Genomic DNA, 115,343 nt, shown 5'->3' with positions numbered 1-115,343 from the left:
CCCATCACCATCGATGCCTCGATGAACTCGCGCTCACGCAGCGAGAGGACAGCGCCACGCACCACACGGGCCATGGACGGCGTATAGGCGATGCCAAGCGCAAAGATGATGCCGTACTGGTTGGCACCGAAGACCGCGAGAAGACCGAGCGCCAAGAGAATGCCCGGAAAGGCGAGAAGCGCATTGTTGATCGCCATGATGACGCCATCCACCCAGCCACGCGCATAACCGCTGACAAGGCCGATCAGGGTGCCGCAGATCGTCGCGAAGCTGACCGTCAGGAAGCCGATCCAGACGCTGGCGCGCGCGCCGACCATCAGGCGGCTGAGAACATCGCGCCCGAACTCGTCGGTGCCGAGAAGATGGCTTGGACCGGGTGCGGCCAGACGCGAGGCGAAACCGAGCTTCATCGGATCATAGGGCGTCCAGAACAGGCCGGTAATGGCGGTGATGAGCAGGAGGCCGATGAGAACGCCGCCGATAAGCCCGTTGAGTGTGAACTTTTTCATTCGGCAACCACACGCGGATCGAAGAGGGGATAAAGAAGGTCGACGAAGAGGTTGACCAGCACGTAGGACAGGGAAACGAACAACAGGCAGCCCTGTATGACGGGGTAGTCGCGCGCAAAGATACTGTCGACCATCAGCCGCCCAAGCCCCGGAATGGTGAACACCGTCTCGATGACGGCAATGCCGCCGAGAAGATTGCCGAGGATGAGACCGATCATCGTCCATGTCGGGCCAAACGCGTTCTTGAAGGCGTGCCGCCAGAGCACGGCGCTTTCCGAAAGCCCCTTGGCGCGAGCATGGGTGACGTAATCCAACCGCAGCACTTCCAGCGTGGAGGCGCGCGCCATGCGGATCAGAACACCCATTTCGTGGATCACCAGCGTCATGACAGGCAGGACGAGATAAAGCATACCGCCGACGAGATTATCGCCGATCGAGACATATCCCAGCACCGGCAACCAGCCGAGCTTGAGGCCAAAGAACAACAGAAGCAGAAGCCCCAACCAGAATGTCGGGATAGACAGCAAGAGAGTCGCCGTTCCCACCAGTGCGAGGTCGGTCAGGCTGTTCTGCTTCCAGGCGGCGATCACACCCGCAGGAACCGCAATGAGGCTGGCGAGCAGCACGGCGACAACAACGATCTCGGCGCTGACGAGGAACCGCGACACAACCAGCGGCAACACCGCCTCGTTGTTGACGATGGACCGGCCGAAATCACCCTGCACCACGTTGCCGGCCCAGATGAGGAATTGTTGCGGCATGGATTTGTCCAGGCCGAGTTCGGTTCTCATCGCCTCGATCTGCTCGGGTTGCGCCATGTCGCCCAGCATCAGGGCGGCCGGATCACCCGGAATGAAGCGGATGAGCGCAAAGACCGTGATCGACACAAAGGCGATCGTCGGCAGCGCCATCAAAAGACGGCTCAGTATGAATCTTATCATCGGTTCCCCACGATTGATGGCCGGGAACGTGCTCCCGCCTCTATCGGTTTCGTTGCGAATGACTATGACGGATTGATAAATAACGTGCAATATTATGCATAAACGTCATATATCTATGCAGAATGGTGGCACGTTTCATCCTGACAGGGACATTGAGATTTCCCGCGAAAAACCCTGTTTTCAGTCGATTTTTTGCGAAAGCTGGATCTGCTGCTTCAAGGCGTCGCTGAGCGCCTGTGCAGCGATGGACAGCGGTGCACCAGAGGCCCGGGCGAGACCGAATTCCTGCGTTGACTGCGGGACAAACGGCCGGGCGACAACGGGAAGGTGCCTGTAAAGATTCTGCGTAGAAACTGCTGATAATCGTAACCCCCAGCCCGTGCGCCACATAGGCGCATGCGGAACTGTTGGTATGCGTTTCGATCTTCACCATCGGCTTGACGCCTGCCTTCTTGAAAACCTGATCGAGCGCCATGCGGTTGGGCCGCTGCCGGCCGATCAGAATAAGCGGAATGTTGCGCAGGTCCTTGACCGTAATCTCGGCAAGTGCGGCCAGCGGGTGATCCTCCCGGACGACGCAGACGCTTTTGCCGGTGGCAACACGCTCAACATCGATGCCCGGTCCGATCTCGCCTTCCATTCGCAGGAAACCGAGGTCGATCACCCGCTCGCCAACCAGCTTGTTGATGGCGGTGGTCGTTTCGAAAAAAGTCTCGATACGCACGCCAGGGAAATCCCTGACGTAGTCGATCAGCATGGCGGGCGCGAAATTCTCCCACATGCTGCTCGGCAGGCCGATGCGGACAATTTCGGGACCGGCAGCACCATTGCGCAGATCTTCGGCGTGGCCGGACATGCGGTCGACGGCGAGCAGCACATTTTCCGCGTCCCGGGCGAGAAGTGCTGCCTCCGGCGTCGGGATCAAACGTCCCTTGTCACGAGCAAACAGCGTCAGCGACAGGTCCGCCTCAAGCTGCGCCAGAAGCCGGCTGATACCGGACTGGCTGAGTCCCATCGCTTTGGCCGTGGCGATGGTCGAGCCGGTGGACAGAAGCGTGCGCAGGACTTCAAGCTGCTTGATGTTCATGAGGCCAGCACCATGGGTGAAAAACGAACCGGTTTCGGTTCAGACGTTTTGCCGCCGATGAGCCTTGATGTCACCGGTTTTTTTAGCACCGTCATGCGGCCCGCGTGGTCGCCGGTTACAATTCCACCTCATAGACCCTGTCGTGGGTGGCAACGCAAGCCTCTCCTGATGGGGTCACCCAGCCCCGGAACATGCCGGGCGTATTATAGGGCGCGGCAATGCCACCTTCGGCATCGATGGCGACCAGACCCGCACCGATATCGTAGGGCGCCAGATCCTTGTGGACGAGGTTGCCCGCAGCGGTTTCCAGATCCTGCCCGAGATAGGCGACACGGGACGCGATCTCATGGCCGACGACATAACGGATGAAAAATTCACCCTTGCCGGTGCCGGAAACGGCGCAGGCACCGTTACGGGCATAGGTGCCGGCCCCGATCACCGGGCTGTCACCCACCCGGCCGTCAGGCTTGTTGGTGTAGCCGCCGGTCGACGTCGCGGCTGCAAGATGCCCCGCCGCATCGAGTGCCACGGCGCCGACGGTTCCGTGCTTTTCGTTTTCAGTTGCTTCCGTGCCAGTGGCAGCATGGACCTTCATGGCCGCCAGCGCCTCGACACGCCTTTGCGTGGTGAAATAGGACTGAAGCTCCGTTGCAAGCCCCTTCTCCTGCGCGAACCGGTCTGCCGCTTCGCCGGTGAGATAGACCGCCCGTTCATCCACCATCAGCGCGCGAGCCGCCTTTACCGGGTTTCGGATGGCGCGGGAGGCACTGATCGCGCCCGCCGCCAGCGTCTTGCCGTCCATGATCGACGCGTCGAGTTCGTGAATGCCGTTCTCGTTGAGCGCTGCCCCATGCCCGGCATTGAAATGCGGGCTGTCCTCCATGACGACGACCGCCGCCTCAACCGCTTCCAGCGCAGTGCCGCCAGCCTTCAGCACGCCATAACCGGCGCGCAGTGCCGCCGCCAGATCGTGGCGCGCCGCCTCCCATTCCTCCGGAGTCATGCTGTCTTCCGGCATCACGCCGCAACCACCGTGAATGGCCAATGCGATCTTCGTCATGTCCTCACTCCACTGTTGCCCCGCCGCCGGCAGGGCCTCTTACCATCAATGAAAGCCGATATCGCCGATAACACGCACGCGGACCCTGCGAGCGCCGCCAGGCAGATAGGCGATCGGAATATCCTCCACCTCAAGCGTCTTGAGGCTCGCGCGCTCCGCTCCCGAAGCAACCGCCGCGTTCTGCGCTTCGGTCTCGGCTTTCGCAAGGGCCTCGTCGCGGCTCAAGCCGGAAAAGACCTGATCCACCTCGCCGGAAACCTGCGCCATCGCAGCACCGAGCGCATTGGCAACACCTGCATTTTCCACCCGCAGCACCTCGGATGCACCCGGAACCCGCTCCGGTATCAGGAATGCCCCGCCGCCGACCGCGATAAGCGGCACGTCTTCCGCAGAAGTCTTCATCTGGTCGAAACTGTCGGCCACCATGTCGCGGATACGGCCAAGCGTCGCCTGCACGAATGCCGGATCGAGGTCCTTCACACGATCCCTGTCGCCCATCTCGATCAGGCCTGCGGCAACGGCGATATCCGATGTCGTCAGTGTCTCGCCGCCGAAAACGCGGGCTTCCGTGAGGATACGATATCCCACCGAACGCGGGCCGATCTTACCGGTCTGCGGGTCGACAATCGTGCCGCCGCCAAGTGCGATCGGCAGAAGGTCGGGCATGCGGAACAGGGTGCGCACTCCACCAATATGGACGATATTGTTCGCCTCACGCGGGAACCCGCCGACGAGGCAACCAATATCGGAGGTGGTGCCGCCGACATCCACCACCATGGCATCGGAAAGCCCGGTGAGGAAGGCAGCACCACGCATCGAATTGGTCGGGCCGGAAGCGAAGCTGTGCACGGGGTTTGTGGCAGCCACATCCGCAAGCGCCACGGTTCCGTCGTTCTGAGTCAGATAGAACGGCGCTTTCACGCCAGCCTCCCGTAGCGCATCGGAAAATGCCTGTACCGTGGTCTTGCCCAATGTCTGAAGGGCGGCATTCAGAAGTGCGACGTTCTCGCGCTCCAGAAGCCCGATGCGGCCGAGCGTGTGGGAGAGCGTGATGCGCGCGTCGGGAATGACCGAACGGACGATCTCCGCCGCCCTTACCTCGCATTCCGTGGTCAGCGGCGAGAAGGTTGCGGAAATGGCGATGGAGGTGATGCCCGCATCGCGGATTTTCATCGCCGCTTCACGGATTTCATCCGGGATCATCGGCACCAGCGGACTGCCATCATATTCATGGCCGCCATGAACCATGAAGATCAGCGGATCAACGGCATCGTGCAAATCCTTCGGCCAGTCGCACATGGGCGGCAGCGAAGAACCGGTTGGTAGCGCGATGCGGATGGCCGCAACCCGCTCCAGCCGGGCGCGCTCCACGACCGCATTGGTGAAATGCGTCGTGCCGATCATAACCGCGTCGATCGAGCGATCCGCCGCACCGACATGGCCCACCACATAGCTCAATGCCGCCTTCACGCCGGACAGGACATCCTGCGTAGTTGGAACCTTGATGGAGGCGACGATGGTGTCTCCATCGATCAAAACGGCATCCGTATTGGTGCCGCCAACGTCAATACCGATGCGTTTCATGGGAATACCGATTTAAAGTCAATGTCATAACCGAAGGCGCGCGGGCCGACGGCGGCGATGCCTGCAGGCGTCGTCAAAAGTTCCGGCGCCGGCAGGGCGACAACCGTGACACGCTGGCCATACCGCACCGATTCTGTGCCGATGGCGCTGCCCGAAACGGTATCGAGAAGGCAAAGCAGGTCCGGCGTCATGGCAACCGGCTGGCCATCGCGGAAAGCGACCGCCCATTCATTCTGGAAGGCAAGCTCCAGGCGCGAGCCCCTGTCGGCATCGATACCTTCAATAGTGGTGCTGCCGCGCAGGAAGCCGCCGGTGGTCTCGCGGGCGACATCCACCACCTTGCCGCGGAACAGCTGCTTGCCGCCCTCATGGTTGAGAACCGCTTGAACCGGGTCATCATGGCGCGCACGCGCCTCCATCACCGCGCGCCCGAGTTCGGTCGCCTTGGTGACGGTGTAATGAATGCCCCATTCCTTCACTTCCTTGCCGGTGCGCGGCGCCTTGCAGGTGGCGGCGGTGGAGCCGACTTCGGTGCAGACCTTGCGCGAGATGCGCTCCATCCACTTCCAGGAGGCAGCGCGCGTTACGATCACCTCATTGTCGCGCACATCGACCAGCGACAGCGGAAACATCGGCAGATTGCCGATGGCGAAGGACGTCATCTGCGCTTCGGGATAGGCGCGTCCCATCGCATCCGCATTGACGACCGGCCGGTCGAGCATGGCGGCGGCGAGGAAAGACGACAGCGCGTTAGAACCGCCGATCTCAACGCTCATGATCGCCCGGAACGGCTTACCGAGATAATCCTCCATCACCTCGACAGCACGGGCGAGATGAACGGGGTCTCCCAACCGCTCCTGACCAACGAGCGGCGCTCCCATCTTGGAGACGACGGCGACCATGTCGTCATCAGCAAGCGCCATCGGGTCCATGACCTTCACTCGTTTGCCCTCGGCATAAAGACGGCGCAGATTGAGCGTCGAGATATAGGGATTGCCTCCGCCGCCGGTTCCCAGAATCCAGGCACCTGTGGCAAGAGGTTCGATATCGTCTTCGGAAAATTCCTGGATCATGCGTCATCCTCGGGCATGCCGCAGCCGTTCCGGCGCAAGCGATGCTCCTTCCCTTTGTCGTTCCAAGTCTCATCGGCCCCGCCCTCAGGCGGGACCGGTTTTCATGAGGCGGAAATCACTCCGCCTTGCAGTCCCAATGGAAGTTGGAGAAGTTCAGGTCCCAGCTCTGCATGGGAATGAACTCGTAACCCTGAAGGCACTTGTTCGCCGCATAACGGCGGTTGGGCGCAACCGCCCAGACATCCGGCTGAAGATCGGCGATCTTCGTTTGCAGTTCCTTGTAGGTGGCGTTCTGTTCGTTGACATCGGTCGTGGCGCGAACCTTGTCGATCAGCCCGTCGATTTCCGCGTTCTGCAGCCATTCCATCGACATCCAGGTGCCGGAGGCCTTGGAGTGGTACTGGTTGTAGAACATCGCATCCGGCGACGGATAGGTGGGCGAGATATTCACCTGCGTCGATGCGGGCGTTGTATCGGGCTTGGAGGAAAGCTCCACGATGCGGTTCCACGGCTCCGGCTTGATATCGAGCGTGATGCCGATCTGCTCGAGGCTGGACTGTAGAAGCAGCGCCACTTCCGCCTCGAAGGCCAGCGAAGCGACATAGCTGTTGACGAGCGTGATCTTCTGGCCGGCATATTTAGACTTCGCCAGTTCTTCCTTCGCCTTTTCCAGATCGTAGACGCCGGGCTGGATGTCGCCGTTATGCGCGTCCTTGAAAGCGTCGGAGAGCGGTCCCTGCATGTCGAAACCGGGATAAATCACTTCCTGGATCGTCTTGTAATCCGTTGCATAGGCAATGGCGCGGCGAACGTGAACGTCGTCGGTCGGGTAAACCTTGGTGTTCAGCTTGATGACGAAACCGCCGGCGGTGCGGGTCTGGATCAGCTTGTAACCCTTCATCCGGCCGATGGATTCATAGGTGTCGTTGCCAAGACCGTGCGAGGAAAGGCCAAGTTCACCCTTTTCCGCAAGCGCCTTGACGGTGGCGTCGTCGCTCGTCTGAACGAAGCGCACTTCGTCAATCGGCTTGCCCTTGGTCCAGCCAAGGAAATAGTCCGCATTGCGGGCGATGACCATATCGGCAGAACGGTTGTAGCTGACGAGCTTGTAGGCGCCGGAACCGGCGGAATGTTCGCCGACATAGGCCTCGCCCCATTTGTCTTCGGGCTTGGCATTGGTTTCGATCAGCGTCTTGTTGAGCGCCATCATCAGCGGCGTGGCGGCCATGAAGGGCGAAAATTGGCGCTCGATCTTCATGACGAGCGTCGCATCGTCAGGCGCGGTGACGTTTTCGGGCTTCAGCACGCCGACGATGAGGTTCGACGGGCCCTTGTTGATGCCGAGCAGGCGCTGCACGGACCAGGCAAGATCGGCAGCCTTCACGGCCGTGCCATCCTGGAACTTTGCGTCGTCGCGGAGATGGAAGGTATAGGTCAGGCCGTCTTCAGAAATATCCCAGGACTTTGCCAGATGCGGCACGATTTCGCCCTTGGCGTTCACCGTCGTCAGGCCGTCATACATGTTCACGATGGCCATGTAGCCGGTATAGTCGGTCACCTTCGCCGGGTCGAGCGAGCTGAATATCTGCATGGTATTGACCGCGACCGACACCTTGTCTTCCGCAAAAGCAGCGGAAGGAACAAGCGGCAACGCGATTGCCGTGCCGAGCGCAAGCACGGCAAGGCGGGAAGAAAGTCCTGGCATTTTCATTTTTCGTTCTCCTCTTTATTGCGGGTCATTTGCCCCGCTTATGGTTAGGCAGCCTTGCTGACCGGGACGGGCAGCGGTGAGAAAGGAATGTCCGGATAACCGAACGCGGCCGGCCCGACGACCTCAAGCGCACGGGCGCTGCGCAGCAGATCGTGGCAGGGGATGGCGATGACGGCCACGCGCTGGCCGTAGCGCAGGACTTCGGTGGTGATCGGATAACCGGTGTCGACATCGAGCAGGACGATCAGGTCGGGAACCGTCACTTCCACCTTGCCGTCACGGGTAAACAGCAGGAACTCGTTCTGGATGGCGACGCCCGCCGTCTGGCCCGCGCAATCATCAAAGCCGGACAGCGTGAGATCGCCGACCGCGAAACCGCCGCGCAGATGGCGCTTCAGATCGGTGATCTTGCCGTTGAAGATGCGCTTTCCGCCTTCCAGTGCACAGACCGCGGCAATCGGGTCGTCCTGCTGCTTGCGGGCGCGGATCACCGCCTCACCGATGGCAATCGCCTTGGTGTAGGTTTTCGGAATGCCATACTGGTGCACGTAATGCGCCTGCATCGGCGCGGTCGCCAGCATCGCGCCGCCGCCCTGCGAGACGACGCAGGCGCGCGCCATGCGCTCGTGCCAGACTTCGGAAACGGCGTGGCTGAAGATCACGGCATTGCCGTGCAGGTCGCACATCACCGATGGCGTCGAACTGTGGCCGTAGATGGAGAAGGTCGTCATCTGCATCTCTGGGAAAGCTCGGCCCATGCCGTCGCAATCGAGGATCGGCAGGCCACCAAGCGCCGCTGTCACCAGCGGGTTCATGGAGTTCGAGCCGCCGATTTCCTCGCAGACGATCGCGTCTACTGGCGTGCGGATCAGCTCTTCCATGGCGCGCAGGCAGCGCAGGCCTTCACGGCCTTCGCGGATGCGCTCCACGCCGACCACGGGCGCGCCGATGCCGCCGATGGACATGCAAAGCGCGTCCGGCTCGATGGCGTCGGTTGCAAGGATCTTCATCTCGTAACCGGCCTTCATGGCTTCCAGTGCAAGCAGCTTGCCCAGATAGGGATTGCCGCCGCCGCCCGTGCCGAGAATGCCCGCACCGATTTCCAGCGCGTCGAGATCTTCCCGCGTCAGCGTGCGCAATGCCGCTTCGTCATATTTCAGCTTGCGCGTCTCAGCCATGATTGGCCCCCATTTCTCCAACAACTTTCACATGAATGCGGGTGGCATTGCCCGGCAGGTATGCAAGCGGCATATCCTCGCGCTCGATGACTTCCAGCGTCTCGGCCAGTGCGCCGGCGTCGATCGCCTTCTCGCGTGCCTCAGCCTCGGCCTCGGCCAGCGCGCTCTCGCGCGTTCGCCCCTCGACCAGCGAGAAGACGCGATCGGTCTCGCCGCTGATCTGCGCGATCGCCGCGCCGACGGCATTCGCCACCGCGAAATTCTCGGGCCGGATGACCTCCAGGTCACCGATACGATCCGGCATGAGGATCGAACCGCCGCCAACGGCGATGACAGGCACCGGCGATGACGAAATGCGGCTGCGCTCCACACAGGACTCGAGCATGTCGTTGATCTTTTTGACTGCGGCATCCACCAGCCGCCTGTCGAGAGTGGAAACCAGCGCCTTCTCGCCCACATCCGCCTTGCCGGATGCGACCGCGATATCGGTTGCGGTCAGGGTCGTGCCGCCGAAGCAGAGTGCCTCACGGCGGACACGGTAACCGACGGATTTCGGGCCGACGGTCAGGCCGTGGTCGCCATTGACCACCAGTGAGCCGCCACCAAGACCGATCGAGAACACATCCGGCATGCGGAAATTGGTGCGCACGCCGCCAATATCCACCGTCGTGGAAGCCTGGCGGGGGAAGCCGTGCGACAGCGAGCCGACATCGGAGGTAGTGCCGCCGACATCCACCACCACGGCATCCTTGAGGCCGGTGAGGAAGGCCGCACCGCGCATGGAATTGGTCGGACCGGAGGCGAAGGTGAGCACGGGGAAGCCGCGCACCACATCCGCCGCCATCAGCGTGCCGTCGTTCTGGGTGATGTAGAACGGGCAGGTTATGCCCGCTGCCTTCAGCGCCTCACCGAAAGCGGCGACGGTGCGGTCCGCAAGCGACAGAAGGCTGGCATTCATGATCGCAGCACTCTCGCGGGCGAGCAGACCATGCCGGCCAATATCCTTGGACATCACCACCGGCAGGCCGGGGCAGCGTTCCTGCAGGATTTCCTTCGCCCGCAGCTCCATCGCATCGTTGATGCCGCTGAAAACGCAGGTGACGGCAGCGGCCTTCAGGCCCTTGGCGCGGATATCGGCGGCGATACGGACGATCTCGTCCTCATCGAGCGGCGAAATTTCGCGGCCGTCGAATTCGTAACCGCCGCGCACCTGATAACCGTGGTTGCCGACGATTTCCCGGAGATCATCCGGCCAGTCGACCATAGGCGGCAGGCCGGCGCCGGAAGGCAGGCCGAGACGGATGGCGGCGACCTCGTCCATATGCCGCCGCTCGATCACCGCATTGGTGAAATGCGTGGTGCCGATCATCACGGCGCCGATGCGTGCCCTGTCGATGCCCGACGCCTCGATCACCTTTTCAAGGGCTTCGATGACACCGGACGTCACATCCTCGGTGGTGGAGGCCTTAACCCCCGCCAGAACGGTTTTATCCTGTAACACAACGGCATCGGTATTTGTGCCGCCGACGTCAATTCCAACGCGATACACGTCAGGCTCCTCTTTTATCAATCGGTCGTTTTTACGAGGAAGCGCATGCGCTCTTCCTCAGTCACGGTGGGTTTCAGACGTTCTTCCTCGTCGGTGACGACGGGGATCGCCGCGATCAGCGCGCGGGTATAGGGATGCTCCGGCTGGGCAAAAACCGCAGACGTCACCCCTTCCTCGACGATCTCACCGCGCAGCATGATGGCGATGCGCGAGCAGAAATTGCGCATCAGCGACAGGTCGTGCGAGATCATCAGATAGGTCAGGCCAAGCTCCTCGCGCAGCTGCAGGAGAAGGTCGATCACCGTCTTCTGCACCGAAACATCGAGTGCCGCAGTCGGCTCGTCGAGAATGAGGATTTTCGGCTCTGCAGCGAGTGCACGGGCAATCGCCACGCGCTGCTTCTGTCCGCCGGAAAGCTCATGCGGATATTTGCCGAGATAGGATTGCGGCAGCCGCACCAACCCCAACAGTTCCTGCATCCGGTTTTCCCGCGCCTGGCCGTCCATGCCGATGGATTTCAGCGGCAGGGTCAGCGTCTGCCTGACGGTGCGCTTCGGATTGAGGGAAGTGCCCGGATTTTGATAAACGATCTGCGTCAGCCGTTTGCCGCGCTCTGGCGCCGGGGCGTCGATGACAAGATTGCCAGACGTGGGATGCGAAAGGCCCATGATCATGCGGGCGACCGAGGTCTTGCCGGAACCGGATTCTCCGGCAAGACCGAAAACCTCGCCTTGCTTCAGCGTCAGGTTCACGTCGCGCACGGCATGGTAGCCGTTGCGTCTGCCGTAAATCTTGTTCAGGCCTTCGATGGTGATGATGGGCTGCCGCGTGCTTTGCGCGAGATCCGTGACACGTGAGCCATAGAGCGGCGGCACCGCATCCAGCAGCGAACGCGTGTAATCCGCAGCGGGAGAATGCAGGATTTGCGTGCAAGGGCCGGTCTCAACGATATCACCGTGATGCATGACCACGACCCGATCCGCCACCTTGCGCACGACGCCTAGATTGTGGGTTATCATCAGCAGCGCCATGTTTTCTTCGGCAACCAGCTGGTTGATAAGGTTGAGGATTTCATCCTGCGTCGTCACGTCGAGCGCCGTGCCCGGCTCATCGGCGATCAAGAGCTTTGGCTGGTGCAGCAGCGCAAGCCCAATCAGCACACGCTGGCGCATGCCGCCCGAAAGCTCGGACGGATAGGCATTCATCACCCGCTCGGTATCAGCAAGCTGCACCCGGCGCAGAACCGCCGCAATGCGGGTGCGGCGCTCGGCCTTGGACGAGCTGATGCCATCGCGTTTGTCGGCAAAGCGCATAACATCATCGAGATGCGTGCCGATCTTGAAGACCGGATTGAAGGAAGACAGCGGGTCCTGCATGATCAGCGAAAACGCCGTTCCCTTCAGCGCCTCGCGCTCCCTTCGCGGCATGGCAAGCACATCCCGGCCATCGATGACGATGGCGCCGGAGGCAATAGTGGCATTCTTCGGCAAAGTGCCGATGATCGCCTTGGCGGTGACGGATTTACCCGATCCGGTTTCGCCGATCAGCGCCACGCGCTCGCCGGCGGCGACCGTGAAGGCGACATCGCGCAACACCTGGCGTGTGCGGCCATAATTGGTGAAGGTGACATTGAGGTTTTCGACTTTGAGAAGCGGTTCAGTCATGGCTTAGCTTTCCACGTCGAACATGTCACGCAGGCCGTCGCCCAGCAGATTGAAACCCAGCGTCACATAAAGCACGGCCGCACCGGGGCAGAGCACTTCCCACCAGAAATCCGGCATGAACTGGCGCCCGTCGGCAACCATCGATCCAAGGTCGGGGGTCGGCGGTTTGACGCCGAAACCGAGGAAGCTCAGCGTCGCGCCGAAGAGGATGACGAATGCCGCATCCAGCGTCGTCTTGACCGATATGACCGAGACGCAATTAGGCAGGATTTCGCGAAAGAGAATGTGCAGCGGGCCGGCACCGGCAAGGCGCGCCGCCTCGATATAGTCCTCTGATGCGATGGACTTCGACACCGAATAGATCAGCCGCGCATGCCAGGTCCACCACAGAAGGGTGATCGCGATCATGGCATTCGTCAGCGTCGGTTCCAGGAGGTTGGAGACCGCCAGCGCCATGACGAGCGGCGGCATGGCCAGCATCACATTCGTCAGGCCGCTGATGAGTTTTTCAGTCCAGCCGCCGAAATAACCGGCGATCAGGCCGAGCACCGTGCCGACGGGAACCGAGATACCGAGCACGCCGATGACGAGAAGCAGCGAGACGCGGAGCCCAAAGATGGTGCGGGAAAAGATATCGCGGCCGGCCTTGTCGGTGCCGAACCAGTGCTCCAGATCCGGCGGCATGTGGCGCGCACGGAAATCGACGACCGCGCCGATATGTTTCGGATAAGGCGTGAGCCATGGCGCGAAGACCGCCAGCACCAGCACCGACAGGAGGATCAGCGAGCCGATGACCGCCGCCGGGTTGCGGCTGAAACGGTACCACATCATGTAACCGGCGCTTAAACCGCGATCGGTGGGTTCGAGCATTTTCATATCAGCCATCAGCGAGCCTCCTTGCGGCGCAGGCGCGGGTCGATGATCGAGATCAGGACATCCACGATCAGGTTCGCAACGATGAAGAACAGGCCGGCCACCAGCACCACGGCGGTCACGGCATTGAGGTCTTTTTGCAGGATGGAATTCAGCCCGTAGGAGGCGAAGCCGCCCCAAGCAAAGACCATTTCGATCACGAAGGCATTGCCGATCAGCGAGGCGAATTCGAGCCCCATGATCGTCAGCGGCGCGATGGAAGAGAGCTTCAGGAGATAACGGAAGATGATGACCCGCTCCGGCACGCCGAAGCTTTGCAGGGTGAGCACATGGTCCTTGCGCTGGTTCTCGATCATCGAGGAACGCGTGATGCGGGTGATCTGGCCGATGCCGGCCATGGAGAGCGCAAAGGCCGGCAGCGCAAGGTGTTTCAGCGCATCCAGCACCACATCGAACCGTCCGGCAAGCGTGCCGTCGATCAGGAGGAAGCCCGTCGGGCCACCCTGCCAGCCAAGCCCGTGGTCAAGCCTGCCGATGATCGGCCAGCCGGAAAGAAACCGGGCGGCCAGCAATTGCAGCGTGATGGCGAAGAGAAAACTCGGGATCGTCACCCCGGTGAGCGACAGGATACGGCCGATATGGTCCAGCGGCCGGTCGCGATAATGCGCGGTGATGACGCCGAGCGGGATGGCGACGGCGAACATGAAGATGACCGAGACCAACACCAGCTCGACGGTGGCGGGAACAGTCTGCGCCAGATCGGTGGTGACGGGACGCTGGGACACCAGCGAGAAGCCGAGATCGCCGTGAAGCGCATTGCCGATATAGTCGAGATATTGAACGGCTAGCGGCTTATCGAGACCCATCTCGCCGCGCAGCGCATCCACCTGTTCCTGCGTTGCCGCCGGCCCCAGCGCCATGCGGGCGGGATCTCCCGGCACCACACGGGCCAACGCGAAAATCATGATGGACAGGGCGATCATGACCAGCACGAAAGCGCCGAGCCTGTTCAAAATCGCGACCAGCGGATGTTGCTGCATCGGTGGAACGTTCCTTGTGCATCAGTTACCTGAGCACAAGTTTTCACCACATGTCCTTTTGAACAATCGTCGAAAGGTATAGTTTTTTGATGAATGAGTATAGGTTTTTGGATTCAAATCCCCTATCCCATTCGCCATGACGCTTCTGCCACGCACCCGTCTCTGCCGCCGCATCGCCAGCGAAACCGCAGGCGTGATCTTTCTGCGCGCGCCGGCAGGAGCCGGCAAAAGTGTTCTGCTGGATATGCTTGCAAAGGAGTTGGGGGCCGAGGTGTGCCGCGCGCAGCAGCCACGAGGCGATGATGCGGCAAACGGCTGGCTGCTATGGGATGTGCCGGTCTTCGCACGCGCGGTCCGCATGCCCGCCCCTATTCTGGAAACAGTGCGGTTCGTGGTCATCGCCTGCCGTCCGGATCAACGTATCAGCGGGCTGGCGCGGCAGATCCTGCATCGCGGCTCGCTGACGATCGGAGCGGATGAACTGGTCTTCGGCCAAGATGAGGCATCGTGCCTCCCAACGGAACAGAAGCGCCTGGCGCTTGATGACTATGCGGGGTGGCCAGCCTTTCTGTCTCTCGCCCGCCTGGCCGACGAAAAACTATGCATCGACTATCTGCGGGAAAATTATCTGCCGCATCTGTCGCCCGCCCAGACGGTTGCGCTTTCGCTCTGGCTCGAAAATCCATCGGCAGAACCCGGCGCGGACTGGGCCGAACTCCTGCCGCCCTTCCTCACCGCAAACCCTGAAAAACACGGCACGCTGATACGGCTTCTGACCGTGGCGGCGAAAGAACGTCTCGCCACATTGCAGGCTGGCAGCGCCGTGGTGGAGGTCGCCTCGGCTTTCGAAAGAGAAGGGCGGGCGCTTGTGGCAATGGCCATGTTGCTCGACCGCGGTTATGAGACCCACGCCGCTCAAATCCTTGAACGCGCCCATGGGCGCGAACTGATCTACCGAAGCAGCGTCGACAGATTTCGCGATATCATCATGCGGTTTTCGCAGGACATGATCACGGCCAATGAAACCGTGCTCTTCGCCGTCACCCGTGCGCTTCTGAAACAGGGCGAATTGCAGCGCGTGCGCCATCTGCTCGGCAAAAGCCTCGGATCGGATTATCTCGATCCACTCAAGGTGCTTTCCCGCGGTTCACGCTTTTCCTTTGCCGCCCGCACTTTCCGGCTGAACCTGATGATCGCCGAGGACCTGACCCCCAATGACGCGGTGATAACGCGTCTCGCGGAATTCATGGCCGATTATCCCATGGACGATCACGGCAAATGGGCGGCCTATTACAATGCGTTGCTCGAATTCGAAATCCGCCGCCGCAATTTTCGCGAGGCCGAGGCCGCCGCCGCCCGCGCCCTCATCTATTTGCGCAAGATGGGCGGACAACCGTTGCTTGAATTCTTCATTCATCTGCACCAGATCGTGCTGCGGCTGATGAGCGGCGACGTGCTGTTGGCCCGCCGGGCGGCGCAGGATGCCCGCACAAGGCTCGAACAGGTGTCGCATGACGCCGCGCAGGAATTCCGGATGCTGCGTCTGGCCGAAGCCTGCCTCACCTATGAGGCCGGAAAACCGCGCGATCTCCTGCATTTCGTCGAGCACGACTTCGACCATTTCGCCGCCGCCGAGATATGGCCGAGCCTGATGCAGTTTGCCCTGCATTATGCCTCGCAGGTGCTGATCGATCATTTCCCAATGACCGTTCGTCCGGGCTTCCTCGACGGCCTGTGGATCCATCTTTCGGAAGGGCTGCAATTCCATGCGATGATGGAGATCAGGACGGCCCTCGCCTATCAGAACGCCAACCGCTGGGTGGACGCCGCTGCAACGCTTTCGGCAATCCGCATGCCGATGGGCCGCAACTGGGTGGAAAGTGCGCATGAGGACCTGTCTCGGCTGATGCGCCGGGACGAAATCGCCTATGTGATGGCCTGGCTGCGCGACGCGGTGCATCTTTTCACGCCGCGCGCCTATCTCTCCCGGCAGATGGACGCGATGATCGCCAATCCCAAGGTCACCAACCGCGAAAAGGTCGCGCTCAGAATATGGCAGAGCTATGCCGCGCACCAGCGCCGCGACAATGCCGCCGCCCGCGCCCATATCCTCACCGCTCTGGAATCGGCAACGCGCCTTGGCTGCAGCGGCGTCCTGTCGGAAGAACGCATTTTCCTGTCACCGCTTCTGAACAATCGCCGTATCCGCAGTTTCATCGAAACCTCTTCCGATGTCCGAACGGCGCTGTCTATTTTCGCTACCTCGGTGAATTCACCGCAGGCGCGCGCCCTGCATGGCGGGCTTTCACAGCGGGAGGCGCAGATGCTGCAACTGCTGGCCAGCGGCATGTCGAACAAGAAGATCGCGCAGACGCTCAACATCTCGGAAGTGACGGTGAAATTCCATCTCGGAAACCTGTTCCGCAAGCTGGATTGCAAACGCCGCGCGGAAGCGATCCGCGCGGCAAAGGCGCTTGGCTGGCTCTGATCTCACGCGGAACCACCGATCGGAAGAGCAAGTCCCTTCCGAAACCCTATTCCTCCCGGAAGGCGCGGTTGATCTGGTCCGTCAGCGGTTTAACGATATAGGACAGCGCAGTGCGCTCGCTGGTCTGGATGAATGCCTCGGCAGGCATGCCCGGCACCAACGGCGCATTGTTCAGCTTTTCCCGCTGGGCAACCGACATGGAAATCCGCGCCAGATAATAGGAAAGACCCGTTCTCTGGTCAGTGGTGATATCCGCCGCGATGCGACTGACATGGCCTTCCAGTTCCGGCGTGACACGCTGGTTGAAGGCGGTCATGCGCAGCATGGCTTTTTGCCCCACCTGCAACTGGTCGATATCCTTCGGAACGATCTGCACCTCCAGCGCCAGTTCTTCCCCTTCCGGCACGATGAGCATGATCGGATCCGCCGGCGTCACCACGCCGCCCACGGTATGCACCGCCATTTCATGCACCATGCCGGATTGCGGCGCGATGATATCGATACGCTTCAACTCGTCTTCGGCAGCAACCTTCCGCTCGACATATTCACCCGTCTGCGCCTGTATCTCGCGCAGTTCCCGCCCGACCTCGGTGCGCAATTCCTGATCGATCTGCAGGATCTGCAATTTCGTTTCGGTGATCCGGCCCGCGGTCTGCGCCTGATAGGCGATTTTTTCACCGCGCTCGCCGCCAAATGTTGCGGCTTGCGTCTGCAGGCCGTTCAGTCGCTGCACGGATACGATACCCTGTTCCCGCAGCGATTTCTGCGAGGTGATTTCGGCCTGCAAAACCGCAAGGCCATTGTCATAGGCGATTTCCTGCGCCTTCAACCCTTCGATTTCATGCTCGAACTGGGTGATGCGTTCGGCCAGCTGCGCTTTGCGCCCCTCGCGGTAAGATTTGCGGAATTCGAACAGCTTGGTCTCGCTGCGCATGGCGGAGGCAACATCGGGATGGTCCTTACGTGCCACCAGAGCCGGCGGAAAAACCAGCTCCGGCATATCGTCCCGCTCAGCCTCCAGCCTTGCCATGCGTGCGCTCAGCTCATCCAGCCGCTTGGTTACGATGGCGAGATTGGCGCGGGTCTGGGTGGCATCGAGACGCATAACGACGTCGCCGGCCTTTACCCTGCCACCCTCGCTCACCAGAATTTCACCGACGACGCCACCTTTGGGGTGCTGCACCTTCTTGGTATAGGAATCCACCACCAGATGACCCGACGCGACGACCGCGCCGGCAAGATTGGTCGTCGCAGCCCATCCGCCGACACCGGCCAGCAACGCTACGCTTGCGGCAAGACCGGCAAGAAGATGTTTGCGGATGGAACGGGACACCTGGGTGCGCTGGTCAATTTTTGACATCCGTCTCTCCTTCCTCTTCGCCATCCTGTTCCAGTACCACCGCCTGGGGTTGGGTATTGGCGATGACGCGCAGCGGCGAAACCGTGTGGGCGGATGCGGTGAATCCCTTGGCTGCCTGTGCATGCGGGGTACGCAGCACTTTCGACAACACATCGTCGCGCGGGCCGAAGGCCTTCATCCGCCCCTCCTCCATCATCAAGATGAAATCAACCGCACCGATCGCACTTGGCCGATGGGCGACGACGACGGCAATGCCCCCGCGCCCTTGACCGAGGCGATCGCCCTGACCACGGCGGCTTCGCCTTCCGCGTCGAGATTGGCGTTCGGCTCGTCCAGCACCACGATGAAGGGATCGCCATAAAGCGCACGGGCAAGGCCGATACGCTGGCGTTGTCCCGCCGAAAGCGCGGAACCCGCCTCACCGATATCGCTATCATAACCCTTTTCGAAACGCAGGATCAGCTCGTGCGCACCGGCGGCCTTTGCCGCGGCGATGATCACCTCGGGATCAGGATTATCCTCGAAACGGGAAATATTTTCGCCGATCGTACCGTCGAACAACTCCACGCCCTGCGGCAAATAACCGATGTGGCGGCCGAGCGCCTCACGATCCCATTGATCGAAGCTGGCACCATCGAGCCGCACCTTGCCGGCAGCGGGCATCCAGGCTCCGGTGAGAATGCGTGAAAGGGTGGATTTGCCCGAGCCGGACGGGCCGATGACACCGAGTGCGTTCCCGGCGGTCATGACGAAACCCAGCCCCGCGACCGTCGGTTTTCTCTCGCCCGGCGGAACGATGGTGACGTTTTCGACCCGCAGTTCCTTTTCAGGCTTCGGCAGGGCCATTGCAGTTGCCGTGGCCGGCATCTGCGAGAAAAGCTCCCTTAGCCGGGCCCAGCTCTGGCGGGCGGCTACGAAGGACTTCCAGTTGGAGATGGCGAGATCGACGGGCGCCAAGGCCCGGCCCATCATGATCGAGCTGGCGATCATAACGCCGCCCGAGGCCTCCTGCTGAATGACCAGCCACGCGCCGACTGCGAGAATGGCCGATTGCAGCACGATCCGCAGAGATTTCGCAATATTGCCAAGGCCGCCGGCCACATCGCCCGCCTTGCGGTTGGCAGTAAGATACGCCTCATTGGAGACTTGCCAGCGTTTGCCGAGCCTGCCGCCAAGCCCCATCGCCTGCACGACTTCGGCGTTGCGGCGCGAGGCCTCCAGCTGCCGGTTGCGGGCCATGTTTTCAACCATCGTGTCGCGGATCGGCTTCTGCGAGAACATATTGGTCAGGACGGTGAGGGATATCAGCAGAACGGCACCGGCAAGAGCCGTCACGCCGATCCAGAAATGAAACAGAAAACATATGCCGAGATAGAGCGGCATCCACGGCAGATCGAAAAAGGCAGTCGGCCCCGTGCCAGACAGAAAACCGCGCACATTGTCGAGATCACGCAGCGGCTGCAGGCCATCGCCCGGCATGCGGTTGACCAGCGGAAGACGTACCACCGCATCATGCACCCGGCCGGAATAGCGCATGTCGAAGTCTTCACCGATACGGATCAGAACCCGGGCGCGGATGATATCAAGCAGGCACTGGAAACCGTAAAGACCAAGCGCAAGAAGGGCGAGCCCAACCAGCGTCGGCAGGCTGCCGCTGGCCAGCACCCGGTCATAGACCTGCAGCATGAAGAGCGGCGAGGTCAGCGCCAGTATGTTGACGACACCACTGACGAGTGCCACGCCGAGAAACGTGCTTTTAAGGGGCGAAACAACCGCCGCAGTGAGGGACTGCGGCGGTGTCTGCTGGTGGTTTTGAAAGCCCACAGCCTGATTTTCCTTTAAGCGGCAAGCGCCGATGCGCTGGCGAAAATGAAGTCCGATGCGTCGAGTACGCTGGAATCTACACCAACGAGGGTGATGGTGTCGCCACCAAAGAGGTTTTCAATGACCGCATCTCCGTTTGCATTGTTGCTGATAAGGACATCATCAATGCTTCCGGCACCCCAGGCGGAGACGTCCAGTTTGTCTGCTCCGTCCTGATAACCGTAGGTTCCGGTCGGGCCAGCCTGCACCACGTCATTGCCGCCGGAGAATACGAACGTATCCGCGCCGGCAAATCCGGTCAGGGTGTTGGAGGCACTCGTGTCCTCGATGACCGTGCCGGTGGCAGCAAAGTAGTCATAGAAGCCAGAGAGCGAGCCGAAGCGGGCAAGCTGGTAAACGGCGAGGTCAAGCAGATCGCGCGCGCCTGCGAGCGAGTAGGAGCCGTCGGGATCGATCAGCAGTTCCTGCTGGCTTACGGCGATGCCGCTGGTGGACTGGCTGTAGCCGGTACCCAGAACGATGCTGTCGACCGAACCCGTCAGATTGCCCTGGGAGTACTGCAGAGCGCCGCTCATGACGATGCCCTTGCCGCCGTTGCTGCCATCGCCCCATGCCTCATATGTCGTGTTCGGGTCGATGGTCGTCGTGGCGAGAGAGCTCGTCTGAGCGTCGTAGAACGCACCATAGGTCGAACCGAAACCGCTTGACCAACCGTTGAGGTAGCCGATCAGGTCGGAGGAAGACTGCGTCAGTTGAATTGTGGTAGCCATAGGTGTACTCCTTTGCTGGCCAATGGGGATGCCTTTGTCATGTGACGAAGGCGTTTCATCTCCGGGAGGGGCTGCAACCCCAGCCCGGAGAATTTCTTCCGCGTGTCAGAACTTGACGTTCATCGTCGCGATAAAGGTACGGCCCGGCGCGGTGTAGGCGCTAGTGGCCGGAATATATTTGCGATCCGTCAGATTGTTGACAGCGAAACGAAGCGTCGCCTTATCGTTGAAGGCATAGGAACCATAGAGATCCACCGTCGTGTAGGGATCGGTCACCTCGCGCAGATTGCCCTCCGTATCGAGCGTGCGCGATTGCGTCGGCGTGACGTGGTTGAGCCGCGCACCCAGAGAGAGTTTTTCATCGAAGAAACGCATGCCGCCATCGAGTGTGAGCTTCACCTTCGGTGCGACGTCGCCTGGCCATGCGACGATTTCGCCGCTTGTCGTAGTTGTGTCGTTGGAAAAGACCTGCGTTTTATCCGGCCAGTCGGTCTTCAGCAGCGTCGCCGAGCCACCGAGCCAGAAGCTCCGGGCATCGTAATTGCCCTCGAATTCAAGCCCGCGCATAGAAGTCGTGCCATCGAGATTGACGAAGCTGGTATAAGTGCGGTTCGCGACCTGATCCGTGACGAGATAACCAAGAGCGATATAATCCTTCACTTCACGACGAAAGGCGGCCATTTTGATGCGGATGGAATCGTGGTCCAGCAGCACGCCATCGAAACTCATATTCGCGCCGATTTCATACGTCGTCGCTTTTTCCGCCCGCAGGGACTGGTTCGGCGCATATTCGTAGCCGACGGAATCTCCAGGGCGTGCGCCGGCAAAAAAGGCCTCAAGAATTGTCGGCGGTCGCAGGCTCTGGGAATAGCTCACATAGGGCCGGAACCAGTCAACGGGTTTTAGTTCTATCGTAGCGGATGGTAACCAGGCACTGTAGGTGCGGTCTATTTCCACGTCGTAAGAGGGATACTCCGTTGAAGAAGTCGTTCCAAAATAGGTTGTTCCGGCATCCCGCCATTGGCCGTTGATGATTTCACCCTTAGTAGCGGGCCAGACGTTGTTCAGTGTATTGCAGGAACTTGTCCTCTGTACCGCAGTGAAAGTGCGACCACCAAATACGCCCGTAGTGCAAATCGCGTAGACGCGATCATAGGTTGCTTGCGAGTATTGTGAAACATAAGTGAGATAATTGTCCGTCGCGCCTACAATACGGTTTGAACCCGTCTCAACCGTGAGCTGATTGTAGTAAGTCGCCGACCCCTTAAGACGCGACCAGTCGTACCGCACGCCGCCACTTATCACCATCCAGTCCGCAGGCTCAAGTTCACCGTTTAAAAACAGGCTCGCCACATCACGCCGCCCGGGCGGGCTGAAAGCGGTGTAGCTGCTGGCAAAGGCGGGATTGTTCGCAATGGCAGAACTCGTGGCAACCGATGAGGAAATGTCCCTGAAAGCTTCCGCGCCGTAGTTCAGGCTGAGCGCACCGGCCTTCGTATCGAAGCGACTGGTGTTTTCCACACTGCCGCCGAAACTGCGCAGGCCCATATCAAGGTTCGTTTCAACAGCATATCCTTTGCGCGCCGACCGCAACTCGTGCGTCATATTGTCGTTCAGCCACAGCGAAGACTTGAAATCTACGAGTTCGCTTTCAGGATCCCAGTCCAGCTTGGCGACAACGCTGTCGTTGCGCACGCTCTCCCGGTCTATCTGTTCGGCGGCACCCTGAACGAAATCATTCTGCTGATGCATCCATGACAACGAAGTCTGCACATCCCCGAAGTCACCTTCCCCCTTGAAAAAACTCGACCAGCCGTCCCGGCCGAGCAGATCCTTCATCGTCAATGCGGTGCTTCGGGCCTCGCCTCTGGTGCCGATCTTGTATTCATCCATGATCGTACGGCTGTAACCGGCAACGAACGAAAGAGGGCCATCCGGCTCTCGGACAGCAGTGAGAGCCGAGCCCTGAAAATCGTAACCATTGGTGCCGCGGGAGACATTCACCTCAGCCCCCTTGTTCGCACCCTCGGGGATCAGATCGGCAGCGCTGACAGTGCGGAACTCGACCTTGCCGCCCAGCGAACCGGCATTGCCGGAGGTGGCGTTGGTCATTTTTTCGACCTCGACGGCACGAATGAAGGCGACATCCACATAGGCCTGGCCGTTATTGGCAGAATAAATCGAGGCACCGCCGGTGCTGAAACCACGCTGCGCATTCTGACGCGCGCCGTCGATGGAGACGACGACGCGGCCGCTTTCCTGCAAGCCACGCACATTGGGCGAAACGGTCGGGAAGCTGCCGTTGCCTTCACCGGCATAAACGCCGGAGACGCGGTTAAAGACATCGCGCGTGTTGCGCACGCCAGCGGACTGGATCGCCTCACGGCTGACGACGCTGACGCTGGCGGGCGTTTCGTAAACCCAGTCGGGCGTTCCCTGATAACCGGAGCCGGTGGCGGCATTACGCCCGGTTTTGCCGGTCACGGTAATGGTTTCGAGAACCGTGGTGCCTTCCGCCCCGGAAAGATCGACGGTAGCCTGCCCGGTGCCGATGATGACGGTTCTGCCATTTCCGGCGATACGGAAATTGACGCCCGTTCCGGCCAGAAGCCGGGATAGCGCCTCCCGCACCGTGAAACTGCCGGTAACGGCATTGGTGCGCACATTTCCGGCGGACGGCGTAGCAAGCGTGACCTGCAAACCGGATTGCCGTCCGAAGGCACCAACGACAGAGGACAGTGATTGGGCGGGAATATTAAAAGGCCGCGTCGCGCCCTGCTCGCCACCCGGGCGCTGACTATTTGCGGCATTCGGTCCGCTCTGCGCAAAACCCGGTGTCGAGATTAAAACAACGACCGCCGTCGTCGCCAGCAGCACGCCCATACGTGTCTGCTTTGCCGCTTTTTTCCCGGAACCGGTCATACGTATCTGGAGGCGCATACTGCTTTTGTCTTCCTGTCTTCGCTCCGGCTATATCTTGACCGGATTACTCAACAAAAAGACGATTGCCTCGGCGTTTTTTTTCAGGGTTTCGGAAGAATTTTTATAAACCTCTGAAAACAAACATTATTTATTGCTTCATAACACTTCAGAAGCGGGTGATGATGCGGGCGGTATCGGCAATTGCATGCACCTTGCCCTTATAGGGTTCCACCAATGCTTCCAGTGCGCGGTCCGGGTCGCGTAGATTGTAGAAGCCCGTCACCCGCTGCTCGGCAAGCGTCTTGTCTGCCATTGTCAGCCATGCGGGATGATAGCGCTGGATTTGCTCCACGACCGAGCCGATCGTCGCGTCCACCACGTAAAGCTCGCCATTGCGCCAGCCGCCGATATCTTCGACGGGAACATTCTCTTTCCGGATCGCGCCGGAGGCGTCGACAACCAGCATCTCGCCCGGAACAAGCCGCGTTGGCGCCGCATTGCGGAAGGAGGCTTCCACGGAACCATGTGCAAGCGCGACCTGCGTTGCACCATCCGTCAGGTCTACGTCGAAAGCCGTGCCCAGCACCTGAACGGTCACGTTTTTCGCCTCCACAATGAAGGGGCGGGCGTTGTCCGGCACGACATCAAAAAAGGCTTCGCCCTTCAGCACCTTCACATTGCGGCGGCCATTCGCAAAATCGGTGGAAAGCGCGCTCGCCGCGGCAAGCTGCACCCTGCTGCCATCTTCAAGGGTTATGCTGCGGCTTTCGGCGGTGCTGGTCTGATAATCGGCCTCGATGCGGACGAAAAGCGCGGGAACGAACAGCACCGCAAGACAGAGAGACGCTGCCGCCACCGCCATGCCGGCATAATGCCGTGCGGACCAGCGCCGTCGCGACACCTGCTTTCCGGCCTTGCCAGGCAGGTGCGGCGCGTCTTCCCAGAGGTTCTTGAAAGCGGGTTCGACAAGACCGAGATTGCGCCATGTCCTGCATGTCCGTTCCCAGGCCAGACGATTTGCCGGGGAAGCGGCCAGCCATCGATCGAATTCCGCCTTCAACTGCGGTTCCGCCGAGCCCTTTTGCAGGCGGATCAGCCAGTCGGCCGCCTCTTCCGCCTTCCCGGTCGGCAATGCTATTTTTTTATCGGGATCAATGGTCATTGAGCCGGCCAGTTCCTTTGACTAGGCGGAAGAGCCGCCTCGTCTTCCGTGTTGCTATAAAGACGTTTGAGAGAGAGTTTTTTTTCACAAGATGGGACAATGAAGGCTATTTTACTGCATTTCTTTGGTAATCGCAGCAATGCTGCCCTTGATTAGGCGGTGAGCGGTGGCCACGGATACGCCGAGGTGACGAGCGATCTCCTCCATATTGTAACCGCCAAATCTGTGCATTTCCAATGCCACGCGTGACTGAACCGGCAAAGTGGCCAAAATAGTCTGCATCTGCCGGACTTCATCGCAGAACAGCGCATGCTCCTCCGGCGTGCCGTGATCCTGCGGCAAGCCCCAGAACGGGGTGTCATCCGGCCGCTCCCGCAGGTCCTGCCGGTTGCGCCGGCGATTGTCGAGGGCGAGATTGCGAACGATGCGGAAAAGATAGGATTTGAGGTTGGAGGGGTTGCTAGGCCCTTCGGGAACGAATTTCAGGAACGCTTCCTGAACCACGTCCTCCGCATCCGCCCGCGATCCCAGGATAAGCGTGGCGTATTTGATCAGGTCGACCCTATGCGTGACGTAAGCGTTATAACGCTTGTCATCTTCCCGTATGCCCATGTCTCAACCGAGAGAAATTTGAGGGATCAACGAAACTGCGCGCCTAAACGGCAGCACAGTTCTGCTGCTCAAACCTCTAGCACCCAAACCGCAGATCGAACAGATATTTCATGACTATTATTATCAAGATTTTGTGCGAGCGAGGATCGCGCAACAAGACCCGGCGGCGGTTGCGGCCGGGTCTTGATCGCGTCAGATAGCTCCGTCAACGATGACCATCGGCCTGCCCTGTGAACAGGGTTCGATTCGCGCATCGATGCGATAGATGTCACGCAGCATGGCCGAGGTTATCACCGTCTCGGTGCTACCGCTCACCACCATTTCGCCGCGGGCGATCACCATCGTATTCTCGCAATAACGAAGCGCATGATTGAGATCGTGCAGAGCGATCAGCACGATCATGCCGGTCTTCTGGGCAAGATCGGTGACGAAGCCCAGAACCTCGACCTGCCGGTGAAGATCAAGCGCCGATGTCGGCTCGTCCATCAACAGCACTTCCGGCTTGCGCGCCAGCGCCTGCGCCAGCGAAACCAGCTGCCGCTGTCCGCCCGACAATTCGCCAAGCCCGCGGAACGCAAGATCGTGGATTTTCAGCGCCTTGAGAATGGCATCGATCTCGAACAGCTCATCATCGTGAACACGCCAGCCGCCACCCTGCTTGGCGGAAAGCAGCACGGATTCATAAACCGTCAGCACGGCGTTAGCGCCGGTATCCTGCGGCATGTAGCAGATGGCGCGGTTGCCGCGCGCCGTATCCGACAGCTCCACAAGCCCCGGACCGGAGATCAGGCTGGCAATACGCTTGAAAAGCGTGGACTTGCCGGCGGCGTTGGGGCCGATGACCGCCGTGACACTGCCGCTTTCCAGCGTATCGATGCCAACCTTGGAAAGAACGGTGGTGCGCCCGTAGGCAGCACCGACATCCTTGAGTGCGAGCGCTACCATGCGCGCCTCCTGTTGCCGAAAATAAGCGCGAAAAAGAACGGTACGCCGACAAGCGCCGTGATGACCCCGATGGGCAAAATGGCGCCGGGGATGAGGATCTTGCTGATGACCGAGGTTGCCGACAAAAGCAGCGCGCCGCAGATCACCGAGCCGGGCAGGAAGAAGCGCTGGTCCTCACCCACCACCATGCGGGCGATATGCGGGCCGACAAGCCCGACGAAACCGATGGTGCCAACGAAGGAAACCGGAATAGCGGCCAGAAGGCTGACCGTCAGCATGGTCTGCAACCGCAGGCGCCGCACATTGATACCCATGCTGGCCGCCTTGTCGTCGCCGAGCCGAAGCGCCGTCAGCGCCCAAGCGTTGCGCATGAACATCGGCACGGTGACGAGAAGAATGCCGCCGGTAACATAGACCTTTTCCCACGTCGCCTTCGTCAGGCTGCCCATGGTCCAGAAGACGACGGCGGCGAGCGCCTGTTCGGAGGCCAGATATTCGAGCAGCGACAAAGCCGCATTGAAGGTGAACACCAGCGCGATACCGAGCAGGACGATGGTCTCAACGGTGACGCCGCGCATCGTCGAGGCGAAATGTATGAACAGGGCGGCAATCATCGCCATGATGAAGGCATTGATCGGCACCATATATTGCACGGCACCCGGAAAGATCGCCACGCCACCGACAAGGGCCAGCGCCGCACCGAAACTGGCGGCGGCCGAAATTCCGAGCGTAAACGGACTGGCGAGAGGGTTGGACAGGATGGTCTGCATCTGCGCGCCGGCAACCGAAAGCGACGCACCGACAGTCACCGCCATCAGTGCGATTGGCATGCGGATATCCCAGATCACCACCCGAAGCTGGTTTGCGGCCGCAGCCGGATCGGCGATCGTCGCCAGAACTTCTGAGATTGTATAACGCGCAGGACCAAGTGCCATGTCGGCGGCCATGCTGAAACACAGGGCAATAAAAAGCCCGAACAGAATGACGATCCTGCGGGCGGCAAGGGCGCGATACTGATCGCGCCCACTCACGCCAACGGCGCTTTCATTCAACGAACTCATTCATTCGAACCTTTTTCGAGGGATGCGAAGTAGCCCGGTTTGTAGGTGACGGGCAGGAATTTCCGGTGAAATTCCTCAAAATTCTTTTCCGGATCGAGATCGGCGAAGAGTTCGGGATGGAACCACTTGGCGAATTGCTGGATCGGGAAAAACTCATAGGGCGCGCCATAGAATTGATGCCAGACGGCATGGACATTGCCCTGCCTGACGGCTCTCAGTTCAGGAAAGGGCGTGCGCTTCATCAGATTGGCCAGCCGCTTGCGGGAGAGAGCCATGTCGGCTCCGCGTCCTACGGGAACGAACTGGTTGATGTCGGATTCCGCCGCCCAGTTGGAGCCGGTAACGATGACATGGTCAGGGTCGGCAACCACCAGCTGCTCCGGATTGAGATCGCCGAAGGTGGTCTTGATGATGCCGTCGGCGATATTGTGACCGCCGGCGAGGTCCACCATAGCGCCGAAATTGACCGGGCCGAAGGTGCGGCAGCAATTGTCCTCGCCGGAAATGCCGGGCGCGCGCTCGATGAAAACGCCCGGACGCTTCAAATTCTTGACGCCTGCGAGCCGCTCGGTCACGCGGGCAATTTCAGCGCGGCGATAGGCGATAAATTCCCTGGCGCGCTCTTCGGCGCCGAACATTCTCCCGAGGATTTCAATCGAGGCTTCGCTGTTCTTCTCGGGATCGAGACGGAAATCGAGATAGACGATCTTGATACCGGCGGCAGCGGCCTTCTCTTCGAAACCGCTTTCCTTGGCGGATTTTTCCGCTTCCAGATTGAGGGTGATTACGTCAGGCGAAAGGGTGATCGCCGTTTCCAGGCTGAAATCGCCCTGCGGCACATAACCGAAGCGCGGCAGTTTTTCGATCTGCGGAAAACGCTCGACATAGGCGGCGTAGCTGTCAGGGTCCTTCTTGAGAAGATCGTCACGCCAGCCGACGATGTTGTCGAAGGTTTGCTCGCCTTTGAGGGCCGCGATGACGTGGATCTGGCGCGCCTCGCCGACGATGACACGCTTGGCCGGCAGGTCCAGCTCGACCTTGCGTCCGGCAACGTCGGTGATCTCTGCGGCATGGGCCGGCATGGCCAGAACAGACAAAGCCAGCACCGCAAGATGCCTGAGGGCGTTGAGCCGCATGAGAAATCCTCTTGGTTCCAAAAGCAAACGATGAAGCCGCATCGCTGCGGCTTCATCCATCGATCGGACGGCGCCCCCTCTTCACCGTCCCTGTCTTATTTCGCGTCCTTCAGCGAAACGAAGTAACCGGACTTGTAGTCAAGCGGCAGGAAGCGGGCATGCAATTCCTTGAAGGTCGCCTCGGGATCGAGATCCTTGAAGAGATCCGGATGCAGCCACTTGGCAATTTCCTGAATGGCCACGAACTGATAGGGATTGTTGTAGAACTGGTGCCAGATGGCGTGAACATTGCCATTCTTCACCGCCTGCACGCCCGTAAAGGCCGGACGCTTGGTCAGGTTTTCAAGCTTGCGATGGGCTTCCTTCACATCCGCGCCATAACCGACGCCCACCCAGTTGCCGCCCGGAACATAACCGTTCCAGTTGCCGCCGGTGATGATGATCTGCTCCGGATTGGAAGCGATGATCTGCTCGGGATTAACATTGCCGAACGTGCCGGGAATGATGTCTTTCGCCATGTTGATGCCGCCGGCAAGTTCCACCATCTTGCCGAAATTCTCGTTGCCGAAGGACATGCAGCAATCGTCGGAATAACCGCCGGCGCGTTCCATGAAGACCACCGGCCTCTTCGGCTTGGCCTTGGCGAGCGTATCGGTAACGCGGGCGATGGAATCCGCGCGGAACTTGATGAAGTCCTCGGCGATCTTCTCCCTGCCCGTCAGCTGGCCCATCAGGCGCATGCTCGGCTCGGTGTTTTCCATCGGCTTTTCGCGGAAGTCGACATAAACCAAGGGAATGCCGACCTTTTCGAGCTTCTCGACATAGCCGGCTTCCTGCGTCGCGGTCTTGGCGTCGATGTTCATCAGAATGACGTCGGGCTTCAGCGAAATGGCCTGTTCGATGTCGAAGGTGCCGTCCTTCATGCCGCCGAATGTCGGCAGCTTGGCGATGTCAGGGTATTTTGCGAGATAGGCGTCATAGGTTTCCGGATCGGCCTTGGCCAGATCGTCGCGCCAGCCCACAACGTGCTGGAAAGGGTTTTCCTTGTCGAGCGCAGCCAGGAAATAAATCTGGCGTCCCTCGCCCAGAATGATATGCGAAACGGGAACGTTGACCTCGACATCGCGGCCCGTCACATCCTTGACGGTTACCTTTTCGGCCAGTGCCGGCCAGGCGGCGGATACGAGAAGGCCAAGGGCAAGTGCCGCAGATTTGGCTGAGATGCGCATCGGATATTGCTCTCCAGTGTTGACTGGCGCGGCTGTATTATTTTCTGACTGTACTAGTCAAGATTTATGTTTTAGAGCCATTCTTAACTAACCGGTACATGAGCTGAAACCCGATGATCGACACAATCCAGTATGGCAAAAACGACAGCCTGAGAGACGAAATCAAAGCCTATTGGTCCGGCCGCGCCGCGCACTTTCGACCTTTCCCCCGGACACGAGATTTTTTCGGAAGAAGAGCGCAAGGCCTGGCACGCGCTGGTTTTAAAGCATCTGGGCCAGGGTGAAGGCCGCAAGGCGCTCGATCTCGCCAGCGGCACCGGTGTCATCTCCCATCTGATGGACGATCTCGGTTTTCAGGTCACCGGCATGGACTGGTCGGAAACCATGTTGGAGCTTGCAAGGGCGAAGGCGAAAAGCCGCGGGCGCAACATCCGCTTTTTCGTCGGCGACGCCGAAAACACGATGGAGCCGGACGAAAGTGCCGATGTCATCATCACCCGCCATCTGGTCTGGACGCTGGTGGACCCGAAGGCGAGCTTTGCCGAATGGTTCCGCGTGCTGAAACCGGGCGGACGCCTGCTGATCGTCGACGGAGATTTCGTCAACACCGGCTGGCGCGAAAAGCTCGTCAAGAAACTGGCGACGGCTCTGGAAAACATCGGCCTCGTGAAACCGGACCAGCCGCACAAGCCGGCAGACCCGGCCAACACGTTCAACAGCATTCTTTCGAGGGTCTATTTTTCGAAAGGTGCAAGAGCGGGTGATGTCGCGACGCTACTGCGCGAAACGGGCTTCGAACCCGTGGCGATCGATCAGGAGCTTCAGGCCATTCATCGCGCCCAGTCGAAAAACTTCACGCTGCTGAAGGGCATCCTGCGCGGTCTGCAGCACCGATATGCGGTTTGTGCGGTGAAGCCGGATATTTCTGGCAGGGGTTGAGGGCGGCCAAAAACCTCATGTTGCCGGACCATCCCTAACACTCGGCGTCATCCTCGGGCTTGACCCGAGGATCCAATCAACTATCGAAAAATCGAACGGCTGCAGATGCTCGGGACAAGCCCGAGCATGACGGAGGTAAGGTTTTCGGACGCTGTCAGCACCCGGTGCAGGCTGCCTCTCGTGTCTTTCGACGAGACCTCATTTTTCGGCTTGATTGAAGAGTTCCTCAAGCCGGGGCTTCGCGCGACCGGGCACATCCACCGTCTTGTAGCTCTGCGACAAAGCCACCTCGCCCACCTTGATCAGCATCACCATGCCCATGCCGTAATGCGGTGAGCATTTGATGCCATAAAAGCCCGGCTTTTCGAAACCGGTCTCGAATTCATCGTTGATCCGGCTTTTGAACCCTTCAACACCTTCGGGAATCATGCCGTCAATAGTCGCGGCATTGTGGCTCTTGTGGGTCGGCACGAAGCGCACGCGGTCACCGGGGGCGATCTCCAGAAAATCGGGTTCGAACACCATCGGGCCTTTTTCACCCCGGTTCAGCATCCTCACCTCAAAGGTTTCGGCCGCGGCGTGCATGGGAAAACCCGTGACCAAAGCCAGGGCAATTCCCGCAAGAGCGTAAAGCGGTCGTGCGCCAAAGCGGAGATTTCCAAGCATTTTCAATTCCATCATCGTGCCATTACTTTCTTTGCCTGATCGGCCCTCCCGTGGGCCGGCAGAAAACGAATATGGGAAAAGCCGCCCTCGTCCGTGGTGACGACGGATTGCACCCCGAACACCGCGGCAATCGTCGCCGAGGTCAGAACTTCGTGAGGTGGGCCGACTGCGATCATTTCACCCCGATGCATGATGGCAACGCGGTCGCAGAACATGGCGGCGTGATTGAGATCGTGCAGCGCCGCCACAACGGTCAGCCCCTGCCTGCGCACCAGATCGAGCAGGCCGATCTGGTGGCCGATATCGAGATGGTTGGTCGGTTCGTCCAGAAGCAGGATGTGCGGCTCCTGCGCCAATGCGCGGGCAATATGCAGGCGCTGGCGTTCGCCGCCGGAAAGGTGATGCCAGTTTCGCTCCGCCTTGTCCGCCATGTCGACATTCTGGAGCGCGGCATCAACGATGGCATCGTCTTTTGGCGACCAGGCGGACAGCGGGCCGAGATAGGGCGTGCGTCCCAGTTCCACTGCCTGTCGTGCCGTAATGCGCTCGGTGGTTTCCGCCTGCTGCTCCACGAAGGCGAGCCTGCGGGCGAGTTCGCGCCGCCCCAATGCGGCAAGTGGTTCCTCACCAAGCGTGACATGGCCCCGGCGGGGTTTGCGAATACCGGCCAGCATGGAAAGCAGCGTGCTTTTGCCCGAACCGTTCGGCCCGATAATGCCGAGAAACTCACCGGAACCGACCTCCAGCGAAACGCCGCGCACGATGTCGATATTGCCGGCATGAAAATGCAGATCGTGGGCGGATAATCTCATGACCGGCCCCTCTTCTGCCCGAGGATGAAGGCGAAGGCGGGCGCACCAACCAGCGCGGTGATCACGCCGATCGGCAGCACCTGCCCCGGAATGACGATGCGCGATAAGATATCCGCGACGATCATGAAAACCGCACCCGTCAGTGCCGTCACCGGCAGCAACATGCCGTGGCGAACACCAACGAAGATGCGCGCCGCATGCGGGATGACAAGACCGACGAAGCCGATGGAACCGACCAGCGACACCATCACCGCCGTCATGATCGCCGAAACCGAGATCAGCACCGCATAGACCCAGCGCACGGGTATACCGAGCGATGCCGCGGCCTGCCCGCCGAAGGCAAAAGCATCCAGCGCGCGGGCATACCAGAGGCACACCGCAAGCCCCGCAATGCTGACCGGCAAAGCCAGCCAGACATCCGGCCAGCGCACGCCCGAAAGATTGCCCAGAAGCCAGAACATGATGCCGCGCGCCTGTTCGGCATTGGCGGATTTGGTGACGATGAAGGAGGTCATGGCGTTGAACAGCTGCGAACCGGCGACCCCCGCCAGAATGATGGCGCTGTTGCCGTGCCCTGCCCGCACAGCCAGAAGGCTGACCAGCGAAAACGCGACGAAAGCCCCGATCAGAGCACCCGCCGGCATCGTCAGGAAACCCGCACCGAAACCGAGAAGCGCCACGGCCACAGCTCCAGTTGAGGCGCCTGCGGAAATGCCGAGAATATAGGGATCGGCGAGCGGATTGCGCAAAAGCGATTGCAGCACCGCACCGGCCAGCGCCAGCGAAGCGCCGCAACAGGCGGCAACGACGGCGCGGCTGAGGCGGTAACTCCAGACGATGCCCTCATCGAGCGGATCCAGCGGATAACCCGCGTGAAACACACGATTGGCAATGGTTTTCGCCACCACATCGAACGGAATGGCGGTTTCGCCGATGGCCGCACCGGCCATCAGCGCGACAAGCAGCAGGGCGAGCGCGGCCAAAGCCAGCCCCGCCCTGCCAAGATTGACGGAAAAACCGTTCACTTGGCGAGGCCGGCGGCGGAAACTGCCTCGGCCAGCGTTTCAATTCCTTCGATCGTGCGGATGGTCGGGTTCATCGCCTGCGCGTCCATTTCAAAGACATGGCCGTCCTTGACGGCGGGCATGATGCTGGCAACCGGATCGGTGGCGAGGAACTTGCGCTTGACGGCAATGTCATCGGCGGGGAAACGACGGCGGTCCATCTTGCCGGCGACAATCACCGATGGATTGGCCTTGGCTATGGTTTCCCAACCAACGGTCGGCCATTCCTCATCGCTTTCAATGACGTTCTTCAGCCCGAGCGCGGACATGATGTAACCCGGTGCGCCATTGCGGCCCGCCACGTAAGGGTCGATATCGAGTTCAGCGCTGGAGAACCAGAAGACGGCGGAGAGCTTGCCATTTGCCGAGGCGATCTTGGCGCGGGCGGCTTCCTCGCGTTTCTTCAGGTCGGCCACAACTTCCTCGCCGCGATCCTGCACGTTGAAGATCTGCGCGAGTTCGCGGATTTCCTGGTAGATCAGCTCCATGGTGAAAACGGATTTGCGCACGCCATCGCCACCGCCGGAATTGTCCTTGCCCATGCAATCGGCCGGCGAGGTGTAGACGGGAATACCCAGTTCAGCGAATTGCTCAGCGGTTCCGACAACACCCTCTGGGCCGATCTGCCACTGGAACTGCGTCGTCACGAGGTCCGGCCTCTTGCCAACCACCGCCTCGAAGCTCGGATCGTTATCGGCCAGCCGCTCCACTTTGGCGTTGGCCTCCTCATAACCCTTCAGAACCGGGCCGATCCACAACGCCGTGCCCACGACCTTGTCGGCAACACCGAGCAGATAGAGAACCTCGGTCGTGCTCTGTCCGACCGATACTAGTGCGGGCGGGCGCCTGCTTGAAGGTGATTTCGTGGCCGCAGCTGTTGATCGTCAGCGGATAGACGGTTTCTGCCGCCTGAGCAGCACCGACGGGCAAGGCCGCGAATGCGACGGCCAGAAGACCGGCGGAAACCGGCAGGTGTTTGAAATGAAACATATGTTCTCCAGTCTAAATAAAGTGGCGTGATCCGCAGGCGCGCGCGTCAAAACGCGTAGCGACAGAGCGGCAGCATGTGTGGAGATGGAGAACGGGACACGGAATACGTTTCCGCAGACGGAAAGGTCATAATCAGCTCCTCTTCCGGGCATCCCCGCCCGTAACGATGGTCCATATTATGACGGCAGGTCTCCTGGCTCACGAATATGCGCCGTTCATCTGCCTTCCCGCATCCTTGAGGATACAGTGGCACGACGCTTTCACACGTCACGAGGATGAACGGCAATCCGCTTACAGTTGCGGGGGCAGCCACGGCATTGGGCGATAACAATCACCCGCACCATGTTCCCTATTAATCCCTTCGCCCTTCGGCTTCAGGAACCGTCGGTTTCTGACATACGGGGCAAGCGGCGGGGCGTCAATTGCGATAGTGCCGCACCTCAGCACAAAGACGGGCCTGCCAGCGCGAAAATCTTTGCGGCACCGGAGCCTGCCGGCTGTGGCAGGTTTTTCGACATGGTGGTCAGAGTTTCAATCACCACCAACCCGGATTGCGCAAGAAAATCAATGAAGTAACCATTGTCGCGCATCGCATCGAGGCGGACAAGCTCATCGTCGAGATCGGCAAAATGCCGTTTCACCAGCGCAATCGCATCCGTCTCGTCAGCCGCAACGACCGGGCCGACAATATGGCCTTTTCCTGCCGCCCGGCGCAGTGCAAAGCCGGTAAGATGGCCCGCCTCGAACAAACCGTAACCCGTATTCTGCGCGAGAAGACGCTGCAAAACGCCCCGGCGCGAAGCACCGAACGCTGCGCGGTCGATCTCCGCCACCTCTGGCAGATGATCTTCCGACAGTGGCTCTATTTTTTGTTTTCTGCCAAGCGCCGGCATCTCGAAAAGACAATTTGTCCGTCCCCTGAAGAGATGGACTTTTTCCGAATCCCCGGCAAAGCCGAGCCCGGAAAACAGCCGTCGCGACACATCCGTGGCGTTCAGCCGCAGGCAAACGGCGGGAAACTTCGCAACAAGTTTCCGCACCAGCCAGGGAGCAACGCCCTGCCCCTGCAGACGCGGCGAAACGATGACCATGCCAAGCGTCGCAAACCCATTCTCATAGGGAAACAGCATCGCGGTTGCGACAACGCGGTCGATCTCGTCAAGCGCGGCAAGACCGACACCGCATTGCCGCAGAAAACACCATTCATTCGCATGATATCGCCATCCGACAGCCATGGAGAGCGCATGCAGATGATCGGCATCCACCTCCGCGATATCCACGGTCCGCAACTCAAAACTATCGACTTTGAGCAGGTCCATAACAAACGGCCCCCATCCCTTCCGGCGCGGAACCTTCCGGTCCCGGCAGCCCAGCCCACGACATCCGACGGTAGCCGGTTACGCCAGCACGAATTTTCTGAAAGCACTGGAAGGTCACAACAATCTACCGAAATCATCCGCATTTCAGCAGATAAACGCCGCAGTCCATTCTAAGCTTTTGCAATGACAATCCGGTCAGCGGAGACGACCATTGAACGCAATCGAAATCCTTGAGCGTCTCGTCGGTTTCCCGTCGGTCGTCGGAACCGCCAATGGCGATATTGCCGGTTGGATCGCCGATTATCTGGAAAGCCACGGCGCGAAAGTATCCCTGCTTCCGGGACCGGAAGGCGATCGCGCCAATCTTTTCGCCACCTTCGGCCCTGCCGATGCCGCCGGATATATCCTGTCCGGCCATATGGATGTGGTGCCCGCCGGAGAGCCGGAATGGTCCTCCGATCCCTTCACATTGAGGACCGAAAACGACCGCCTCTACGGGCGCGGAACCACCGACATGAAGGGCTTTCTGGCCACGGTTCTCGCCGCAGCCCCGGCTTTTTCACGCATGGCGCTGAAGCGGCCGATACACATCGCCTTTTCCTATGACGAGGAGGCGGGCTGTCGAGGCGTTCCACATCTTCTCGCCAGATTGCCGGAGCTATGCGCCCCACCGGCTGGCGCAATCATCGGCGAACCGAGCAATATGCGGGCGGTCCGCGCCCACAAGGGCAAGGCCGCCGCGCGCATCACCATCCGCGGACGTTCCGGCCATTCGTCGCGCCCGGATCAGGGCGTGAACGCCATCCACCTGATGACCGGCATCATGGCGAAGGCTGTCGAGACGGCACGTGCGCTGACGCAAGGCCCCTTCGAGGCGACCTTCGAACCGCCCTATTCCTCGCTGCAGATCGGCACCGTCAAAGGCGGTCAGGCGATCAACATCATCCCCGATTTCTCGGCCATCGAGCTGGAGGCACGGGCGATTTCCGGGATGTTGCCGCTTGCCCTGCTCCAGCCGGTGCGTGACAGCGTGGAGGCGCTGGCGGCAGGCGGCATCGATATCGAATGGACGTCGATGAGCGACTACCCGGCGCTGTCGCTTCCAGCCGACGCTCCGCTCGCTCTGCTGCTGGAGGAATTGACCGGCACCCCCTGTCTCGCCGCCGTCAGTTACGGCACGGAGGCGGGGCTTTTTCAGGCGGCTGGCATCGACGCCATCATCTGCGGGCCGGGCGATATCGGCCGCGCCCACAAACCGGACGAGTTCATAACGACAGGTGAACTTTCGGCCTGCCAGTTGATGCTGGAAACACTCGCCAGCCGCTGCACGGTTTAAACCTTCGGGAAGTATCGATTCATATGACGTTTTTCTTCAATTCCGACGCCAAGCGCGGCGAGATTTTCCGGCAGGCTCTGGCCGCAGAGCTACCGGACCTGCCGTTTTCGATGGATGCATCGAGCGTCGATCCCGATGCAGTGCGTTATCTCATCACCTGGACGGTGCCGCAGGACATCGCCCGGTATCGCAATCTCGAGGTCCTCTTTTCGATCGGCGCGGGTGTTGACCAATTTCACATCGAGGCCATCCCTGAGACGGTGAAGATCGTGCGCATGGTGGATGAGGGCATTATCCGCATGATGCAGGAATATGTCTGCCTCGGCGTGCTTTCCCTTCACCGCAACCTGCCGGTCTATTTGAAACAGCAGCGCCAGCAATTGTGGAAGGCCCTGCCCCAGCGCCAGGCAGAAGAATGCCGGGTCGGCATTCTCGGCCTTGGCATGCTGGGCGTTGCGGCGCTGGAGCGGCTGAAACCTTTCGGTTTTCCGCTTTCCGGCTGGAGCCGCTCACAGCGCCAGATCGATGGTGTGACCTGCCACCATGGCGATGACGGTCTCACTGCCATCCTCTCCGCCAGCGATATTCTCGTCTGCCTGCTGCCGCTCACCGACGAAACTACCGGGCTTCTGAATGCCGAGCGTCTGGGGATACTTCCCGAGGGTGCTGCTCTGGTTCACGCCGGGCGCGGCAAACAACTCGACCATGACGCCCTCATTAATGCGCTCAACAGCGGCAGGCTTTCAGGCGCGGTCATCGATGTGACCGATCCCGAACCGCTGCCGGAAGATCATTGTTTCTGGACGCACCCCAAAATTCTCCTGACGCCGCATATCGCCAGCGTCACCCAGCCCCATTCCGCCGCCCGCACCGTTGTCGAAAACATCAAACGATACGAATCCGGTCTCGAACCGCTCGGCCTCGTTGACCGTAGCCGCGGATATTGATCATACCCTCCAAGAAAGGACACCCATGTCTCTCCTCAAGACCATCGACACCAAGCCTACCTTCGAACCGAAAGCCTCCAAGGCATTGCCCGAACGCCTTATCGCCGGTGATCCGTCGTTCAAGACCTGGCCGCTGGACGAAGCCCGCGATGGCACCGTCCACACCGGCATCTGGGAAGCGACCCCCGGCGAGAGCCGTTCGATCAAGGGCGAGACCTTCGAGTTCTGCCACATTCTCGAAGGCGTCATCGAGATCACCCCGGAAGGCGGCGCACCGCTGCGTTACACGGCAGGCGACAGCTTCGTCATGAAACCCGGCTTCGTCGGCGTCTGGAAGACCATCGAAACCGTCCGCAAGATCTACGTTACGGTCACCGGTTGATTAGTTAAGCAGGACTGTTGGAATTCCGGCTGGCGTACAGGCATTCTTGCCAAAAACGCCAGCCGATAATCAACCAGATGCAGTCGTTTATGTCCGCCGAAGATTGCGCTGTGGGCCGCCAGCAAAACAGGATTTTCGTTCACCGTCCCCACCGCAGTCGGCCGATACTGCTTGCCATCAGGGGGTAGCGTTAGCGCATATCCACAGAGGATTCCCCCATGACGCTCAGCTTCGATCCAGACAGCCTGCCTTTGCCGATCGGCCATTTCATCGGCGACCGGTTGATCCCGGCTAAAAACGGCATCGACATGCACCGCCCTTCGGACGGCATCGAATATGCCGGCTGCCCGAAAGCGGATGCGTCGTTGGTCGATGAGGCTGTGCAAACCGCAAAGGCCGCGCTGAAAAGCAGCAACTGGGGCGGCGTGCGCCCGCGCGAACGCACCAAGGTGCTGCAACGCTGGGCCGATCTCATTGAGCAGGAAGCAGAGACGCTGGCGAAAATCGAGGCGCTCTCCTCCACGCGCCCGGTGGGCCAGCTGATTGCCGGTGATATCGCCGTCACCGCCGAGCAAATCCGCTTCTTCGCCGAATTCGCCGACAAAGAGGGCGGCGATCTCGTGCCGACCGACGATGCAAGCCTCGGCATGATCATGACTGAGCCCTATGGTGTCGTCGGCGCCATCACGCCGTGGAATTTCCCCGTGTCCATGGCGGGCTGGAAGCTCGGCCCGGCGCTGGCGGCCGGCAATGCCGTGGTGCTGAAACCATCGGAAATGACGCCCTTCTCCTGCGTTTTCATGGCGCAACTGGCCATAAAAGCCGGATTGCCCGCCGGTCTCATCAACATCGTGCTGGGCGACGGACCTGTCACGGGCAACGCCATCACCGGGCATCCCGAAATCTCCAAGGTCAGCTTCACCGGCTCCACGGCAGCGGGTGCCGCCATCATGGCCAATATCGCCCGCACCGGCATCAAGCCGATGACACTGGAACTCGGCGGCAAAAGCCCGCAACTGGTCTTTGCCGATGCCGATATCGAAAAGGCGGCGGCAGCAATCGCCGGCAACATTCTCTCCAATGCCGGACAGGCCTGTGTGGCCGGTTCGCGCATTATCGTAGAAGAGAGCGTCGCGGAAGCACTTTCCGTCGCGATCATCGCCCGCATGAAGGCGGTAAAGCCCGGCCCGACATGGGACGAGACAACCCAATATTCGCCGATCATCTCCGAGGTGCAGCGCAAGCGCATCGACGGCATCGTGCAGGCGGCGGTTGCCCATGGCGGCGAATGCCTGACCGGCGGCGCAAACATGGACGGTCCCGGCTATTTCTACCAGCCGACGCTGATCGCCAATGTCGACCAGACTTCACCTGCCGTCACCGAAGAAATCTTCGGACCGGTGCTGACGTTGCAGACCTTCCGCACGGAAGAGGAAGCTCTGGCGCTTGCCGATCATCCGACCTACGGTCTGGCGGCTGGCCTCTTCAGCCGCGATATCTCGCGCGTCATGCGCCTGTCTCGCGCCATTCAGGCGGGAACGATCTGGGTTAACCGTTATGGTCGCTCCCGCGACCACATATTGCCGACCGGCGGTTACAAACGCTCCGGCATCGGCAAGGATCTCGGGCGGGACGCCTATCTGGCCAACCGCAAGAGCAAAAGTGTCCTCATCGGACTGTAACAGGGGAAATGTCTTGAAAACGCATCGCATCGCACTCATTCCCGGAGACGGCATCGGCAAAAGCGTGACTGATGCCGCATGGCAGGTTCTCAACGCCGTCGCAGAAGGTTCCGGTTTTGCGCTTGAAGGCACAGAATTCCCCTGGTCCTGCACCTTCTACAAGGAAACTGGCGCGATGATGCCGAAGGACGGCATCGAAACGCTGCGCGGCTTCGACGCCATTCTGCTGGGCGCAGTCGGTTGGCCGGCGCAAGTGCCCGATTCAGTGTCGTTGCATGGCCTGCTACTGCCCATTCGCAAGGCTTTCGTGCAATATGCCAATATCCGCCCGCACCGGCTTCTGCCCGGTGTTCAGGGACCTTTGAAGGCTGATGGTTTCGATATCCTCTGCATCCGCGAAAACACAGAGGGTGAATATTCCGGCGCTGGCGGGCGCGTGCATCAGGGCACGGAAGACGAAGTTGCCGTCGAAACCTCGATTTTCACCCGCAAGGGCGTGGAGCGTATCCTGCGCTTCGGTTTCGAACAGGCGCAGAAACGTCGCGGCAAGCTCGCCTCCATCACCAAGTCCAACGCCCAGAAATATTCTATGGTGTTCTGGGACGAGGTGACCCACAGGCTCGCCGCCGAATATCCCGATGTCGAGGTTTCGAGCTATCACATCGACGCCATGGCGGCGCGTATGGTGATGGCGCCGGAAAGCCTTGATGTCGTGGTCGCCTCCAACCTCTTCGGCGATATTCTGACCGATCTTGGCGCGGCCATTCAGGGCGGCCTCGGTTTTGCCGCCTCCGCTAATATCAACCCTGACCGCACCGCCCCATCCATGTTCGAGCCAGTGCATGGTTCCGCCCCGGATATCGCCCATCTCGGCATCGCCAACCCGATCGCGGCCATCTGGTCCGGTGCGATGATGCTCGAGCATCTCGGCGAAAAGGACGCGGCTGCAAAGATCATGGCGGCGCTGGAAACGGCGACAAGCCGGGGCATCGGCACGGTGCCGGGCAAGGACAAGACAGACGCCATCACCGCCGCAGTTCTTGCGGCACTCGCCTGATCTCGGAGAATTATGATGCAGGGCTTGAAGGACAAGGAACTCTTTCGCCAGACGGGCTTGATCGGCGGCGCATGGAAAGCGGCGGCCTCAGGCAAGGTGGTCGACGTGATCGACCCAGCGACGCAGGCCGTCATCGGCACCGTTCCCGACATGGACGGCGCAGAAACTCGCGCGGCCATCGAAGCCGCCAATGCTGCCTTCGGGCCATGGAAGAAGAAAACCCACGCGGAACGCGCAGCTCTTCTCGAAAAATGGTTCGCGCTGATGATCGAGCATATCGACGATCTCGGCCTGATCCTGACTACGGAACAGGGCAAGCCGCTTGATGAAGCCAAGGGCGAAATCCGCTATGGCGCGTCCTTCGTCAAATGGTTTGCGGAAGAGGCCCGGCGCATCAGCGGCGGCACCATTCCCTCACCCACACCGGATCGGCGCATCGTAGTTCTGAAGGAACCGGTCGGCGTCTGCGGCATCATCACGCCGTGGAACTTCCCGAACGCAATGATCACCCGCAAAGTCGCGCCCGCACTTGCGACCGGCTGCACCGTCGTCATCAAGCCTTCGGAATTCACGCCCTATTCGGCCTTAGCGCTTGGCGTTCTTGCCGAACGGGCTGGCATTCCCGCAGGCGTCATCAACATCGTCACTGGCATGCCGACGGATATCGGCAACGAGATCATGGCGAACGAGACGGTGCGGAAAATTTCCTTCACCGGCTCTACCCGTGTCGGCTCGCTTTTGATGCGTGGTGCTGCTGACAGCGTGAAGCGGTTGTCGCTGGAGCTTGGCGGTAATGCGCCCTTCATCGTTTTCGACGATGCGGATTTGGATATGGCTGTCGAAGGCGCGCTAGTTTCGAAATTCCGCAACGGCGGCCAGACCTGCGTCTGCGCCAACCGCATTCTCGTTCAGGCGAGCGTTTATGATGCCTTCGCCAAAAAACTTGCTGATCGCGTCGATGCTATGCGGGTCGGTCCCGGAACGGAGGCAGGTGTTTCCATTGGCCCGATGATCAACGAGCCAGCCATCGCCAAAATCCGCGCCCATATCGACGACGCCGTTTCCAAGGGTGCCAAGATCATCACCAAGGCGCATGATCTGCCTGAAGGCCCGCAATATACCGCACCGGTGGTGCTAACGGGCGCCACCACCGGAATGCGGCTGGCGAGCGAAGAGACCTTCGGGCCGGTGGCACCGCTCTTCCGCTTCGAGACAGAAGAAGAAGCGATTGCCATCGCCAACGGTACACCTTTCGGCCTTGCCGCCTATTTCTATACCGAAAACCTCAAACGCGCCTGGCGCGTGGGCGAAGCACTGGAATTCGGCATGGTCGGCCTCAACACCGGCGCGATCTCCACCGAAGTGGCGCCCTTCGGCGGCGTCAAGCAATCCGGCCTCGGCCGCGAGGGTGCACAGGTCGGCATCGAGGAATATCTGGAAACAAAGGCGTTTCACATCGGCGGGCTCGCCTGACGCCTGTTTCGTTCTCCCCGCCTAAAGGGCCGCTTTGCGGCCCTTCTTTTTGTGCGTATGCAACAAAAAAGCGGCCCGAAGGCCGCTGAAACATGGAGAAAGCTCTCTCCTCCGTCATCCTCGGGATGGACCCGAGGATGACGTCGAGTGTTGGGAGGCGCCTCTCAACGCACGCCGACGCTGCCTACTGAAACTTATCCAGCATCTTGTAATACAGACCGACGAGCGGCAGGAACCAGGGCTTGCCGAAATGGCCCGGCACAGCCGGCCAGTCCAGCCCCTTCAGCGGGTTGGTGTCCGGGCGACCCAGAATGGCGTCGGCCATCGTCATGCCGAGATGGGTGGAAAGCTGCGCGCCGTGGCCGGAATAACCCATGGCGTACCAGACGCCGTCCTGGAAACCAGCGCGGGGATAACGGTCCTTGGTCATATCGACCAATCCGCCCCAGCAATAATCGATCGGCACATGCGCAAGCTGCGGGAAGATGCGGTGCAGACTTTCCGTCAGGATCGCGCCGCTCTTGGCGTCCGAACGCTGGTCCGATGTCGTGGAAAAGCGCGCGCGGCCACCGAAGATCAGCCGGTTATCCGGGGCGAGTCGGAAATAATTGCCGATATTCATGGTGTTGACATAGGTGCGGTTGCCTGGAACCGACGCCTTGACCTCGGCATCCGTCAGCGGCCGCGTGGCGATGATGAAACTGCCTACCGCGATGATGCGTCGGCGGAAATAGCTGAAACCGGACGGCGTGTAAGCCCCGGTCGCGACAAGCACATTGTCGGCCGTGACCTTGCCGCGTGTGGTTTCCAGCTCGTGGAGCTTGCCGTTCTGGATGTGTTTCGTCACCGCCGCATTTTCGAAGATCACCGCGCCGTGGCGGCTGGCCGCTTCGGCAAGACCGGCCACATAACGGCCCATATGCATCATGGCGCTCTTCTTCGAGAGCATCGCGCCATAAAAGGGCGAACCGATTTCGTCCTTCAGATCGGCGACGGACAGAAGCGCCGTATCGGGATCCACCTCGGCATGCAGCGCCTCGAAATTCTTTGCCAGACCTTCGAAATGCTGCGGCTTGGAGGCGAGCTTCAGCTTGCCAGAGCGTCGGAAATTGCAATCGATCCCCTCTTCAGCGATCAGCGTCTCCAGCGTATCGACCGAATCGTCCAGCGCCTTGTAGATTGCGATTGCCCGTTCCTTGCCAAGCTCCGCCTTGGCGGAGAGATAGGAATGAGCAAGGCCGTTATTGAGATGCCCGCCATTGCGGCCTGAGGCACCCCAGCCAACCCGTTCACCCTCGAGAACAACGACCCGCGCTCCGGCTTTCGCAAGCTGGCGCGCGGCACCGAGACCGGTGAAGCCGCCGCCGATGACGGCGACGTCATAATGACCTTCGACGGGACCTTGCGCCGCCCCCGCAAACAGGGGCGCGGTATCGTGCCAATAGGAAACGAACTTCATGGTCCCGACCTTTCCTTACAATCCAACCACGCCGGCGAGGCCAGAAATATCTGATATCTCGACATAACCGTAATAGGGGTTGGCAGGCTCGTGGCCGCGGTTGACCCAAACCTTGTTCTTGATGCCGAGATCATGCGCCGACATCAGGTCGTAACGGAACGACGAGGAGACGTGCAACATGTCTTCCGGGCCGCAGCCGAGCATATCGAACATATATTCGAAAGCCTTGAAGCGCGGCTTGTAGGCCTGCGCCTGTTCGGCAGTGTAAACCGCATGGAACGGCGCACCGAGCTTTTCGACATTCGACATGATCTGCGAGTTCATGGCGTTGGACAGGATGACGAGCGGAATTTCCTTCGACACCTTGGCAAGACCCGCCGGAACATCCGCATGCGGACCCCAGGTCGGAACGCGCTCGTAAACGAATGTCGCATCCTCGTCCTTGAAGGCAACGCCGTTGCGCTTGCAGGTGCGCGACAGGGAATTGTAGACCACCTGGGCATAGGGCTGCCAGGCGCCCATGATCTCATCCAGACGGTAGGCGGCAAAATTCTTGATGAATTGCTGCATCTGCGCCTCGTCCAGACGATCGCCATAGAGATCGCGGGCAGCCTCGGCCATCTGGAAATTGATCAGCGTACCGTAGCAATCGAAGGAGATGTATTTCGGGCGGAAGATGGTCATTTCGTCGTCATCCTTGCTTGGGGATCGAGTTTGGCCGGAATAATCTGATCATAGAAAGCCTTTGTCCGGTCGGCGCACCGCAATTGCTATCAGCGAAAGCAGATTGTTGCGTATGCAGCCACCAGTTTGGCAGAGAGTTGCGTGCGGGCAAACCAAAAGCCGCCGCCCACCCCCGGTTCATGGACGAATGCAGATGAGGTGCGGCATAAGATGCGGCGGCGGGTAAAAGCAACAGCGAAACATATCGAACCTTGCCATTCGTCGGGACAATCTTCTTTCGGCGTCAGTCTATCAATGAATAAGCAGAGCAAATGGAGTTTCGGCATGCAGGCCAGCCTCATCGATATCCAGTCTTTCCGACCTGAACACCTCGACGCCGCCGTTGAGCTTTCCCGGCAGGCCGGCTGGCCGCACCGCAAAGAAGACTGGGCGCTCGTCCTTTCCTTGAGCAAGGGTTTCGTCGCGCTGGAAAACGGACGTGTCGTCGGAACCGCGATGGCAACACTTCTGGGCGACAGCTGCGCCACGGTCAATATGGTGATCGTGGATGAGAGCATGCGTGGCCGCGGTCTCGGACGCCAGCTGATGCAGGCGGCAATCGGCGCTGCCGAAGACCGCGAATGCCGTCTGGTCGCCACCACTGACGGCCTTCCGCTTTACGAAAAGATGGGCTTTGCCGCCTGCGGCGAGGTGCTTCAGCATCAGGGCATTCCAGCAGCCACCGAAAAACCGGCCGATGTGGCCTGGGCGGAAACCGTTGATCCGGCCGAACTCGCAGCGCTCGATGCGCAGGCTTTCGGCGCGGACCGCGTTTCGCTCTTTACCGAACTTGCGGACAGGGCGCGTTTCGCCGTTGTGCGGGAAGAGGGTGTCATCAAGGGTTTTGCGGGCCTGCGCGCCTTCGGACGCGGCGAGGTCATCGGTCCCGTTGTGGCGGAAAATGCTGAAATCGCAAAGGAATTGATCGCCTTTATGTTTTCCGAGCGCCCCGGCACATTCCTGCGCGTAGACACCACTGCCGATACGGGCCTTGGCCCCTGGCTTGCCGAGCACGGCCTTGCCCATGTCGGCGGTGGCATCGCCATGCGCCGGTCGAAAGCCGAAATCCCTGCCAACAAAAAACTGAAAACATTCGCATTGACCAGCCAGGCACTGGGCTGAATCTGGAGAGACCTATGTTAAGCAATTCACTGATCGAACTGGACCGCGCCCATCTGGTGCACCCCGTCTCTTCCTTTCGCGGCCATGAAAAACTGGGTGTGCGGGTACTGAAATCTGCAAAAGGTGCCACGGTCACCGACATGACCGGCCACCAGCTCATCGATGGCTTTGCCGGCCTCTGGTGCGTCAATGCGGGCTATGGGCATGACAGCATCGTCGAAGCAGCGGCAAAGCAGATGCGCGAGCTACCCTATGCGACCGCGTATTTCGACATCGGCAGCGAACCCGCCATCCGGCTGGCCTCCGAACTGGCCGACCGTGCGCCCGGCGATCTCAACCACGTCTATTTCACGCTCGGTGGTTCCGATGCGGTGGACAGCACCATCCGGTTCATCCGTTATTACTGGCACGCGAAAGGCCAACCGCAGCGCGACCAGTTCATTTCCATCGAACAGGGTTATCACGGCTCCACCACCGCCGGTTCGGGCCTGACGGCGCTGCCCGCCTTCCATGCCGGTTTTGGCGTGCCTTACGACTGGCAGCACAAAATTCCGTCGCATTATGCCTATCGCAATCCGGTCGGCAATGATCCGGCCGCGATCATCGCTTCCTCCCTGCAAATCCTGAAAGACAAGATCGAGGCCATCGGCCCGGATCGGGTCGCCGCCTTTTATGCCGAACCCATTCAGGGCTCGGGCGGCGTTCTGGTGCCGCCGCCGGGCTGGATCAAGGCCATGCGCGACCTTTGCCAGTCCTACGGCATTCTCTTCGTTGCCGATGAAGTCATCACCGGCTTCGGCCGCACTGGACCGCTGTTTGCCTGTGCCGACGAAGACATCGTGCCGGACTTCATCACCGCCGCGAAGGGCCTGACCTCAGGCTACGTGCCGATGGGTGCTGTCTTCATGGCCGACCATGTTTATGATACAATAGCCGACTTTGCCGGCGATGCCGCCGTGGGGCACGGTTACACCTATTCCGCCCACCCCGTCAGCGCCGCCGTCGGTCTTGAGGTGCTGAAGCTTTACGAAGGCGGGCTGCTGGAAAACGGCCGCCGTGCTGGTCAACGGCTGATGGCCGGGTTGGAAGGACTGAGAAGCCACCCACTGGTTGGCGATGTGCGCGGCCGCGGCATGCTTGCCGCAATCGAACTCGTGACCGACAAAGAGAAGAAAACCCCGCTGCCGGCTGCGGCGGCCCCTGCACGCAAGGTTTTCGACCGCGCCTGGGAAAACGGCCTCATCGTGCGCGCCTTCGCCAACGGCATCCTCGGCTACGCGCCGCCGCTCTGCTGCACCGATAGCGAGATCGACGCCATTGTCGAGCGGACGCTGAAAACCCTCGACCAGACGCTCGAAGACCCGGCCGTGCGGGCAGCGATCGCCTGAAGCGGAAAAGCGACGGTGTCGCGGCAATCTCTCGAAATGTCGCAACACCCCGCATATTCGCAATATTCTGCCGAAGTGCCGAGCCATTTCGGCGAATCCGGCGGGCTGGAAGTGCCAAACTATCCTTAGAAAAAGTACTAAACGCCATAAAAAAGGGCGTTAGCAACAAAGGGAACGGGGCAAGGATCCCGTCCGGGAACAGAATAAAATGCCGCAGCCTTCCCATAGGGCGAGGCGGCATAGCGGAGACCGACATTGCCAAAAAAACTGAGCGACTTTAAATATATGAGCTTCGACGTGGTGGGAACACTCATCGATTTCGAAGGTGGCCTGAAAGCGACGCTAACCGAGATCGGTGCTGAAAACGGCGTCGAGATCGACGGTGAAAAGGCCCTTGGTCTTTATCGTGCGGCCCGCTACTCCGACGCAACCGACCTCTTCCCGGATGATCTCGTCCGCGTGTACCTGATCATCGCTCCGGAGCTTGGCTTGCCTGCGGAGCGTGCCTTTGGCGAACGCCTGCGCGACGCGGCAAAAAGCTGGAAAGGCTTTGAAGACAGCCGTGCCGCAATGGCCGAGCTTGCCAAGACGCATCGTCTCATTGCCATGACCAACGCCCAGCGTTGGGCCTTCGACTATTTCTCGAAGGAACTCGGCAATCCCTTTCATGCCGCTTTCACGGCTGATGATACCGGCACGGAAAAGCCGGACCCGGCTTTCTTCGAGAAGGTTTTCGCCTTCGTCGAGAGCGAGGGCGCATCGAAGGACGACATCCTGCATGTCGCGCAAAGCCAGTATCACGACATCGGCATTTCACGGAAACTCGGAATGACCAATTGCTGGATAGAGCGCCGCCACGCCCAGAAGGGATATGGCGGCACCATCGAGCCGGAAAACTTTACCGAACCGGACTACCACTTCACCTCGATGGCCGGCCTTGCCGCGGCCACGAGACAGACGGGCGGCTGAACCGCCCATGGCATGACGCGCACTGGGATGCGCATGCCGGAAATTTCTACAGATGCTATTTCAACAAATCATACAAAAGGGGAAGACCATGAGTGACAGGATTACAAATTGGACCCGCTCCGACGATGCCGCCGTTGAACAGGCTATCCGTCGTGGCGCGACGCGGCGAGAGCTGCTGCACATGATGCTGGCCGGCGGCGTGGCTCTCACCGCCGGTTCGGCCATTCTCGGCCGCGCCTCGCAGGCCGTGGCGGCCACTCCCGTTTCCGGTGGCACTTTGAAGGCGGCCGGCTGGTCCTCTTCCACCGCCGATACGCTCGACCCTGCAAAAGCTTCGCTTTCGACGGATTACGTCCGTTGCTGCGCGCTCTACAACCGACTGAGCTTCCTCGATGTTTCCGGCACGCCGCAATTGGAACTTGCCGAATCCATCGAAACGAAGGACGCGAAGACCTGGACCGTAAAGCTGCGTTCCGGCGTCACTTTCCACGATGGCAAGACGCTCACCGCCGACGACGTCGTTTATTCGCTGAAGCGGCATCTCGATCCGGCGGTCGGCTCCAAGGTCGCCAAGATCGCCGCCCAGATGACCGGCTTCAAGGCGCTCGACAAGAGCACTGTCGAGATCACGCTGGCAAACGCGAATGCCGACCTGCCGGCTATTCTCGCCCTGCATCACTTCATGATCGTTGCCGACGGCGCGACCGATTTCTCCAAGGGCAACGGCACCGGCGCCTTCAAGCTGGAGAAATTCGAGCCCGGCGTCCGCTCTATCATGTCGAAAAACACCAATTACTGGAAGCAGGGCGGCCCGCACGTCGACAGCTTCGAATTCTTCGCGATCGCCGAAGACAATGCCCGCGTCAACGCGTTGATTTCGGGTGATATCCATCTTGCAGCGGCGATCAACCCGCGTTCGCTGCGCCTGCTCGACAAGCAGGAGGGCATCGTTCTGTCCAAGGGAACATCCGGCAACTATACCAACCTCAATATGCGGCTGGACCAGGCACCGGGCAACAATGCCGATTTCATCGCCGGCATGAAGTCGATCGTCAACCGCGAGCAGATCGTCAAGGCAGCTCTGCGCGGCCTCGGTGAAGTCGGCAACGACCAGCCCGTGCCGCCAATGAGCCCCTACCACAATCCGGACCTGAAGCCGAAAGCCTTCGATCCTGATAAGGCGAAGTTCCACTTCGAAAAGGCAGGCCTCATCGGTCAGTCCATCCCGGTCATCACCTCGGACGCCGCAAACTCCGCCGTGGACATGGCGATGATCATCCAGGCGTCGGCTGCAGAAATCGGCGTCAAGCTGGATGTGCAGCGCGTTCCCTCCGACGGATACTGGAGCAATTACTGGCTGAAGGCGCCTATTCACTTCGGCAACATCAACCCGCGCCCGACCCCGGACATTCTGTTCTCGCTGCTTTACGCCTCCGACGCACCGTGGAACGAAAGCCAGTACAAGTCGCCGAAGTTCGACAAGATGATGCTGGAAGCACGCGGCATGCTGGACATGGAAAAGCGCAAGCAGATCTACTTCGAGATGGAAACGATGATTGCCGAAGAAGCCGGCACCATCATTCCCGCTTATATTACCAATGTCGACGCCATCACCTCCAAGCTGAAGGGCCTGGAAGCCAATCCGCTCGGTGGCATGATGGGTTACGCCTTTGCGGAATACGTCTGGCTCGAAGCCTGATAGACCAAGGAGCCGGGCGCTGATGCGCCCGGCAACCTTTCCGCCGGTGCGGAAAGCCTCCATAGCTGGAGCGGAATGGTGACAGCCAAGCGGTTTTCGCCTGGAATCCCGCCCCAACTATATAATTTGGATCATGATGATTTCTGGTCGATCTGGCCCGAAATCACCATGACCCAGGCAGGTCGCAGGAGCATGTGAATGAACAGCCGGATACTCTCCCTCATCGCCAGGCGGCTGGTCGTCATGCTGACGACGCTGCTTATCGTATCGTTTATCGTCTTTTCCGCCACCAGCCTGCTGCCCGGCGACACGGCGACGATCCTTCTCGGCCAGTCGGCAACACCGGAGGCCGTGGCCGGCCTGCGCACCGCCATGCATCTCGACGACCCCGCCCTTTTGCGTTTCGTCCGCTGGCTGTTCGGCCTGCTGCACGGCGAACTCGGCACCTCCTACGCCAACAACATGGCGATCGCCGACCTTATCGGCCCACGTTTCGTCAACTCCATGAAGCTTGCCGGCATCACCACTGTCATCGCCGTACCACTGGCACTGACGCTTGGCATCAGCTCCGCCATGCTGCGCGGAACGCTTTATGACCGCGCCGTCACGATCCTGACCATCGGCGTCATTTCCGTGCCGGAATTCATGATCGCGACACTCGCCGTTCTGCTTTTCGCCGTTTACCTGAAATGGCTGCCGGCCCTGTCGCTGGTCAGCGAGGTTCATACCCTGTTCGATGTGCTGCGGGTTTACGCCATGCCGGTCATCACCCTCACCTTCGTGGTGTCGGCACAGATGATCCGCATGAGCCGCGCCGCCGTCATCGAGACGCTCGATACGCCCTATGTGGAGATGGCGCTCCTGAAGGGCGCACCGCGCATGCGCATCGTCCTGCGCCACGCGCTTCCCAACGCGCTCGGTCCCATCGTCAACGCGGTGGCCTTGTCGCTCTCCTATCTCGTCGGTGGCGTCATCATCGTCGAGACGATCTTCAATTACCCTGGTATCGCCAAGCTGATGGTCGATGGCGTCGCGACCCGCGACCTGCCGCTGATCCAGAGCTGCGCGATGATCTTCTGCGTCGGTTATCTCCTCCTCATCACGACAGCTGATATCATCGCCATCATGTCCAATCCGAGGCTGCGCTGATGGCCGACCATATCAAAACAACTTCGGGGAAATCGCGTTTGGGTTACAAGATCAACGTAGTCGGCGTTTTCGGCTTTCTCGTCATTTTCCTCTGGGCGATGGTGGCGATCTTCGCGCCCTATCTCATCCCGCATCCGGTCGGTGAAATCGTCGATCTCGATTATTTCGGGCCGATGACCTCCGATCTCTGGCTCGGCTCCGACTATCTCGGCCGCGATGTCTTTTCCCGCATTCTCATGGGCGCGCGTTTCACGGTCGGCATATCGCTTGCGGCCGTCACCATCGCCTGCGTATCCGGGGTCGTACTCGGCATGAGTGCTGCCGTGGTTGGCGGCTGGTTCGATGCGGCACTCAGCCGTTTTCTGGATGCGGTAAACTCCATTCCGAGCAAGCTGTTCGGTCTCGTCGTGGTCGCCGCCGTCGGCTCGTCCATTCCGGTGCTGATCGTGACGCTCTCGGTGATCTATACGCCGGGCGCCTATCGTTTTGCCCGAGCGCTCGCCGTGAATGTCAACACCATGGATTTCGTTACCGTCGCCCGTGTGCGCGGCGAGAGCCTGCTGTACCTCATCAGCTCCGAAATCCTGCCGAACATCGTCCGTCCCGTGCTTGCCGATCTTGGCGTGCGCTTCGTATTCATCGTGCTGCTCCTGTCGGGTCTCTCCTTCCTCGGTCTCGGCCTGCAACCGCCGAATGCCGACTGGGGTGCGTTGGTGCGTGAAAACATCGGCGGCCTGCCCTTTGCCGCGCCGGCAGTCCTCTTCCCGTCGCTGGCCATTGCCAGCCTGACGATCAGCGTCAACCTGCTGATCGACAATCTGCCGCAAAAAATCCGCGACAGGAGCGAATGATGACCAATCTCGTTGAAATCCGCGGACTGAAAGTCGAGGCGACCACCGATTCCGGCCGCCGCATCCAGATCATCAAGGGCGTCGACATCGATATCGCCGAGGGCGAGATCGTCGCACTGATCGGCGAAAGCGGCTCCGGCAAGACCACGATCGCACTGACATTGATGGGATATGCCCGCCCGGGTTGCCGCATTTCCGGGGGCAGCGTCACGGTGGCAGGCCGGGACATGGTGCAGCTTTCGGAGGCCGAACGCGCCACGATCCGCGGCACGAAAATCTCCTATGTGCCGCAAAGTGCTGCCGCCGCCTTCAACCCGGCGCAAAAGATCATCGATCAGGTGATCGAAGTCACCCGCATCCATCATCTGATGCCGCCGCAGGAGGCACGCGTCAAAGCGGTAGAACTCTTCAAGGCCTTGTCGCTTCCCAATCCGGAAACCATCGGCGAGCGTTATCCGCACCAGGTTTCCGGCGGTCAGCTGCAGCGTCTCTCCGCCGCCATGGCGCTGATCGGCAACCCCGAACTGGTGATCTTCGACGAGCCGACCACGGCGCTTGACGTGACGACACAGATCGAGGTTCTGCGCGCTTTCAAATCGGCAATGCGCAAGGGCGGCATCGGCGGCGTTTACGTGTCACACGATCTCGCCGTCGTCGCGCAGATTGCCGACCGGATCGTGGTGCTGAAAGGCGGCGAGGTCCAGGAAACCGGCACCACCACGGATATTCTGGAGAATGCGCAGCACCCTTATACGCGGGAATTGCTGACCGCTTTTAACGACAAGGTGCGCACTGTAGCGCCGCTCAAGCAGAGTGACGCCAAGCCGCTGCTGGATATCGAGAAGCTGATCGCCGGTTATGGAACGAAAGGCGACGACCGGATGCCGCTGGTGCGTGCGGTCGACACCGTCAGTCTTGCGGTTTATCCCGGCCGAAATCTTGGCATTATCGGTGAATCCGGCTGCGGAAAATCGACGCTGGCGCGCGCCATTGCCGGTATTTTGCCGGCGGCAAGCGGTCAGGTCATTTTCGAAGGCCGGCAACTGAATGCCGACGCCCGCCGTCGCACCAGCGACGAGCTGCGCCGCATGCAGATCGTTTTCCAATATGCCGATACCGCGCTCAACCCGGCAAAATCCATCGAGGACATTCTCGGCCGTCCACTGACCTTTTATCACGGCATGCGAGGCGAGGCCCGCGATGCCCGCATCGACGAACTGCTGGATATGGTGAAGCTGCCTCGCTCGGTTCGCCACCGCCACCCTTCCGGCCTGTCTGGCGGGCAGAAACAGCGCGTCAACTTCGCCCGCGCGCTGGCAGCCGAACCGTCGCTCATCATCTGCGATGAAATCACCTCGGCGCTGGACACGGTCGTCGCAGCCGCCATCATCGACCTGCTCGGTGAACTGCAGCGGGAGCTGAACCTCTCCTATATTTTCATCAGCCATGATCTTTCGGTGGTGGAAACCATCTGCGACGAAATCGTCGTGATGTATGGCGGGCAGAAGGTGGAGCATCTGGAAACGGACGCGATCAAATCTCCGACCCATCCCTATTCGAAACTGCTGTTCTCTTCGGTACCGAAGCTCGACCCGAAATGGCTCGACAATCTCCAGCAGGATGCGGAGTTGGTGCGGGCGTTTTCCAAGAGGTGAGAGACTGGGAGATGGCAAGGTGGATTGGCGACGGGGAAGCACCAAACCTCCCTCGATGTCATCCTCGCCCTTGAGGCGAGGATCCATTCATCTCGACGGGCTATGGATCGTCGGGGCAAGCCCGAGGATGACGCCGAGATTGAGAATACCCCCCTGAAGGAAACCCCTCCACCTCAGAGCGGAAACAGGCTGGTCAGCGGCATATGCGATTTGATGATCGGTGATTTCAGCACCACGAAGCTGAAATATTTGTCGATGCCGACATCCATATCCGTCAGCCGTTCCATGATCGACTGATACTCGACGATACCCGAGGTGACGAATTTCAACAGGTAATCGTAACCGCCGGAAACAAGGTGACATTCCACCACCTGATCGATCTTTTCGACGACGCCGAGAAAGCGGGCAAAATCGATCTGGCGGTGGTTCTTGAGCGTGATTTCAGTGAAGACCGTCAGGGTCTGACCGAGCTTGTTGATGTTGATCTGCGCCGAATAACCTTCGATATAACCCTCGGCCTGAAGCTTCTTGACCCGCATCAGACAGGGGCTTGGCGAAAGATTGACAAGCTCCGCCAGCTCGACATTGGTGATGCGACCGTTTTTCTGAAGTTCGTAGAGGATCTTGATATCGATCCGGTCAAGTTTCATCACGTGCGGAACCCCTTTTTTATTTTTTCGTGTGCGCGGCATAAAATTCTGGCGCGGTATTGGAAATCTTATCACATAGGCACGCGCTGTCGACGCGGGGATATTTTTTTCATCCAGCATAAAGAGTTGCAGACACGGCCCCGAACAGCAGGAGATTCTGGCAATCGGCGCAGTCTGGCAGCGTTTACCCGGCGACCAAGGTAAATTAAGACGAATACAAGGAGCCCGACCATGCCTGCGCCGCTGCAACAGATCACGACATCGCCGGAACTGCCGAAATCCGCGGACGCCGTCATTATCGGCGGCGGCATCGTCGGCGTTTTCGCTGCCTATTATCTCGCGCGGCGCGGCCTGAAAGTGGCTCTTGTCGAAAAAGGCCTTGTTGGCGCGGAGCAATCCAGCCGCAACTGGGGCTGGTGCCGACAGCAGAACCGCGACGCCCGTGAATTGCCGATTTCAACGCAGAGCCTGACACTCTGGGACCAGTTTGCCGCAGAAAGTGGCGAGGATACAGGCTTCCGTCGCTGCGGGCTATTTTACCTGAGCGACAACGAGGCCGAACTTGCCGGCTGGGCGCGCTGGCGCGATTTCGCCATTACCGCCGGCGTGACGACACATATGCTGAGTGCGGATGAGGCAAGCGAACGCGGCCGCGCCACAGGCAAACGCTGGCAGGGCGGCGTCTTTTCGCCAACGGACGGCACGGCTGATCCTTCCATGGCGGCACCCGCCGTTGCGCGCGCCATCATCAAACTGGGCGGCACGGTGCATCAGAATTGTGCGGCGCGCGGTCTGGAGACGGAAGGTGGGCGCGTCAGCGCCGTCGTCACCGAAAAAGGCACCATCCGCACCAAAACCGCCATCATGTCGGGTGGTGCCTGGGCATCCTCTTTCTGCCGCCAGTTGGGCGTTCGTTTTCCGCAAGCGTCCGTGCGCTCCTCCATCCTGTCCGTCACACCGGGCGCGGAAGGGCTACCGGACGCGCTGCATACAAAAGCTGTTTCCATAACGCGCCGGAACAACGGCGGTTACACGCTCGCCATCAGCGGCCTTGGTCGCATCGATCCGACTCCGCAGCAAATGCGGTTTGCACGCGAATTCGTTCCAATGTTTCTCAAGCGCTGGCGCAGCCTGCGACCGGGTGGATTGGAAGGGATTCGCGGTGGGCACGAGACCCTGAAACGCTGGCGGCTCGATGCGCCGACACCGATGGAGCGGGTTCGTATTCTCGACCCGAAGCCGAACGCCGCCGCCATCCAAGAGACCCACAAACGGGCGCTGGAACTTCTGCCTGCCCTTCGCAACACGCAGATTTCCGCCGCCTGGGCCGGTTTCATCGACAGCACGCCGGATGGTGTGCCCGCCATCGGCGAAACCAGCGAATTGCCCGGCTTCATCCTCGCTGCCGGCTTCAGCGGCCACGGCTTCGGCATTGGACCGGGAGCCGGCCATCTGATCGCCGATATCGTCACGGGTTCAAACCCGATTGTCGATCCTGCTCCCTATCACCCCAGCCGTTTCCTTGATTCGTCGTGGGGCAAGGTCGCGGATTTCTGAGTTTTATCCGCTGCGCAACTGACGCGTAACACAATACCCGCAGGCATGACCTGCGGGTATTACCGTCCGCCGCATTTATTCGACCGGTCAGCTCTTTGGCAGGCCGGGTGGATTGGTTCGCGATTCCGGCAAGGCCTCTTCCGCAAGCTGCCAGCGTTCCAATATTTTCGCGTAAGCGCCGCTCTTGATCAGATCGTTGGTGGCCAGCGTCAGCGCATCGGCCAGCCCCGAACCCTTGCGGGTGGTGATGGCGACATCGGAACGTTCCGGCCAGCCGGCGGACAGGGTTCCGACACGCTTGATGGTCTTGTCGCGCGCGGCGATGAAGACCAGCTGCGCATGCGGCTGGACGATCACGTCCGCCCGCCCGGCAGAAAGCGCGACAAGCCGGGTGGCCTCGTCATCATAATATTGCAGCTCAAGCGGCTTCAGTCCGGCGGCAACATTCTCGTCGTTCCATTTCAGCAGAATACGCTCCTGATTGGTGCCAGCGCCGACGATGATCCTCAGGCCCGCCGCATCCTTCGGCTCCTTGATGGCGGTGATGCCGCTGTCGGACTTCACGAAAAAGCCGTGCAGGCCCTGACGATAGGTTGAGAAATCAAACTTCTCCTTGCGCTGCTCGGTCACCCCGACATTGGAGATGACAGCATCGTATTTGCCGGAGGCAAGCCCCAGCGGCCAGTCCGCCCAGGCCACCGCCACCAGTTCCAGTTCAAGGCCGAGACTGTCAGCCACCGCAAGCGCATATTCCGGATCGGCCCCGACCACGGTCTTGGCGTCCGTCGCATAGGTCGCAAGCGGCGGCCCGCCGGGTGCAACGGCGACGGTAAGTTTGCCGGGGGTAATGAATTTGAAATCTTTCGGAATGGCAGCAATCGCGGCGGGGTCTTTTTCAACCCTGATCCGGCCGGGCTGGTCCGGTGACAGGTCGAAGACATCGGTTGCGAAAGCCGGAGCTAAACCGGCGATGGAGAGAAAAGCACCGAGCGTGGCCGTGGCGAGACGAGAGGTGAACATCATTCTGGTTCCCCGATAAATGATTGCGGGACGGAGGGTAGCGCGGACGGGAGGCTGCCCGCGTACCGGCTGAGTGATGTCCCACCTTCATCTCAGCTTTTGGAAAATCAGTTCTTTGGCAAACCGGCACTCAGCTCTTGGGCAGGCCGGGCGGATTGGTGCGGGATCTCGGTGATGGCTTCCGAACCGAGGTTCCAGCGGGCAAGAACCTTGCCGTAATTGCCGTTCTTGATCTGGGCGTTCAGCGCAGCTGTGATGGCTGCGGCAATGCCTGCGTCCTTTTTGGAGGCGACGGCGATTTCCGCCGCTTCCGGCCAGCCGCCGGAAAAGGTGCCGACGCGCTTGGTCTTCTTCTGGCTTGCTGCCTGGAAGGCCGATGTTGCGTTGGGGCCGAGATAGGCGTCCGCGCGGCCGGATTGCAGGGCGACATCAAGCACGGCCTGATCGTCGTAATATTGCACCTCGGTGTCGGCCAACCCCTTCGCCTTGTTATCCTTGATCCATTTCACCAGGATCTGCTCCTGATTGGTGGCAGCGCCAACGATCACCTTCAGCCCGGCGACATCCTCGGGCTTGCCGATGGCCGTGACCTTGCTGTTGATGCCCACGTAAAAGCCGAGCAGGTCGTTGCGGTAGCTGGAAAAATCGAACTTTTCCTTGCGGGCTTCCGTCACCGTGATGTTCGAGGTGACGGCATCATACTTGCCGGATGTGAGACCGAGCGGCCAGTCGGCCCAGGCAATCGGAACAAGTTGCAGCTCAAGGCCGAGACTGTCGGCAACCAGCTGGGCGATATCCGGCTCCACGCCAATCGGCGTTTTTGTATCGCTGGCATAATCGACGAGCGGCAGGCGGAACGGCACGGTCGCGACCGTCAGCTTTCCGTCGGCGATGAACTTGTGACTGGCGGGCAGAAGCTTGATCGCCTCCTCCACCTTTTCGGCGCGCACCCGCCCCTTCTGCTCGGGCGACAGGTCGACCTCCTGCGCATGCGCGGCCGGTATCAGCGCGGTGGTGGCAGTGAAAAGACCAGCTGCAAGCAATGACAATAGTTTCGATGAAAAAGCCATGCGAGTGTTTCCTTTGTTGTTTTGATTAAAGAACTTTTGCGAGGAATTCGGCGGTGCGCGGGTGATCCGGGGTGCTGAACACCTTGTCCGGAGTACCCGTTTCGATGATGCGGCCCTGTTCCATGAAAACGACCCTGTCGGAAACTTCGCGGGCAAAACCGATTTCATGGGTAACGATGATGAGGGTGACGCCGGAGCGGGAAAGCTCCTTGATGACGTCAAGCACTTCGTTGACGAGTTCAGGATCGAGCGCGGATGTCGGCTCATCGAACAGCAGTACCTTCGGTCGCAATGCCAGCGCCCGGGCAATAGCCACGCGCTGTTGCTGTCCGCCGGAAAGCTGGCGGGGATAGGCACCCGCTTTTTCGGCAAGGCCGACGCGGGCCAGAAGATCACGCGCCTCGGCCTTCGCCTGCCCTTTCGATATGCCACGAACGGCGATGGGAGCTTCGATGATGTTTTCAAGCGCCGTCAGATGCGGGAACAGGTTGAAGCTCTGGAACACCATGCCCACTTCGGCGCGACGCTTGAGGATTTCCCGTTCCTTCAACTCGTAAAGCGTGTCGCCCTTTTGACGATAACCGACCAGTTCACCGTCTATGGCGATGAAACCGTCATCGACGCGCTCCAGATGGTTGATGGAGCGCAGCAATGTGGACTTGCCGGAGCCGGATTGGCCAAGAATGGTTGTGACGCTGCCGGCGGGAATGGAAAGGCTGATATCATCAAGCACCTTCAGCGACCCGAAGGATTTCGAAACGCCGTGGATATTGACCGACCCGCCACGATTTCCGAGCTGGAAGCTGGTAGCACGGGCTGGCGCCGCACGCTCGGGCCTTGCGGCTGTCGTGGCCACCGTTTCCACGGCTTCGGGCAAGGGTTTGCGCGGCAGGAAGGTGCGGTAGATCGTGGCGAACAGCGAGGGCGGCGGGTTGCGCAGCGCGCCGCGTGAAAAATGCCGCTCGATATGGTGCTGCACGATCGAAAGCGCCGTCAGGATCACCAGATACCAGACGGTCGCGACCATCAGCAGCGGGATTACTTCCAGATTGCGGCGATAGATGATCTGGATCGTGTAGAACAGCTCCGGCAGGGCAAGGATATAGACCTGCGAGGTGCCCTTGGCGAGGCCGATGATATCGTTGAAGGCGGTGGGCAGGATGGAGCGCATCGCCTGCGGCAGAACGATGCGGGATGCCTGCCGCCGGCGTGGAAGGCCGAGCGCTGCGGCAGCCTCAAGCTGTCCCTGATCGACCGAAAGAATGCCGCCGCGAACGATTTCGGATGCGAAGGCGGCCTGATTGAGCGTCAGCCCCAGAACGGCGGCCGCAAACGGCGTCATCAGCTGCGTGGTATTCCAGCTGAAGAAGTTGATGCCGGTATAGGGCACGCCGATCGTCACGGTCTCATAGAGATAACCGAGATTGTTGAGGATCAGCAGAAGCACGATCAGCGGGATCGACCGGAAAATCCAGATATAGGTCCAGGATACTGCAACCAGCAGCGGCGAGCGGGAAACGCGGGCAAGTGCTAGCAGCGTTCCCAGCACAAAACCGAACAGCGCACCCAGCGCCGTCAGCAGCAGCGTCCGGCCGAGGCCGACCAGCACCGGTTCAGCAAAGAACCATTCCGCAAAGACATCCCAGCCCCAGCGCGGATTGCCGAAAACGGAATGCAGCACGGCGGCGATGATGAGAACGGAGAAAACCGTTCCCACCGTCCGCAAGGGATAACGGGCCGGAACGATGCGGAAATGAGCGTAACCACCCTTGATCGGTTCACCCTTCTGCTCGCTCACCGCAACATGCGGAAAATCAGAGGCTATCGTCATCGGAAAAAGCCTTTCACGGGTGGGCCGGGGAAGATTGCGGCCGGGCGGCCGGTATCGGCGCGCCTTCCGCAACAGCGGCGGAGACGTTATCGGCAAGCCATTTTTCGAAAGGCAGCGACCTGATCGTTTCAGGGTCGGCCGATGTGTCGAACAAAGCGCGATAACCGTTGGTGAGATAAAGGCCGACGGCTTCCGGCTGGCGGAAGCCCGTGGTCAGATAGACACGGGCATAACCCTGCCGGATCGCCTGCTGCTCCAGCTCCTGAAGCACTATTTTCGCAAGCCCCTGCCGGCGGTGGGCCGAATGGGTCCAGACGCGTTTGAACTCGGCGGTTTCCTCGTCGTAGCGCATGAAGGCGCCACCGGCGATCGCCTTGCCGCCACGCAAGAGCAGCAGGAAGTTGCCCGACGGCGGGCTGAAAGCCTCGGGCGGATATTTGTTCATTTCCGCCTTGGCGCCTTCCGCGTTGAAATATGTGCCGTAACGGCTGTCATATTCGAACAGCAACTCCTCCAGAAGCGGGGTTGCGAGCGGATCCTTGACCGATGTGTAGAGAAAACTGTCGCTCATCTCATTGTCCTAAACTCGTTGCATCAGGAGAGGTATGCTTCCGCCAGGCGCACCCAGAAGCGTGCCGCAGGCGCAATGATCGCATCATTGAAATCGTAGTGAGGGCTATGCAGCGGCGCGCTGTCGCCATTACCGACGAAGAGATAGGAGCCCGGCCGCTCCAGAAGCATGAAGGCGAAATCCTCGCTCGCCGTTCGTGGCTGAAAGCCTTCTACAACCTGTTCGGCTGGAAAATGCCGTTTCGCGACATCTCGGGCAAAAGCCGTCTGCCTGACGTGATTGATGACGGGCGGGAAGCCACGGGAATAGGTGACATCCGCCCTTGCGCCAAAACTTTCCGCCTGTGCTTTGGCAAGGGCGGGAAGCCGCTCCTCCAGCCTGTCGCGCACGGCGGGCGAAAAGGCCCGCGCAGTGATCTGCAGTTCGACACTCTCGGGAATGACGTTGGAGGCAGTTCCGCCATGGATGGAACCCACCGTCAGCACCGCCATGTCTCGTGGGTCGACATTGCGCGAGACGATGCTCTGCAACGCGGTGACGAAGCTTGCCGAGGCGAGAACCGGATCGACCGTTTCATGCGGTGCTGCCCCGTGCCCGCCCTTGCCAATGATCCGCACCTTTGCCTTGTCGACGGAGGCCATGGCAGGCCCCTCGACAAAGCCGAATTGTCCGGTTTCGACACCCGGCCAGTTGTGCAGCCCGAACACGGCGTCGACGGGAAAACGCTCGAAAAGCCGGTCCTTTATCATCGCCCTCGCGCCTGCGCCTATTTCCTCGGCAGGCTGGAAAATCAGCGTCAGCGTGCCGGAAAAGCTTGATGTTTCGGCAAGATAACGGGCAGCGGCGAGCAGGATCGTCGTGTGACCATCATGACCGCAAGCATGCATCACACCCTGCGTCTGGCTGGCATAGGCAAGGCCGGTTTCCTCGACGATCGGCAGGGCGTCGATATCGGCGCGGATGCCCAGACGCTTGTCACTATCACCACGTTTCAGGGTGGCGACGACGCCATGGCCGCCGACACCCTCCGTCACCTCATATCCAAAGGAGAGGAGATAACGGGCAATGAGCGCCGCCGTGCGTTTTTCCCCAAGCGAAAGCTCCGGATGCCGGTGGAGATCGTGCCGGATGGCGATGCTTTCCTCGATGAAGGCAAGGATTCCCCGTTCGGCGTCGTCCTGCGGACGCGCGCCGTCAATGCGGATATTCATGGTTCTGGTCTCCTGCGCCGCGCTTCACCCGCACAGCGCCTTGAAATTCTCTCCGGGCGGCAATGTCTGCCGCCCGACCCCGCTTTTATGCGATCGCCTTGCTGGGACCGCTTTCGGCGCCGGAATAGATGCTCTCCTTGAAAGGCAGACCGAGATGCTCACGCAACGTCGCGCCTTCCAGATGCGGTTCGAAATATCCGCGCCGCTGCAACACCGGGATGACGAGGCGGATGAAATCATCCAGCCCTTCGGCAATCACCGGGAAGCCCAGAATGAAGCCATCGGCCGCATCGTGCTCCACCCAGCGGATGATCTCGTCCGCCACCTTGTCCGGGGTTCCGATGAAACCTTCGCGTGGAGTTGCGGCCTCCAGCGCCGCTTCGCGCAGCGTCTGGTTCTTTTCCTTCGCACGGCGCTTGATGCGGTCGGTCGTCGAACGGAAGCTGTTCTTGCCGATCTCGCCGAGTTCCGGGAAAGGCTCATCCAGCGGATAGACACTGAAATCATGGTGGTCGAAGAAGCGGCCGAGATAGGCGAGCGCATCCTCAATGGTGATGAGGTTGCGGATAACGTCGTATTTCGCTTCCGCCTCCTCCTGCGTTTCACCGACAATCGGTCCGATGCCGGGGAAAATCTTCACGTCGGCGGCGGATCTGCCCTGCGCGACAGCGCTCTGCTTCACGCGCTTGAGGAACGTCTGGTTTTCCTCGAGTGAGGCGGAATTGGCGAAAACGGCGTCGGCATGTTTGCCCGCAAGGCCGATACCGGCATCGGAAGAACCGGCCTGAAACACGACCGGCTGCCCCTGCGGCGAACGCTGGATATTCAGCGGGCCTTCCACCTGGAAGAAGCGGCCCTTGTGACCGAGCGTGTGGAGTTTTTGCCTGTCGAAGAATTGCCCCGTCTCGCGGTTGCGCACGAAGGCACCGTCGTCCCAACTGTCCCACAGGCCCTTGATGACTTCGAGATATTCATCGGCGATCTCGTAACGCAGCGCATGTTCGGGATGGTTGCGGCTGTAGTTTTTCGCCGTGCCTTCAAGTGGTGTCGTCACGGCATTCCAGCCGGCCCTGCCGCCGCTCAGAAGATCGAGCGAAGCGAACTGGCGCGCGATGGTGAAGGGGTCGCTGTAGGAGGTCGAAACCGTGCCGGCGAGACCGATCTTCGAGGTGACGGAAGCCAGCGCCGAAAGGATGGTCAAAGGCTCGAACCGGTTGAGGAAATGCGGGATGGACTTGTCGTTGATGTAAAGCCCGTCAGCCACGAAGGCGAAGGCGATGCCAGCCGCTTCCGCCTTCAGCGCATTTTTCCTGAAAAAATCAAAGTTGACGCTGGCATCAACAGGGCTTTTCGGGTGCCGCCAGGCGTTCATGTGGCCACCGGGGCCTTGAAGCATGATGCCGAAACGAATTGTCTTTCTCGTCATGTCATTCCCTCCTGAGGACAGGTTCACGCCGCGCGGGAAAGGCGGTGTGTGGCCAGCAATTCGATCGATGCAAGCCGCTGATCGGCCCCGACATGCGGCGGCTCGATGATGAATTCTTCGATGCCGTGCTCTTCGGAAAGCGCGCGTAGCGCCTTGTGAATATCTTCCGGCCCGCCATGCAGGACGTTGGGCTTGCGCTCCTCGATGCGATAATCGGTATCGCCGGACTGGCGGGCGAATTCCTCGGCCTGCTCCCGGCTGCCAAGGTTGAACCCCTTGCCATCACTCAGGAACACCCGATAGATGCGCTGACCCTCTACCTGCCGCGCCGCATGGGCCGGATCGCTGGCGGCAAAGACCGAGAGAGCAAGGATCGGGGCGCTTCCGCCGCTTTCCTCGCGGAAAGCCGACAGGCTTCGGCGAAGAACCTCCGGGTCACCGTTGAGGTGACCGGCAAAGACGAAATTCCACCCCTTGGAAGCCGCAAGCCTTGCGCTTTCCGGGCTGGCGCCGAGCAGAAATCGTTCAACCGCAACCGGCGGCACCGGTGTTGCCTGCAACCCGGCCTGCGCATGGTCCTGTGGCGCGGCACCGGACAGAAACGTGGTAAGTTCACCAAAAGCCGTTTCGAAATCCGGCTTGCGGGCGGGATCATAGGCCTGCTGCAAGGCAGAGGTCGCAAGCGGCAGCCCACCCGGTGTCTTGCCGACGCCGAGATCGACCCGGCCGGGGGCAAGCGACGACAGCACGTTGAAAACCTCGGCAACCTTATAGGGGCTGTAATGCTGCAGCATCACGCCGCCAGAGCCAACCCGGATGCGCGAGGTCTTCGCCAGAATCCAGGCGACCAGCGCTTCCGGCGCCGAACCGGCAAGCTCCGGCGAATTGTGATGTTCGGCCACCCAGAAACGGCGATAACCCAGTTCTTCGGCGCGTTTGGCGAGATTGATCGTGTCGCGGAACGCGCTTGCCGCGTTCTCGCCCGTCGGAACCGGGCTCTTGTCCAGCAAACTGAGAGTATACATCATCACCTCGCACGTCTTTTGATGCATACTTTGTCTACTGATTTTATATGCTAATAAAGGATGTTCGTTCCACGTTGCGTTGGGATCAGAGAAAATATTGTTTTCCACGACGTTTTCAGCAGTCATCCTTGGCAAAGCAATCCGAAACCGAGAGGAACAGACTGAAAAAGCCTGACGCGAGGCCGCTTTCGGCGCTGAACGCGGGCGAAACGGGCTTGCGCCGGAATTCGGTAAAAACTACTTAGTAAGTTGAAAACAACATAATCCGGTATTCCAGAATGGACCGGCTCTCTTTTCGGATCATGCGATGTTGACCAAAAAAGGCAAATACGGATTAAAGGCTCTTGTCGATCTGGCGCGGTTGCCCCAGGGCGAGACTGCCTTCGTGACCGAGATTGCAACCCGCAACAATATTCCGAAAAAATTTCTGGATACTATCCTGCTGGAGCTACGCAATAGCGGCATTCTACGTTCCAAGAAGGGGCCGAATGGCGGTTATTCGCTGTCGAAAATGCCATCGGAAATCATGATCGGCCAGGTCATACGCACGCTGGACGGGCCTTTGGCCCCCATCCGCTGTGCCAGCCGCACCGCCTTTGAAACCTGCGACGACTGTGACGATCCCGAGACCTGTCAGGTCAGGGCTTCGATGACGGACGTGCGGGACGCCATCGCAACAATCCTGGACAATATGACGCTCGCACAATTCGTCGCAAAAGACGGACAGGACGCGCGTTCCATTCCTGCGGGCAAATAAGCGTCGCTTACTGCCGGCGCAGTTCGTCACCGAGAGAGGCGATCAGCCCGGGCTCGCTTACGCCATCAATAAGGCCGAGGCGCGCCATCAGGATTTCCAGCGTGATGGCATTGTTCCTGACGGAGCGATAAGTGACGTTTTCCGCACCCACCTGCGCCGCATCGATATTCGCGGCAAGCCGGGAAATTTGCGCCTTCAGCAGTTCGATGGCGAGAAAGACTTCACCGATGACGGGCCGTGTACCACCTTCGTCGGCCAGCCTGTCGATCAGGAGCCCTGATAGCTCACGCTGTTTTTCACCCAAGGCCACGGCGGCCTTCAAGAGCGTGGAAACGGAGGCGGCCAGATTTCCGGCCCCTTGGGCAAGGAACGCCACCTGATCGGCACGCAGCAGGCCATCCCATGACGTATCGGGACGATTGCGCAGGACGACGAGCAGTGCCTGCCCGGCCGCGTTGACGGCGGGAACGACGATCCAGTCCGCATCGGCGGTTACCGATCGGGCGGCATCATCGGGAAGTCGCAAGGCGTAATCATCGCCAGTCACCAGCACCGAATGATCCACACCGGCTTCGGATGAAGCGAGGGCGAAGGTCTCACCAAGATCGAGGCGGGCGAATAGAGCCTTGCGCTGCTCCTCGCTTCCGGCATTTCTGATGAATTCAAGTGCGGTGAAATGTTCGACGAGATCATGCGCCGCTGCCGCATCGGCCGCAGAAATAATCGAAAGCGCCTGCGAGAGTACGTCGTTGGTTATATCCGCCCCGCCCAGTTCATTCGGAACGGAGAGAGCGAGAAGGCCGGAGCGGGCGATCCGCGCATGGATTTGGCCCGGAGTTTCCACGGCGCATTTTTCAGCGATCGTTTGGGCAACGGTCAGCACGTCGCCATCCGCGCCAAGACGCGGGGGCACGAAACGAATTCTTTCGCCGAGTGGCGTGACAGATCCCATGCTCAACTCCCTCAAAGAATGACCGAGTGAAAGCGCCGGAAAGGCCGGCGCTCAGTCCAGCGAATGATAACGCCCGTTTTGATAGACCAGCGAATGGCCTGAGCCGAGGCGGATCGCCTCGACCTTGCCGATGACGATGACGTGGCTGTGCCGCTCGATCGCTTCTTCGATGGTGCAGTCGATCGCGGCAACGGCATCTTCGAGAACAGGCGCGCCGCTCGCCAGCCGGGTCCATTCCGCGCCACGATAACGATCAGCTCCTTTCAGGCCGCCGATGCCGGCAAACTGGTTGGCGACGAACTGATGGTTCGGGCCGATAATGTTCACCGCGAAATGACCGAAACGCTCGACGACAGGCCATGTGGACGAGGAGCGGTTGAGCGCAACCAGAATTCTCGGCGGATCGACCGACAAAGCGGTGGCGGATGTTACAGTCGCACCCGTGCGCGCCTCACCCTCACCTGCCGTGATCACGCTGACGCCGCCGCCCAGCGTTCTGAGCGCCGCCTTAAGGCTATCGGCGTCCGGCGCCTTGCCAGAGACGGGATCGCGGAGATTGATGAATTGTTGATCCTTGGCCGCATATTGCAATGTCATCGATCGCTCCTGAAAACAGCTTGTTGCTCAATAGTTAGCAGCGGCGGCGGGGCGTGAAATAGACATCGTTTTCCATAATACTTATATTCTATGGAAATAATGTTTTATATGCTGCTCTCCCGTGGACGCTCCGCCGAATGACGTCCATCGGAAATGCGAACCGGAAGACAGGGCCGCCTGCCTTCCGGCGATTGATCACGAGCCAGACACCAGCTTGACGTTCCCGCCATGCCCGCCGCCGCCGAAAACCTGTTTTGTGCCGAAAGACGAGCGGATCTGGTTGCGCGGTCCGCCAAGTCCGATTTCCGGAAACAGCAGTTCGGATATCCGATAGGCTTCCTCCAGATGCGGATAACCGGAGGCGATGACGGTATCGATGCCCAGCGCCTGATATTCCCGGAGCCGCGCCGCAACCGTTTTCGGCGAGCCGACCAGCGCGGTGCCTGCGCCCGAACGGACAAGCCCGATGCCCGCCCACAAATTCGGAGAGACTTCCAGCTGGTCACGCCGGCCATTGTGCAGCGCCCGCATCCTCGCCTGCCCGACGGAATCCGACGCCTTGGAGAAGGCCTCCTGAGCAGAGGCGATGGTCTCATCGGAAAGTTTTGAAATCAGCCTGTCGGCGTCGGCCCAGGCTTCCTCGTCGGTTTCGCGCACGATGAAATGCAGGCGGATGCCGAAGGTGACTTCCCGCCCCTTTTTGGCGGCGGCGGCGCGGACCTTGGCGATTTTTTCCGCCACCTGCGCCGGTGGCTCGCCCCAGGTCAGATATTTGTCGGTGATACCGGCCGAAAACTCGATACCGGCATCGGAAGAGCCACCGAAATAAAGCGGCGGACGCGGTTCCTGCACCGGCGGTAGGCCGAGCCTGGCACCCTGCGCCTTGATGTATTTGCCGTCGAGATCTCCCTTGCCGGTTTCGATCAGCGAATTGAACACCTGGAAGAACTCATCCGCGTGGTCGTAACGCTCGTCATGCGGCAGGAAAATGCCGTCACCGGCCAGTTCCTGCGCGCTGCCGCCCACCACGATGTTAAGAAGCAGCCGGCCGTTGGAAACGCGGTCGAGCGTGGAGGCCAATCGCGCGTAATAGGCCGGCGAGGCGACGCCCGGACGGATGGCGACGAGGAATTTCAGCTTCTCGGTATAGGCGGCGAGATTGGCCGCAAGAATGAAGGATTCTTCGCAGGCGACACCGGTGGGAATGAGCACGCCGGAATAACCGAGCCGATCCGCAGCCTGTGCTATTTCCCGGAAATATCCGGGATCGGCAGGACGCGAAAGATCGTCGGAGCCAAGATAGCTGCCATCGCCTGAGGTGGGTATGAACCACAGAAAATCGAGTGGTTTGTCAGCAGCGCTCATCGACAGGTCCTTTGCAGTTCGCCCACCGGGCAATTCGGCTTGATGATAAAAGGGTAACCGGTTCCCCGGCGCGGTTAAGAAATTTTGTTCCAATTTCCCTGCGGCAAGGAGAGTTTATCTCCACGTGGAAAGCGGCACTTCGAAGGAAAACCGGGCCGTCTTCGCCGGGGTGCTAGAGGACCGGATAAAGGCCGAGCATCGCGAAATTCATCTCGCAGATCTCTTCCCGCTCGAGTTCGAGATCGCTTTTTTCCTGCCGGATGCGCCCGGAATGGTCCAGCGGATGAAGTTTGCCCTGCTCATCCCCGCGCGGACGGCGCCGGGCCAAACCGAACAGATCGGAAGTAAACGCATGAAGTCCCTGCGGCATGTGCGCCTCCTTTGGTCAACTCGCTCTATCCTCCGGCGGCCGCCCAAAATGGTCAATATTTTCCATAAAATTACTATTCTATAATTGCTGGATCACCGGCAAATGTGGACTAAGGTTACGGCAGCGGGAAAAATTCCGTTTCAAACCACCCGGAACGACATGCCCGTGGACTTCAAAGGTTGCGGTTCATCGTCAGCGAGAAATATCCACTCAACGCGCACCGGCATCGCCCTGAAGATGCGCGCCATGTATCGCGGGCAATCCGCGCATTCTCGATCTGGTAGCGGTCGTTTCAGATGCTTCTTTCAGGCGTTCGAAAAGTGCATACCCCTCGGGCCAGCGACCGAAACCTGCGGCAATGTTGATATGCCCGACCGAGCCGAGATTGACGAGATCGCTTCCCCAGTTGCCGGCGGTGCACGCCAGCTCTTCCGGGTTCATATAGGGGTCGTTCATGCTGCCCACGACGAGACTGGTGAAGGCGAGCGGCGCTTGCGGATATGCGCCGAACCGGACGATGCAGGGATGCATCGCCTCCACCCGGTCGAGATGGGCGGGCGCCACCAGAAGCGCACCCCTGATTTTGCTGGCCACGGGGCGTGACGCCATATTCGCGACCAGCAGGCAACCGAGGCTGTGGGCGACAATATAGGCGCTCTCGGTCGCGGCGAGTGCCACTTCCAGACGATTGAGCCAATCTTCAAGAACCGGGCACTCCCAGTTCTCCTGATCAACCAGCTGCGCCTGCGGATCATCCAGCAGCCAATGCCTTTGCCAATGTCCCTCGTCCGAACCGTTGAGGCCGGGAACAATCAAGGTGGTACACATGCCTACTCCGTGGTTTGCGGGCGCTGTATGCCAAGAATGGTGTCTTTCACGATTTTAGTCGACTATTGCCGTGCTCAGTTTTTCCGGACTCGGGAAAAATCGATCCTGACAATATCGCCAACGCAGAAAATACTTTCTCCATAGCGACTTCAGTACCGCTCAAGGGGAATTGCATACTCAAATATTTTCTATGGAATATATATTCATTATAGAGCGCAGGCGCGGAAAGCTTTTCCTCTGCCGCACCCCAAAAGAAACACCGCTGCTTAGCCGCGCCGCTGCCGGTTTGTCATTCTCGCACTATGGGAGGCTTGCGCCTCTCGAACCCAAAATGGCCAGTGCCAAACCTCGGCAAGGCCGTTCCACCGCGACATAACATGAAAACTCAGGCGGATAATGTGAGCAGCACGAGCGAATTTCTCTGGTACATCCCCAATGACGTCAAGGCCGGTCACCGCGGCGATGCCGTCAGCGAAAACCATAACAGCCTCGATACCTTGACCAGCCATGCCAGGGCGCTGGAAAACCACGGCTGGAAGGGCGCGTTGATCGGCACCGGCTGGGGGCGTCCGGATACTTTCACGGTGGCGGCGGCGCTTGCCGCGCGCACCACCACCTTCGAGCCACTGATCGCCATCCGCCCCGGTTACTGGAAGCCCGCCAATCTCGCATCGGCCGCCGCCACACTCGATCAGCTTTCCGGCGGTCGGGTGCGGATCAATGTCGTTTCCGGCCGGGACGAGCTTTCGGCCTATGGCGACGAAGAAGGCGATCAGGCACAGCGTTATACGCGCACGAAAGAGTTCATGCGGCTGGTGCGGCGGCTTTGGACCGAGGAAAACGTCACTTTCGAGGGCGAGCATTTCCGGGTCAAGAATTCCACCGTCTCGCCGCACATCACTGAACGCGCCGACAGGCCACATCCCAAGCTTTATTTCGGCGGCGCTTCCGAAGCGGCCGAACAGGTTGCCGCAACTGAGGCCGATGTGCAGCTCTTCTGGGGCGAACCGCTTGCCGGCGTGCGCGAACGGATCGAACGGCTGAAGCACTTCAGTGAAACGCTCGGCCGCGACCTGCCGCCGCTGCAATTCGGTCTGCGGATCACCACGCTGGTGCGCGAAACCACGGCCGAGGCGTGGCACGATGCGGAAGCAAAAGTTGCGGAGATGGCCGCAAACAATGGCGTGCGCTGGAACGATCATCTGCAAGGAGTCGCGGTCGGCCAGCGTCGCCTGCTGGACCTGCACAGGCAGAGCGATGTGCTGGACGACAATCTCTACACCGCACCCGGCAAATTCGGTGGCGGCGGTGCCGCAACGACATGGCTGGTGGGTTCGGCGGAAGATGTAGCCGCGTCGCTGCGCAAATACCGCGCGCTTGGCATCACCCATTTCGTGCTTTCCGACACGCCATATCTTCAGGAGATTGAACGGCAGGGCGACAGGCTTTTACCGCTACTGCGGGACTGATGCGGACGGCGTCAACATGGGCGGCCTGCCGAACAAAGCCGCCCATATCTTCTGCGGTCAGCCGCCGGCAGCCTTGATGCTCTGGCGGCCGAGGATAGTCCGGATCATGTGGCTTTGCGGCGCATGCGCCCTTGCCGTTATGGCGTCGCGGTGATGCCGCTCGAGATTGTAGTCCCGGCGAAGGCCGCGATTGCCGCCAAGCTCCAGCGCCAGATCCGTCACCGCCACGGCATTGTCGATCACCACATGGCGAACGGCGAGCGCATCCGTTCCCACCTTCTCTCCCGCATCGATATCGCGGGCGACGGAGAGAAGCAGGCGCCTGTTTGCCGCGAGAAGCACCTCGATCTCGCCGAGACCTTCCTGAATGCGCGGAATGGATGACAGCGGCGCGCCGAGGCTTGCCGGAACATGGCCCGTCAGATGGCGCAACAGGGCGTCACGCGCCGAAAGCGCGACACCGTGATAGACGGAGGCCAGCAGCACGAAGAAATTGTAACCGTCCGCCTCATCCCGCCGCAACGGCTCATCCGCCGGCTGTTCGGCAACGAGATCGGCAAGCGGCACCTTCACATCCTCAAGCACCAGATCGTCGCTTGCGGTCGCATACATGCCGGTTGCTTCCCATGCCTTCTCCCGACCGATGCCCGGCGCATCAAGCGGGACCAGAAGCTGGATCAGGCGCGGGGTCTCTTCCGTCGTGACGGCAAGCACTATCGCCCATTTCAGACCCGGCAGGCCGGTGACGAAGCTCTTGCGGCCATTGACCACCCAGAAATCGCCCTCGATCCGCGCCGTTGTTTCCGGCAGGCCACCATGAGCAGGTGAACCGATGCCCGGCTCTGCCTGCGCATTGTTCAGAAGCGCCGGCTCCCTGTTGTTGGCTGCCAGCACCTTTGCCGCGAGAGCTGCCGGCCACTTGCCGCGCCGGATGGCCGCATGAACGCTGTAATGCATGGCGAGGATGAGGGCAGTGGATGGATCACCCTTGGCGATGGCCGCGATGACGGCATGCGCGGTTTCCATGCCCTCCCCCCAGCCACCATCCTTTTCAGCCGTGACGAGACCGAGCAGGCCCGACTGGAAAAGTGCCTCGAAATTGCTGGCGGCGAATTCACCGCTTTTGTCATAGTCCGCCGCAGTCAGGCTGAAACCTCCGGCGAGCGCGGTTGCGATGGCGACAGGGTTCAAGGGCTGCTCCGGACGCGGAACGGCGGATAAAGCGCCGCTCATGCCACCGCCCTTTCACTGGCCGTGACGAAACGGTCGTCGATCCACGCACCGAGATCGAAGTCGTTTTCAAGGAAACCCCATTGGTGCAGGAAATCCTTGTAATGACCGACAGCGGCAACAAGATCCGCATCAAGGCCGAGGCCAAGATGGCGGTGGACATCCGGGCCATTGGCGGCGAGAACCTGCTCTTCTGTCGCACCCGCCTCGCGCGCGATGAAACGGCGGGTCTCTTCCGGATGCTGCTCCGCCCAGAGCGAGGCTTTGGCAATGGCGGCCACCAGCCGCTCCACCAGATCGGGGCGCTCATCGGCGAGCCGTCCGTCAACCGTTAGCACGCGGGGAGAACCGGAATTGATGCGTATCTTCGGGTCGGGGTGAAAACCGAACTCCGCCACCTGCACGGCGCCGATCAGGTTCGCGGCGGCGATGCCGGCGGTTCCCTTGACGAAAATCGCATCGACCTCACCACGCAACAGCGCGATGATTTCCTCGCCGAAGGATTGCCGGCGTTTCAGGCCGAACAGCGACGGCCCTTCCTGCGAGGCCAGCACCGAATCCTTGATGACGATATCCGTCAACTCGACGTCCTCGACTTTCAGCCCTTCCAGCGAAAGTGCCGAGGTGATGCCCTTCAGCGCCGTCGCCCGCATGAAATCGACGATGCCTTCTGGCCGGCGCGGCACACCGAAACGGCGGCCGACGAGATCGGCAAGCGAGCGGATGCCGGTTTCCGGCAGGGTGATGATCGCCTGGAACTCATCCGTCCAGGTAATGCCAATGAGACGCGTATTGCGCCCTTCCGAGCGGGCGCGGATGGGCGGCACGTTGCCGCCGTGGCGGAAGGACCATTCCAGCGTGTGGTTGAAATGGCTCTGCCGCACGGAACGGTCCGGCGAATCGATAATGGATTTCAGCGATATGCCGACCTCCTCGAAGGTCTGCCCGAGATAACCGAGCTGCGCCGCCAGCCCTACGGGCGTTGGCACCGGGCAACGTGTGTACCAGATTTCAGAAAGTGTCGTGCTCATGGCTTTGGCCTCGATGAAAACGATGGCACCAGAAAGCGATGCTGCGGTGCCTGTCGACGGAAGGGAGACGTCCCGGCTCGCCGTAAAGGCGGACCGGGTTCGGCAAAAGATCAGGATGCGGCGATATGCGCAAAGGCGAGGCTGCCCGCGACACCTTCCGCACCGACGGTGTGATCGGCAATTCGCTTGTTGAAGATGGTGATTTCCGGTGCTGCTACGATGTCGATGGCCGGCACGTCCTCGACGAGGATCTGCTGGATTTCCTTCCATTGCGCGACGCGCTTGTCCGGATCGATCTCGATGGCAGCGGCTTCGAGAAGCGCATCCACCTTGGGATTGCTGTAGGCCGCGCCATTAGAGAAGGGCACGCCCTTCTTGAAGTTCTTGGACCAGTAGAGCCGCTGTACGCCGACGGTCGGGTCGAAGAGATTGCTCATGCCCTCATAGGCAAAATCGAAATCGCGATCCGTGTAGATGCGCTTCGTGTAGGTGGCGAAATCCTGGGTGCGTACCGTCACATCCACGCCGACCTTTGCCAGCGCCTGGCGAATGTAATCCGCGCCGCGCGGATAGGCCTCGGTGCTCGGCACATAATCCAGGTTGAGCTTGAAACGGATGCCATCCGCGCCGCGCTTGTATCCCGCCTCGTCCAGCAGCGCTTCGGCCGCCTTCAGATCGATCGGATAGGTCTTCAGATCCGCAACGAACCATTTCGAGAGCTTCGGATTGATCGGCCCGGTGATCGTCGCGCCATAGCCGTAATTGACGGTATTGAAGATGACGTTGCGGTCGATCACATGCGCAAAGGCACGGCGCACGCGCACATCCTTGAAGACATCCTTTTCAAGATTGAACTCAACGCGGCTGACGGAATTCGAATATTGATATCCGTTTGTCTCGAAGCCGAGGCTCGGCAGCTCCTTCAGACGATCGAGATCGCTATAGGCGACCGGCGTGCTGGGGGCGAGATCGATCTCGCCGGTTTCGATTGCGATGGCGCGGGCCGACGCGTCAGGAATGAAGCGGACGATGAGCTTGTCGAGATAGGGGCGCGGCGCATCCCAGTAATCGGCATTGCGCTCAAAAACGATATGGCTGCCGCGCACCCATTCCTTGAACTTGAACGGGCCGGTGCCGATGGGCGCGAGATTGACCGGATTTTCGGTCACTTTCGTGCCCTCATAAAGATGCTTGGGCACGACAGGGGTTTCGGCGGAGGCAAGCGCCGTTATCAGATAAGGCGCAGGCTTGGAAAGAACCAGCACCGCGGTCAGTTCATCCGGCGTCTCGACGCTGGTGAGGTTCAGGAACGTATTGCGCCCGCGCGGATGCACTTCCTTGATGGTGTTGATGGAAAAGGCCACATCGGCGGATGTGAAGGGCTTGCCGTCGTGCCACTTCACGCCGGGTCTGAGTTTAAAGGTGTAACGCAGGCCATCCGCGCTCACATCCCATGATTTTGCCAGGAGCGGCTTGGGATTGAGGTCGAAATCATAGGTCAGCAGCCCTTCGGTGACCTTGGGCGATATATAGACGGAATTATAGGCCGTGTGTGCGATCGTCGTCAGAACCGGCGGTTCCGATGAGATGAGCAGGGTGGCCGTGCCGCCGCTTGCCGGCTCGGCCGCGCGGAGCTGCAGCCCCGGTAAAGACACCACGCCGAGCGCTACTGACGCCAGCAGAAATCCACGCCGCGTCGTCTGGTTGAAAACAGTCATGCGATACCCTCTCCTTGATAGTGCCGGCCAAAACCCGGTGAAACTGAACAGCTGCGCTTCAGAAGAAGTTTGTTCCGCAAGACAGAGCGAGATTGGCACGAAGCACTAACAACGCTCAATAATAGGAATTTTCTTTTCTTTATGGCGCTATTTATCGTAAATTTCAGAAAATAATTCCATTACTCTTTGACAAATTCCATAAAATTAGTCAACTAATACCAACGCCTTCACGGGCCGATTTCATGTTTTCAAGGGAATGGACTGGAGCCGATGTCGAATTCGAAAAGGATTTTATCGCAGGCAAGGCGGGTGGCCATTCAGGCGATCCCGACGGTCCTCGGTATCGTCATCCTGAACTTCTTCCTGCTGCAACTCGCACCCGGCGATGCGGCCGATGTGCTGGCTGCGGAAGCGGGTTCGGCGACCGTCGAGACCATGGCCGAAATCCGCTCCCGCTTCGGGCTTGATCTGCCGGTCGTGCATCAGCTGATGAACTATCTCGGCAATTTGGCCCATTTCAGCCTCGGCTTTTCGCCACGCTACGGCATGCCGGTCGCCGACCTTATCGGCCAGCGGCTTCCCGGCACGCTGGCGCTGATGGGCGCGGCGCTCGGCATTGCGATTTTCGTCGGCGTGTTCCTCGGCTCCATCATGGCGCTCTTTTCCGGCAAGCTGCCGGACCGGATCATTTCGATAGGCTCGCTGATCTTTTATTCCGTGCCGGGTTTCTGGATCGGCCTGATGCTTATCCTCACCTTCTCGGTCAAGCTCGGCTGGCTTCCGTCGGGCGGCGACAGCACCATCGGCAGCAGCCTCACCGGTTTCGCCGCTTTTCTGGACCGGCTGCGCTACATCGTTCTCCCCGCCCTTTCGCTGGCGCTTTATTTTCTGGCGATTTATGCCCGCCTCACCCGCGCGGCGATGCTAGAAGTCAAATCCCAGGACTATGTGCGCACGGCACGGGCCAAGGGCGTTTCGCCGCTTCGGCTCACCACACGCCATATTCTGCGCAACGCGCTGATCCCGATCACCACCATGGCCGGCATGCATATTGGCGGCCTGCTGGGCGGTGCGGTCGTGGTCGAAACCGTCTTCAGCTGGCCCGGGCTTGGCCGTCTTGCTTTCGAAGCCGTGATGGCGCGTGATTTCAGCGTGCTGCTCGGTATCCTGCTGCTCTCCTCCCTTCTTGTCATCATCGTCAATGCGGCCGTGGACCTGTTGCAGGCGTGGCTCGACCCCCGCATCGGAGAAAGCCGATGAATCCCCCTCACAACACCGCAGTTCTCGACGCAACGGATCTCGTTACGCAAGCGGGCACCGCTGCCAAGGAAACCGATGCAAAGCAGAAAAAATCCGACGAAAAGGTCTGGCCCTATATCCATGCGCCGGATGCGCTTTCGGCCCGCTCCGTCTCCGTGCCCCGGCGCGGCTTGCGGCGGGAACTGAAGATTTTTCTGACCAATCCCAACGCCATCGTCGGGTTGCTGTTTCTCGCCACCGTCCTCATTGCCGCTGTCACAGCTCCGCTGATCTATCCGGGCGATCCGCTGGAAATGGTGGCCCGTCCCTTCCTCTGGCCCGGCCAGAACCCGGCCTATCCGCTCGGCACCGATTCCATGGGCCGGGATGTGCTGGCGGGCATCGTGCACGGCGCGCGCATCTCGCTCACCGTCGGTGTCGTCGCCACTCTGATCGGGCTGACGATCGGCATCACAATCGGCGCTTTCGCCGGTTATTTCGGCGGCGTCATCGACGATATTCTCGTGAAGATCATCGAGATCTTCCAGACATTGCCGAACTTCGTGCTGTTGGTGGTGCTCGTCGCCATCGCCCAGCCTTCGGTCACCACGGTCACCTCGGCAATCGGCATCATCACCTGGCCACTCGTCGCCCGCCTGACCCGTGCCGAATTCCGCGCCATCCGCGAGAAGGACTACGTGCTTGCCGCTCGCAGCCTTGGTTATGGCCATGCGCGCATCGTGTTTCAGGAAATCCTGCCCAACGCCCTGCCGCCGATCATCGTCACCTCCTCCGTCATGGTGGCAGGCGCGATCCTCATGGAAGCAGCACTTTCCTTCATGGGCCTTGGCGACCCCAACCGTGTTTCCTGGGGTTCGATGATCGGTGCGGGCCGTGATGTCATCCGCACCGCCTGGTATCTGACCGCCCTTCCCGGCCTCGCCATCGTCTTCACCGTCATTTCGCTGAACCTTATCAGCGATGGCCTCAACGATGCGCTCAACCCCCGTTTTTCGGAGGAACGCCGATGAGCAAACTGATCGAAGTCCACGATCTCTCCGTCAGCTTCGGCTCCGCCCAACCGGTCAAGGGCGTCAGCTTCGATGTGCAGTCCGGCGAAATGCTGGCAATCGTCGGCGAAAGCGGCTCGGGAAAATCGCTGACTGCGCTCGGCCTGATCGGCCTGTTGCCGTCGCATGCAGAAACCGGCGGGCGTGTTCTGCTCGAAGGCCGCGATCTCCTGCCGCTTTCCGAGCGGCAATGGCGCGGCATTCGCGGCCGCGATATCGGCATGATCTTTCAGGAACCGATGACGTCGCTGAACCCGGTCCTGACGGTGGGCGAACAGATCATCGAGGTGCTGCGCATCCATGAAAGGATCGACAGGCACCAGGCGCGCAAACGCGCCATCGAGCTTCTGGACCTCGTCAATATTCCCGACGCCCGTCGCCGCGTGGACGATTATCCACACCAGCTTTCCGGCGGCATGCGCCAGCGCGTCATGATCGCCATCGGCGTTGCCTGCAATCCCAAATTGCTGATCGCCGACGAGGCGACGACCGCGCTCGACGTGACGATACAGGCGCAAATCCTGCAACTACTCGACAATCTGCGCCGCGATCTCAACATGGCCGTCATCCTCATCACCCACGATCTCGGCATCGTGGCGCAATGGGCCGACCGGGTGATGGTCATGTATGCCGGCCGCAAGGTGGAAGAAGGATTGCCTGAACCGGTTTTCTCCAATCCTTACCACCCCTATACGCGCGGCCTGCTGGCTGCCTCTCCGCGCGCCGAAGACGGCCAGCATTATCGCGACGGGCCACTCATCGAAATTCCGGGTTCAATCGTTTCCGCCACGGGGGAGCGCGGCTGCGCCTTCCGGCCACGCTGTCCGAGCGCCCGCGGTTTCTGCGGGCAGTTCGTACCGCCGCTGAGGCTGATCTCGGAAGGTCGCTACGCCGCCTGCCCCTTCGTATCCCCCACATCCCAGGAGGTATCCGATGACGCTCTTGTCAGTGCATAGTCTTTCCACCCACTATTCGGGAGGACGAGGAACAGTCCGCGCCGTCGACGATGTGTCGCTCGACATCGAGGCGGGCGAGACCGTGGCGCTGGTGGGTGAATCCGGCTGCGGCAAATCCTCGCTCGGTAAGTCGCTGATGCGGCTGGTCGAGCCGTCTTCCGGCAGGATTACCTTCAAGGGTGCCGATGTCACGGCGATGACCTCGTCACAGCTGCGCGGCATCCGCCGCCGCATCCAGATGATCTTTCAGGACCCCTTCGCCTCGCTCAATCCGCGCCAGACGGTTCGCACCATCCTTACCGGGCCGCTGAAGGTGCACCGCATTGGCGACAAGGCGCAACAGGGGCAAATCGTCGAGGCGATCGTCGCGCAGGTGGGTCTGCCGCCGGATGCGCTCGACCGTTATCCGCATGAATTTTCCGGCGGCCAGCGCCAGCGCATCGGCATTGCCCGCGCGCTGGTTCTGGAACCGGAACTGGTGGTCTGCGACGAGCCGGTCTCGGCGCTCGATCTTTCGATACAGGCGCAGATCCTCAATCTTCTGGTGGAGATGAAGAAGCGGCTTTCGCTGTCCTATCTCTTCGTGTCCCACGACCTGTCCGTCGTGCGCTATTTTTCCGACCGCGTGCTGGTCATGTATCTCGGTAAGATCGTGGAAAGCGCGCCGACCGCGGAGCTCTGGGCCTCGCCAAAACACCCCTATACCCGTGCGCTTCTCGCAGCCGTTCCCGATCCCGCGCGCCGCAAGCAGGCAGCCCCCATTTCCGGTGACCTGCCCAGCCCGCACGACCCGCCATCCGGCTGCCGGTTTCACACCCGCTGTCCGCTCGCCACCGATCTCTGTCGCGAAAAAGCGCCGGATTACACCCTTTTCGGCAAGAACCACGCCGTGGCTTGCCACCATGCCCAATAAACTGAAGGAGCAACCATAATGGTCGATTATCGCTATCTCGGACGCAGCGCGCTGAAAGTCTCACCGCTGAGCCTCGGCACGATGATGTTCGGAGGCCCGACGCCGGATGACGTGGCCTTTCGCATCATCGACAAGGCACGCGAGCAGGGCATCAACTTCATCGACACAGCCGATGTCTATCACGACGGCAAGTCGGAAGAAGTCGTCGGTCGCGGCATCAAGGCCAGTCGCGATCACTGGGTTCTGGCGACGAAGTTTGTCAACTCCCACACAAAAGGCCCCAATCTCGGCGGCCATTCGCGCAAATGGGTGATCGAAACAGTCGAGAATTCGCTCCGCCGTCTCAACACCGACTATATCGACATCCTCTATTTCCACCGCGCCGTCTTCGACGCGCCGCTGGAAGAGCCTGTGCGCGCCATCGCCGATCTCATCCGTGCGGGCAAGCTGCGCTATTTCGGCGTTTCGAACTTCCGCGGCTGGCGCATCGCCGAAATTTCGCATCTGGCCGACCAGCTCGGCATCGACCGGCCTATCGCCAGCCAACCGCTCTACAACATCGTCAACCGCACGGCGGAAGCCGAGCAGCTGCCTGCGGCCCACAATTACGGGCTGGGCGTCGTTTCCTATTCGCCGCTGGCGCGCGGTGTGTTGACCGGCAAATATCAGCCGGGCGAGCAGCCAGGCGCCGATACCCGCGTCGGCCGTGGCGACAAACGCGTTCTGGAAACGGAATGGCGTCCGGAATCGGTCGAAATCACCCAGAAGGTCGCGGCGCACGCCGCATCGAAGGGCGTTTCGGCGGCGGATTTTGCGCTCGCCTGGGTGCTGAACAACAAGTTCGTCACCGCCGCGATCACCGGCCCGCGCACCGAGGAGCATTGGGACGGTTACGTCCGCGCCCTCGATGTGAAGATCGATGCGGAAGACGAGGCGCTGGTCGACAGCCTTGTCACCACCGGCCATCCCTCGACACCCGGCTTCAACGATCCGAGCCATCCCGTCGAAGGCCGCGTGCCGCGCAATCTCGAACCCGCTCCCCGCCCGGTCGTCAAGCCACGCGCGGTCGCCTGACCGTTCAGAAGAAAATGCCTGCGGCGCGACCGTGCCGCAGGTCATCACATCCGCTCAGGGAAAACCCGCAATGTCCAATCCGAAGATACAGACCGTAACCACCGACAATTCCGGCGTGCCGAGCCGAGACGACATTCTGGCCCGCGCCAGGGAGATTGCGACTGTCGCGGCCAGGGATGCCGCCCGCCGTGAGCGCCAGCGGGAACTTCCCTTCGAAATCTTCGGCCTGATCAAGCAGGCGAAGATCGGCACCCTGCGCATTCCCGAAGCCAAGGGCGGCCCAGGCGGCTCGATTGCGGACTATATCGAAGTGCTGATGATCCTCGGTGAGGCCGACAGCAACATTCCGCACGCACTCCGCAGCCATTTCAATTTCACCGAAAACCTCGCTCTCACACCGATCGAGCTTGAGGATCGGCGGCACCTCGAAAATGTCCTCGCCGGCAAGCTCTTCGCCGGTGCAAGCACCGAACAGGGCACCAGGCGCCCCGGCGAAATCACCACGCGCCTCAGCGCCGATGGAGACCGTTATCGTCTGAACGGCCGCAAATGGTATGCGACCGGCACCGCCTTTGCCGATTTCGGCACCTTCAGCGCCATTGGCGATGACGCGCAGCCGATCGGCGTTCTCATTCCGCTTGATCGCCAGGGCATCACCATTCTCGACGACTGGGACAGCATGGGCCAGCGCATGACGGCAAGCGGCGGCGTTTTGCTCGAGAATGTCGAGGTGCTCCCGCATGAACTGACGACCCGCAAGCTCGGCAGCCAGGTCGGGCGCCACAGCTCGGCCATGAGACAGTTGCATCTCGCAGCCTCAGCGGCCGGGGCCGTTCAGGGCGCGCTAAACGATGGTGTCGACTATGTTCTGCGCCAGGCGCGCACCACGCTCCACAGTAGCGCGGAAACCGCCAATCAGGACCCCTTCGTGCAGAAGATGCTCGGCGAGATCAGCGCCGGTGCTTTTGCGGTCAAGACGCTGATCCGCGAGGCGGCCCGAACGCTCGACCGAACCGCTGTTGCCTTCGCCAGCGGCGACGAAGAGGCGATAGAGGCCGCCCTGCTGGAAGGTTCGCTCGCCACCGCCCGTACCCAGATCATCGCCTCGCAGCTTTCGCTGACGGTCGCCACCAACCTCTACGAACTCGGCGGCGGCTCGGCGACGTCAAGCGAGCGGAATTTCGACCGCCACTGGCGCAACATCCGCACGGTCTACAACCACAATCCACTTGCCCACAAGGCGCGCGTCATCGGCGATTATTATCTCAACGGCACCACGACGCATCTGAAGGAAGGTCGGGTATTCTAGCCATGAAGGGAAAACGGCCATGAGAACGGAATTCATCCCTCCTTCGGTCGCGCGGGCGGCTTTTCGATTGCCGACACTTTCCCGGCTGCCGCCGTTGACGGCGCTGCGCGCCTTCGTCGTGGCCGCCCGTCACGCCAGCTTTTCGCGGGCGGCGGAGGAGCTGCATGTCTCGACCGCCGCGATTGGCCAGCAAGTCCGCATTCTCGAAACCCATCTCGGGCAACCGCTCTTCAGCCGCCAGCGCGGCGAGCTGGTGCTAACCGACGCCGGCAGCACGCTTTACCCCGGCCTTGCGGACGCTTTCGAGACCATGATCGGCAGTCTTTCCGATCTCATGGCCTCCGGCGGCAGGCGGCAGGTGAAAGTTCTGGCGGAAGGTTGTTTTGCGGCCCGATGGCTGGCGCCACGGCTGGGAAACATCGTTCCCGCCCTTGGAGACGTGGATATCTCGATCGAATCCCTCGAAGGTGATGCCATCGACCTCACGCATTTCGATGCCGATTGCGCGATCGTCGCGACCCAAGGACAAATCCCCGGCTTCATTCACGAACCGCTTTTTGCCGACACCGTCAGTGCCGTCTGCACCCCGGATTTTGCAGCCCGTCATCGCCTTTGCTGCGAACCTGAGCGGCTGCGGGATCTCTCTTTTGCGATGTTGCGCGGCAACGGCGCGGATGCTGCTTTCGAATGGGCAAACTGGCTTCGCGCCTGCCGCATTCCGCTCAGACTTTCGGCAACCGGACCGCGTTTTTCGCGCCAGAGCGCGTTGATAGAGGCAATCTTATCAGGCCACGGCATCGGTCTTGCCCGCCATTCGTTGATTTCGGATGAGCTTAGAACCGGCCGTCTGATCGCACCTTTCGGCGCACCCCAGCCGACCGCCAGCCGTTACCATCTGCTGACCAGTCCTGACAGGCGGCGGCTGCCGGAAATCGCATCTCTACTCGCTTTGTTGCGCGAGGATGTGCGCCCTCTCGAGGCCGCCGCCTGAACACGCCCGTCCCACCTCAGGCGCGTTCCCTTTGTACCTCTCGCGTCGCATGGATATTTTCGGGCCGAGGCAACCCGTAGTGATCGCGCAGCGTGTCGCCGTCGTATTCTTTGCGGAACAGCCCGCGCTGTTTCAGGATCGGCACGACCTCATCAACGAAGATATCGAACCCGCCATTCAGCCATGGCGGCATGATGTTGAACCCGTCGGCAGCGCCTTCGCGGAACCAGGTCTCTATCCAGTCCGCAACCTGTTCCGGCGTTCCCGAAATCACCTTGTGGCCACGCCCGCCGGCAAGCCGGTGCAGCAATTGCCGGATCGTCGGATTTTCCCGGTCGATGACATCGAGAACCAGCTGATGACGGCTGCTATCCGCCTGCGCCCGCGTCGCTTCCACGGCCTCCTGCGGCAACGGCTGGTCGAGATCTGCCGATGACAGATCGATGCCGGTGATGCGCTGCAACTGCCTGAGCGAAAAAGCCGGCTGGATGAGATCGTTGAAGGAGGCCTCAAGCTTGCGCGCCTCCTCTTCGGTGGAGGCTATGAAGGGGCTGATGCCCGGCAGGATTTTCACATAGGCAGGATTGCGCCCCGTGGCCGCCACACGCCTCTTGATGTCAGAATAAAAAGACCGCGCACTCTCCAGAGTTTGATGCGCGGTAAAGATTGCCTCGGCGTAACGGGCGGCAAAGCCGCGCCCATCCTCCGAGGAGCCGGCCTGCACATAGACCGGGCGGCCCTGCGGCGACCGCGGCAGGTTCAATGCACCACGCACCCGGTAGAACTCGCCATCATGATTGGCGGGATGAATGCGGTCGGTATCGGCGAAAAGGCCGCTCTCCTTGTCGGCGACGATGGCATCGTCTTCCCAGCTGTCCCAGAGCTTCGTCACCACATCGACGAACTCGGTTGCCTGACGATAACGGTCGGCATGCGGCGGATGCTGTTGGAGATTGAAGTTGCCGGCCGCCGCATCGGCGGAGGTCGTGACGATGTTCCATCCCACCCGGCCGCCGCTGATATGATCGACCGAAGCGAACAGCCGCGCGAGATTGTAAGGCTCATAATAGGTGGTGGACGCCGTGGCGATGAAGCCGATCTTTTCGGTGACGGCGGCCAGAGCCGCCAGCATGGTGATCGGCTCCAGCCGATGACGCGCGGCGTAACGGATATTGGCGTCCAGCACCGGCGCATCCGCAAAGAAGATGGCATCCAGCTTCGCCGCCTCGGCTTTGCGGGCAATATCCTGATAGAGCCGGATATCGGTGACGCGATGAGGCTCCGATTCTGGATGGCGCCAGGCCGCTTCATGATGTCCACCCGGATAGATGAACGCGTTGAGGACCAGCTTCTCGGATGTTCTGCTCATGGCGATGAACCCTTGTTAACTTGGACGCGGCTTTGAGCGGAGGGTGAGGAAGACCTCACGCCTCCTTCGTCAGCCAAGCCTGTGCGAGATTGCCGCTGAGGCCTTCCGCCCCCGTCGCATAGTCCTTGATGCGGATGCTGCCGACGACCGGCTGGATCGGCGCGACGAGATTGATGACGGGAAGATCCTTGGCGACGACGGCCTGAAACTCCTTGAAGAAGGCTGCACGCTTTTCGATATCCGGCTCCACCGCCGCCGCTTCCAGCAACCGGTCCACTTCCGGATTGGCGTAATGACTGGCATTCGAGAACGGCAGACCGATCTTGAAGTTCTTGCTCCAGTAGACACGCTGCACGCCGGCCGTCGGATCGAAGGTGTTGGAGAGGGATTCGACCGAAAGGTCCCAGGCGCGGTCGGTATAAACGACCTTCACATAGGTGCCGAAATCGAATTTCTGGATATCCGCCTCGATACCAATCTTGGAAAGCGCCTGTGCGATGAAATCCGAATAGGTCTGCGGGTTGAACGGATTAGTGGTGACCCGAAGCTTGAAGCGCTTGCCACCGTCCTTGCGGGGGAAGCCTGCATCATCCAGCAGCTTTTCCGCCAGCGCGACGTCAAACTTGGCAAAACCAATGTCCGGATTGTGGAACTTCGCAAGGCCGGGGCTGATCGGCGTGGGCGATGGCACGGCGTAACCGTAAAGCACGGTATCGATCAGCGCCGGAACGTCGATCGCGTGGGCAATGGCCTGCCTTACCTTCAATTCCTTGAGATATTCGTTCTCAAGGTTGATGACGAGCTGGTTCTGCTGGCCGGCATAGGCATAGATACGGTCATCCACCTTCAGCGTCGGGATGGATTTCAGCCGCTCCAGATCGGCAAGCGCCACCGGGTTGGGGCCGATATCGCCTTCCCCGGTCTCAAGCGCGGCCGCACGAGCGCCCGCATCGTTGATAAGACGGATGATGACACGGTCGAGATGAGGGCGCGGCGCATCCCAATAATCGGCATTTTTCTCCAGCAGAACGTGACTGCCCGGCACCCATTCCTTCAGCACGAAGGGGCCGCTGCCGATGATCTGGGCGGGCTTGGGATTTTCGGTCGGCTTAAACGTCTCGAAGATGTGCTTCGGCACGATTGGCGATTCCGACGAGGCAAGCGCGGTGATCAGGCCCGGCGCGGGTTTGGACAGCTTCACCTTCGCGACCAGCGGATCGGAGGTATCGACGCTTTCGACATGCGAGAAGGTCGCGCGACCGCGCGGATGGGCTTCCTTCAGCCGCAGGATCGAAAATTCCACATCCGCCGATGTCACCGGCTTGCCGTCATGGAATTTCGCCTTCGGTTGCAGATGGAAGACATATTCCAGCCCGTCGGCGGAAACGCTCCATTCTTTGGCAAGGCTCGGCTTGGGCGAAAGCTCGTAGTCATAGGTCAAAAGCCCATCATAAATCTTCGAGCCGATGAACTGCGGACCGCCCGCACTGGTATTGATCGCCACGAGCTGGGTCGGCTCGGGAAAATAGACGATCTTGAGCGTACCGCCCGATACGGGCTCTTCGGCAGCGGCGAAAGAACCGCCGGGAAGCGCCACGAAAGTGCCGGCAGCGAGTGCAATCTTGTGAAACTGGCGTCTGGAAAAGGTCATGTCTGTCTCCGAAAAAATCCGATGTGCGGGGTGCGGCAGCTCAGTGCAGCTGCGGGAACCCGTGGCGCTCGGCGAGGATTTGCAAAATGCGTTTCGTGTCCTGAATGAAGTGCGTGTCGCCTTTGGTTGCCGCATCAGCGGGCGCATCGCCGGCAAAGACGAACAGCGGCAACGACTGGTTTTCCTCACCCACGACGGCGATGACCGCTTCGCGCGGACGCTGAAAACCGACCCGGTGGATAACGATCCCACCGGCAAGGTCCGGAAAGGCGGCAAGCAGGCCTTCGATCTGGTTACAATGCGGGCAGACGAACCGGACACCGGGGTGCTTGGGGTCTTCAAAACCGGGGGCGATCAAATAAAGCGTATCCTTGGCCATGGCATCCATCATTTACGGGTGAGATTTCATGAGCACAGTGCAGGTGGTCAAAGCGTGGGTCCAGCAAGCAATTCTTGCTTTGAAACGAAGAATTCCTTCGCTCTAAATTATTGAAGAAATTGATTTTTTCAGAATTCCGATAGCCGGCACCCCTGTTCCGGCCAGACCTTGCCGCACGCAACATTTTTCCCGAAAACACCGTTGCTGCGCGAAGGCGAAAAAGGATCGAGGGTGGATTTCGGCAATAAAAAACCCGGCAAAATTGCCGGGTTAATGTTGGCTGACAGTGGAGGGCAAAACCTCTCCTTCGTCATGCTCGGGCCTGTCCCGAGCATCTGCAATCGACAGGATTAGGATGCCGTGGCAGATCCTCGGTACAAGACCGAGGATGACGTCGAATGTGGAGGAAAGTTCGTCATCACTCTCGCTCCGCCGGATCGTCGGATTTTCTCCCTCACTCGCTTTTCCACGCCGTAGACAGATCGCCATAGGCGATGTCGATGGTCGTCACGAGGGACCGGAGGCTGGTGTTGCGCAGAATGACGGTCGGCAGGGCAACAATCGAGAAATTCGGCAATTCGTCGCCGGTGATTTTCTGGATGTCGTGGAACTGCCCCGCCCGTTTCGTTTCATCCACCTCAATCGCGGCGGCACGGAAAAGATCGTCCACCCTGGGGTTGTTGTAGTGGGCAGCGTTGACATAGGGCGCGGGTTTCTTGATGCCATCCGACCAATAAAGGCGCTGCACGCCCGCTGTCGGATCAAACAGCCGGCTGATACCGTTCACCGTCAGGTCAAAACCGCGCTCCGTATAGACACGTTTGATGAAGGTAGCGAGATCGCCTTCGACGATATCCACCTTCACGCCGAGTTTGCCGAAGGACGAGCGCAGATATTCGGAGGTTTTGCGGAAGACGTCGGAGGGCAGGAAGGCCAGCCGCAGCGAAAAACGGGTGCCATCGGCGCCCTTCGGATAACCGGCCTTGTCCAGCAGTTCGTTCGCTTTGGCCAAGTCAAAGGGGTAGGTGAAGGGCTTCTCGTCATTATAGGCGGTGAAGACAGCCGGAATGTTCGAACCGGCGGGTTTCGCCGTACCGAAGAAGATGGCGTCATTGATGAAATTGCGGTCGATGGCATGCGCCAAAGCGTGCCGGACTTCCTTTTGGCAAGGATCGGGTTTTCGAGATTGAACTCGAATATGGCGGCATTGTTGAGATAGGAGTCGGTATAAACCTCCACCGAAAGCTTGGGATTTTGCCGCAGGCGCTCCAGATCGCTGTAGGAGACATCGGCGGTATAATCCGCCTCGCCCGTTTCCACCGAGATGGTGGTGGAGGCCGCATCGGCGACGAACCGTGCCACGAAACCATCGAGGTAGGGAAGATCGGCCTGCCAGTAGTTCGGGTTCTTCCTGAGCTTCACATAGCTACCGCGTTTCCATTCCTCGAAGATGAAGGGGCCGGTGCCAACGGGCGCGTTGCCGTTCGGGCTCTCATTGTAGTTTTCCGAAGCATAGGCATGGGCCGGCAGAATGGGCGTTTCGCCACCAGTCAGCGCCCGCAAAAGATAGGGCGCGGGTTTGGAAAGCACCACCACCGCCGTCAGCGGATCGGGCGTTTCGATATCGGCAACATTGGCGAAGGTAATGCGCCCGCGCGGCCCGACCTTCTTGAAGGCAAGCAGGGAGAATTTCACATCCTGCGCGGTGAAATCCTTGCCATCATGCCATTTGACGCCCTTGCGCAGCTTGAAGGTGTAGCGCAGCCCGTCGGCGGAGGCTTCCCAGCTTTCGGCCAGAACCGGATGCGGCTTGAACTCGCTGTCGAAGCGCACCAACCCTTCGAGGATTTTGGTGGAAATGGCGCGCGTGCGCGTGTTGGAATCAGAAAGCGGCACCAGTGTCGTCGGCTCGCCGAGGCCCGCAAGGGTGACAATGCCGCCCTTTTTCGGGGTTTCCGTCGCCAGTACCGGCAGGGATGGCAACAGCATGGCCCCGGTTAGCGCAGCACTCAAAAGCAATGTCTTACGTCTCGTAATATTCATGGATGTTTCCTCTTGCAGGCTTGTTTTCAAATTTTCAGGCGGCCTTCAGACGGGTTTCCACCAGCCGGGCAAACAGGGTGGCGCCAACAGGCAGAATGGCATCGTCGACGATGAAACCGGGATTGTGGGCAGGCACAGTGCCGGAATGGCCGAGGGTGAAGAATGCGCCGGGCGCGTGTTTCAGAAGATCGGCGAAATCCTCGCTACCCATGAAGCGGTTCGGTTCGGTGGACACGCGCTCGTCTCCCAGAACCTCGCGTGCCACGCCGGCAACGATCCCCACGGACGCGTCGTCATTGGTCAGAACCGAGAATATGTCGCGAATATCCACCTCGGCGGTGAGACCGTGAGCCGCAGCAATGTGCTCGGAAATCGTGCGTATGCGGCCGCGGATCGTTTCGCGCACGCTGTCGGAGAAGGCCCGAACCGTGCCTGCAATCGAGGCCGTTTCGGGAATGACATTATAGGCCGATCCCGCCTCGATGCGGGTGATCGACAGGACGGCCGGATCGGTCGGCGGCACGTTGCGGCTGACGATGGTCTGCAAGGCCTGAATGAGTTCGCCCGTCGCCGGCACCGGATCACGTGAGACATCCGGGTGCGCGGCGTGGGCGCCCCTGCCCTTCAGCCGGATATCAAAGAAATCTGCGCCTGCCAGAATGGTGCCGGGCGAGACCTTCAGATGGTTGGGCGCTGCGTGGGAGGAGTTGTGCAGCCCGTAAATCTCATCGACCGGGAAATCCTTGAACAGCCCGTCAGCGATCATGGCGCGTGCGCCGCCCAGACCTTCCTCGGCGGGCTGGAAAATGAAAATCACCGTGCCGGCAAAATCCCGGGTTTCCGCCAGATAGCGGGCAGTGCCGAGCAATATGGTGGTATGCACATCATGCCCGCAGCCGTGGAACTTGCCGGGATAGATGGACGCATAAGGCAGCCCGGTTTCCTCCGGCATCGGCAGGGCGTCCATATCCGCCCTCAGCCCGATGGAACGATTGCCCGCGTGCCGGCCGCGCAGTACGCCGACCACGCCGGTCTTGCCATAACCGCGATGCACCTCGATGCCCCAGGAGGCGAGCTTTTCGGCGACGATGCCGGAGGTGCGCACCTCCTCGAAACCGATTTCCGGATGCTGGTGCAGATCGTGGCGGATGGAGACGAGTTCGGGAACATAGGTCCCGATCCGGTCCAGGATTTTCGGCGCGGGCGTTTTGACGGGATCGACGGCAATATTCACGGTATCTCCTCAGGGCAAAAAATATCGTTCTCGCAATCTCGGTGATTGCGAAGTGCAGGCTTCGGAACTGGAAATTTGAGGCGGTGTGAGGCGTCAGAGCCTCAGGCCAGCCTCCTTCATCAAGGGCAGAATGCGCTCAGCGAAATAGTCGAGATCTTCGCGGAAATCGTAGAAATTCAACTGCACGCCATCGATGCCAGCCTTTTTCAGGCCGACAAGCTGCTCGACCACCTGCTCCGGTGAGCCGATGATTTCGATATTGCCGCCGAGATTACGCCCCTGCTTGTGGCGCGCATCGCCACGGCCGCGCCAGGCGTGGGCGTCGCTGTCGTAATTGTTGGTTGCAAACGCACGGGTGCCGGGCTGCGGTTTTCCGGCCTCAATGGCGTCGGCATAGGCGATCGCTTGCCTCTCCGTGTCGCGGCTGACGATGATCGGGTTAATGAGCGTCTTCACCTGCCGGCCATAGGCCTTGGCGCGGTTCTTGATGGTGGCGATATGATCAGGAAGCGTTTCCAGCGCGCTGTCGATATGCGCACCGCCGGGCGAAGTTACGAAGACCAGATCGGAATGGCGGGCGGCGAAATCGATGCCGGCCGGCGAGCCGGTCGCCGTCACCAGTGGCGGGCGGCCAAAGGCGGGCTTCGGCGTTATCCAGCCGTTGTTGATCGCCCAGGGGTTAAGCTTGCCCTCATAGGAGAAGTTTTCGGTTTCACCCCACAGGCGGTGAAGCACATCGAACAATTCGCCCGCCATGTCATAGCGCTTGTCATGGTCGATCCGCTGCCAGCCGAACATTTCATGCTCAATGGCGCGGTGGCCGGTGACGATGTTGATGCCCCAGCGTCCCTTGGCGATATGGTCCAGCGTCGCGCCATATTTGGCGAGATGCAGCGGATGCAACGGCCCGTAAAGCACATGGATGGTGGAGATCAGAAGAATGCTCTTCGTGACCGCCGCCATGGCACCCAGCGCAATGAAACTGTCGAGCGAGGATTCGCCATCATAACCGCCCTTGGGCAGCCATTGCGTGCGGCTGAAGGCGATTTCGAAACCAAGCTCTTCGGCGCGCTTCACCAGTTCCGCATTGTAATCGAAGGTCCAGCTGTTGCTGGTTGGCAGGCTGGAGAAGTTGATGTCCTGCAGATTGAGGAACAGCCCCAGCATTAGCGGCTGCTTTACCGCACGGCTGAGCGGGCTGTCTTCGAAATCGTAAGGACCCTTCAGTTCGGGACCTTCGGGCAGTGGAACAGTCAGCGCCATGTCTTTTCTCCCTCGGAATGATCGCCCTGCGGGCTGGTCGCAGTCAGCCGGGTGCGCAGATAGTCTTCCACGCTGCGGGGCAGCCGACCGGTGATCTCGTAGATGGTGTCATTGACCGAGGCCGCGAGGCCTTCGCGGATGAGTTGACCGAATTCACCGATCGCCTTCTGTTCGAATGCGCCGATATGCGGCGGAAAGGCAGGAGCAGCGTTGTGCGAAACTCCGACGGGGCGATGCAGGATTCTGGCTGCGATACGGGCGATTTCCAACACCGACAATGCTTCGCCGCCAGTCAGCACGAAGGTGCCGGAAACGGGTGTGCTTGCTGTCATGGCCTGAACCGCGACATCGGCGATATCGTCGGCATCGATGAAGGAAACGGCCGCATCGTCAAAGCGGGCAGGCACATCCTCGCCCTTGCGTAGTGCTACAACGACGGGTTCCAGCGCCACCTGCATCCAGGCATTCGGCCTGAGGATCGTATGCGCGATGCCGCTCCCGGTCAGATGTTTTTCCACCTCTGCATGGGCCGCACCCGAGATGGAGTGTGCGGCATTGGCGATGGTCCAGTCGGAGCCGGATATTTTCACGATCCGAGATACGCCGGCAGAGAGAGCGGCATCGATGACCGCCTTCTGGTCCGCCGCCAGCGTTTCACCGATTGGGGAAAGCAGGAACACCGTGTCTATTGCACGTGAGGCCTCTTTCAGGCTGGCCGGATCGGAGAAGTTTCCCTCCGCGATATCCACCCTTTCGCCCCAGAGTTTGAGCGCGTCCTCACGCCGGCGGGTCAGCACCCTAACCTTCGCCTCTTTCTGCAAAAGACGGCTGACGACGCGTTGGCCGAGCTTGCCGGTTGCACCCGTTACAAGAATGGTTGCTGTCATGACGCCCTCACTTCGCCGCAGCCTGTGGCGCGGCATCTTGCCGTGGAGAATGGGCACGCGGATCGGCCCAGTCGTTCACATCGAAATCGTCAGGGATGAATTTCCATTCCAGCAGGAAATCCTTGAAATGACCGAGCGCATCCAGCTCCGCCGGATCGAGATCGAGCCTCAGGTTGCGATACACATCTGCCCCGTTGGCGGCGATAACCGCTTCCTCGCTGACACCGATCTCGCGGGCGATGAAACGCACCGCTTCCGCCGGATTGTCATTCGCCCATTGGGCAACCCCCTGCACGGTGGCCACGAGGTCTGCGACCAGATCGGGCCTTTCATCGGCAAAGGTGGCATCCACAGTCAAAGGACGTGGCGTGCCGTTGTTGATGCGGATTTTCGGATCGGGGTGAAACCCGGTCGAGACGACGACGTGCGCACCGATGAGATTGGCGACGGTGACACCTTCCGCTCCCTTGACGAAAAACGCATCGATCTGCCCGCGATGTAATGCAGCGATCTCCTCGCCATAGGGAAGCCGGCGGCGCAGACCATGGAACCTGTCGTCAGCCGGACCGAGCAGCACCGGCTCGATGGCGGTGAGATCGACCAGCTCGACCTCCGCGACGGAAAGGCCGGAAACGGTCAGCGCCGACACGATGCCCTTGAGCGATGTCGCGCGCTGGAAATCAATGGTTTCGTTCGGTCGTTTCGGCAACCCGATGCGCCGGCCCTTGAGTTCGCCGCCCTTTGTTATCCCGCTGGCCGGCAAGGCTATGACCGCCTGAAACTCGTCGGTTCTGGTCAACCCGACAAGACGCGTCTGGCGTCCACCGGATTTTGCCCAGATAGGCGGAATATTGCCGCCCTGACGGAAAGACCAGTCCAGACGGTGATCGAAATGGCTCTGGCGAATAGCCGGATCGGCCGCATCGCGAATGGAGGAGACCGTGATACCATGGCCGGCGAAACTATCCTCGATCCAGCCAAGCTGCACTGCGATGGAAAGCGGCGTGGGCGCCGGGCAGCGCGTATACCAGACGGTTTCTGGGTGGGTTGCTTGGCGAAGGGCCGCATCAGCCATGGCGTTCGTCCTCTCAATTGCGATCTGGACGACACGCTACACGCCATAAAATATTTTCTATAGATAAAGTGTACTATTTGAGAGGCCGTTGAGGAAATTCGTTTCCATATCACCGGCGCTTCACGCTGCTGACAAAATATCCTTTCGGAAATGGCATCATTGTCGAACGAAGCTTCGGCGGGGAGCGGCGCTCGACGTGGGGCGTCTCCTAGGGAACGGACGGCCATGGCGCGAAAGTTTTTCTTCTCCGAACAGCAAGGATTTTTAACTCGCGACCGGAACCCCGGCTGTTACGCTTCCCCGCAATTGCGCCGGACCCGCAAGCCGGCAATCCAACAGACCCAAAAAGAAAAAGTGGCAGCATGAGCAAGACCAAACGCCGGCTCAATCTCAATGTCGGCATCAACACCACCGGATACCTCGCCAATGCCTGGAGATACAGGAGCGGAGACCGGCACGATATCAATGACATCGGCTATTACCGGCGACTGACGGAACTGGCCCATAAAGGCCGGTTCGATGCCGTTTTCCTTTCGGATCATCCGGCATTGCTGACCGACCCGACAAGCCGACCGTTTCACACCATCGATCCGCTCATCCTCTCCACATCACTTGCCGCGCAGGTGCCGGATATCGGCTTCGTGGCGACGGTGTCCTCCACCTATAACTCACCCTATAATTTCGCCAGACGCACGCAATCCATCGATATCGTCACCGGCGGGCGGTTGATCGTCAATATCGTCTCCTCCTTCAATCCCAGTGTCGCCGCCAATTTCGGCAACGATCCGCTGCCACCGCGCAATGAGCGATATGCCAAGGCGACCGAATTTCTCGATGTCGCGAAAAAGCTCTGGTCGAGTTGGGATCCGCGCCGCGAAGGCGAGGTGCCGGAAGGCCTCTTCTGGGATGCGGCGACGGCTGAGGCAATCGATCACGAGGGAGAATATTTCCACGTCAAAGGCCCGCTCAACGTGCCACGCGGGCCGCAGGGTCACCCCGTCATTGCGCAGGCAGGCGCCTCCGAAGGCGGCATCGATCTCGCGGCCCGTCACGGCGAGATCATCTATTGCAACATATTGTCTCGTCCCGCCGGTCAGGCCTTCGGCAAGAAAGTTCGTGACCGCGCCGTCTCCTTTGGCCGCGATCCCTCGGGCATCCGCATTGTTCCGGGCCTCGTCGTCATTCTCGGCGAAACGCGCGAGGAAGCGCTGCGCAAACACGAACTTTACAGCGGAACCGGCTCGGAAGACGGTCTTCTGGCGCGCTTTGCCAAGGAAAACGGCATCGATCCCCGCGACTTCGACCCCGATGCGAAGCTGGATGCGGCGCGCTTCATTCCGGACCAGAACCGGCAATGGGCGGTGGGCATGGGGCTTGGCCTTTCCGATCTGCTGAGCCATGAAAAGCTCACCGCCCGCGAGGCCGTGCGGCGCTCGGAGGGGCACCATCGGCTGCTGCTTGGCACAGCGGAGGAGGTTGCGGACGGCATCATCGACCTCTGGCAGGACGGCACGGTTGACGGCTACACCCTGCAGCCGCCCCGCGCCCCTGATGATATCGCCGAATTCGTCGAAAAGGTCGTGCCGGTGCTTCAGGATCGCGGCGTTTACCCGCGCGAATACGAAGGCGCGACGATACGCGACAGATACGGCCTGCCCCAACCGGACTGACGCTGTTCCCCATCCTCCGCCATTCCGACGCTCGGCGCAGGAATGGCAACGTTGTGACGACGCTATTGACCTGTCGCCACTTTCAGAACCGGCCGGCCGCCGGAAAGCTGCGGCACGACGGACGCGAAATCCGTCACGATCTGGCGATAGTCTTCCGGCTGGAATTCATAGGGCAGTTCCAGACGGAATTCCGAGACATGCGGCAGAACGGGATCGCGCGACAGCTTCTCCAGAATTTCACCCGTCGTCCCGACGATATCAGGCAGAAAAAGCGTGCGGCGCGCACCATGCGGCGTATGCGTGCGCTTGTCGCGCTCGGCCGCAAACTCCGCATAACGGCGGCGTGTCGCCGGGCTGGCACTGTCCGTCGGCAAAATCACGCGACCTAGGGCGACGCGCGGCTGGCGCTCATGCGCCCATTCCTGCCGGAAGCGGGCAACGAGGGCCGCCTGCGCCGTCAGAAAATCATCGGTATTTTCACCGCTAACGATATTGCCGGTCAGGAGATTGAAACCCGCCTTCCCCGCCCAGCGCGCAGAATTCTGCGATCCGCCGCCATACCACAACCGGTCGGTCAAACCCCTGGCGAAGGGCCGAAGGCGCGGCACCTGCGCCCCCGCCGCATTTCCCGCCTCCGTTTCGCTGGACAGCGGTTCCGATCTCAAGGCCCTGGCGAGCTTCTCGGCACGGGCATGGCTGTAATCCACATCGGGTGCCGTATCGACATAGTCCGAAATCAGATGGGCGAAGGGCGGCGCGCCCACAGAGACACCGACATTCAGCCGTCCGTGTGACAACACATCCACGGTGGCGAGATCTTCGGCCAGCCTGAACGGGTTTTCATATCCAAGTTGAATGACGGCGGTACCGAGCCCGATCCGCTTCGTGCGCTGCGACGCCGCCGCAAGAAAGGTGGCGGCCGAGGACACACCGCGCTCCAGATGACGCTGACGAACCCAGGCACTGTCATAACCCAGTGCCTCGCCTGCTTCGAAAAGCTGCAGGGTTTCTTCCAGCCCCAACGCAGGGTCATCATCGTGATAATTGCCGGGAACCAGAAAAGCGAAATGGGAGATATGGGAAAGGGGCATGATATGCATCCGGGAATGATTGTTGAGGCAAGATGAAGCTCAGGCAGCGCAGGTGCGGCCGTCATCCCGTGCCGCGCATACGCAAGATAGAATGCACGATGACCGGCATCGCTGGCGCGGCATGGTCTTTTATAGTCCCGGGGATTTTTGAAAGATCGTTGCGCGATTCAGTAATCTACTAAAATTATGAATTAATCCGCGAAGGCACTCGCTTTATCCCCCTCTCCCTCCTTGCCAAAAACGCCAACATATCGAGCGCCGCGCAAATGCCCTTGATTTTCCTCTCCAACATGTAATACAGATTATCATACATGTTGACAAATAACGCAGACATGTATGACATTGCAGCAGCCACAAACGCCGCGATACCTGCATGAGGGAGGAATTATGATCATCACCGACGTCGAAGTCCGTGTTTTTCGCACGACGACCCGTCGGCACTCGGACAGTGCCGGTCACGCGCATCCGGGTCCGGCACATCAGGTGGAACAGGCCATGCTGACCATCCGCACGGAAGACGGTCAGGAAGGCCATTCCTTCACCGCGCCGGAGATCGTTCGCCCGCATGTCATCGAAAAATTTGTCAAGAAAGTCCTGATCGGCGAGGATCATCGTGATCGGGAACGCCTGTGGCAGGGCCTTGCCCACTGGCAACGTGGCTCGGCGGCGCAGCTGACGGACCGCACGCTGGCGGTGGTGGACTGCGCGCTCTGGGACCTTGCCGGCCGCAGCCTCGGACAACCTGTATACAAGTTGATCGGCGGTTATCGCGACAAAGTGCTCGCTTATGGCTCGATCATGTGCGGCGATGAATTGGAAGGCGGCCTTGCAACGCCTGAAGATTACGGCCGGTTTGCCGAAACGCTGGTGAAGCGCGGTTACAAGGGCATCAAGCTTCACACCTGGATGCCGCCCGTCAGTTGGGCGCCGGATGTGAAGATGGACCTCAAGGCCTGCGCGGCCGTGCGCGAGGCGGTCGGACCGGATATTCGCCTGATGATCGACGCCTTCCACTGGTATTCCCGCACCGATGCGCTGGCGCTGGGGCGTGGTCTGGAAAAACTCGGCTTCGATTGGATCGAGGAGCCGATGGATGAGCAATCGCTCTCCTCCTACAAGTGGCTCTCCGACAATCTCGATATTCCCGTCGTCGGCCCGGAAAGTGCGGCCGGCAAGCACTGGCACCGCGCGGAATGGATCAAGGCCGGCGCCTGCGATATTCTTCGCACCGGCGTCAACGATGTCGGCGGCATCACGCCGGCGCTCAAGACCATGCATCTGGCCGAAGCCTTCGGTATGGAGTGCGAGGTGCATGGCAACACGGCGATGAACCTGCATGTGGTTGCCGCCACCAAGAATTGCCGCTGGTATGAGCGCGGCCTGCTACACCCCTTCCTCGAATATGATGACGGCCACGACTATCTGAAGTCGCTGTCGGACCCGATGGACAGCGATGGCTTCGTCCACGTTCCCGACCGGCCGGGCCTTGGCGAGGATATCGATTTCACCTTCATCGACAATAACCGGGTGAGGTAAGGAGCGATGAAAACCGTGCTCGCCTTTGGAGACAGCCTCACCTGGGGCGCGGACCCGGCAACGGGTCTCCGGCACGCCGCCGCACATCGCTGGCCGGAGGTACTGGAGGCCGAGCTTTCCGGAAAGGCGAAGGTTCACCCGGAAGGGCTTGGCGGGCGCACCACCTGTTATGACGACCATGCTGGTCCGGCCTGCCGCAACGGCGCGCGGGCGCTGGAAGTCGCGCTTTCGTGCCACATGCCGCTTGATCTCGTCATCGTCATGCTCGGCACCAACGACATTAAACCGGTGCATGGCGGTCGCGCGGAAGCCGCCGTTTCGGGCATGCGTCGGCTGGCGCAAATCGTCGAGACCTTCATCTACAAGCCGCGAGATGTAGTGCCAAAACTTCTGATCGTTGCACCGCCGCCTTGCGTTGCAGGCCCGGGCGGAGAGTCCGCAGGTGGTCGCGATATCGGACAATCGCTGCGGCTTGCGCCGCTTTACCGCAAACTTGCCGCCGAACTTGGCCATCACTTCTTCGATGCCGGATCGGTCGCCAGCGCCTCACCGGTGGATGGCGTGCATCTGGAAGCGCCGGCAACGGCCGCGATCGGCCGGGCGCTCACCGCTCCGGTCAGAGACATTCTTGGCTGATCACGCGAAGCCTGTGGAGGAACAGACGCGCGGATCGAAACGTGGAAGGCCGTATGAACCGGCCGTATGGGAGGAAAAATGAGACATCTTCTTGCAACCGCCGCACTGGGCGCACTGCTGATCGGCGCCGTGCCGCTCAGCGTCTTTGCCGAAACGCCGAAGGACCAGCTCATCGTCGCCACGACCATGAGCAATATCCTGACCCTTGATCCCGCTGCCATTACCGGCCGCGAGACGGTGCAGGTTCTGAACAACATCTATGACACGCTGGTCGTGCTTTCGCCCAAAGATCGCAGCGTCCAGCCACGCCTTGCCGAACGTTGGGAAATCGCCGAGGATCGCAAATCGATCCGTTTCCACCTGCGCGCGGACGCCAAATTCGCCTCCGGCAATGCCGTGACGGCAAAGGACGTGGCGTGGAGCCTGAAGCGACTGCTCGCCCGCAATCTGGCGCAATCGTCTTTCCTCAAAACGCGCGGTTTCAAGCTGGAAGAGGCCGACAAGCTCTTCGTCGCCGAAAACGACCAGACCTTCGTGCTCAATATTCCAAAGCCTGATGATCCCAATCTGCTGCTGATGATCCTTGCACAGAATGGTCCCGGCTCGATCATCGATAGCCAGACGGCGCTTGCCAATGAAAAGGACGGCGATTTCGGCGGAGCGTGGCTGACGCTGAATTCGGCGGGGTCCGGCCCCTTCAAGCTGACCCAGTGGAAGTCCAACGAATATATCATCCTCACCCGCAACGACGATTATTGGGGTGAAAAAGCCAAGATGAAACGCGTGCTGATGCGCCATCTGCCGGAATCGCAATCGCAACGCCTGATGCTGGAAAAGGGCGATATCGATGTCGCCTATTCCCTGCAGGCGCCGGACCTGAAATCGCTGGAAACCGACAAGACCATCGCCATCGAATCCACACCCGGCTCCGGTTTTTATTACCTCAGCGTTTCGATGAAGGACGAGAAGTTCGCGAACAAGAAGGTTCGCGAGGCCCTGCGTTACCTGATCGACTACGAAGGTCTCGACAAGGCGGTCATGCCTTACTACGGCAAGCTGCATCAGCGTTCTCTCAGCACCGGCGTGATGGGTGCCCTGCCGGATCAGGGCTACAAGCTCGACATCGCAAAGGCCAAGGCGCTTCTGGCTGAAGCCGGTTATCCCAATGGTTTCAAGACGACGCTGCGCGTGCTTTCGGAAGACCCCTTCATGAAAGCGGCAACGGCAATCCAGAACACGCTGGCCCAGGCCGGCATCCAGGCCGAGTTGATCAGCGGCTCCGGTGACCAGATTTACGGCGCCATGCGCGAGCGCAACTTCGAACTGCTTCTCGGCCGCGGCGGCGGTGGCCAGCAGCCGCATCCGGACAACAACCTGCGCTCCATCGCCTATAATCCGAACAATGCGGATGATGCCAAGCTCACCAACTACCAGAGCTGGCGCACGAGCTTCTTCGATGAAAAGCTGAACAAGATGATCGAGGCAGCCCTCGTCGAGCGCGACGTGGCGAAACAGACGAAGCTTTATGAAGACCTGCAGGGCTATATGGACGAGATCGTTATGTCCATTCAGCCCTTCTCCGAAGTCATCGACACCGCCGCCTTCCGCAGCGACATCAAGGGCATGATCGTCAGCCCCTGGCTCTCGCGCTTTGAAGAGGTGAGCAAGGAGCGGTAAGGCATCCCACTCACCGTCATCCTCGGGCTCGACCCGAGGATCCACAGCTCCAACCGCTTATAGACCCTCGCCTCAAGGGCGAGGACGACGGCGGAGGGAGGCGAAGATATCGGCGGAGAAATTTCGTTTTACAATCCCTAAGGCGCGGCTAACCCCGCGCCTTTTTGCTGGTAACAAAGCCCGACCGATGCGTGTGGCGAAAGGAGCATCCAAACTCCGTCACCCCGGACCTGCTCCGGGGTCTAGTGCGATCAAGTCCTCGATTGCGAAAGAGTCCTTTCACGGCGCAGATGCGCCGTGGCTGGATGCCGGAACAAGTCCGGCATAACGGAAGAGAATATCTCGTCCTTTGTCAGCAGCCTAGGCGCAGTTGGCGGCCCGCCATCCCGCCCAAGCCATCCAAAAAAATTGCCCGGCACTGAAGACCGGGCAAGGAAGGAGGATTTTATTATTCGTGATGCCCCGGAGGAGGACGATCACGCTTTGGAAGCCATCATGCGCCTTCATATTCCAGTGAGGCGCCGATCAATTCACGCGCATAGGGATGCGTCGCGCCATTGCCGGCGATAGCCTCGCGCGGCAGGATTTCGGTGATTTCGCCACGCAGCATCACGGCGAAGCGATCACACATGTGGTCGACCACCGCGAGATCGTGCGTCACCATGATATAGGTAAAGCCGCGTTCTTCGCGCAGGCGCTGCAGCAGGTTGAGGATTTCCGCCTGCACTGAGACATCAAGCGCAGATGTCGGCTCATCGAGCAGAAGCAGCGACGGTTCGAGGATCAGCGCACGGGCAATCGCCACGCGCTGTCGCTGGCCGCCGGAAAGCTGGTGCGGGAAGCGGTCCAGGAACGACACCGGTAGGCCGACATCCGTGATGACCTTGCGCATGCGCTCTTCGCGGTCACCGAGCTTGTGGATAGCGAGCGATTCCCCAAGAACGGTGCGCACCGACTGGCGTGGATGCAGCGACCCGTAAGGGTCCTGAAACACCATCTGCAGGGTGCGGCATCGCTCGATCAATGGCATTTCGCGAACCGAGCGGCCATTGATGAGGATTTCGCCGCTCCAGAAATCATTCAGCATCGACACGCAGCGCAACACAGTGGATTTGCCCGAACCGCTTTCGCCGACCAGCCCGAAACACTCGCCCGGCTCGACACGAAAGGACACCGAGGGCAGCACTTTCAGCGCCGTGTGGCCGCTGCCAAAGGTGATGGAAAGATCACGGGTTTCAACGGAAACAGCCATTATACTTTCTCCTCCAGCCATTCGGGGCGACGATCCAGCACCGCGAGCGGCGCGCGCGTGCCGCCGATGCGCGGCTGCGCCGCGAGCAGGCCGCGCGTATAGGGATGCTGTGCCTGATCGAGATCGCGCGCGGCAAGCGTTTCCACCACCCGGCCGGCATACATGATGAGAACCCGATCGCAGAAATTGCGCACGAGATTGAGGTCATGGCTGATCATGATGAGACCGATGCCTCGATCCCGAACGAGGCCATCGAGAATATTCAGCACCTGCAACCGCACCGTCACATCGAGCGCAGAGGTCGGCTCGTCGGCAATGACGAGATCGGGATCGGCAAGCAGCATCATGGCGATCATGACACGCTGGCCCATGCCGCCGGAAATCTCGTGCGGATATTGCTCGTAGACGCGAGCGGCGTCGCGGATTTTCACCGCATCGAGCATGGCGAGCGCTTTTTCCCGAGCCTCCGATTTCGACGCCTTGAAATGGCGCAGATAGGTCTCCGTCACCTGATCGCCGACACGACGGATGGGATTGAGGGAGAATTTCGGATCCTGAAGGATCATCGACATGCGCCGTCCACGAACCTTCAGCATCTCCTTCTCACTGAGCGACAGAAGATCGAGACCGTCGAAATCAAGCTTGTCGGCGGTTATCGTCGCCGATGGCAGGAGCCGCAGCAGCGCCCTGCCGACGGTGGATTTACCCGAGCCGCTTTCGCCGACAATGCCAAGCCGTTCCCGGCCAAGGGTGAAGGAGATGCCGCGCACGGCCTCGGTGGGCGAACCGCCATACCGGATGCGAAGATTTTCGACGTCGAGGATTGGTTTTTCCATGGCCCTATTTCCGGTTCATCTGCTTCGGATCGAGCGCATCCCGCAGGCCGTCGCCTAAAAGGTTGAAGGCAAGGCTGACGGAAAGGATCGCAACGCCGGGGAAAGTGACGAGCCACCAGCTGTCGAGCATGTAGCGGCGTCCGGTCGCGATCATCGCTCCCCATTCCGGCAGGGGCGGCTGCGCGCCGAGACCAAGGAAGCCAAGCCCGGCGGCGGTCAGAATGACGGTCGCCATATTCAGCGTCAGACGGATCAGGACCGAAGGCAGGCACATGGGCATGATCGACTTGACGATGATACGCAGCGGCGACGCGCCCTGAAGCCTTGCGGCGGCAATGTAATCCGCCTTGCGGAAGGTCATGGCCTCGGCGCGTGCAAGCCGCGCGATCGGCGGCCACGAGGTGAGCGCGATAGCGATGATCGCATTATTGAGGCTGGGGCCTAGTGCCGCGACAAAGGCGAGCGACAGGATGAGGCTCGGGAACGACAGAAAAATATCCGTGATGCGCATCATCACCGTATCGAACTTGCCGCCGAGATAACCCGACGCCGTGCCGACCAGAAGACCGACCGGACCGACGATGATCGACACCAGCGAGATGATGGTGAGAGTGATGCGCGCGCCCCACAGAAGGCGACTGTAAATATCGCGTCCAAGCTCGTCCGTGCCGAAGAAATGGCCATTACCGGGCGGCTGCAGCGTATTGGCGAGATCCTGCACGTAAGGGTCATGTGTCGCAAGCCAGGGCGCAAAAATCGCCGCGGTGACAAGAAGCAGCAGGACAGCCAGGCCGAAGGCCGATGTCGGGCTTTTCAGCAGGAAGATGAAGATGTTCTTCAGCGCGTGCAACGGCACGGGAAGACGCAAGGAGGTTTCTGCACGGGCCGTCATCAGCGGGTCCTCGGATCGAAAAAGCGGTAGAGAATGTCGGACAGGAGATTGAGCCCGATGAAGATGACGCCGACGATAAGCACGCAGGTCATCACGGCATTCATGTCGCCGATGATAAGATTGCTGGTGAGATATTGGCCGAAGCCCGGCCAGGCGAAGACGGTCTCGATAAGAACCGCGCCCTCCAGCAGCGAGCCGTAAGCAAGCGCAATGATGGTGACGAGCTGCACACGGATATTGCCGAAAGCATGCAGCCACACCGTCTGGCGTTGCGACAGGCCTTTGACGCGCGCGGTCGTCACATATTCCTGGCCCAGCTGATCCAGCATGAAGCTGCGCGTCATGCGGGTGATATAGGCCGACGATGAATAACCGAGCAGAGCGGCGGGCAGGATGAGGTGATTGATGGCCGACCAGAAGACTTCCATATCACCCGCAAGCAGGCTGTCGATCAGCAGGAAGCCCGTCCGTTCCTCCACGAGACCGATATAGAACTGGTCCATGCGGCCACCGCCGCCGACAAGGCCGAGATGGGCGTAAAAAACGATCAGCGCGATCATGCCGGTCCAGAAGATCGGCATGGAATGGCCGAACAGGCTGAGCACCCGCACGAGATGGTCCTGCCAGCGGTCTTTCTTGACTGCTGCGTAAACGCCCATGGGAATGCCGAGGCCAGCACCGATCAGGATCGCGAAGGTCGCAAGCTCCATCGTCGCCGGCATGACGCGTATGATATCCTGGATGACGGGCTGGCCCGTGCGGATCGAGGTTCCGAAATCGCCAGTGAACACATCGCCGAGATAATAGATGAATTGTTGCCAGAGCGGCCGGTCGAAGCCGAGCGCATGGTAGACCTGCTCATAGGTTTCGCGCGTCGCGTCCTCACCGACGATTGCCCGCACGGGATCGGCAGGCATCAGGCGGCCGATGAAAAAGGTCAGCAGCAGCAATCCGAGCAGCGTGACCGCAATACTTCCGATCTGGCCGGACAGGCCATACAGCGAAAGGCGTCTTTTTGGCATGGTTCCTCCCTTGCCAGAAGTCGACCACGCAAAAGAACAAAGGCGCAATCCTGTCTGACAACTATTCGCAAGTTGTCACAGGTGTTGAAGGCTGTCAAGCATATGCCGGTAAAATTGGTACTGTAGCGGGACGTGGAAGATTATAGAACCGGGCTGCGATGCAGCCTTCCGAAGCCGAAGTTTCATCCGAAATCCGACAGTCTTTGCTTTGCCGGAAAAGAATTCACACACATTGCCGCAATCGCAAAAGCCTGTATTCTTTCGCCTCGAAATGCCTGCGGAGATGCCGGTCCGGTACCGGCGCATCTCCTGCTCCAGGGGGAGAAAGAAATGGCGGAAATGACACTTCTGGCATTTGCGATAGTCGCCTTTATCGGTATTGCCACGCCCGGCCCGACCGTTTTGCTGGCGCTTGCGAATGGCTCACGCTTCGGGGTCCGCCGCGCCTTGACCGGCATGGCCGGCGCGGTTCTGTCCGATTTCGTTCTGATCGGCGCGGTTGCGCTGGGATTGGGAGCCTTGCTCGCCGCTTCGGAATTCTGGTTCGGCGTCGTCAAATGGGTCGGCGTTTGTTACCTTGCCTTCCTCGGCATCATGCTTTTGCGCTCCAGAGGTTCGCTCGATGGCGCCCTTCAATCGGCAGACGCAACCGGGACCACTTCCGCCCGCTCGATTTTCCTCAAAAGCTTCCTTGTGGCGGTGACCAACCCCAAGGGATATCTGTTCTTTTCGGCTTTCCTGCCGCAATTCATCGATCCGGCAGCGCCGCAGATCCAGCAATATGCGGTGCTTGCGCTGGTTTTCGCCGGCATCGATTTCATCGTGATGTTGGGATATGCCCTGCTCGGCTCGCAGGCCGTCAGACTGTTGCGGAAATCAGGAGCGCTGTGGCTCGACCGGATTTGCGGCGGAGCGCTTTTGACGCTTGCCGCCTCTCTGGCCTTCTATCGACGGGCGAGTGCGTAACCTACTGAGAAAGCTGACCTTTCCTGGTCATTCAGCGGCAGTTCGAGAGCGCAAGAGCACCTTGTAACGTTCAAGACTGCCGCGCAGATGTGCCGCCATATATTGGCGGGCGGCATCGGCATCACCTTCGATGATGGCATCGACGATCCTCGCATGCTCCTCCTGGAGATGAAGATTGTAGTCCTTCGGGCGCGCGCCTGGCGCTGCCCCCTGCAATTCGCCACGGGGAATGATGCCGGAGCGGATGAGTTGAAGAAACTCGGGGAAACGCCTGTTCTGCGTCGCCTGTGCAATCGCCAGATGGAACTCGAAATCGGCATCCCGCGTCGGCAGCCCGGCGGCGAGACAGTCGCCTATGCGCCGATGCGCATCGACAATCGCCTCCACCTGCACGGCGGAACGGCGCGATGCCGCAAGCCCGGCGGATTCGACCTCGAAGACGGTGCGTAATTCCAGCAGCTCGATTACCGAGGAGATCCGCCCCACCGCCAGATCGTTGAAAGGCACTTCCTTGGCCGGTTTCACCTCAATGGCAAAAACGCCTGCCCCCTTGCGAGCCTCAACAAGACCATCGGCGCGCAGAATGGCGATGGCCTCGCGCACCACTGTGCGGCTGACGGAATATTCACGTGTCAGCGCGCTCTCGCTCGGAAGACGGTCGCCGGGACGGAACACGCCTTCGGACAAATCCCGCCGCAATGCGGAGCTGATTTTCGCCGCGAGCGATACTCCCGGCTTCGTGCTGCTCTCAACGTCCATTCCGGCCCACCTGTTTTAAACTTGTCTGGCATGTTAGCAAACACCCGCCACATTGCAAGGGCTGCGCTTCTCGCACCAACCGTGCTGCAAAGGGTCGACGCCGCAAAAGCAGGATTTATCCTCAGGCAGCCGCCATGGCCGAACTGCTTGAAAAGCGGTTTCTGTACTCGCCCGGCGACAGGCCGAGAATACGGTGAAACACGCGGCGGAAGGCGGCAGCATCCTCGTAGCCCACCGACCAGGCGACCTGGTCCACCGAACGGCGGGTGAATTCCAGCAGCTCCCGCGCCTTGCCGACCCGCAGATGCTGAACATATTCGATCGGCTTCAGGCCGGTCGCGGCCTTGAAACGGCGCAGGAAGGTTCGCTCCTCCAGCCCGGCATGCGTGGCCATGTCGGTCACGCTGGTGGCCCGCCCCGCGCGCGCCTGCAGCCAGTGTTGCACCTTCAGGATAGGCTCGTCGCCATGCGTCAGGCGCGGCGCAAAACTGCTGTAATGTCGCTGTTCCCGCCCCGAAGGATCGATCAGCAGGAATTTGCCGGTTTCAATCATCACCGAAGGCCCGAGCAGCCGGTCGACAATGCGCAGGCCAAGGTCGGTCCATGCCATCAGCCCGCCAGCCGTGATGATATCGCCGTCCTCGATGACGATCTTGTCTATCTCCAGACGCACATCGGGAAAACGCTCGCGAAACCGCTCGGCAAACAGCCAGTGGGTCGTGGCCGGGCGGTCGGACAAAAGGCCGGTCGCGGCAATGATGAAGGAGCCGCCGCAACTGGCGGCGAGCGTAGCGCCATGCGCGTGCCGGTCCAGCAGCCAGCGGGCATAGGGCGCAGCCTCCTCGATTTCGGCAGGCCCGGTCAGCCGACCGGGTACGACGAAGATATCGGGATGTCCCGCCCTGCCCGGCTCGGTGTCGTGACAGCGCGAAAATTCACCGCCCTCGCCCATGCTCCAGTGGCTTACACGCAATTTCGGTCCGCCGCGATCCTCGGAAAAGACCGACGCGATAGCGAAAAGATCGGTGATGCCGTGCACCATCGCAATCTGACAGTCCCGATAGAGAACCAAACCGACTTCCAGCGCGCTTCCCGCAACACCTGCCATGCCCCGCATCCCCCGTTTTGTCAGTTTCGGCTCGTTTTCTGTCAGAAGCGCCAATCCAGCCCCGGCTGCGTCAAGAGTATCTCTATTCCCATGGGACGCAAGCAAACCACCCGCAACAGGAGAGAGAGCCATGACAACGATAACCACCAGAGACGGAACGCATATCTTCTACAAGGACTGGGGCTCGAAAGACGCACAGCCCATCATCTTTTCCCACGGTTGGCCGCTCAGCGCCGATGCCTGGGATGCGCAGATGGTGTTCTTTGCCAACAACGGTTTCCGCACCATCGCCCATGATCGCCGCAGCCACGGCCGCTCCGATCAGGTCTGGCACAACAACACAATGGATCAATATGCCGACGATCTGGCCGAACTGATCGAACAACTCGATCTTCACGACGTCATTCTCGTCGGCCATTCGACCGGCGGCGGAGAAGTGACCCGTTACATCGGCCGCCATGGCACGGCCCGCGTCGCCAGGATCGCCCTCATCGGCGCTGTACCGCCGCTGATGCTGAAGACGGAAAGCAATACCATTGGCCTGCCGATCGATGTTTTCGACGGCATCCGCAAAGGCACTTTTGACAATCGCAGCCAGTTCTTCAAGGATTTGTCCATTCCTTTCTACGGCTACAACCGTGAAGGTGCTGTGATTTCGCAAGGCATTCGCGACGAATTCTGGCGGCAGGGCATGATGGGCGGCCTGAAAGGCCAACTCGACAGCGTCCGCGCCTTTTCGGAAAGCGATTTCCATCAGGACCTGAAGGCCTTCGACAAACCGACGCTCGTGCTGCACGGCGATGACGATCAGATCGTGCCGATCGGCGCTTCGGCGCTCTCCACGGTCAGAATAGTCAAACATGCGGTGCTCAAGGTTTACGAAGGTGCCGACCATGGCCTGACGCAGACCTATCAGGACCGGTTCAACGCCGACCTGCTCGCCTTCATCAACGCCTGAAATCACCCAGAAACGGAGACACGGACATGACACAGAATACATTTCTCATAACCGGCGCATCCGACGGTATCGGTGCGGTCTATGCCGAACGCCTCGCAAAACGCGGCCACGATCTCATCCTCGTGGCGCGGCGTGCCGAAAAGCTGAAAGCATTGGCCGCACTGCTGGAAAAGGATTACCACATCACTGTTGAGGTTCTCTCCGCCGATCTTTCCAGGGCGGAAGACCTCGAAAAGGTCGAGGCCCGGTTGCGTGACGACCGGCGGATTACCGGCCTCGTCAACAATGCCGGCATTGCCGGGGAAGGTTCGATCACGGCGCTGGATCCGGCCTATGTCACGACGATGATCAACCTCAATATCCTTGCCGTCACCCGGCTTGCAGCGGCGATCGCGCCACGTCTCGCCGCCGATGGAAAGGGCACGATCATCAACATCACCTCGGTAACGGCGCTGATGCCGGCAGCATTTACCGCCGTCTATCCGGCAACCAAGGCCTTCGTGCTTGCCTTCACCGAAGCACTGCACGCGCAGCTTTCCCCTTCCGGCGTGCGGGTGCAGGGTGTCCTGCCGGGCATTACCCGCACGGCGATCTGGGAAGAGGAACGGCTCGAGGCCATTCCGGCCGCCATGGTCATGGATGTTTACGAGATGGTGGATGCCGCCCTCGCCGGTCTCGATCTCGGCGAGACCCTGACCATTCCCTCCCTGCCAGACGCGGCCGATTTCGAAAATTTCCTTGCAGCCCGCGCAGCATTGAGGCCCAATCTGTCGCATGCACTTGCCGCCAGCCGGTATCGTGCAACTCAAACCGAATAGAGGGAGACGCATCATGATCCTCGGACTGACCATTCCCCAATTCACGACATTGCACGTTGCCCTGAGCCTCGTTGGCATCGTAACCGGACTGATCGCTCTGCCCGCTTATGCGGCGGGGCGGTGGATGCCGCGTATGATGGCGCTTTTCCTCGTTACCACACTCGCCACAACGCTCACCGGCTTCCTGTTTCCAATCGGCAACTTCACACCGGCACTCGGCGTCGGCATCATCTCGACCGCCATTCTGGCGATCGCGCTGGTGGCGCTTTACGGATACGGCCTCAATGGCAGGGCGCGAACTGTTTATACGATCACCGCCACGATCGGCCTTTATCTGAATATGTTCGTGCTGATCGCTCAGGCCTTCCTCAAGGTCGAGGCGCTCAACGCACTGGCGCCAAACGGCAACGAGCCGCCATTTCTCGTCGCTCAACTGGCCTTACTTATTGCGGCGATCTGTCTTGGCTGGAAGGCGACACGCCGCAAGCTTATCGCCTGAGGCCAGCCCTCCCCACGTAGCCCCCTGCGGGCGCTCCGGAAAAGGCACTCTTGCCCGATCCCCTTCGGGCAAGAGGTAAAGCTTTGTTCTAAATACAGAAATCCCGCGTCTGAAATTTCTTCTATCGCCTATTGCCGTCGATCAATATACATTATACAATAATATATATTGATTTAGAACAATAGGAGATGCCGATGAGTGCCGTGAGGATCAACGAACGTCTGACAGTCGCAGGCCAGCCGGAGATCGCCGACTTTCCATCGTTTTCCGCACAGGGATACAAAAGTATCATCAATGCCCGACCGGATGGCGAAGAGCCCGGCCAGCCGGGCAATGCGCATGAAAAAAGCGCCGCCAGCGCCGCGGGTCTGACCTACAGCTTCATTCCGGTCAGCGGCCCGACCATCACCGAGGCCGATATTCGTGCTTTTCAGCAGGCGATGGCCGAAGCCAAAGGGCCCGTATTTGCCCATTGCAAGGGCGGAGCGCGCGCACTTACGCTTTATGTTCTCGGCGAAGCGCTGGACGGGCGCATGAAACAGGGTGAGATCGGGGCTTTCGGCCAACAGCACGGTTTCGACCTTTCGGGTGCCGTTCGCTGGCTGGAGCGGCAGGTCGCAACAAAGCCGCACGTCAAAGCCTTCTTCGATCCGCGCACATGGAGTGTGCAATATGTCGTCTCGGACCCAGCAACCCGACGCTGCGCGATCATCGACCCGGTCTACGATTTCGACGAAAAATCCGGTGCGACCGGAACGATGAATGCGGATGCCATTCTGGATTATGTGAAGGACCAAGGCCTCTCGGTCGAATGGATCCTCGACACCCATCCACATGCCGACCATTTTTCCGCCGCCCATTATCTCAGCCAAAAAACCGGCGCGAAAACGGCCATCGGTGCCAAGGTCACGGGCGTGCAGAAGCTCTGGCAGGAGAAATACAACTGGCCCGATCTTGAGACCGACGGTTCGCAATGGGACCGGCTGTTTGAAGCGGGAGACAGGTTCAGCATCGGTTCGCTGGAAGCCCGTGTGCTGTTTTCGCCCGGACACACGCTGGCCTCCGTGACCTACGTGGTCGGCGACGCCGCCTTCGTGCACGATACGTTGTTCATGCCGGATTCCGGCACGGCGCGGGCGGATTTTCCGGGTGGCAGCGCCGAAGAACTCTGGGCGTCCATTCAGGATATTCTCGCCCTTCCCGACGAAACGCGGCTTTTCACCGGCCATGATTATCAACCCGGCGGCCGCGCCCCGAAATGGGAAAGCTCGGTTGGCGAACAGAAACGCAGCAATCCGCATCTGGCGAACATGACAAAGGAGGGGTTCATTCAGCTGCGCGAGACCCGGGACCGTACCTTGCCGATGCCGAAGCTCATTCTGCACGCCTTGCAGGTCAATATTCGCGGCGGCCGTCTGCCGGAGCCGGAAGCCAATGGCAAACGATACCTGAAACTCCCGCTCGACGTGCTGGAGGGCAGCACATGGTGAAGGAAAACATACGGAAACAGTCGCCCGATATCACCGAAATTCCGCTTCCCGAGATGGAGGAACGCGCCGTCGAGGTTGCGATACTTTTAAAGACGCTCGCCCATCCCGCGCGGCTGATGCTCGCCTGCACGCTGGCGCAGGGTGAGTTTTCCGTCGGCGAACTGGAAGCCAAGCTGGATATCCGCCAACCCACACTTTCCCAGCAACTGGGTGTCCTTCGAGAAGCGGGCGTCGTTGAAACACGGCGCGAGGCCAAACAAATCTTCTATCGCCTGACCGAAGCCAAGGCCGCGCAACTGATCGAGGCTCTTTACGCCATCTTCTGCGCGCCGGAGGAAAACCCGTGACGCCCTATTGGCCCTCGCTTTTCGGCGGCATGCTGCTTGGCCTTGCGAGCGTTCTCCTGTTCCTCTTCAACGGTCGCATCGCCGGCATCAGCGGCATCGCGGGCAAGTTGCTTGGAAAAGAGCGGCGGTTTGCAGATTTGGCTTTCGTGATGGGCCTACTGGCCGGACCTTATCTTTATGCCGTCACATTCGGCCGGCTTCCCGCTGTCACCATCCTTGCGCCATGGCCGCTGATCCTCGTGGCCGGTCTGCTGGTGGGTTTCGGCACACGCATGGGGTCCGGCTGCACCTCCGGCCACGGCATCATGGGGTTGGCGCGGTTTTCCCGGCGCTCAATCGCAGCAACCGCGACCTTCCTGATCACCGGCATTCTTGCCGCGACGGTGACGGGAGCCCTTTCATGAAAAATCCAGCCATAGCGCGTGTTACAGTTGCGCTGCTAGCCGGAGCGCTGTTCGGCTTCGGCCTTTCGCTCTCCGGCATGGTCGATCCGGCCCGCGTTTCAGGTTTTCTCGATGTGGCGAGCGGCCATTGGGACCCGAGCCTGATGTTCGTTCTCGGTGGCGCGGTCATGGTCGCCGTGCCGGGCGTTCTGCTGTGCCGTTTCCTTGCCAGACCGATCCTCAGCGCAGAATTCCATCTTCCCGCCAAAGCCCGCATCGACGCGCCATTGGTTATCGGTTCGGCGATTTTCGGTGCTGGCTGGGGGCTTGCCGGTTTCTGCCCCGGCCCGGCGATTTCGGCTTTGGCTCTCGGCCTCGTGCCGGTCATTCTCTTCGTCTGCGCCATGATCGCCGGCATGCTTGCCCACGACCAAATCTACGCAAAACGACGATAGAAGCGCCTTACTTCGACGCGCATGAAACAGCCCTGCGCGGAAGCGAAAAAGCTCCCGCGCAGACACGCTCGATTACACGTCGATCAGGCTCTTGCCCGTCATTTCCGCAGGCAGCGGCACGTTCATCAACTGCAGCAGCGTAGGAGCGACATCGGCAAGAATACCGTCATGCAGCTTCGCGCCTTCAGGTCCACCGAACAGGATCACCGGCACCGGATTGGTGGTGTGAGCGGTGTGCGGGCCGCCCGTCACCGGGTCCACCATGGTTTCGCAATTGCCGTGGTCGGCAATCACCAGCATGGCGCCGCCAACCTTTTCCAGCGCGGCAACAACGGCGGCAAGCCCACGGTCCACGGCTTCGCAGGCCTTGATAGCGGCTTGCAGATCGCCGGTATGGCCCACCATGTCCGGATTGGCGTAATTGGTAACGATGAGGTCGTAACCCTTGCCAATCGCCTCGACGAATTTCTCCGTTACTTCCGGCGCACTCATTTCCGGCTGCAGATCGTAGGTCGCAACCTTCGGAGATTTCGGCATGAAGCGGTCTTCGCCGACTTCCGGCTCTTCCTTGCCACCATTCAGGAAGAAGGTGACATGCGGATATTTTTCCGTCTCGGCCAGGCGGAACTGCGTAAGCCCCTGCTTCGCCACCCAGGCGCCCAGCGTATTGGCGATATCGCGCTTGGGGTAAGCCGTCGTCATGAAGGTGGCGTGTTTGGTGGAATATTCCACCATACCAAGCAACGCCGAAAGTTCAGGCTTTTTGCGCGCGAAACCATCAAAATCATCCGCGCCGATGGCGAGCAGGATTTCACGGGCGCGGTCGGCGCGGAAATTCAGGCAGAAAAGGCCGTCGCCCTCCTTGAAGCCTTCATAACCGTCAATCACTGTCGGCAGGATGAATTCATCCGTGACATTGTTTTTGTAGCTTGCGGCAACGGCGCTCACCGCATCCGGCGCCCGTTCGCCCCGGCCAAGCACCATGGCGTCATAGGCCTTTTCAACACGCTCCCAGCGGTTGTCGCGATCCATCGCATAATAACGGCCGATCACCGTGCCGATGCTGGCTCCTGCCGGTAGGCTTGCCGCAAAGGCGGTGACGAAACCTTCCGCCGATTGCGGCGCGACATCGCGGCCATCGGTGATGGCATGCACGACGACCTTCAGCCCCAGATCGGTCAGGAGCTTCACCGCCGCCTGACCATGGACGATATGGCCGTGAACGCCACCATCGGAAACGACGCACATCAGATGTGCGACGCCGCCAGCAGCCTTCACCTTTGCTGCGAAATCCAGCATCGCGGCATTCTGGAAAAAGCTGCCGTCTTCGATCGCCAGATCGATCTGGCCGAGATCCATGGCGACGATGCGGCCGGCGCCGATATTGGTATGCCCCACCTCGGAATTGCCCATCTGCCCGGTCGGCAGGCCGACATTCGGACCGAATGTGGTCAGCCGCGCATTCGGGCAGGTGGCGAAAAGCCGGTCCATGGTGGGCGTGTTTGCCAGAACCGGCGCATTGCTGGACGTGTCCTCGCTCAGTCCCCAGCCATCGAGAATAGTCAGGACAACGGGTTTGGGAGTGCTCATGAAAGGACCTTCTTCTTCATTCGGTTGCCGGCGGACAGCGAAGCGCTGGGCACCGGAGCGCCCCCGTCCGCCACTGTGATCACGATGAGAAAACACGCTTCTCGTTCTTTCTCTTCTATACCCGAAGATCGCGAACGCAAGCCTATACCGACACCGAAACAGTTCCGTGAAGCTGAAGTGCTTCACGGAAGAAAAGCCATTTCGAACGCAACCTCAGCCGTCGATGAAGATCAGAGCCGGCTTTTCCAGCAGCGCCTTGATAGCCTGAATGAAGACGGCGGCATCCCAGCCGTCGACAACCCGGTGATCGAAGCTGGAGGACAGGTTCATCATCTTGCGCGGCACGAAACGGCTGCCATCCCAGACCGGTCGTGTCACGATCTTGTTGACGCCGATGATCGCCACCTCGGGGTAATTGATGATGGGCGTCGAAACGACACCACCCAAAGCGCCGAGCGAACTGATGGTGATGGTCGACCCCGTCAGCTCGTCGCGCGCCGCAGTGCCGGTACGGGCCGCTTCCGCGACACGCGCGACTTCCGAAGCGCATTCCCAGAGGCCGAGCGTTTCCGTGTGGCGAACGACCGGAACCGTTAGCCCCGCCGGCGTCTGCGTGGCGATACCGATATGGACCGCTTCATAGTGGCTGACGACACCGTTATCGTCATCGAAGGTGGCATTCATGCCGGGATGATCGGCGACCGTTTTGACAAGCGCCTGCATCAAAAACGGCAGGATCGTCAGCTTCGGCTGTCCCGAGCGGCGGTTGCCGTTCATGGTCGCGCGCAAATCCTCCAGATCCGTCACGTCGATTTCCTCGACATAGGTAATGTGGGGAATACGGGAAGCGGAAAGTGTCATCTTCTCGGCAATCTTGCGCCGCAGCCCCGTCACCTTCACCTGTTCCACGGCACTGTCACCGGTCACAACAGGCGCAGGCCGTTCGGGCTTTGACCGCGCGGTGAGATAGGTGTCGAGATCGGCATGGGTGATATGCCCATCCGGCCCTGTTCCCCTCACCTGGCCGAGATCGATATCGAGATCGTCGGCGCGCTGGCGAACGGCGGGCGACGCCAGAGGTTTATGGTGCTCAACCTCAGGAGAAGGAGGCGCATCGTTGATTTCACGGGCGGGCTGGATTTCAGCCGTTGGCGGCTCTCCCTTCATGTCGGATGGCGCTTCCGGCTCCGGCATATTCCCGGCCGGCGAGACCACAGCGGCGGCATTGGTTTCGATGCGCACCAGCGGCGCTTTCACCGCCACCGTGTCGCCCACCTCTGCCGCCAGCCATGTGACGGTGCCTGCAACCGGCGAGGGGATTTCGACCGTCGCCTTGTCCGTCATCACCGCGGCCAGCACCATGTCCTCATGCACCGGATCGCCGGGTTTGACGTTCCATTCCACCAGTTCGGCCTCCGCGACGCCTTCACCGACATCGGGCATAGTGATAACAAATTCCGCCATCTTCAGGCCTCCATGACTTCGACGAGGGCGCGCCCGACGCGGGCCGGTCCCGGAAAATAGTCCCATTCCTGCGCATGGGGATAAGGCGTATCCCAGCCGGCAACGCGGACGACGGGGGCCTCGAGATGATAAAAGCAATGTTCCTGCACCAGCGACACAACTTCCGCACCGAAGCCGGAAGTGAGCGTCGCCTCATGCACCATCACGCAGCGGCCGGTCTTGGAAACGGACTTGACGATGGTATCGAGATCGAGCGGCAGCAGGCTGCGCAGATCGATGATCTCGGCATCCACCCCCGTCTCTTCCGCTGCCGCCAGCGCCACATGCACCATGGTGCCATAAGTAATGACGGTGACGTCCTGCCCGGGGCGGCGGATTTCGGCCTTGCCGATCGGAATGGTGTAGTGCCCTTCCGGCACCTCGCCCATCTCGTGCTTCGACCATGGCGTTACCGGCCTGTCGTGATGGCCATCGAAAGGGCCGTTATAAAGCCGCTTCGGTTCCAGAAACATGACAGGATCGGGGTCTTCGATCGATGCGATCAGCAGCCCCTTGGCGTCGTAAGGGTTGGAGGGAACTACTACCTTCAGCCCGCAGACATGGGTGAATAGCGCTTCGGGGCTCTGGCTATGCGTCTGCCCGCCGAAAATGCCGCCGCCCGTCGGCATTCTGAGAACAATCGGGCAGGTGAAATCGCCGTTGGAGCGGTAACGAATGCGGGCCGCCTCCTGGGTGATCTGGTCATAAGCGGGATACATGTAATCGGCGAACTGGATTTCGACACAGGGGCGCAAGCCATAAGCGGCCATGCCGATTGCCGTGCCGACAATGCCGGATTCGCTGATCGGCGCGTCGAAACAGCGGGTCTTGCCGTATTTTCCCTGCAAGCCCTGCGTGGCACGGAACACGCCGCCGAAATATCCCACATCCTCGCCGAACACCACCACGTCGTCGCTACGTTCCATGGACACATCCATGGCGCTGCGGACGGCTTCGATCATCGTCATTCTCGTCATGTCACCACCCCGCCTTCTGACGTTGCCGGACGAGATGTGCCGGCATCTCGGCATAGACGCCCTCGAAAATATCCTTTTTCGGCGGTTTTCCGCCCTCATGCAGCGTGCCGTGGCTTTCCGCCTCGCGTTGCGCCTCAAGCACCTCGTCGGCAATCTCCGCTTCCGCCTGCCGGTGCCGATCCTCCGACCAGACGCCGCGAAGGATGAGATGTTTTTTCAGCCTCAGAACCGGGTCGCCCAACGGCCACGCCTCGGATTCTGTCTTCGGGCGATAGGCGCTTGGATCATCCGAGGTGGAATGCGCGCCGACGCGATAGGTCACATATTCGATCAGCGTCGGACCGAGATTGCGTCGCGCCCGCTCCACTGCCCAGCGTGCCACGGCATAAACGGCGAGATAATCATTGCCATCGACCCGTAGTGCGGGAATGCCGAAACCCAGCCCGCGCGCCGCAAATGTGCCGGAACCGCCGCGCGCGATGCCCTGAAAGGTGGAAATGGCCCATTGGTTGTTGACGATATTGAGGATGACTGGCGCCTTGTAGGTGGAGGCGAAGACCAGAGCGGAATGAAAATCCGACTCTGCCGTCGAGCCGTCGCCGATCCATGCAGCCGCGATCTTGGTATCGCCCTTGATCGCAGATGCCATCGCCCAGCCGACCGCCTGCACATATTGCGTGGCGAGATTGCCGGAGACGGTGAAGAAGCCGTGTTCCTTCGAGGAATAGAGAACCGGGAGCTGCCGCCCATGCAGCGGGTCCAGCTCGTTGGAATAGATCTGGTTCATCATGGTGACAAGCGGATAGTCGTCGGCGATCAGCAGACCCGCCTGCCGGTAGGTCGGGAAGTTCATGTCGCCTTTGGACAGCGCCTTGCGAAAGGCGCAGCTTACCGCCTCTTCCCCCAGATGCTGCATGTAAAAGGAGGTCTTGCCCTGCCGTTGCGCCATCAGCATGCGGGCATCGAAAGCCCGCAGCCGCATCATGTTTTTCAGGCCGACCAGCAAATCCTCGTCCGAAAGCAGCCCCGCCCATGGCCCAACAGCCTCGCCCTGATGATTGAGGACACGGATGATCGAATAGGCTAGATCGCGCATGCTTTCCGGCGCGGCATCTACCTCCGGGCGCGGCACGGAACCGGCTTTGGGTATCTTCACATTGGAGAAATCCGGCTGGTCGCCGGGCCGCACCGCTGGCTCCGGCACATGCAGGCTGAGATGTGGCGTTTCGGTTATATCCATTCTACTCCTCCCATCGCCATCTCCTCCAGACGACGAAACAATTCTTA

General features: G+C 60.3%; 98 protein-coding genes, 6 pseudogenes and 1 riboswitch (2 of these 105 cut by a window edge). Of the genes and pseudogenes, 38 read left to right on the top strand and 66 right to left on the bottom strand.

Annotation, left to right across the window (positions count from 1 at the left end; all coding sequences use genetic code 11):
- From RBH10_RS07605 to RBH10_RS07550, 12 genes and pseudogenes are all read right to left on the bottom strand, one after another.
- On the bottom strand, positions 1–509 hold the 5' portion of the coding sequence (locus tag RBH10_RS07605) for an ABC transporter permease (RefSeq protein ID WP_281037571.1). Its footprint begins 310 nt before the window's first position; only the first 509 of its 819 coding nucleotides appear in the window; the start codon lies at positions 507–509; its stop codon lies beyond the left edge, outside the window.
- Positions 506–1,450 carry an ABC transporter permease gene (locus RBH10_RS07600; RefSeq protein ID WP_281037572.1) on the bottom strand — a complete coding sequence of 315 codons (945 nt, stop codon included), beginning with the start codon at positions 1,448–1,450 and terminating at the stop codon, positions 506–508. Before RBH10_RS07600 ends, RBH10_RS07605 begins: the two co-directional genes overlap by 4 nt.
- 180 nt (positions 1,451–1,630) lie before the next feature.
- Positions 1,631–2,537: pseudogene (locus RBH10_RS07595) on the bottom strand (LysR family transcriptional regulator).
- Between the two features lie 115 nt (positions 2,538–2,652).
- Entirely contained in the window at positions 2,653–3,597 is a 945-nt protein-coding gene (locus tag RBH10_RS07590) for an isoaspartyl peptidase/L-asparaginase family protein (RefSeq protein WP_281037574.1), read from the bottom strand.
- A 45-nt stretch (positions 3,598–3,642) separates the two neighbouring features.
- Positions 3,643–5,181, bottom strand: a complete 1,539-nt coding sequence (locus RBH10_RS07585) for a hydantoinase/oxoprolinase family protein (RefSeq protein WP_281037575.1) — start codon at positions 5,179–5,181, stop codon at positions 3,643–3,645.
- Positions 5,178–6,254 carry a DUF917 domain-containing protein gene (locus RBH10_RS07580; protein ID WP_281037576.1) on the bottom strand — a complete coding sequence of 359 codons (1,077 nt, stop codon included), beginning with the start codon at positions 6,252–6,254 and terminating at the stop codon, positions 5,178–5,180. Before RBH10_RS07580 ends, RBH10_RS07585 begins: the two co-directional genes overlap by 4 nt.
- A gap of 115 nt (positions 6,255–6,369) precedes the next feature.
- On the bottom strand, positions 6,370–7,965 hold the full coding sequence (locus RBH10_RS07575; RefSeq protein ID WP_281037577.1) for an ABC transporter substrate-binding protein: 1,596 nt from the start codon (positions 7,963–7,965) through the stop codon (positions 6,370–6,372).
- A gap of 44 nt (positions 7,966–8,009) precedes the next feature.
- Entirely contained in the window at positions 8,010–9,143 is a 1,134-nt protein-coding gene (locus tag RBH10_RS07570) for a DUF917 domain-containing protein (RefSeq protein ID WP_281037578.1), read from the bottom strand.
- Positions 9,136–10,692 (bottom strand): hydantoinase/oxoprolinase family protein, encoded by a 1,557-nt coding sequence (locus RBH10_RS07565; protein WP_281037579.1) that lies wholly within the window; start codon positions 10,690–10,692, stop codon positions 9,136–9,138. Before RBH10_RS07565 ends, RBH10_RS07570 begins: the two co-directional genes overlap by 8 nt.
- A 17-nt stretch (positions 10,693–10,709) precedes the next feature.
- Positions 10,710–12,356: an ABC transporter ATP-binding protein gene (nikE, locus tag RBH10_RS07560; protein WP_281037580.1), complete on the bottom strand. Its 1,647-nt coding sequence runs from the start codon at positions 12,354–12,356 to the stop codon at positions 10,710–10,712.
- Positions 12,357–12,359: 3 nt separating this feature from the next.
- Complete coding sequence (locus RBH10_RS07555) at positions 12,360–13,241, bottom strand: ABC transporter permease (protein WP_006698626.1); 882 nt, start codon at positions 13,239–13,241, stop codon at positions 12,360–12,362.
- Positions 13,241–14,269, bottom strand: a complete 1,029-nt coding sequence (locus RBH10_RS07550; protein ID WP_281037581.1) for an ABC transporter permease — start codon at positions 14,267–14,269, stop codon at positions 13,241–13,243. The genes RBH10_RS07555 and RBH10_RS07550 overlap by 1 nt, the downstream gene beginning before the upstream one ends.
- Before the next feature lie 136 nt (positions 14,270–14,405).
- Between RBH10_RS07550 and RBH10_RS07545 the strand changes: the two genes are divergently transcribed.
- Entirely contained in the window at positions 14,406–16,757 is a 2,352-nt protein-coding gene (locus RBH10_RS07545) for a helix-turn-helix transcriptional regulator (protein ID WP_281037582.1), read from the top strand.
- Positions 16,758–16,803: 46 nt separating this feature from the next.
- Here RBH10_RS07545 and RBH10_RS07540 read toward each other — a convergent pair whose 3' ends face one another.
- The 10 genes and pseudogenes from RBH10_RS07540 to RBH10_RS07495 all read right to left on the bottom strand — a co-directional run bounded on the left by RBH10_RS07540 (position 16,804) and on the right by RBH10_RS07495 (position 29,778).
- Entirely contained in the window at positions 16,804–18,117 is a 1,314-nt protein-coding gene (locus tag RBH10_RS07540) for an HlyD family type I secretion periplasmic adaptor subunit (RefSeq protein WP_281037583.1), read from the bottom strand.
- A pseudogene (locus RBH10_RS07535) lies at positions 18,104–19,941 on the bottom strand (type I secretion system permease/ATPase). Before RBH10_RS07535 ends, RBH10_RS07540 begins: the two are co-directional and overlap by 14 nt.
- Before the next feature lie 14 nt (positions 19,942–19,955).
- Positions 19,956–20,711 (bottom strand): hypothetical protein, encoded by a 756-nt coding sequence (locus RBH10_RS07530; RefSeq protein WP_281037585.1) that lies wholly within the window; start codon positions 20,709–20,711, stop codon positions 19,956–19,958.
- A gap of 105 nt (positions 20,712–20,816) precedes the next feature.
- Positions 20,817–23,651: a TonB-dependent receptor gene (locus RBH10_RS07525; RefSeq protein WP_281037586.1), complete on the bottom strand. Its 2,835-nt coding sequence runs from the start codon at positions 23,649–23,651 to the stop codon at positions 20,817–20,819.
- Positions 23,652–23,799: 148 nt separating this feature from the next.
- On the bottom strand, positions 23,800–24,795 hold the full coding sequence (locus tag RBH10_RS07520) for a FecR family protein (RefSeq protein ID WP_281037587.1): 996 nt from the start codon (positions 24,793–24,795) through the stop codon (positions 23,800–23,802).
- 111 nt (positions 24,796–24,906) lie between these two features.
- Positions 24,907–25,407, bottom strand: coding sequence for an RNA polymerase sigma factor (locus RBH10_RS07515; RefSeq protein ID WP_281037588.1), 501 nt, complete (start codon positions 25,405–25,407; stop codon positions 24,907–24,909).
- A gap of 192 nt (positions 25,408–25,599) precedes the next feature.
- The gene (locus tag RBH10_RS07510) at positions 25,600–26,352 is read right to left on the bottom strand and encodes an ABC transporter ATP-binding protein (RefSeq protein ID WP_045018650.1); all 753 of its coding nucleotides are present in this window, start codon (positions 26,350–26,352) and stop codon (positions 25,600–25,602) included.
- Positions 26,346–27,413 carry an iron ABC transporter permease gene (locus tag RBH10_RS07505; protein WP_281037589.1) on the bottom strand — a complete coding sequence of 356 codons (1,068 nt, stop codon included), beginning with the start codon at positions 27,411–27,413 and terminating at the stop codon, positions 26,346–26,348. Before RBH10_RS07505 ends, RBH10_RS07510 begins: the two co-directional genes overlap by 7 nt.
- On the bottom strand, positions 27,410–28,549 hold the full coding sequence (locus RBH10_RS07500; RefSeq protein WP_281037590.1) for an ABC transporter substrate-binding protein: 1,140 nt from the start codon (positions 28,547–28,549) through the stop codon (positions 27,410–27,412). The genes RBH10_RS07505 and RBH10_RS07500 overlap by 4 nt, the downstream gene beginning before the upstream one ends.
- A 95-nt stretch (positions 28,550–28,644) precedes the next feature.
- Positions 28,645–29,778 (bottom strand): ABC transporter substrate-binding protein, encoded by a 1,134-nt coding sequence (locus RBH10_RS07495; RefSeq protein ID WP_281037591.1) that lies wholly within the window; start codon positions 29,776–29,778, stop codon positions 28,645–28,647.
- A 113-nt stretch (positions 29,779–29,891) separates the two neighbouring features.
- Here RBH10_RS07495 and RBH10_RS07490 point away from each other — a divergent pair.
- A pseudogene (locus RBH10_RS07490) lies at positions 29,892–30,717 on the top strand (class I SAM-dependent methyltransferase).
- A 198-nt stretch (positions 30,718–30,915) separates the two neighbouring features.
- On the opposite strand, the gene RBH10_RS07485 reads toward RBH10_RS07490, so the two are convergent.
- From RBH10_RS07485 to RBH10_RS07470, 4 genes and pseudogenes are all read right to left on the bottom strand, one after another.
- Positions 30,916–31,398 (bottom strand): pseudoazurin, encoded by a 483-nt coding sequence (locus RBH10_RS07485; RefSeq protein WP_372339773.1) that lies wholly within the window; start codon positions 31,396–31,398, stop codon positions 30,916–30,918.
- A complete protein-coding gene (locus RBH10_RS07480; RefSeq protein ID WP_281037594.1) occupies positions 31,395–32,195 on the bottom strand; it encodes an ABC transporter ATP-binding protein in 801 nt (266 codons plus the stop codon). The genes RBH10_RS07485 and RBH10_RS07480 overlap by 4 nt, the downstream gene beginning before the upstream one ends.
- Positions 32,192–33,220, bottom strand: a complete 1,029-nt coding sequence (locus RBH10_RS07475) for an iron ABC transporter permease (RefSeq protein ID WP_281037595.1) — start codon at positions 33,218–33,220, stop codon at positions 32,192–32,194. The genes RBH10_RS07480 and RBH10_RS07475 overlap by 4 nt, the downstream gene beginning before the upstream one ends.
- Positions 33,217–34,189 (bottom strand): annotated as a pseudogene (locus RBH10_RS07470) (ABC transporter substrate-binding protein). Before RBH10_RS07470 ends, RBH10_RS07475 begins: the two are co-directional and overlap by 4 nt.
- On the opposite strand from RBH10_RS07470, the gene RBH10_RS07465 reads away from it, so the two are divergent.
- Positions 34,124–34,279 carry a hypothetical protein gene (locus RBH10_RS07465; RefSeq protein ID WP_306180581.1) on the top strand — a complete coding sequence of 52 codons (156 nt, stop codon included), beginning with the start codon at positions 34,124–34,126 and terminating at the stop codon, positions 34,277–34,279. The pseudogene RBH10_RS07470 and the gene RBH10_RS07465 overlap by 66 nt on opposite strands.
- 135 nt (positions 34,280–34,414) lie before the next feature.
- Positions 34,415–34,650: riboswitch (cobalamin riboswitch) on the bottom strand.
- 39 nt (positions 34,651–34,689) lie between these two features.
- Here the strand turns inward: RBH10_RS07465 and RBH10_RS07460 are convergent.
- Entirely contained in the window at positions 34,690–35,568 is an 879-nt protein-coding gene (locus RBH10_RS07460; RefSeq protein ID WP_281037597.1) for a GNAT family N-acetyltransferase, read from the bottom strand.
- A 211-nt stretch (positions 35,569–35,779) separates the two neighbouring features.
- Here RBH10_RS07460 and argE point away from each other — a divergent pair, with 211 nt between their 5' ends.
- The 6 genes from argE to RBH10_RS07430 all read left to right on the top strand — a co-directional run bounded on the left by argE (position 35,780) and on the right by RBH10_RS07430 (position 42,445).
- The gene (gene argE, locus RBH10_RS07455; RefSeq protein WP_281037598.1) at positions 35,780–36,904 is read left to right on the top strand and encodes an acetylornithine deacetylase; all 1,125 of its coding nucleotides are present in this window, start codon (positions 35,780–35,782) and stop codon (positions 36,902–36,904) included.
- A gap of 23 nt (positions 36,905–36,927) precedes the next feature.
- Complete coding sequence (locus RBH10_RS07450) at positions 36,928–37,851, top strand: glyoxylate/hydroxypyruvate reductase A (protein ID WP_281037599.1); 924 nt, start codon at positions 36,928–36,930, stop codon at positions 37,849–37,851.
- Positions 37,852–37,876: 25 nt separating this feature from the next.
- Positions 37,877–38,233, top strand: a complete 357-nt coding sequence (locus tag RBH10_RS07445) for a cupin domain-containing protein (RefSeq protein WP_281037600.1) — start codon at positions 37,877–37,879, stop codon at positions 38,231–38,233.
- A 218-nt stretch (positions 38,234–38,451) separates the two neighbouring features.
- The gene (locus RBH10_RS07440; protein ID WP_281037601.1) at positions 38,452–39,915 is read left to right on the top strand and encodes an aldehyde dehydrogenase; all 1,464 of its coding nucleotides are present in this window, start codon (positions 38,452–38,454) and stop codon (positions 39,913–39,915) included.
- A 13-nt stretch (positions 39,916–39,928) separates the two neighbouring features.
- Positions 39,929–40,972 carry a tartrate dehydrogenase gene (locus RBH10_RS07435; RefSeq protein ID WP_281037602.1) on the top strand — a complete coding sequence of 348 codons (1,044 nt, stop codon included), beginning with the start codon at positions 39,929–39,931 and terminating at the stop codon, positions 40,970–40,972.
- A 15-nt stretch (positions 40,973–40,987) separates the two neighbouring features.
- Complete coding sequence (locus RBH10_RS07430; RefSeq protein WP_281037603.1) at positions 40,988–42,445, top strand: NAD-dependent succinate-semialdehyde dehydrogenase; 1,458 nt, start codon at positions 40,988–40,990, stop codon at positions 42,443–42,445.
- 184 nt (positions 42,446–42,629) lie between these two features.
- Here RBH10_RS07430 and RBH10_RS07425 read toward each other — a convergent pair whose 3' ends face one another.
- The 3 genes from RBH10_RS07425 to RBH10_RS07415 all read right to left on the bottom strand — a co-directional run bounded on the left by RBH10_RS07425 (position 42,630) and on the right by RBH10_RS07415 (position 44,914).
- On the bottom strand, positions 42,630–43,904 hold the full coding sequence (locus tag RBH10_RS07425) for an FAD-binding oxidoreductase (protein WP_281037604.1): 1,275 nt from the start codon (positions 43,902–43,904) through the stop codon (positions 42,630–42,632).
- A gap of 15 nt (positions 43,905–43,919) precedes the next feature.
- Entirely contained in the window at positions 43,920–44,588 is a 669-nt protein-coding gene (locus tag RBH10_RS07420; protein WP_281037605.1) for a haloacid dehalogenase type II, read from the bottom strand.
- A gap of 89 nt (positions 44,589–44,677) precedes the next feature.
- On the bottom strand, positions 44,678–44,914 hold the full coding sequence (locus RBH10_RS07415; protein ID WP_306180495.1) for a hypothetical protein: 237 nt from the start codon (positions 44,912–44,914) through the stop codon (positions 44,678–44,680).
- On the opposite strand from RBH10_RS07415, the gene RBH10_RS07410 reads away from it, so the two are divergent.
- From RBH10_RS07410 to RBH10_RS07380, 7 genes are all read left to right on the top strand, one after another.
- Positions 44,913–45,749, top strand: coding sequence for a GNAT family N-acetyltransferase (locus RBH10_RS07410; protein WP_281037843.1), 837 nt, complete (start codon positions 44,913–44,915; stop codon positions 45,747–45,749). The two genes, RBH10_RS07415 and RBH10_RS07410, sit on opposite strands and share 2 nt — an antisense overlap.
- Positions 45,750–45,763: 14 nt before the next feature.
- Positions 45,764–47,137: an aspartate aminotransferase family protein gene (locus RBH10_RS07405; RefSeq protein ID WP_281037606.1), complete on the top strand. Its 1,374-nt coding sequence runs from the start codon at positions 45,764–45,766 to the stop codon at positions 47,135–47,137.
- A gap of 255 nt (positions 47,138–47,392) precedes the next feature.
- Entirely contained in the window at positions 47,393–48,106 is a 714-nt protein-coding gene (locus tag RBH10_RS07400) for an HAD-IA family hydrolase (protein WP_281037607.1), read from the top strand.
- Positions 48,107–48,194: 88 nt separating this feature from the next.
- Positions 48,195–49,805, top strand: coding sequence for an ABC transporter substrate-binding protein (locus tag RBH10_RS07395; protein WP_281037608.1), 1,611 nt, complete (start codon positions 48,195–48,197; stop codon positions 49,803–49,805).
- Positions 49,806–50,003: 198 nt separating this feature from the next.
- On the top strand, positions 50,004–50,954 hold the full coding sequence (locus tag RBH10_RS07390) for an ABC transporter permease (protein ID WP_281037609.1): 951 nt from the start codon (positions 50,004–50,006) through the stop codon (positions 50,952–50,954).
- Positions 50,954–51,805, top strand: a complete 852-nt coding sequence (locus tag RBH10_RS07385; RefSeq protein WP_045018691.1) for an ABC transporter permease — start codon at positions 50,954–50,956, stop codon at positions 51,803–51,805. Before RBH10_RS07390 ends, RBH10_RS07385 begins: the two co-directional genes overlap by 1 nt.
- A complete protein-coding gene (locus RBH10_RS07380; RefSeq protein ID WP_281037610.1) occupies positions 51,805–53,460 on the top strand; it encodes an ABC transporter ATP-binding protein in 1,656 nt (551 codons plus the stop codon). The genes RBH10_RS07385 and RBH10_RS07380 overlap by 1 nt, the downstream gene beginning before the upstream one ends.
- A gap of 173 nt (positions 53,461–53,633) precedes the next feature.
- On the opposite strand, the gene RBH10_RS07375 is transcribed toward RBH10_RS07380, so the two are convergent.
- Positions 53,634–54,110: an Lrp/AsnC family transcriptional regulator gene (locus RBH10_RS07375; protein WP_003506856.1), complete on the bottom strand. Its 477-nt coding sequence runs from the start codon at positions 54,108–54,110 to the stop codon at positions 53,634–53,636.
- Between the two features lie 231 nt (positions 54,111–54,341).
- Between RBH10_RS07375 and RBH10_RS07370 the strand changes: the two genes are divergently transcribed.
- Complete coding sequence (locus tag RBH10_RS07370) at positions 54,342–55,667, top strand: FAD-binding oxidoreductase (protein ID WP_281037611.1); 1,326 nt, start codon at positions 54,342–54,344, stop codon at positions 55,665–55,667.
- 87 nt (positions 55,668–55,754) lie between these two features.
- Here the strand turns inward: RBH10_RS07370 and RBH10_RS07365 are convergent, their stop codons facing one another.
- From RBH10_RS07365 to RBH10_RS07335, 7 genes and pseudogenes are all read right to left on the bottom strand, one after another.
- On the bottom strand, positions 55,755–56,690 hold the full coding sequence (locus RBH10_RS07365; protein ID WP_281037612.1) for an ABC transporter substrate-binding protein: 936 nt from the start codon (positions 56,688–56,690) through the stop codon (positions 55,755–55,757).
- Positions 56,691–56,817: 127 nt separating this feature from the next.
- Positions 56,818–57,757, bottom strand: a pseudogene (locus RBH10_RS07360) (ABC transporter substrate-binding protein).
- Positions 57,758–57,782: 25 nt separating this feature from the next.
- Positions 57,783–59,588 (bottom strand): amino acid ABC transporter permease/ATP-binding protein, encoded by a 1,806-nt coding sequence (locus RBH10_RS07355; protein ID WP_281037614.1) that lies wholly within the window; start codon positions 59,586–59,588, stop codon positions 57,783–57,785.
- Positions 59,589–59,601: 13 nt separating this feature from the next.
- Positions 59,602–60,159: a GNAT family N-acetyltransferase gene (locus RBH10_RS07350; protein WP_281037615.1), complete on the bottom strand. Its 558-nt coding sequence runs from the start codon at positions 60,157–60,159 to the stop codon at positions 59,602–59,604.
- A 23-nt stretch (positions 60,160–60,182) separates the two neighbouring features.
- The gene (locus tag RBH10_RS07345) at positions 60,183–61,370 is read right to left on the bottom strand and encodes a M20 aminoacylase family protein (protein WP_281037616.1); all 1,188 of its coding nucleotides are present in this window, start codon (positions 61,368–61,370) and stop codon (positions 60,183–60,185) included.
- 85 nt (positions 61,371–61,455) lie between these two features.
- The gene (locus RBH10_RS07340) at positions 61,456–62,796 is read right to left on the bottom strand and encodes an LLM class flavin-dependent oxidoreductase (RefSeq protein ID WP_281037617.1); all 1,341 of its coding nucleotides are present in this window, start codon (positions 62,794–62,796) and stop codon (positions 61,456–61,458) included.
- Between the two features lie 23 nt (positions 62,797–62,819).
- The gene (locus RBH10_RS07335; RefSeq protein WP_281037618.1) at positions 62,820–63,824 is read right to left on the bottom strand and encodes an LLM class flavin-dependent oxidoreductase; all 1,005 of its coding nucleotides are present in this window, start codon (positions 63,822–63,824) and stop codon (positions 62,820–62,822) included.
- A 304-nt stretch (positions 63,825–64,128) separates the two neighbouring features.
- Between RBH10_RS07335 and RBH10_RS07330 the strand changes: the two genes are divergently transcribed.
- Positions 64,129–64,578, top strand: coding sequence for an Rrf2 family transcriptional regulator (locus tag RBH10_RS07330; RefSeq protein ID WP_045018707.1), 450 nt, complete (start codon positions 64,129–64,131; stop codon positions 64,576–64,578).
- 7 nt (positions 64,579–64,585) lie between these two features.
- Here RBH10_RS07330 and RBH10_RS07325 read toward each other — a convergent pair whose 3' ends face one another.
- The 5 genes from RBH10_RS07325 to RBH10_RS07305 form a co-directional block, all read right to left on the bottom strand.
- Positions 64,586–65,530: an acyl-CoA dehydrogenase family protein gene (locus tag RBH10_RS07325; RefSeq protein WP_281037619.1), complete on the bottom strand. Its 945-nt coding sequence runs from the start codon at positions 65,528–65,530 to the stop codon at positions 64,586–64,588.
- 51 nt (positions 65,531–65,581) lie between these two features.
- Complete coding sequence (locus RBH10_RS07320; protein ID WP_281037620.1) at positions 65,582–66,127, bottom strand: flavin reductase family protein; 546 nt, start codon at positions 66,125–66,127, stop codon at positions 65,582–65,584.
- Positions 66,128–66,322: 195 nt separating this feature from the next.
- A complete protein-coding gene (gene ssuD / locus RBH10_RS07315; RefSeq protein ID WP_281037621.1) occupies positions 66,323–67,492 on the bottom strand; it encodes an FMNH2-dependent alkanesulfonate monooxygenase in 1,170 nt (389 codons plus the stop codon).
- 172 nt (positions 67,493–67,664) lie between these two features.
- Positions 67,665–67,862 (bottom strand): hypothetical protein, encoded by a 198-nt coding sequence (locus RBH10_RS07310; protein WP_045018716.1) that lies wholly within the window; start codon positions 67,860–67,862, stop codon positions 67,665–67,667.
- Positions 67,863–68,072: 210 nt separating this feature from the next.
- Positions 68,073–68,690 carry an alpha/beta hydrolase gene (locus tag RBH10_RS07305; RefSeq protein ID WP_281037622.1) on the bottom strand — a complete coding sequence of 206 codons (618 nt, stop codon included), beginning with the start codon at positions 68,688–68,690 and terminating at the stop codon, positions 68,073–68,075.
- Positions 68,691–69,088: 398 nt separating this feature from the next.
- Here RBH10_RS07305 and RBH10_RS07300 point away from each other — a divergent pair, with 398 nt between their 5' ends.
- Positions 69,089–70,159, top strand: coding sequence for an LLM class flavin-dependent oxidoreductase (locus tag RBH10_RS07300; protein WP_281037623.1), 1,071 nt, complete (start codon positions 69,089–69,091; stop codon positions 70,157–70,159).
- Between the two features lie 57 nt (positions 70,160–70,216).
- Here RBH10_RS07300 and RBH10_RS07295 read toward each other — a convergent pair whose 3' ends face one another.
- The 3 genes from RBH10_RS07295 to RBH10_RS07285 all read right to left on the bottom strand — a co-directional run bounded on the left by RBH10_RS07295 (position 70,217) and on the right by RBH10_RS07285 (position 74,138).
- Positions 70,217–71,392 (bottom strand): acyl-CoA dehydrogenase family protein, encoded by a 1,176-nt coding sequence (locus RBH10_RS07295; RefSeq protein ID WP_281037624.1) that lies wholly within the window; start codon positions 71,390–71,392, stop codon positions 70,217–70,219.
- Complete coding sequence (locus RBH10_RS07290; protein WP_281037625.1) at positions 71,389–72,420, bottom strand: ABC transporter substrate-binding protein; 1,032 nt, start codon at positions 72,418–72,420, stop codon at positions 71,389–71,391. The genes RBH10_RS07295 and RBH10_RS07290 overlap by 4 nt, the downstream gene beginning before the upstream one ends.
- 110 nt (positions 72,421–72,530) lie before the next feature.
- The gene (locus RBH10_RS07285) at positions 72,531–74,138 is read right to left on the bottom strand and encodes an ABC transporter substrate-binding protein (RefSeq protein ID WP_281037626.1); all 1,608 of its coding nucleotides are present in this window, start codon (positions 74,136–74,138) and stop codon (positions 72,531–72,533) included.
- Between the two features lie 270 nt (positions 74,139–74,408).
- Here RBH10_RS07285 and RBH10_RS07280 point away from each other — a divergent pair, with 270 nt between their 5' ends.
- From RBH10_RS07280 to RBH10_RS07250, 7 genes are all read left to right on the top strand, one after another.
- Positions 74,409–75,398 (top strand): ABC transporter permease, encoded by a 990-nt coding sequence (locus RBH10_RS07280; RefSeq protein WP_281037627.1) that lies wholly within the window; start codon positions 74,409–74,411, stop codon positions 75,396–75,398.
- On the top strand, positions 75,395–76,408 hold the full coding sequence (locus RBH10_RS07275; RefSeq protein ID WP_281037628.1) for an ABC transporter permease: 1,014 nt from the start codon (positions 75,395–75,397) through the stop codon (positions 76,406–76,408). The genes RBH10_RS07280 and RBH10_RS07275 overlap by 4 nt, the downstream gene beginning before the upstream one ends.
- Positions 76,405–77,403, top strand: coding sequence for an ABC transporter ATP-binding protein (locus tag RBH10_RS07270; protein WP_281037629.1), 999 nt, complete (start codon positions 76,405–76,407; stop codon positions 77,401–77,403). Before RBH10_RS07275 ends, RBH10_RS07270 begins: the two co-directional genes overlap by 4 nt.
- Positions 77,381–78,316 (top strand): ABC transporter ATP-binding protein, encoded by a 936-nt coding sequence (locus RBH10_RS07265; protein WP_281037630.1) that lies wholly within the window; start codon positions 77,381–77,383, stop codon positions 78,314–78,316. The genes RBH10_RS07270 and RBH10_RS07265 overlap by 23 nt, the downstream gene beginning before the upstream one ends.
- A gap of 18 nt (positions 78,317–78,334) precedes the next feature.
- Positions 78,335–79,390 (top strand): aldo/keto reductase, encoded by a 1,056-nt coding sequence (locus tag RBH10_RS07260; RefSeq protein ID WP_281037631.1) that lies wholly within the window; start codon positions 78,335–78,337, stop codon positions 79,388–79,390.
- A 70-nt stretch (positions 79,391–79,460) separates the two neighbouring features.
- On the top strand, positions 79,461–80,699 hold the full coding sequence (locus RBH10_RS07255) for an acyl-CoA dehydrogenase family protein (protein WP_281037632.1): 1,239 nt from the start codon (positions 79,461–79,463) through the stop codon (positions 80,697–80,699).
- A 19-nt stretch (positions 80,700–80,718) separates the two neighbouring features.
- On the top strand, positions 80,719–81,690 hold the full coding sequence (locus RBH10_RS07250; protein ID WP_281037633.1) for a LysR substrate-binding domain-containing protein: 972 nt from the start codon (positions 80,719–80,721) through the stop codon (positions 81,688–81,690).
- Between the two features lie 16 nt (positions 81,691–81,706).
- Here the strand turns inward: RBH10_RS07250 and RBH10_RS07245 are convergent, their stop codons facing one another.
- The 8 genes and pseudogenes from RBH10_RS07245 to RBH10_RS07210 all read right to left on the bottom strand — a co-directional run bounded on the left by RBH10_RS07245 (position 81,707) and on the right by RBH10_RS07210 (position 91,591).
- A complete protein-coding gene (locus RBH10_RS07245; protein WP_281037634.1) occupies positions 81,707–83,059 on the bottom strand; it encodes an LLM class flavin-dependent oxidoreductase in 1,353 nt (450 codons plus the stop codon).
- Positions 83,060–83,114: 55 nt separating this feature from the next.
- Entirely contained in the window at positions 83,115–84,710 is a 1,596-nt protein-coding gene (locus RBH10_RS07240) for an ABC transporter substrate-binding protein (protein WP_281037635.1), read from the bottom strand.
- A 40-nt stretch (positions 84,711–84,750) separates the two neighbouring features.
- Entirely contained in the window at positions 84,751–85,101 is a 351-nt protein-coding gene (locus RBH10_RS07235; RefSeq protein ID WP_281037636.1) for a DUF3088 domain-containing protein, read from the bottom strand.
- A gap of 442 nt (positions 85,102–85,543) precedes the next feature.
- Positions 85,544–87,078 (bottom strand): annotated as a pseudogene (locus RBH10_RS07230) (ABC transporter substrate-binding protein).
- 88 nt (positions 87,079–87,166) lie between these two features.
- Complete coding sequence (locus tag RBH10_RS07225; RefSeq protein ID WP_281037638.1) at positions 87,167–88,366, bottom strand: M20 aminoacylase family protein; 1,200 nt, start codon at positions 88,364–88,366, stop codon at positions 87,167–87,169.
- 93 nt (positions 88,367–88,459) lie between these two features.
- Positions 88,460–89,629, bottom strand: coding sequence for an LLM class flavin-dependent oxidoreductase (locus RBH10_RS07220; RefSeq protein ID WP_281037639.1), 1,170 nt, complete (start codon positions 89,627–89,629; stop codon positions 88,460–88,462).
- Positions 89,620–90,516 (bottom strand): NmrA family NAD(P)-binding protein, encoded by an 897-nt coding sequence (locus RBH10_RS07215; protein WP_281037640.1) that lies wholly within the window; start codon positions 90,514–90,516, stop codon positions 89,620–89,622. Before RBH10_RS07215 ends, RBH10_RS07220 begins: the two co-directional genes overlap by 10 nt.
- A 7-nt stretch (positions 90,517–90,523) precedes the next feature.
- Positions 90,524–91,591, bottom strand: coding sequence for an ABC transporter substrate-binding protein (locus tag RBH10_RS07210; RefSeq protein WP_281037641.1), 1,068 nt, complete (start codon positions 91,589–91,591; stop codon positions 90,524–90,526).
- 362 nt (positions 91,592–91,953) lie between these two features.
- On the opposite strand from RBH10_RS07210, the gene RBH10_RS07205 reads away from it, so the two are divergent.
- Positions 91,954–93,261 carry an NtaA/DmoA family FMN-dependent monooxygenase gene (locus RBH10_RS07205; protein WP_281037642.1) on the top strand — a complete coding sequence of 436 codons (1,308 nt, stop codon included), beginning with the start codon at positions 91,954–91,956 and terminating at the stop codon, positions 93,259–93,261.
- Positions 93,262–93,323: 62 nt separating this feature from the next.
- Here the strand turns inward: RBH10_RS07205 and RBH10_RS07200 are convergent, their stop codons facing one another.
- The gene (locus RBH10_RS07200; RefSeq protein WP_281037643.1) at positions 93,324–94,352 is read right to left on the bottom strand and encodes an LLM class flavin-dependent oxidoreductase; all 1,029 of its coding nucleotides are present in this window, start codon (positions 94,350–94,352) and stop codon (positions 93,324–93,326) included.
- Between the two features lie 387 nt (positions 94,353–94,739).
- Here RBH10_RS07200 and RBH10_RS07195 point away from each other — a divergent pair, with 387 nt between their 5' ends.
- The 3 genes from RBH10_RS07195 (at position 94,740) to RBH10_RS07185 (ending at position 98,201) form a co-directional block, all read left to right on the top strand.
- Entirely contained in the window at positions 94,740–95,888 is a 1,149-nt protein-coding gene (locus RBH10_RS07195; RefSeq protein ID WP_281037644.1) for a mandelate racemase family protein, read from the top strand.
- Positions 95,889–95,894: 6 nt separating this feature from the next.
- Positions 95,895–96,524, top strand: a complete 630-nt coding sequence (locus tag RBH10_RS07190) for an SGNH/GDSL hydrolase family protein (protein ID WP_281037645.1) — start codon at positions 95,895–95,897, stop codon at positions 96,522–96,524.
- 78 nt (positions 96,525–96,602) lie between these two features.
- Entirely contained in the window at positions 96,603–98,201 is a 1,599-nt protein-coding gene (locus tag RBH10_RS07185; RefSeq protein WP_281037646.1) for an ABC transporter substrate-binding protein, read from the top strand.
- Between the two features lie 493 nt (positions 98,202–98,694).
- On the opposite strand, the gene RBH10_RS07180 is transcribed toward RBH10_RS07185, so the two are convergent.
- Genes RBH10_RS07180 through RBH10_RS07165 form a run of 4 tightly spaced genes read right to left on the bottom strand, consistent with a single transcriptional unit; the run spans position 98,695 to position 102,203 of the window.
- Positions 98,695–99,453: an ABC transporter ATP-binding protein gene (locus RBH10_RS07180; protein ID WP_281037647.1), complete on the bottom strand. Its 759-nt coding sequence runs from the start codon at positions 99,451–99,453 to the stop codon at positions 98,695–98,697.
- Positions 99,453–100,289 (bottom strand): ABC transporter ATP-binding protein, encoded by an 837-nt coding sequence (locus RBH10_RS07175; protein ID WP_013761686.1) that lies wholly within the window; start codon positions 100,287–100,289, stop codon positions 99,453–99,455. Before RBH10_RS07175 ends, RBH10_RS07180 begins: the two co-directional genes overlap by 1 nt.
- A 4-nt stretch (positions 100,290–100,293) precedes the next feature.
- Positions 100,294–101,181 (bottom strand): ABC transporter permease, encoded by an 888-nt coding sequence (locus RBH10_RS07170; protein WP_281037648.1) that lies wholly within the window; start codon positions 101,179–101,181, stop codon positions 100,294–100,296.
- Positions 101,181–102,203: an ABC transporter permease gene (locus tag RBH10_RS07165; protein ID WP_003500347.1), complete on the bottom strand. Its 1,023-nt coding sequence runs from the start codon at positions 102,201–102,203 to the stop codon at positions 101,181–101,183. Before RBH10_RS07165 ends, RBH10_RS07170 begins: the two co-directional genes overlap by 1 nt.
- Before the next feature lie 330 nt (positions 102,204–102,533).
- Between RBH10_RS07165 and RBH10_RS07160 the strand changes: the two genes are divergently transcribed.
- On the top strand, positions 102,534–103,169 hold the full coding sequence (locus RBH10_RS07160) for a LysE family translocator (protein ID WP_281037649.1): 636 nt from the start codon (positions 102,534–102,536) through the stop codon (positions 103,167–103,169).
- 27 nt (positions 103,170–103,196) lie between these two features.
- Here RBH10_RS07160 and RBH10_RS07155 read toward each other — a convergent pair whose 3' ends face one another.
- Both RBH10_RS07155 and RBH10_RS07150 read right to left on the bottom strand, forming a co-directional pair.
- Entirely contained in the window at positions 103,197–103,928 is a 732-nt protein-coding gene (locus RBH10_RS07155; RefSeq protein ID WP_045018767.1) for a FadR/GntR family transcriptional regulator, read from the bottom strand.
- 121 nt (positions 103,929–104,049) lie between these two features.
- Complete coding sequence (locus RBH10_RS07150; protein ID WP_281037650.1) at positions 104,050–105,036, bottom strand: GlxA family transcriptional regulator; 987 nt, start codon at positions 105,034–105,036, stop codon at positions 104,050–104,052.
- A gap of 130 nt (positions 105,037–105,166) precedes the next feature.
- Here RBH10_RS07150 and RBH10_RS07145 point away from each other — a divergent pair, with 130 nt between their 5' ends.
- From RBH10_RS07145 to RBH10_RS07115, 7 genes are all read left to right on the top strand, one after another.
- A complete protein-coding gene (locus tag RBH10_RS07145) occupies positions 105,167–105,994 on the top strand; it encodes an alpha/beta fold hydrolase (protein ID WP_281037651.1) in 828 nt (275 codons plus the stop codon).
- 26 nt (positions 105,995–106,020) lie between these two features.
- Entirely contained in the window at positions 106,021–106,812 is a 792-nt protein-coding gene (locus RBH10_RS07140) for an SDR family oxidoreductase (protein ID WP_281037652.1), read from the top strand.
- Between the two features lie 13 nt (positions 106,813–106,825).
- A complete protein-coding gene (locus tag RBH10_RS07135; RefSeq protein ID WP_281037653.1) occupies positions 106,826–107,311 on the top strand; it encodes a hypothetical protein in 486 nt (161 codons plus the stop codon).
- A gap of 194 nt (positions 107,312–107,505) precedes the next feature.
- Positions 107,506–108,801: a bifunctional sulfur transferase/dioxygenase Blh gene (gene blh, locus RBH10_RS07130; protein ID WP_281037654.1), complete on the top strand. Its 1,296-nt coding sequence runs from the start codon at positions 107,506–107,508 to the stop codon at positions 108,799–108,801.
- The gene (bigR, locus tag RBH10_RS07125; protein WP_281037655.1) at positions 108,795–109,148 is read left to right on the top strand and encodes a sulfite-sensing transcriptional repressor BigR; all 354 of its coding nucleotides are present in this window, start codon (positions 108,795–108,797) and stop codon (positions 109,146–109,148) included. The genes blh and bigR overlap by 7 nt, the downstream gene beginning before the upstream one ends.
- Positions 109,145–109,552, top strand: coding sequence for a YeeE/YedE family protein (locus tag RBH10_RS07120; RefSeq protein ID WP_281037656.1), 408 nt, complete (start codon positions 109,145–109,147; stop codon positions 109,550–109,552). The genes bigR and RBH10_RS07120 overlap by 4 nt, the downstream gene beginning before the upstream one ends.
- The gene (locus RBH10_RS07115; protein WP_281037657.1) at positions 109,549–109,986 is read left to right on the top strand and encodes a YeeE/YedE family protein; all 438 of its coding nucleotides are present in this window, start codon (positions 109,549–109,551) and stop codon (positions 109,984–109,986) included. Before RBH10_RS07120 ends, RBH10_RS07115 begins: the two co-directional genes overlap by 4 nt.
- A 72-nt stretch (positions 109,987–110,058) precedes the next feature.
- Here RBH10_RS07115 and gpmI read toward each other — a convergent pair whose 3' ends face one another.
- From gpmI to RBH10_RS07090, 5 genes are all read right to left on the bottom strand, one after another.
- On the bottom strand, positions 110,059–111,576 hold the full coding sequence (gpmI, locus tag RBH10_RS07110; protein WP_281037658.1) for a 2,3-bisphosphoglycerate-independent phosphoglycerate mutase: 1,518 nt from the start codon (positions 111,574–111,576) through the stop codon (positions 110,059–110,061).
- Positions 111,577–111,789: 213 nt separating this feature from the next.
- Positions 111,790–113,040, bottom strand: coding sequence for a dihydrolipoamide acetyltransferase family protein (locus RBH10_RS07105; protein WP_281037659.1), 1,251 nt, complete (start codon positions 113,038–113,040; stop codon positions 111,790–111,792).
- A gap of 2 nt (positions 113,041–113,042) precedes the next feature.
- Positions 113,043–114,056, bottom strand: a complete 1,014-nt coding sequence (locus tag RBH10_RS07100) for an alpha-ketoacid dehydrogenase subunit beta (protein ID WP_045018786.1) — start codon at positions 114,054–114,056, stop codon at positions 113,043–113,045.
- 1 nt (position 114,057) lies between these two features.
- Positions 114,058–115,296 (bottom strand): 3-methyl-2-oxobutanoate dehydrogenase (2-methylpropanoyl-transferring) subunit alpha, encoded by a 1,239-nt coding sequence (locus tag RBH10_RS07095; protein WP_281037660.1) that lies wholly within the window; start codon positions 115,294–115,296, stop codon positions 114,058–114,060.
- A gap of 44 nt (positions 115,297–115,340) precedes the next feature.
- A protein-coding gene (locus tag RBH10_RS07090) for an acyl-CoA dehydrogenase family protein (protein ID WP_281037661.1) crosses the window boundary here: on the bottom strand, positions 115,341–115,343 show its final stretch. It continues 1,125 nt past the right edge of the window; only the last 3 of its 1,128 coding nucleotides appear in the window; its start codon lies beyond the right edge, outside the window; it ends in the stop codon at positions 115,341–115,343.

It is taken from the genome of Rhizobium sp. AN73 (assembly GCF_030757975.1).
Classification (GTDB): Bacteria; Pseudomonadota; Alphaproteobacteria; order Rhizobiales; family Rhizobiaceae; genus Agrobacterium; species Agrobacterium arsenijevicii.
Note: the sequence above shows the minus strand (reverse complement) of the source record. Positions and strands in the feature narration are given on the sequence as shown.

What these genes read in the sequence shown, in the direction of transcription:
- RBH10_RS07600 (WP_281037572.1), bottom strand. Translation starts at nt 1,450, where the DNA reads ATGATAAGATTCATACTGAGCCGTCTTTTGATGGCGCTGCCGACGATC.
- RBH10_RS07590 (WP_281037574.1), bottom strand. Translation starts at nt 3,597, where the DNA reads ATGACGAAGATCGCATTGGCCATTCACGGTGGTTGCGGCGTGATGCCG.
- RBH10_RS07585 (WP_281037575.1), bottom strand. Translation starts at nt 5,181, where the DNA reads ATGAAACGCATCGGTATTGACGTTGGCGGCACCAATACGGATGCCGTT.
- RBH10_RS07580 (WP_281037576.1), bottom strand. Translation starts at nt 6,254, where the DNA reads ATGATCCAGGAATTTTCCGAAGACGATATCGAACCTCTTGCCACAGGT.
- RBH10_RS07575 (WP_281037577.1), bottom strand. Translation starts at nt 7,965, where the DNA reads ATGAAAATGCCAGGACTTTCTTCCCGCCTTGCCGTGCTTGCGCTCGGC.
- RBH10_RS07570 (WP_281037578.1), bottom strand. Translation starts at nt 9,143, where the DNA reads ATGGCTGAGACGCGCAAGCTGAAATATGACGAAGCGGCATTGCGCACG.
- nikE (WP_281037580.1), bottom strand. Translation starts at nt 12,356, where the DNA reads ATGACTGAACCGCTTCTCAAAGTCGAAAACCTCAATGTCACCTTCACC.
- RBH10_RS07555 (WP_006698626.1), bottom strand. Translation starts at nt 13,241, where the DNA reads ATGGCTGATATGAAAATGCTCGAACCCACCGATCGCGGTTTAAGCGCC.
- RBH10_RS07550 (WP_281037581.1), bottom strand. Translation starts at nt 14,269, where the DNA reads ATGCAGCAACATCCGCTGGTCGCGATTTTGAACAGGCTCGGCGCTTTC.
- RBH10_RS07545 (WP_281037582.1), top strand. Translation starts at nt 14,406, where the DNA reads ATGACGCTTCTGCCACGCACCCGTCTCTGCCGCCGCATCGCCAGCGAA.
- RBH10_RS07540 (WP_281037583.1), bottom strand. Translation starts at nt 18,117, where the DNA reads ATGTCAAAAATTGACCAGCGCACCCAGGTGTCCCGTTCCATCCGCAAA.
- RBH10_RS07530 (WP_281037585.1), bottom strand. Translation starts at nt 20,711, where the DNA reads ATGGCTACCACAATTCAACTGACGCAGTCTTCCTCCGACCTGATCGGC.
- RBH10_RS07525 (WP_281037586.1), bottom strand. Translation starts at nt 23,651, where the DNA reads ATGCGCCTCCAGATACGTATGACCGGTTCCGGGAAAAAAGCGGCAAAG.
- RBH10_RS07520 (WP_281037587.1), bottom strand. Translation starts at nt 24,795, where the DNA reads ATGACCATTGATCCCGATAAAAAAATAGCATTGCCGACCGGGAAGGCG.
- RBH10_RS07515 (WP_281037588.1), bottom strand. Translation starts at nt 25,407, where the DNA reads ATGGGCATACGGGAAGATGACAAGCGTTATAACGCTTACGTCACGCAT.
- RBH10_RS07510 (WP_045018650.1), bottom strand. Translation starts at nt 26,352, where the DNA reads ATGGTAGCGCTCGCACTCAAGGATGTCGGTGCTGCCTACGGGCGCACC.
- RBH10_RS07505 (WP_281037589.1), bottom strand. Translation starts at nt 27,413, where the DNA reads ATGAGTTCGTTGAATGAAAGCGCCGTTGGCGTGAGTGGGCGCGATCAG.
- RBH10_RS07500 (WP_281037590.1), bottom strand. Translation starts at nt 28,549, where the DNA reads ATGCGGCTCAACGCCCTCAGGCATCTTGCGGTGCTGGCTTTGTCTGTT.
- RBH10_RS07495 (WP_281037591.1), bottom strand. Translation starts at nt 29,778, where the DNA reads ATGCGCATCTCAGCCAAATCTGCGGCACTTGCCCTTGGCCTTCTCGTA.
- RBH10_RS07485 (WP_372339773.1), bottom strand. Translation starts at nt 31,398, where the DNA reads ATGATGGAATTGAAAATGCTTGGAAATCTCCGCTTTGGCGCACGACCG.
- RBH10_RS07480 (WP_281037594.1), bottom strand. Translation starts at nt 32,195, where the DNA reads ATGAGATTATCCGCCCACGATCTGCATTTTCATGCCGGCAATATCGAC.
- RBH10_RS07460 (WP_281037597.1), bottom strand. Translation starts at nt 35,568, where the DNA reads ATGGACCTGCTCAAAGTCGATAGTTTTGAGTTGCGGACCGTGGATATC.
- RBH10_RS07450 (WP_281037599.1), top strand. Translation starts at nt 36,928, where the DNA reads ATGACGTTTTTCTTCAATTCCGACGCCAAGCGCGGCGAGATTTTCCGG.
- RBH10_RS07445 (WP_281037600.1), top strand. Translation starts at nt 37,877, where the DNA reads ATGTCTCTCCTCAAGACCATCGACACCAAGCCTACCTTCGAACCGAAA.
- RBH10_RS07440 (WP_281037601.1), top strand. Translation starts at nt 38,452, where the DNA reads ATGACGCTCAGCTTCGATCCAGACAGCCTGCCTTTGCCGATCGGCCAT.
- RBH10_RS07430 (WP_281037603.1), top strand. Translation starts at nt 40,988, where the DNA reads ATGCAGGGCTTGAAGGACAAGGAACTCTTTCGCCAGACGGGCTTGATC.
- RBH10_RS07425 (WP_281037604.1), bottom strand. Translation starts at nt 43,904, where the DNA reads ATGAAGTTCGTTTCCTATTGGCACGATACCGCGCCCCTGTTTGCGGGG.
- RBH10_RS07420 (WP_281037605.1), bottom strand. Translation starts at nt 44,588, where the DNA reads ATGACCATCTTCCGCCCGAAATACATCTCCTTCGATTGCTACGGTACG.
- RBH10_RS07410 (WP_281037843.1), top strand. Translation starts at nt 44,913, where the DNA reads ATGCAGGCCAGCCTCATCGATATCCAGTCTTTCCGACCTGAACACCTC.
- RBH10_RS07415 (WP_306180495.1), bottom strand. Translation starts at nt 44,914, where the DNA reads ATGCCGAAACTCCATTTGCTCTGCTTATTCATTGATAGACTGACGCCG.
- RBH10_RS07405 (WP_281037606.1), top strand. Translation starts at nt 45,764, where the DNA reads ATGTTAAGCAATTCACTGATCGAACTGGACCGCGCCCATCTGGTGCAC.
- RBH10_RS07395 (WP_281037608.1), top strand. Translation starts at nt 48,195, where the DNA reads ATGAGTGACAGGATTACAAATTGGACCCGCTCCGACGATGCCGCCGTT.
- RBH10_RS07390 (WP_281037609.1), top strand. Translation starts at nt 50,004, where the DNA reads ATGAACAGCCGGATACTCTCCCTCATCGCCAGGCGGCTGGTCGTCATG.
- RBH10_RS07385 (WP_045018691.1), top strand. Translation starts at nt 50,954, where the DNA reads ATGGCCGACCATATCAAAACAACTTCGGGGAAATCGCGTTTGGGTTAC.
- RBH10_RS07380 (WP_281037610.1), top strand. Translation starts at nt 51,805, where the DNA reads ATGACCAATCTCGTTGAAATCCGCGGACTGAAAGTCGAGGCGACCACC.
- RBH10_RS07375 (WP_003506856.1), bottom strand. Translation starts at nt 54,110, where the DNA reads ATGAAACTTGACCGGATCGATATCAAGATCCTCTACGAACTTCAGAAA.
- RBH10_RS07370 (WP_281037611.1), top strand. Translation starts at nt 54,342, where the DNA reads ATGCCTGCGCCGCTGCAACAGATCACGACATCGCCGGAACTGCCGAAA.
- RBH10_RS07365 (WP_281037612.1), bottom strand. Translation starts at nt 56,690, where the DNA reads ATGATGTTCACCTCTCGTCTCGCCACGGCCACGCTCGGTGCTTTTCTC.
- RBH10_RS07355 (WP_281037614.1), bottom strand. Translation starts at nt 59,588, where the DNA reads ATGACGATAGCCTCTGATTTTCCGCATGTTGCGGTGAGCGAGCAGAAG.
- RBH10_RS07350 (WP_281037615.1), bottom strand. Translation starts at nt 60,159, where the DNA reads ATGAGCGACAGTTTTCTCTACACATCGGTCAAGGATCCGCTCGCAACC.
- RBH10_RS07345 (WP_281037616.1), bottom strand. Translation starts at nt 61,370, where the DNA reads ATGAATATCCGCATTGACGGCGCGCGTCCGCAGGACGACGCCGAACGG.
- RBH10_RS07340 (WP_281037617.1), bottom strand. Translation starts at nt 62,796, where the DNA reads ATGACGAGAAAGACAATTCGTTTCGGCATCATGCTTCAAGGCCCCGGT.
- RBH10_RS07335 (WP_281037618.1), bottom strand. Translation starts at nt 63,824, where the DNA reads ATGATGTATACTCTCAGTTTGCTGGACAAGAGCCCGGTTCCGACGGGC.
- RBH10_RS07330 (WP_045018707.1), top strand. Translation starts at nt 64,129, where the DNA reads ATGTTGACCAAAAAAGGCAAATACGGATTAAAGGCTCTTGTCGATCTG.
- RBH10_RS07325 (WP_281037619.1), bottom strand. Translation starts at nt 65,530, where the DNA reads ATGGGATCTGTCACGCCACTCGGCGAAAGAATTCGTTTCGTGCCCCCG.
- RBH10_RS07320 (WP_281037620.1), bottom strand. Translation starts at nt 66,127, where the DNA reads ATGACATTGCAATATGCGGCCAAGGATCAACAATTCATCAATCTCCGC.
- ssuD (WP_281037621.1), bottom strand. Translation starts at nt 67,492, where the DNA reads ATGAGCGCTGCTGACAAACCACTCGATTTTCTGTGGTTCATACCCACC.
- RBH10_RS07310 (WP_045018716.1), bottom strand. Translation starts at nt 67,862, where the DNA reads ATGCCGCAGGGACTTCATGCGTTTACTTCCGATCTGTTCGGTTTGGCC.
- RBH10_RS07305 (WP_281037622.1), bottom strand. Translation starts at nt 68,690, where the DNA reads ATGTGTACCACCTTGATTGTTCCCGGCCTCAACGGTTCGGACGAGGGA.
- RBH10_RS07295 (WP_281037624.1), bottom strand. Translation starts at nt 71,392, where the DNA reads ATGAGCGGCGCTTTATCCGCCGTTCCGCGTCCGGAGCAGCCCTTGAAC.
- RBH10_RS07290 (WP_281037625.1), bottom strand. Translation starts at nt 72,420, where the DNA reads ATGAGCACGACACTTTCTGAAATCTGGTACACACGTTGCCCGGTGCCA.
- RBH10_RS07285 (WP_281037626.1), bottom strand. Translation starts at nt 74,138, where the DNA reads ATGACTGTTTTCAACCAGACGACGCGGCGTGGATTTCTGCTGGCGTCA.
- RBH10_RS07280 (WP_281037627.1), top strand. Translation starts at nt 74,409, where the DNA reads ATGTCGAATTCGAAAAGGATTTTATCGCAGGCAAGGCGGGTGGCCATT.
- RBH10_RS07275 (WP_281037628.1), top strand. Translation starts at nt 75,395, where the DNA reads ATGAATCCCCCTCACAACACCGCAGTTCTCGACGCAACGGATCTCGTT.
- RBH10_RS07270 (WP_281037629.1), top strand. Translation starts at nt 76,405, where the DNA reads ATGAGCAAACTGATCGAAGTCCACGATCTCTCCGTCAGCTTCGGCTCC.
- RBH10_RS07265 (WP_281037630.1), top strand. Translation starts at nt 77,381, where the DNA reads ATGACGCTCTTGTCAGTGCATAGTCTTTCCACCCACTATTCGGGAGGA.
- RBH10_RS07260 (WP_281037631.1), top strand. Translation starts at nt 78,335, where the DNA reads ATGGTCGATTATCGCTATCTCGGACGCAGCGCGCTGAAAGTCTCACCG.
- RBH10_RS07255 (WP_281037632.1), top strand. Translation starts at nt 79,461, where the DNA reads ATGTCCAATCCGAAGATACAGACCGTAACCACCGACAATTCCGGCGTG.
- RBH10_RS07250 (WP_281037633.1), top strand. Translation starts at nt 80,719, where the DNA reads ATGAGAACGGAATTCATCCCTCCTTCGGTCGCGCGGGCGGCTTTTCGA.
- RBH10_RS07245 (WP_281037634.1), bottom strand. Translation starts at nt 83,059, where the DNA reads ATGAGCAGAACATCCGAGAAGCTGGTCCTCAACGCGTTCATCTATCCG.
- RBH10_RS07240 (WP_281037635.1), bottom strand. Translation starts at nt 84,710, where the DNA reads ATGACCTTTTCCAGACGCCAGTTTCACAAGATTGCACTCGCTGCCGGC.
- RBH10_RS07235 (WP_281037636.1), bottom strand. Translation starts at nt 85,101, where the DNA reads ATGATGGATGCCATGGCCAAGGATACGCTTTATTTGATCGCCCCCGGT.
- RBH10_RS07220 (WP_281037639.1), bottom strand. Translation starts at nt 89,629, where the DNA reads ATGGCGCTGACTGTTCCACTGCCCGAAGGTCCCGAACTGAAGGGTCCT.
- RBH10_RS07215 (WP_281037640.1), bottom strand. Translation starts at nt 90,516, where the DNA reads ATGACAGCAACCATTCTTGTAACGGGTGCAACCGGCAAGCTCGGCCAA.
- RBH10_RS07210 (WP_281037641.1), bottom strand. Translation starts at nt 91,591, where the DNA reads ATGGCTGATGCGGCCCTTCGCCAAGCAACCCACCCAGAAACCGTCTGG.
- RBH10_RS07205 (WP_281037642.1), top strand. Translation starts at nt 91,954, where the DNA reads ATGAGCAAGACCAAACGCCGGCTCAATCTCAATGTCGGCATCAACACC.
- RBH10_RS07200 (WP_281037643.1), bottom strand. Translation starts at nt 94,352, where the DNA reads ATGCCCCTTTCCCATATCTCCCATTTCGCTTTTCTGGTTCCCGGCAAT.
- RBH10_RS07195 (WP_281037644.1), top strand. Translation starts at nt 94,740, where the DNA reads ATGATCATCACCGACGTCGAAGTCCGTGTTTTTCGCACGACGACCCGT.
- RBH10_RS07190 (WP_281037645.1), top strand. Translation starts at nt 95,895, where the DNA reads ATGAAAACCGTGCTCGCCTTTGGAGACAGCCTCACCTGGGGCGCGGAC.
- RBH10_RS07185 (WP_281037646.1), top strand. Translation starts at nt 96,603, where the DNA reads ATGAGACATCTTCTTGCAACCGCCGCACTGGGCGCACTGCTGATCGGC.
- RBH10_RS07180 (WP_281037647.1), bottom strand. Translation starts at nt 99,453, where the DNA reads ATGGCTGTTTCCGTTGAAACCCGTGATCTTTCCATCACCTTTGGCAGC.
- RBH10_RS07175 (WP_013761686.1), bottom strand. Translation starts at nt 100,289, where the DNA reads ATGGAAAAACCAATCCTCGACGTCGAAAATCTTCGCATCCGGTATGGC.
- RBH10_RS07170 (WP_281037648.1), bottom strand. Translation starts at nt 101,181, where the DNA reads ATGACGGCCCGTGCAGAAACCTCCTTGCGTCTTCCCGTGCCGTTGCAC.
- RBH10_RS07165 (WP_003500347.1), bottom strand. Translation starts at nt 102,203, where the DNA reads ATGCCAAAAAGACGCCTTTCGCTGTATGGCCTGTCCGGCCAGATCGGA.
- RBH10_RS07160 (WP_281037649.1), top strand. Translation starts at nt 102,534, where the DNA reads ATGGCGGAAATGACACTTCTGGCATTTGCGATAGTCGCCTTTATCGGT.
- RBH10_RS07155 (WP_045018767.1), bottom strand. Translation starts at nt 103,928, where the DNA reads ATGGACGTTGAGAGCAGCACGAAGCCGGGAGTATCGCTCGCGGCGAAA.
- RBH10_RS07150 (WP_281037650.1), bottom strand. Translation starts at nt 105,036, where the DNA reads ATGGCAGGTGTTGCGGGAAGCGCGCTGGAAGTCGGTTTGGTTCTCTAT.
- RBH10_RS07145 (WP_281037651.1), top strand. Translation starts at nt 105,167, where the DNA reads ATGACAACGATAACCACCAGAGACGGAACGCATATCTTCTACAAGGAC.
- RBH10_RS07140 (WP_281037652.1), top strand. Translation starts at nt 106,021, where the DNA reads ATGACACAGAATACATTTCTCATAACCGGCGCATCCGACGGTATCGGT.
- RBH10_RS07135 (WP_281037653.1), top strand. Translation starts at nt 106,826, where the DNA reads ATGATCCTCGGACTGACCATTCCCCAATTCACGACATTGCACGTTGCC.
- blh (WP_281037654.1), top strand. Translation starts at nt 107,506, where the DNA reads ATGAGTGCCGTGAGGATCAACGAACGTCTGACAGTCGCAGGCCAGCCG.
- bigR (WP_281037655.1), top strand. Translation starts at nt 108,795, where the DNA reads ATGGTGAAGGAAAACATACGGAAACAGTCGCCCGATATCACCGAAATT.
- RBH10_RS07115 (WP_281037657.1), top strand. Translation starts at nt 109,549, where the DNA reads ATGAAAAATCCAGCCATAGCGCGTGTTACAGTTGCGCTGCTAGCCGGA.
- gpmI (WP_281037658.1), bottom strand. Translation starts at nt 111,576, where the DNA reads ATGAGCACTCCCAAACCCGTTGTCCTGACTATTCTCGATGGCTGGGGA.
- RBH10_RS07105 (WP_281037659.1), bottom strand. Translation starts at nt 113,040, where the DNA reads ATGGCGGAATTTGTTATCACTATGCCCGATGTCGGTGAAGGCGTCGCG.
- RBH10_RS07100 (WP_045018786.1), bottom strand. Translation starts at nt 114,056, where the DNA reads ATGACGAGAATGACGATGATCGAAGCCGTCCGCAGCGCCATGGATGTG.
- RBH10_RS07095 (WP_281037660.1), bottom strand. Translation starts at nt 115,296, where the DNA reads ATGGATATAACCGAAACGCCACATCTCAGCCTGCATGTGCCGGAGCCA.